The sequence below is a fragment of the Microbacterium sp. MMO-10 genome (assembly GCF_037148715.1).
Taxonomy (GTDB): domain Bacteria; phylum Actinomycetota; class Actinomycetes; order Actinomycetales; family Microbacteriaceae; genus Microbacterium.
In genome coordinates, this window is the sequence record NZ_JBBCSV010000003.1 from 170,586 (window position 1) to 281,653 (window position 111,068).

The 111,068-nt window shown below is 71.2% G+C and carries 109 protein-coding genes and 6 tRNA genes (2 of these 115 cut by a window edge); 76 read left to right on the forward strand and 39 right to left on the reverse strand.

The annotated features are described in order from the left end of the window. The 3 genes from WFJ17_RS09540 to WFJ17_RS09550 all read right to left on the reverse strand — a co-directional run. On the reverse strand, positions 1-441 hold the 5' portion of the coding sequence (locus WFJ17_RS09540) for an ABC transporter permease (protein ID WP_251439333.1). Its footprint begins 378 nt before the window's first position; the window shows 441 of its 819 coding nt (coding positions 1-441); its start codon is at positions 439-441; the stop codon falls past the left edge of the window. 2 nt (positions 442-443) lie between these two features. Beyond that, positions 444-1,394, reverse strand: a complete 951-nt coding sequence (locus tag WFJ17_RS09545) for an ABC transporter ATP-binding protein (protein ID WP_251439331.1) — start codon at positions 1,392-1,394, stop codon at positions 444-446. A gap of 132 nt (positions 1,395-1,526) precedes the next feature. After that, complete coding sequence (locus WFJ17_RS09550) at positions 1,527-1,925, reverse strand: RidA family protein (protein WP_251439329.1); 399 nt, start codon at positions 1,923-1,925, stop codon at positions 1,527-1,529. 243 nt (positions 1,926-2,168) lie between these two features. Between WFJ17_RS09550 and WFJ17_RS09555 the strand changes: the two genes are divergently transcribed. Further along, positions 2,169-2,360: a hypothetical protein gene (locus tag WFJ17_RS09555; RefSeq protein WP_045249567.1), complete on the forward strand. Its 192-nt coding sequence runs from the start codon at positions 2,169-2,171 to the stop codon at positions 2,358-2,360. 22 nt (positions 2,361-2,382) lie between these two features. Here WFJ17_RS09555 and WFJ17_RS09560 read toward each other — a convergent pair whose 3' ends face one another. Next, positions 2,383-3,399 carry an extracellular catalytic domain type 1 short-chain-length polyhydroxyalkanoate depolymerase gene (locus tag WFJ17_RS09560; RefSeq protein ID WP_336629934.1) on the reverse strand — a complete coding sequence of 339 codons (1,017 nt, stop codon included), beginning with the start codon at positions 3,397-3,399 and terminating at the stop codon, positions 2,383-2,385. 142 nt (positions 3,400-3,541) lie between these two features. Here WFJ17_RS09560 and WFJ17_RS09565 point away from each other — a divergent pair, with 142 nt between their 5' ends. The 15 genes from WFJ17_RS09565 (at position 3,542) to WFJ17_RS09635 (ending at position 22,094) form a co-directional block, all read left to right on the forward strand. Continuing rightward, a complete protein-coding gene (locus WFJ17_RS09565; RefSeq protein ID WP_336648276.1) occupies positions 3,542-4,756 on the forward strand; it encodes a sensor histidine kinase in 1,215 nt (404 codons plus the stop codon). Beyond that, positions 4,753-5,415 carry a response regulator gene (locus WFJ17_RS09570; RefSeq protein ID WP_251439323.1) on the forward strand — a complete coding sequence of 221 codons (663 nt, stop codon included), beginning with the start codon at positions 4,753-4,755 and terminating at the stop codon, positions 5,413-5,415. Before WFJ17_RS09565 ends, WFJ17_RS09570 begins: the two co-directional genes overlap by 4 nt. A 198-nt stretch (positions 5,416-5,613) precedes the next feature. Next, a complete protein-coding gene (locus tag WFJ17_RS09575) occupies positions 5,614-5,955 on the forward strand; it encodes an SHOCT domain-containing protein (protein ID WP_336648277.1) in 342 nt (113 codons plus the stop codon). Positions 5,956-6,087: 132 nt separating this feature from the next. Continuing rightward, positions 6,088-6,828, forward strand: a complete 741-nt coding sequence (locus WFJ17_RS09580) for a GntR family transcriptional regulator (RefSeq protein WP_251439320.1) — start codon at positions 6,088-6,090, stop codon at positions 6,826-6,828. A 341-nt stretch (positions 6,829-7,169) separates the two neighbouring features. Beyond that, on the forward strand, positions 7,170-9,362 hold the full coding sequence (locus WFJ17_RS09585) for an alkaline phosphatase family protein (RefSeq protein ID WP_336648278.1): 2,193 nt from the start codon (positions 7,170-7,172) through the stop codon (positions 9,360-9,362). Between the two features lie 66 nt (positions 9,363-9,428). Then, positions 9,429-13,304 carry a LamG-like jellyroll fold domain-containing protein gene (locus tag WFJ17_RS09590; protein WP_336648279.1) on the forward strand — a complete coding sequence of 1,292 codons (3,876 nt, stop codon included), beginning with the start codon at positions 9,429-9,431 and terminating at the stop codon, positions 13,302-13,304. A 46-nt stretch (positions 13,305-13,350) separates the two neighbouring features. Further along, a complete protein-coding gene (locus WFJ17_RS09595; RefSeq protein WP_251439309.1) occupies positions 13,351-13,815 on the forward strand; it encodes a hypothetical protein in 465 nt (154 codons plus the stop codon). After that, the gene (locus WFJ17_RS09600; protein WP_251439307.1) at positions 13,812-14,252 is read left to right on the forward strand and encodes a hypothetical protein; all 441 of its coding nucleotides are present in this window, start codon (positions 13,812-13,814) and stop codon (positions 14,250-14,252) included. Before WFJ17_RS09595 ends, WFJ17_RS09600 begins: the two co-directional genes overlap by 4 nt. Positions 14,253-14,483: 231 nt before the next feature. Beyond that, a complete protein-coding gene (locus WFJ17_RS09605; RefSeq protein ID WP_336648280.1) occupies positions 14,484-15,467 on the forward strand; it encodes a YncE family protein in 984 nt (327 codons plus the stop codon). 149 nt (positions 15,468-15,616) lie between these two features. Beyond that, positions 15,617-17,179 (forward strand): ABC transporter substrate-binding protein, encoded by a 1,563-nt coding sequence (locus WFJ17_RS09610; protein WP_336648281.1) that lies wholly within the window; start codon positions 15,617-15,619, stop codon positions 17,177-17,179. 57 nt (positions 17,180-17,236) lie between these two features. Beyond that, positions 17,237-18,154, forward strand: a complete 918-nt coding sequence (locus WFJ17_RS09615; protein ID WP_251439300.1) for an ABC transporter permease — start codon at positions 17,237-17,239, stop codon at positions 18,152-18,154. Further along, positions 18,151-19,038, forward strand: a complete 888-nt coding sequence (locus WFJ17_RS09620; protein ID WP_292886724.1) for an ABC transporter permease — start codon at positions 18,151-18,153, stop codon at positions 19,036-19,038. The genes WFJ17_RS09615 and WFJ17_RS09620 overlap by 4 nt, the downstream gene beginning before the upstream one ends. A 1-nt stretch (position 19,039) precedes the next feature. Then, positions 19,040-20,065: an ABC transporter ATP-binding protein gene (locus WFJ17_RS09625; RefSeq protein ID WP_251439297.1), complete on the forward strand. Its 1,026-nt coding sequence runs from the start codon at positions 19,040-19,042 to the stop codon at positions 20,063-20,065. Further along, complete coding sequence (locus WFJ17_RS09630; protein ID WP_336648282.1) at positions 20,062-20,859, forward strand: ABC transporter ATP-binding protein; 798 nt, start codon at positions 20,062-20,064, stop codon at positions 20,857-20,859. Before WFJ17_RS09625 ends, WFJ17_RS09630 begins: the two co-directional genes overlap by 4 nt. Before the next feature lie 11 nt (positions 20,860-20,870). Continuing rightward, positions 20,871-22,094, forward strand: coding sequence for a metal-dependent hydrolase family protein (locus WFJ17_RS09635; protein WP_336648283.1), 1,224 nt, complete (start codon positions 20,871-20,873; stop codon positions 22,092-22,094). Here the strand turns inward: WFJ17_RS09635 and WFJ17_RS09640 are convergent. Then, a complete protein-coding gene (locus tag WFJ17_RS09640; RefSeq protein ID WP_251439291.1) occupies positions 22,073-22,804 on the reverse strand; it encodes a response regulator in 732 nt (243 codons plus the stop codon). The two genes, WFJ17_RS09635 and WFJ17_RS09640, sit on opposite strands and share 22 nt — an antisense overlap. After that, on the reverse strand, positions 22,801-24,420 hold the full coding sequence (locus tag WFJ17_RS09645) for a sensor histidine kinase (RefSeq protein WP_336648602.1): 1,620 nt from the start codon (positions 24,418-24,420) through the stop codon (positions 22,801-22,803). Before WFJ17_RS09645 ends, WFJ17_RS09640 begins: the two co-directional genes overlap by 4 nt. 188 nt (positions 24,421-24,608) lie before the next feature. On the opposite strand from WFJ17_RS09645, the gene WFJ17_RS09650 reads away from it, so the two are divergent. The 3 genes from WFJ17_RS09650 (at position 24,609) to WFJ17_RS09660 (ending at position 27,547) form a co-directional block, all read left to right on the forward strand. Then, positions 24,609-25,466, forward strand: coding sequence for an ABC transporter ATP-binding protein (locus tag WFJ17_RS09650; protein ID WP_336648284.1), 858 nt, complete (start codon positions 24,609-24,611; stop codon positions 25,464-25,466). After that, positions 25,463-26,377 carry an ABC transporter permease gene (locus WFJ17_RS09655; protein ID WP_251439288.1) on the forward strand — a complete coding sequence of 305 codons (915 nt, stop codon included), beginning with the start codon at positions 25,463-25,465 and terminating at the stop codon, positions 26,375-26,377. Before WFJ17_RS09650 ends, WFJ17_RS09655 begins: the two co-directional genes overlap by 4 nt. Before the next feature lie 69 nt (positions 26,378-26,446). Next, positions 26,447-27,547, forward strand: a complete 1,101-nt coding sequence (locus WFJ17_RS09660; protein WP_251439286.1) for an ABC transporter substrate-binding protein — start codon at positions 26,447-26,449, stop codon at positions 27,545-27,547. A gap of 189 nt (positions 27,548-27,736) precedes the next feature. On the opposite strand, the gene WFJ17_RS09665 is transcribed toward WFJ17_RS09660, so the two are convergent. Beyond that, positions 27,737-29,080 (reverse strand): HNH endonuclease, encoded by a 1,344-nt coding sequence (locus WFJ17_RS09665; protein WP_336648285.1) that lies wholly within the window; start codon positions 29,078-29,080, stop codon positions 27,737-27,739. Positions 29,081-29,300: 220 nt separating this feature from the next. Between WFJ17_RS09665 and WFJ17_RS09670 the strand changes: the two genes are divergently transcribed. The 6 genes from WFJ17_RS09670 (at position 29,301) to WFJ17_RS09695 (ending at position 33,947) form a co-directional block, all read left to right on the forward strand. Then, positions 29,301-30,374, forward strand: a complete 1,074-nt coding sequence (locus WFJ17_RS09670; RefSeq protein ID WP_336648286.1) for a metallophosphoesterase family protein — start codon at positions 29,301-29,303, stop codon at positions 30,372-30,374. Positions 30,375-30,498: 124 nt separating this feature from the next. Next, positions 30,499-31,125: a dihydrofolate reductase family protein gene (locus WFJ17_RS09675; protein WP_251439280.1), complete on the forward strand. Its 627-nt coding sequence runs from the start codon at positions 30,499-30,501 to the stop codon at positions 31,123-31,125. Next, complete coding sequence (locus tag WFJ17_RS09680; protein ID WP_251439278.1) at positions 31,122-32,036, forward strand: NAD-dependent epimerase/dehydratase family protein; 915 nt, start codon at positions 31,122-31,124, stop codon at positions 32,034-32,036. Before WFJ17_RS09675 ends, WFJ17_RS09680 begins: the two co-directional genes overlap by 4 nt. 49 nt (positions 32,037-32,085) lie before the next feature. Then, complete coding sequence (locus tag WFJ17_RS09685) at positions 32,086-32,688, forward strand: TetR/AcrR family transcriptional regulator (protein WP_251439276.1); 603 nt, start codon at positions 32,086-32,088, stop codon at positions 32,686-32,688. After that, the gene (locus WFJ17_RS09690) at positions 32,685-33,107 is read left to right on the forward strand and encodes a hypothetical protein (RefSeq protein ID WP_336629945.1); all 423 of its coding nucleotides are present in this window, start codon (positions 32,685-32,687) and stop codon (positions 33,105-33,107) included. The genes WFJ17_RS09685 and WFJ17_RS09690 overlap by 4 nt, the downstream gene beginning before the upstream one ends. A gap of 6 nt (positions 33,108-33,113) precedes the next feature. Further along, positions 33,114-33,947 carry an AraC family transcriptional regulator gene (locus WFJ17_RS09695; RefSeq protein WP_336648287.1) on the forward strand — a complete coding sequence of 278 codons (834 nt, stop codon included), beginning with the start codon at positions 33,114-33,116 and terminating at the stop codon, positions 33,945-33,947. A 57-nt stretch (positions 33,948-34,004) separates the two neighbouring features. Here the strand turns inward: WFJ17_RS09695 and WFJ17_RS09700 are convergent, their stop codons facing one another. Continuing rightward, positions 34,005-35,375 carry an MFS transporter gene (locus tag WFJ17_RS09700; protein WP_295033927.1) on the reverse strand — a complete coding sequence of 457 codons (1,371 nt, stop codon included), beginning with the start codon at positions 35,373-35,375 and terminating at the stop codon, positions 34,005-34,007. Between the two features lie 226 nt (positions 35,376-35,601). On the opposite strand from WFJ17_RS09700, the gene WFJ17_RS09705 reads away from it, so the two are divergent. From WFJ17_RS09705 to WFJ17_RS09720, 4 genes are all read left to right on the forward strand, one after another. Then, a complete protein-coding gene (locus tag WFJ17_RS09705; RefSeq protein WP_251439268.1) occupies positions 35,602-35,916 on the forward strand; it encodes a hypothetical protein in 315 nt (104 codons plus the stop codon). Positions 35,917-36,176: 260 nt separating this feature from the next. After that, positions 36,177-36,839 carry a response regulator transcription factor gene (locus WFJ17_RS09710; protein ID WP_292886692.1) on the forward strand — a complete coding sequence of 221 codons (663 nt, stop codon included), beginning with the start codon at positions 36,177-36,179 and terminating at the stop codon, positions 36,837-36,839. Beyond that, the gene (locus tag WFJ17_RS09715) at positions 36,836-37,126 is read left to right on the forward strand and encodes a hypothetical protein (RefSeq protein ID WP_336648288.1); all 291 of its coding nucleotides are present in this window, start codon (positions 36,836-36,838) and stop codon (positions 37,124-37,126) included. The genes WFJ17_RS09710 and WFJ17_RS09715 overlap by 4 nt, the downstream gene beginning before the upstream one ends. A gap of 8 nt (positions 37,127-37,134) precedes the next feature. Next, positions 37,135-37,461, forward strand: coding sequence for a DUF7882 family protein (locus WFJ17_RS09720; protein ID WP_251439263.1), 327 nt, complete (start codon positions 37,135-37,137; stop codon positions 37,459-37,461). Between the two features lie 36 nt (positions 37,462-37,497). Here the strand turns inward: WFJ17_RS09720 and WFJ17_RS09725 are convergent, their stop codons facing one another. Next, a complete protein-coding gene (locus WFJ17_RS09725) occupies positions 37,498-38,958 on the reverse strand; it encodes a purine-cytosine permease family protein (protein ID WP_374208749.1) in 1,461 nt (486 codons plus the stop codon). Positions 38,959-39,221: 263 nt separating this feature from the next. On the opposite strand from WFJ17_RS09725, the gene hutC reads away from it, so the two are divergent. Further along, a complete protein-coding gene (hutC, locus tag WFJ17_RS09730; RefSeq protein WP_251439262.1) occupies positions 39,222-40,001 on the forward strand; it encodes a histidine utilization repressor in 780 nt (259 codons plus the stop codon). On the opposite strand, the gene WFJ17_RS09735 is transcribed toward hutC, so the two are convergent. Further along, a complete protein-coding gene (locus WFJ17_RS09735; protein WP_251439261.1) occupies positions 39,910-40,863 on the reverse strand; it encodes an EamA family transporter in 954 nt (317 codons plus the stop codon). The two genes, hutC and WFJ17_RS09735, sit on opposite strands and share 92 nt — an antisense overlap. A gap of 39 nt (positions 40,864-40,902) precedes the next feature. Between WFJ17_RS09735 and WFJ17_RS09740 the strand changes: the two genes are divergently transcribed. After that, positions 40,903-41,406, forward strand: a complete 504-nt coding sequence (locus tag WFJ17_RS09740) for a MarR family winged helix-turn-helix transcriptional regulator (protein WP_336629949.1) — start codon at positions 40,903-40,905, stop codon at positions 41,404-41,406. 106 nt (positions 41,407-41,512) lie between these two features. Continuing rightward, a complete protein-coding gene (gene merB, locus WFJ17_RS09745; RefSeq protein ID WP_336648289.1) occupies positions 41,513-42,178 on the forward strand; it encodes an organomercurial lyase in 666 nt (221 codons plus the stop codon). A gap of 173 nt (positions 42,179-42,351) precedes the next feature. On the opposite strand, the gene WFJ17_RS09750 is transcribed toward merB, so the two are convergent. From WFJ17_RS09750 to WFJ17_RS09775, 6 genes are all read right to left on the reverse strand, one after another. After that, positions 42,352-42,900, reverse strand: a complete 549-nt coding sequence (locus tag WFJ17_RS09750; protein WP_336648290.1) for a hypothetical protein — start codon at positions 42,898-42,900, stop codon at positions 42,352-42,354. A gap of 653 nt (positions 42,901-43,553) precedes the next feature. Continuing rightward, complete coding sequence (locus WFJ17_RS09755) at positions 43,554-43,901, reverse strand: DUF6953 family protein (RefSeq protein ID WP_336648291.1); 348 nt, start codon at positions 43,899-43,901, stop codon at positions 43,554-43,556. Between the two features lie 588 nt (positions 43,902-44,489). Continuing rightward, entirely contained in the window at positions 44,490-44,822 is a 333-nt protein-coding gene (locus tag WFJ17_RS09760; protein WP_336648292.1) for a hypothetical protein, read from the reverse strand. 306 nt (positions 44,823-45,128) lie between these two features. Further along, positions 45,129-45,554, reverse strand: a complete 426-nt coding sequence (locus WFJ17_RS09765) for a hypothetical protein (protein WP_336648293.1) — start codon at positions 45,552-45,554, stop codon at positions 45,129-45,131. Positions 45,555-45,668: 114 nt separating this feature from the next. Further along, positions 45,669-46,142 (reverse strand): hypothetical protein, encoded by a 474-nt coding sequence (locus tag WFJ17_RS09770; RefSeq protein WP_336648294.1) that lies wholly within the window; start codon positions 46,140-46,142, stop codon positions 45,669-45,671. A 28-nt stretch (positions 46,143-46,170) separates the two neighbouring features. Next, positions 46,171-46,707 (reverse strand): hypothetical protein, encoded by a 537-nt coding sequence (locus tag WFJ17_RS09775; RefSeq protein WP_336648295.1) that lies wholly within the window; start codon positions 46,705-46,707, stop codon positions 46,171-46,173. Between the two features lie 63 nt (positions 46,708-46,770). On the opposite strand from WFJ17_RS09775, the gene WFJ17_RS09780 reads away from it, so the two are divergent. Next, positions 46,771-47,469 (forward strand): site-specific integrase, encoded by a 699-nt coding sequence (locus tag WFJ17_RS09780; RefSeq protein ID WP_336648296.1) that lies wholly within the window; start codon positions 46,771-46,773, stop codon positions 47,467-47,469. A gap of 137 nt (positions 47,470-47,606) precedes the next feature. Here WFJ17_RS09780 and WFJ17_RS09785 read toward each other — a convergent pair. The 3 genes from WFJ17_RS09785 to WFJ17_RS09795 all read right to left on the reverse strand — a co-directional run bounded on the left by WFJ17_RS09785 (position 47,607) and on the right by WFJ17_RS09795 (position 47,931). Further along, positions 47,607-47,679: transfer RNA gene (locus WFJ17_RS09785), tRNA-Phe, on the reverse strand. Positions 47,680-47,757: 78 nt separating this feature from the next. Continuing rightward, positions 47,758-47,831, reverse strand: a tRNA-Asp gene (locus WFJ17_RS09790). A gap of 27 nt (positions 47,832-47,858) precedes the next feature. Continuing rightward, a tRNA-Glu gene (locus WFJ17_RS09795) sits at positions 47,859-47,931 on the reverse strand. 257 nt (positions 47,932-48,188) lie between these two features. On the opposite strand from WFJ17_RS09795, the gene WFJ17_RS09800 reads away from it, so the two are divergent. Next, positions 48,189-49,565 (forward strand): M23 family metallopeptidase, encoded by a 1,377-nt coding sequence (locus WFJ17_RS09800; protein WP_336648297.1) that lies wholly within the window; start codon positions 48,189-48,191, stop codon positions 49,563-49,565. Positions 49,566-49,652: 87 nt separating this feature from the next. Here WFJ17_RS09800 and ppa read toward each other — a convergent pair whose 3' ends face one another. Then, complete coding sequence (ppa, locus tag WFJ17_RS09805) at positions 49,653-50,144, reverse strand: inorganic diphosphatase (RefSeq protein ID WP_045248825.1); 492 nt, start codon at positions 50,142-50,144, stop codon at positions 49,653-49,655. Between the two features lie 84 nt (positions 50,145-50,228). Here ppa and tilS point away from each other — a divergent pair, with 84 nt between their 5' ends. Then, on the forward strand, positions 50,229-51,218 hold the full coding sequence (tilS, locus tag WFJ17_RS09810; RefSeq protein WP_336648298.1) for a tRNA lysidine(34) synthetase TilS: 990 nt from the start codon (positions 50,229-50,231) through the stop codon (positions 51,216-51,218). 133 nt (positions 51,219-51,351) lie between these two features. Here tilS and WFJ17_RS09815 read toward each other — a convergent pair whose 3' ends face one another. Then, on the reverse strand, positions 51,352-51,951 hold the full coding sequence (locus WFJ17_RS09815) for a DUF937 domain-containing protein (RefSeq protein ID WP_285813941.1): 600 nt from the start codon (positions 51,949-51,951) through the stop codon (positions 51,352-51,354). A 120-nt stretch (positions 51,952-52,071) separates the two neighbouring features. On the opposite strand from WFJ17_RS09815, the gene hpt reads away from it, so the two are divergent. The 11 genes from hpt (at position 52,072) to lysS (ending at position 62,968) form a co-directional block, all read left to right on the forward strand. Further along, a complete protein-coding gene (gene hpt, locus WFJ17_RS09820) occupies positions 52,072-52,623 on the forward strand; it encodes a hypoxanthine phosphoribosyltransferase (protein ID WP_336648299.1) in 552 nt (183 codons plus the stop codon). A 126-nt stretch (positions 52,624-52,749) separates the two neighbouring features. Further along, positions 52,750-54,750 carry an ATP-dependent zinc metalloprotease FtsH gene (ftsH, locus tag WFJ17_RS09825; protein WP_251439246.1) on the forward strand — a complete coding sequence of 667 codons (2,001 nt, stop codon included), beginning with the start codon at positions 52,750-52,752 and terminating at the stop codon, positions 54,748-54,750. Positions 54,751-54,753: 3 nt separating this feature from the next. Then, positions 54,754-55,365 carry a GTP cyclohydrolase I gene (folE, locus tag WFJ17_RS09830; RefSeq protein ID WP_251439244.1) on the forward strand — a complete coding sequence of 204 codons (612 nt, stop codon included), beginning with the start codon at positions 54,754-54,756 and terminating at the stop codon, positions 55,363-55,365. After that, a complete protein-coding gene (gene folP / locus WFJ17_RS09835; RefSeq protein WP_336648300.1) occupies positions 55,362-56,153 on the forward strand; it encodes a dihydropteroate synthase in 792 nt (263 codons plus the stop codon). The genes folE and folP overlap by 4 nt, the downstream gene beginning before the upstream one ends. 301 nt (positions 56,154-56,454) lie before the next feature. Further along, a complete protein-coding gene (folB, locus tag WFJ17_RS09840) occupies positions 56,455-56,856 on the forward strand; it encodes a dihydroneopterin aldolase (protein WP_251439241.1) in 402 nt (133 codons plus the stop codon). Next, positions 56,853-57,410, forward strand: a complete 558-nt coding sequence (gene folK, locus WFJ17_RS09845; RefSeq protein ID WP_336648301.1) for a 2-amino-4-hydroxy-6-hydroxymethyldihydropteridine diphosphokinase — start codon at positions 56,853-56,855, stop codon at positions 57,408-57,410. The genes folB and folK overlap by 4 nt, the downstream gene beginning before the upstream one ends. Then, entirely contained in the window at positions 57,407-57,919 is a 513-nt protein-coding gene (locus WFJ17_RS09850; protein ID WP_251439237.1) for a DUF3180 domain-containing protein, read from the forward strand. The genes folK and WFJ17_RS09850 overlap by 4 nt, the downstream gene beginning before the upstream one ends. A 61-nt stretch (positions 57,920-57,980) precedes the next feature. Beyond that, complete coding sequence (locus tag WFJ17_RS09855; protein ID WP_292886642.1) at positions 57,981-58,538, forward strand: PH domain-containing protein; 558 nt, start codon at positions 57,981-57,983, stop codon at positions 58,536-58,538. After that, a complete protein-coding gene (locus WFJ17_RS09860; protein ID WP_336648302.1) occupies positions 58,535-60,487 on the forward strand; it encodes a PH domain-containing protein in 1,953 nt (650 codons plus the stop codon). The genes WFJ17_RS09855 and WFJ17_RS09860 overlap by 4 nt, the downstream gene beginning before the upstream one ends. Beyond that, positions 60,484-61,170: a Rossmann-like and DUF2520 domain-containing protein gene (locus WFJ17_RS09865; protein ID WP_251439231.1), complete on the forward strand. Its 687-nt coding sequence runs from the start codon at positions 60,484-60,486 to the stop codon at positions 61,168-61,170. Before WFJ17_RS09860 ends, WFJ17_RS09865 begins: the two co-directional genes overlap by 4 nt. Before the next feature lie 262 nt (positions 61,171-61,432). Then, positions 61,433-62,968 carry a lysine--tRNA ligase gene (gene lysS, locus WFJ17_RS09870; protein WP_251439229.1) on the forward strand — a complete coding sequence of 512 codons (1,536 nt, stop codon included), beginning with the start codon at positions 61,433-61,435 and terminating at the stop codon, positions 62,966-62,968. 47 nt (positions 62,969-63,015) lie between these two features. On the opposite strand, the gene WFJ17_RS09875 is transcribed toward lysS, so the two are convergent. Beyond that, complete coding sequence (locus WFJ17_RS09875) at positions 63,016-64,149, reverse strand: DUF4192 family protein (protein ID WP_336648303.1); 1,134 nt, start codon at positions 64,147-64,149, stop codon at positions 63,016-63,018. A gap of 281 nt (positions 64,150-64,430) precedes the next feature. On the opposite strand from WFJ17_RS09875, the gene WFJ17_RS09880 reads away from it, so the two are divergent. From WFJ17_RS09880 to WFJ17_RS09890, 3 genes are all read left to right on the forward strand, one after another. Then, positions 64,431-64,607 (forward strand): hypothetical protein, encoded by a 177-nt coding sequence (locus WFJ17_RS09880; protein ID WP_251439226.1) that lies wholly within the window; start codon positions 64,431-64,433, stop codon positions 64,605-64,607. Positions 64,608-64,754: 147 nt separating this feature from the next. After that, entirely contained in the window at positions 64,755-66,215 is a 1,461-nt protein-coding gene (gene cls, locus WFJ17_RS09885; protein WP_295034153.1) for a cardiolipin synthase, read from the forward strand. Positions 66,216-66,312: 97 nt separating this feature from the next. Beyond that, entirely contained in the window at positions 66,313-67,020 is a 708-nt protein-coding gene (locus tag WFJ17_RS09890; protein ID WP_336648304.1) for a hypothetical protein, read from the forward strand. A 30-nt stretch (positions 67,021-67,050) separates the two neighbouring features. Here the strand turns inward: WFJ17_RS09890 and WFJ17_RS09895 are convergent, their stop codons facing one another. Then, positions 67,051-68,046 carry a diacylglycerol/lipid kinase family protein gene (locus WFJ17_RS09895; protein WP_251439223.1) on the reverse strand — a complete coding sequence of 332 codons (996 nt, stop codon included), beginning with the start codon at positions 68,044-68,046 and terminating at the stop codon, positions 67,051-67,053. 59 nt (positions 68,047-68,105) lie between these two features. Between WFJ17_RS09895 and serS the strand changes: the two genes are divergently transcribed. From serS to WFJ17_RS09920, 5 genes are all read left to right on the forward strand, one after another. Further along, positions 68,106-69,437, forward strand: coding sequence for a serine--tRNA ligase (gene serS / locus WFJ17_RS09900; RefSeq protein ID WP_336629972.1), 1,332 nt, complete (start codon positions 68,106-68,108; stop codon positions 69,435-69,437). Continuing rightward, on the forward strand, positions 69,434-70,285 hold the full coding sequence (locus WFJ17_RS09905; protein ID WP_251439221.1) for an HAD family hydrolase: 852 nt from the start codon (positions 69,434-69,436) through the stop codon (positions 70,283-70,285). The genes serS and WFJ17_RS09905 overlap by 4 nt, the downstream gene beginning before the upstream one ends. 160 nt (positions 70,286-70,445) lie before the next feature. Then, a tRNA-Ser gene (locus WFJ17_RS09910) sits at positions 70,446-70,530 on the forward strand. A 101-nt stretch (positions 70,531-70,631) separates the two neighbouring features. Continuing rightward, on the forward strand, positions 70,632-71,858 hold the full coding sequence (locus tag WFJ17_RS09915) for an LCP family protein (protein ID WP_251439220.1): 1,227 nt from the start codon (positions 70,632-70,634) through the stop codon (positions 71,856-71,858). A 249-nt stretch (positions 71,859-72,107) separates the two neighbouring features. Beyond that, positions 72,108-72,199, forward strand: a tRNA-Ser gene (locus WFJ17_RS09920). 162 nt (positions 72,200-72,361) lie between these two features. Here WFJ17_RS09920 and WFJ17_RS09925 read toward each other — a convergent pair. Then, the gene (locus WFJ17_RS09925) at positions 72,362-72,745 is read right to left on the reverse strand and encodes an MmcQ/YjbR family DNA-binding protein (RefSeq protein ID WP_251439218.1); all 384 of its coding nucleotides are present in this window, start codon (positions 72,743-72,745) and stop codon (positions 72,362-72,364) included. A 184-nt stretch (positions 72,746-72,929) separates the two neighbouring features. Between WFJ17_RS09925 and WFJ17_RS09930 the strand changes: the two genes are divergently transcribed. Both WFJ17_RS09930 and WFJ17_RS09935 read left to right on the forward strand, forming a co-directional pair. Beyond that, positions 72,930-73,754, forward strand: a complete 825-nt coding sequence (locus WFJ17_RS09930) for a sugar phosphate isomerase/epimerase family protein (protein ID WP_251439216.1) — start codon at positions 72,930-72,932, stop codon at positions 73,752-73,754. Further along, entirely contained in the window at positions 73,751-74,875 is a 1,125-nt protein-coding gene (locus tag WFJ17_RS09935) for a Gfo/Idh/MocA family protein (RefSeq protein ID WP_336648305.1), read from the forward strand. Before WFJ17_RS09930 ends, WFJ17_RS09935 begins: the two co-directional genes overlap by 4 nt. 273 nt (positions 74,876-75,148) lie before the next feature. On the opposite strand, the gene WFJ17_RS09940 is transcribed toward WFJ17_RS09935, so the two are convergent. Next, complete coding sequence (locus WFJ17_RS09940) at positions 75,149-75,760, reverse strand: TetR/AcrR family transcriptional regulator (RefSeq protein WP_251439212.1); 612 nt, start codon at positions 75,758-75,760, stop codon at positions 75,149-75,151. Between the two features lie 154 nt (positions 75,761-75,914). On the opposite strand from WFJ17_RS09940, the gene WFJ17_RS09945 reads away from it, so the two are divergent. The 3 genes from WFJ17_RS09945 to WFJ17_RS09955 all read left to right on the forward strand — a co-directional run bounded on the left by WFJ17_RS09945 (position 75,915) and on the right by WFJ17_RS09955 (position 77,417). Next, positions 75,915-76,124, forward strand: a complete 210-nt coding sequence (locus WFJ17_RS09945; protein WP_251439210.1) for a DUF1653 domain-containing protein — start codon at positions 75,915-75,917, stop codon at positions 76,122-76,124. A gap of 62 nt (positions 76,125-76,186) precedes the next feature. Next, positions 76,187-76,600, forward strand: a complete 414-nt coding sequence (locus WFJ17_RS09950; protein ID WP_336648306.1) for a DUF1801 domain-containing protein — start codon at positions 76,187-76,189, stop codon at positions 76,598-76,600. 10 nt (positions 76,601-76,610) lie between these two features. Next, the gene (locus tag WFJ17_RS09955) at positions 76,611-77,417 is read left to right on the forward strand and encodes an isocitrate lyase/PEP mutase family protein (protein WP_251439206.1); all 807 of its coding nucleotides are present in this window, start codon (positions 76,611-76,613) and stop codon (positions 77,415-77,417) included. 21 nt (positions 77,418-77,438) lie between these two features. On the opposite strand, the gene WFJ17_RS09960 is transcribed toward WFJ17_RS09955, so the two are convergent. From WFJ17_RS09960 to WFJ17_RS09970, 3 genes are read right to left on the reverse strand one after another with little or no spacing between them, the layout of a single operon-like run. Then, the gene (locus tag WFJ17_RS09960; RefSeq protein ID WP_251439204.1) at positions 77,439-78,407 is read right to left on the reverse strand and encodes an aldo/keto reductase; all 969 of its coding nucleotides are present in this window, start codon (positions 78,405-78,407) and stop codon (positions 77,439-77,441) included. Then, on the reverse strand, positions 78,404-78,781 hold the full coding sequence (locus WFJ17_RS09965; protein WP_251439202.1) for a MerR family transcriptional regulator: 378 nt from the start codon (positions 78,779-78,781) through the stop codon (positions 78,404-78,406). Before WFJ17_RS09965 ends, WFJ17_RS09960 begins: the two co-directional genes overlap by 4 nt. Positions 78,782-78,831: 50 nt before the next feature. Further along, positions 78,832-79,227: a VOC family protein gene (locus WFJ17_RS09970; protein WP_251439200.1), complete on the reverse strand. Its 396-nt coding sequence runs from the start codon at positions 79,225-79,227 to the stop codon at positions 78,832-78,834. Between the two features lie 117 nt (positions 79,228-79,344). Here WFJ17_RS09970 and WFJ17_RS09975 point away from each other — a divergent pair, with 117 nt between their 5' ends. Beyond that, a complete protein-coding gene (locus tag WFJ17_RS09975; protein ID WP_336648307.1) occupies positions 79,345-80,478 on the forward strand; it encodes an FUSC family protein in 1,134 nt (377 codons plus the stop codon). Positions 80,479-80,526: 48 nt separating this feature from the next. On the opposite strand, the gene WFJ17_RS09980 is transcribed toward WFJ17_RS09975, so the two are convergent. Beyond that, entirely contained in the window at positions 80,527-81,546 is a 1,020-nt protein-coding gene (locus WFJ17_RS09980; protein WP_336648308.1) for a hydroxyacid dehydrogenase, read from the reverse strand. A 55-nt stretch (positions 81,547-81,601) separates the two neighbouring features. Here WFJ17_RS09980 and WFJ17_RS09985 point away from each other — a divergent pair, with 55 nt between their 5' ends. After that, the gene (locus WFJ17_RS09985; RefSeq protein WP_336648309.1) at positions 81,602-83,602 is read left to right on the forward strand and encodes a DUF2264 domain-containing protein; all 2,001 of its coding nucleotides are present in this window, start codon (positions 81,602-81,604) and stop codon (positions 83,600-83,602) included. A gap of 27 nt (positions 83,603-83,629) precedes the next feature. Here the strand turns inward: WFJ17_RS09985 and WFJ17_RS09990 are convergent, their stop codons facing one another. From WFJ17_RS09990 to WFJ17_RS10000, 3 genes are all read right to left on the reverse strand, one after another. Further along, entirely contained in the window at positions 83,630-84,460 is an 831-nt protein-coding gene (locus WFJ17_RS09990) for a VOC family protein (protein WP_336648603.1), read from the reverse strand. 94 nt (positions 84,461-84,554) lie between these two features. Continuing rightward, the gene (locus tag WFJ17_RS09995) at positions 84,555-85,829 is read right to left on the reverse strand and encodes an alpha/beta fold hydrolase (RefSeq protein WP_336648310.1); all 1,275 of its coding nucleotides are present in this window, start codon (positions 85,827-85,829) and stop codon (positions 84,555-84,557) included. A gap of 48 nt (positions 85,830-85,877) precedes the next feature. Then, positions 85,878-86,645, reverse strand: a complete 768-nt coding sequence (locus tag WFJ17_RS10000; protein ID WP_336648311.1) for a FadR/GntR family transcriptional regulator — start codon at positions 86,643-86,645, stop codon at positions 85,878-85,880. Between the two features lie 136 nt (positions 86,646-86,781). Between WFJ17_RS10000 and WFJ17_RS10005 the strand changes: the two genes are divergently transcribed. From WFJ17_RS10005 to WFJ17_RS10015, 3 genes are all read left to right on the forward strand, one after another. Continuing rightward, a complete protein-coding gene (locus WFJ17_RS10005; RefSeq protein WP_251439187.1) occupies positions 86,782-88,242 on the forward strand; it encodes a GntP family permease in 1,461 nt (486 codons plus the stop codon). 14 nt (positions 88,243-88,256) lie between these two features. Next, on the forward strand, positions 88,257-88,787 hold the full coding sequence (locus tag WFJ17_RS10010) for a gluconokinase (protein ID WP_251439184.1): 531 nt from the start codon (positions 88,257-88,259) through the stop codon (positions 88,785-88,787). Positions 88,788-88,890: 103 nt separating this feature from the next. After that, positions 88,891-89,655 carry a GntR family transcriptional regulator gene (locus tag WFJ17_RS10015; RefSeq protein WP_336648312.1) on the forward strand — a complete coding sequence of 255 codons (765 nt, stop codon included), beginning with the start codon at positions 88,891-88,893 and terminating at the stop codon, positions 89,653-89,655. 10 nt (positions 89,656-89,665) lie between these two features. Here WFJ17_RS10015 and WFJ17_RS10020 read toward each other — a convergent pair whose 3' ends face one another. Then, the gene (locus WFJ17_RS10020; protein WP_251439180.1) at positions 89,666-90,517 is read right to left on the reverse strand and encodes an SDR family NAD(P)-dependent oxidoreductase; all 852 of its coding nucleotides are present in this window, start codon (positions 90,515-90,517) and stop codon (positions 89,666-89,668) included. A gap of 135 nt (positions 90,518-90,652) precedes the next feature. On the opposite strand from WFJ17_RS10020, the gene WFJ17_RS10025 reads away from it, so the two are divergent. After that, complete coding sequence (locus WFJ17_RS10025; RefSeq protein WP_251439178.1) at positions 90,653-91,294, forward strand: asparagine synthase; 642 nt, start codon at positions 90,653-90,655, stop codon at positions 91,292-91,294. A 114-nt stretch (positions 91,295-91,408) separates the two neighbouring features. After that, positions 91,409-91,481 (forward strand) — tRNA-Arg (locus WFJ17_RS10030). A gap of 66 nt (positions 91,482-91,547) precedes the next feature. Here the strand turns inward: WFJ17_RS10030 and WFJ17_RS10035 are convergent. Together WFJ17_RS10035 and WFJ17_RS10040 are read right to left on the reverse strand one after the other, a co-directional pair. Then, positions 91,548-91,940, reverse strand: coding sequence for a hypothetical protein (locus tag WFJ17_RS10035; protein ID WP_292886565.1), 393 nt, complete (start codon positions 91,938-91,940; stop codon positions 91,548-91,550). A 58-nt stretch (positions 91,941-91,998) separates the two neighbouring features. Continuing rightward, positions 91,999-92,877, reverse strand: a complete 879-nt coding sequence (locus WFJ17_RS10040; protein WP_251439116.1) for a LysR family transcriptional regulator — start codon at positions 92,875-92,877, stop codon at positions 91,999-92,001. A 103-nt stretch (positions 92,878-92,980) separates the two neighbouring features. On the opposite strand from WFJ17_RS10040, the gene WFJ17_RS10045 reads away from it, so the two are divergent. From WFJ17_RS10045 to WFJ17_RS10085, 9 genes are all read left to right on the forward strand, one after another. Then, complete coding sequence (locus WFJ17_RS10045) at positions 92,981-94,261, forward strand: MFS transporter (protein WP_336648313.1); 1,281 nt, start codon at positions 92,981-92,983, stop codon at positions 94,259-94,261. 64 nt (positions 94,262-94,325) lie between these two features. Then, the gene (locus WFJ17_RS10050) at positions 94,326-95,597 is read left to right on the forward strand and encodes a bifunctional glycosyltransferase family 2/GtrA family protein (protein WP_336648314.1); all 1,272 of its coding nucleotides are present in this window, start codon (positions 94,326-94,328) and stop codon (positions 95,595-95,597) included. After that, the gene (locus WFJ17_RS10055; protein WP_336648315.1) at positions 95,594-97,669 is read left to right on the forward strand and encodes a glycosyltransferase family 39 protein; all 2,076 of its coding nucleotides are present in this window, start codon (positions 95,594-95,596) and stop codon (positions 97,667-97,669) included. Before WFJ17_RS10050 ends, WFJ17_RS10055 begins: the two co-directional genes overlap by 4 nt. Positions 97,670-97,687: 18 nt before the next feature. Next, on the forward strand, positions 97,688-98,476 hold the full coding sequence (locus tag WFJ17_RS10060; protein ID WP_251439110.1) for a response regulator transcription factor: 789 nt from the start codon (positions 97,688-97,690) through the stop codon (positions 98,474-98,476). Beyond that, positions 98,473-99,984 carry a sensor histidine kinase gene (locus tag WFJ17_RS10065; protein ID WP_336648316.1) on the forward strand — a complete coding sequence of 504 codons (1,512 nt, stop codon included), beginning with the start codon at positions 98,473-98,475 and terminating at the stop codon, positions 99,982-99,984. Before WFJ17_RS10060 ends, WFJ17_RS10065 begins: the two co-directional genes overlap by 4 nt. A gap of 34 nt (positions 99,985-100,018) precedes the next feature. Continuing rightward, a complete protein-coding gene (locus WFJ17_RS10070; RefSeq protein ID WP_251439059.1) occupies positions 100,019-101,521 on the forward strand; it encodes an L-serine ammonia-lyase, iron-sulfur-dependent, subunit alpha in 1,503 nt (500 codons plus the stop codon). A gap of 9 nt (positions 101,522-101,530) precedes the next feature. Further along, positions 101,531-102,118 carry a TetR/AcrR family transcriptional regulator gene (locus WFJ17_RS10075; RefSeq protein WP_251439057.1) on the forward strand — a complete coding sequence of 196 codons (588 nt, stop codon included), beginning with the start codon at positions 101,531-101,533 and terminating at the stop codon, positions 102,116-102,118. A gap of 66 nt (positions 102,119-102,184) precedes the next feature. Continuing rightward, positions 102,185-102,955 carry an ABC transporter ATP-binding protein gene (locus WFJ17_RS10080; RefSeq protein ID WP_336648317.1) on the forward strand — a complete coding sequence of 257 codons (771 nt, stop codon included), beginning with the start codon at positions 102,185-102,187 and terminating at the stop codon, positions 102,953-102,955. Further along, positions 102,952-103,686: an ABC transporter permease gene (locus WFJ17_RS10085; RefSeq protein WP_292886483.1), complete on the forward strand. Its 735-nt coding sequence runs from the start codon at positions 102,952-102,954 to the stop codon at positions 103,684-103,686. Before WFJ17_RS10080 ends, WFJ17_RS10085 begins: the two co-directional genes overlap by 4 nt. 13 nt (positions 103,687-103,699) lie before the next feature. Here WFJ17_RS10085 and hrpB read toward each other — a convergent pair whose 3' ends face one another. The 4 genes from hrpB to WFJ17_RS10105 form a co-directional block, all read right to left on the reverse strand. Further along, positions 103,700-106,261, reverse strand: a complete 2,562-nt coding sequence (gene hrpB / locus WFJ17_RS10090; RefSeq protein WP_336648318.1) for an ATP-dependent helicase HrpB — start codon at positions 106,259-106,261, stop codon at positions 103,700-103,702. A 73-nt stretch (positions 106,262-106,334) separates the two neighbouring features. Then, the gene (locus WFJ17_RS10095; protein WP_336648319.1) at positions 106,335-107,918 is read right to left on the reverse strand and encodes an SPFH domain-containing protein; all 1,584 of its coding nucleotides are present in this window, start codon (positions 107,916-107,918) and stop codon (positions 106,335-106,337) included. Positions 107,919-108,042: 124 nt separating this feature from the next. After that, positions 108,043-109,389: an HNH endonuclease signature motif containing protein gene (locus WFJ17_RS10100; protein ID WP_251439046.1), complete on the reverse strand. Its 1,347-nt coding sequence runs from the start codon at positions 109,387-109,389 to the stop codon at positions 108,043-108,045. Positions 109,390-109,511: 122 nt separating this feature from the next. After that, the gene (locus tag WFJ17_RS10105) at positions 109,512-109,940 is read right to left on the reverse strand and encodes a MarR family winged helix-turn-helix transcriptional regulator (RefSeq protein ID WP_251439044.1); all 429 of its coding nucleotides are present in this window, start codon (positions 109,938-109,940) and stop codon (positions 109,512-109,514) included. Positions 109,941-110,349: 409 nt separating this feature from the next. Between WFJ17_RS10105 and WFJ17_RS10110 the strand changes: the two genes are divergently transcribed. After that, positions 110,350-111,068, forward strand: partial view of a TnsA-like heteromeric transposase endonuclease subunit gene (locus WFJ17_RS10110; protein WP_336648320.1) — the 5' portion only. The gene runs 25 nt beyond the window's last position; 719 of the gene's 744 nt are visible here — the first part of the coding sequence; it begins with the start codon at positions 110,350-110,352; its stop codon lies beyond the right edge, outside the window.

Consider the following 111,068-nt stretch of genomic DNA (forward strand, 5'->3'; position numbering starts at 1 on the left):
GCCGACGATCAGCGTCACGATCACGGCGATCGCCCCGAGGACCATGCCGCACACGACCTTGACCAGGATGTAGACGACGGGGTTCAGTGGCGTCAGGCGGAGCTGGCGGCTCCAGCCCTGGGCGCGCTCGGAGGCGACGGAGACGCCGGTCATGGTGCTCGCGACCATCGCGCCGTAGACGGCCATCGAGATCATGATCGGCACCGCGGCGGACATCCCGCCCTGGCTGACCGGCACGCTCGAGATGGACGTGTTCTTGTTGGGCAGGCCGATCATCACGAGCATGGCGATCGGGAAGATCAGCGTGAAGACGACCACGCTGGAATTGCGGAACAGGCGTTTGAGCTCGACGCCGAGGAAGGTGAGGCTGAAGCCGCCCATCGGCGGCACGCGCCGGGAGGACGGATCGATCCGGTCCAGGCGTTCGGTGGCGGAGGTCACGGTCATTCCCCTTCCGTGTCGTCGCCGGTGAGCTGGAGGAAGGCCTGCTCCAGGTTCTGGCTGGTGATGGTGATGTCGTGGGCCGAGGTGCGGGTGAGCAGGTGGCGGGCCACCGCATCGGAGTCGTTGGCGCGGATGATGATGCGCGGACCGCGCACCTCGACCGAGTCGACCCCGGCGAGGGCGGCGATCTCGGCCTGGCCGGATCCCGATGCGTCCTCCCATTCGGCCTCGACCGTGCGGCCGGAGGCCATCGCCTTGATCTCGGCGGTCGTGCCGTCGGCGACGATGCGGCCCCGGCGGATCAGGATGATCCGGTCGGCGTACTGGTCGGCCTCTTCGAGGTAGTGCGTCGCGAAGAGCACCGTGCGCCCGCGCTGGGCGTCGGCGTGGATCGCCTGCCAGAACGAGTGCCGGCCCTCCACGTCCATGCCGGTGGTCGGCTCGTCGAGGACGATGAGGCCCGGATCCGACACCAGCGCCATCGCGAAGCGCAGCCGCTGCTGCTGACCGCCGGAGCACTTCTGCACCTTGCGGTCGGCGATGTCGGCGATTCCGGCCCGCTCCAGCGCGGCGTCGATGCTGGTCGTGTGGGCGAACAGCGACGCGGTGAGCTTCATGGTGTCGCGCACGGTCACGTCGCTGAGCAGGCCGCCGGTCTGCATGACGGCGGAGACCAGGCCGCGCCCGATCGCCTGGCGCGGGGAGAGTCCGAACAGGGTCACCTCGCCGTCATCGGGCTGGGAGAGCCCGAGCAGCATGTCGATCGTGGTGGTCTTGCCGGCGCCGTTCGGGCCGAGGAAGGCCACGACCTCTCCCTGCGCGACCTCGATGTCCACGCCGTCGACGGCCGTGAAGCCGCGGAAGCGCTTCGTCAGGCCGTGCGCGGCGATCGCGGCCGGAGGGGTCGCGGGGGTGCGGGTGGCGGCGGGGGCCGTCCGGGTGTCGCTCATGTTGTCGCCTCGTTCATGTGATCCAGTCTGCTCCGCGGCGCGCACGGCGCACGATGAACGATGTCATGGATCGGCTATGACATCCGTCATGGAACGCGGGGCGGACGTCCGGCGACGCCGTCGCCCGGCCGCTCAGGGGGTGAGCGCCGCGATCGCGCTGACCTCGATGAGCGCGCCGGGAACGCCGAGCCCCGCGACGCGCGCCGCGGTGACCAGCGGAGGAGCCCCGTCCCGCGCGAGCTTGGGGCCGACGGCGCCGTAGGCGGCGCGCAGATCCGCGTCCTGGTGGATCAGCACGGTCCAGCCGATGACGTCGGCGAGCGTCGCCCCGGCCGCGGCGAGGGCGGCCTCGGCGTTGTCGAGGGCGCGGGCGGACTGCACGGCCACGTCGTCGGAGACGACCGCGCCGGACTCGTCGACGCCGTTCTGGCCGCCGACGTGGATCATCGTGGACCCGGGCGGGATCACGGCGACATGGCTGAAGCCGGGGCTGTTCACGAGGCCCGGCACGGAGGGGTAGGAGATGCTCATGGCGCGAGGCTAGCCGCGGGCGCCGACACTGCACGGATCCCGCCACGTCGTGCGCGACGGATGCAGGATGCTGCGACCTCTGCAGGACGGATTCGGTCCTTGGCTCCTGCATCCGTCGGCGGATCCTGCATTCCTCGCGACGGACGCGGGGCGGACGCGCGACGCCGATCCGGATCCGGACCGCGGGTCGAGGCCGCCCGACGCGGCGCGATAGACTCGAGAGGCTCAACAGGAGGTTGCCCGGTGATCCTTCACTACATCGTGTTCGGAATTCTGTTCCTCGGCGGATTCGTGCTGCTGGGCATCGCCCCCGGCCTGCCCGCATGGCAGGGTCCCGTCTTCGTCGCGGGCATCCTGGCGATCAGCCTCGCTCTCGCGTACATGATGCGCGAGCCGGGCGGCGCCACCAAGCGCAGCCGCTCCTGGGAGAACTGAGCCCCACCACCGCGCATCAGGCTCAGGGCTTCGGGTGCGCGGCGAAGAACCGCCAGATCGTGCCGGTCGCGTCGAGCGCCTCCGACGGCTGATTCCCGCCCGCGGTGGAGCGGCCGGCCTTGACCGGCGAGCCCGGCCAGCCGTGCCCCCCGTCGGCGATCGTCACCAGCTCCACGGCCCGGCCCTCCGCGCACGTGCCGACCGCGGTGGTGACGACCCCGGCCGTCGTCGAGGTCGCCGGGGCGCATCGATCGACGACGCGCCACTGGTCGATCACCGCGGGGACCGGCGGTCCGTCGATCGCGGCCGGCCCCGTGCCCGTCCCGCCGTCGAAAGGGATCGTGGTGTCCTGCAGGCCGTGGATGTGGATCACCGAGGTCGGAGCGGGGGTCTCGCAGGTTCCGAGCATCGTCGCCGAGTCGGGGCCGATCGCGGCGAACAGATCGGTCCGGCACGCCAGCGTGTAGGCCATGATTCCGCCGTTGCTGATCCCGGCGGCGTAGATCCGCCGGTCGTCGAGGGGGATCCGGGATCCGATCGCGGCGACCATGTCCTGGATGAAGCGGACGTCGTCGATGTCGTTCCGAGCGGGGTAGCCGCAGCAACCGCCTCCGGTGTTCCAGGCCGGTTCGACGGGGCCGAGACCGTCGGGGTAGGCGACTACGAACTTCTCCCGGTCGGCCTCCTGATCCCAGCCGTAGTACTGCTCCGCGACCGCCGCGCTGCCCCCGCCGCCGTGCAGCATCACCACGAGCGGAGCCTCGGGCGGCAGCCCCGCGGGCGTGTGCACGCGGTAGGTGCGCGCGATGCCGCCCGAGACGAGGGTGAACTCCTCCGAGCCGGAGGCTCCCGGCACAGGGGCGGGCGTCCCGGTGCCGGAGGGCGCGGCAGGCGCGACGGGTGACGGCGAGGGCGACGCCGAGCCGGTCCGGGGCCCGGCGCCGCCCGGGTGCCCGAGGAGCCCGGCCGCCGCGGCGCCGCCGAGAAGGGCCAGCGCGGCGACGGCGCCGAGCGCGATGAGGACGCGGGACCGGAGCATGCCGCCGAGCGTAGCCGCGGGATCCGGTCCGCCTCGTCCTCCCCCGGGTGCGAACTGAAGCGGCGGACTACTCCTCCGGGAGTACGCGTGCGGTACCCCGCGGGCGGATCCGCCTCCGCGGCGGCGCGATTAGCATCGGAGGATGCCCGATCAGCCGCCCGAAGACATGCCGAGGGCGTCGACGGCGTGGTTCGGCCCGGACACGGGGCGGATCCCGGCGGGCCCGCCGGCCCGGGTGGGGCTGATCGCACCGGTGGTGCTGAGCCTGCTCGTCCAGGTGCCGGCGAACGCATGGATCGCGGCCCATCTCCCGGGTCATGGGTTGCGCTGGCGGATCGTCCTGCACCTCGTCCTCGCCGTCGCCGGGCCGCTCGCGCTGCTCGCGGCCCGGCGATTCCCGGGTCCGACGGTCGCGCTCGTCTCGGGGCTGGCACTGCTGGACGTGCTCACCGCGCCGGTCGCCGGCCCGCCCTACCTCGCCCTCGCGTTCGCGATCGCGATCGCGGTCGCCCGCGGGGCGGTGATCTGGGCCGCGGTCTCCGTGGCCACCGGCTGGGCGGCGGCGATCCTGATCGGCGTGAGCATCGGGCGGGTCTGGCATCCGGGCCTCATCGTGGCGGCCACGGCCGCGCTCGCGGCGAGCTTCGCGATCGGCGCCTTCGTGCGCGTCCGCGGCGCCCGGGTGGCGGAGCTGCGGGCGGATGCGCAGCGGCGCCGGCGCAGCGCCGAGGAGCGTGAGCGGGTGCGCATCGCCCGGGAGCTGCACGACGTGCTGGGGCATGCGCTGTCGCAGATGAACGTGCAGGCCAGCGTCGGGCTGCACCTGTTCGACCGCGACCCCGAGCAGGCGCGCGCGGCGCTGCAGAACGTGAAGGACACCTCGAAGCTCGCGCTGGAGGAGGTGCGGGGCGTGCTCGGCGTGCTCCGCGACGGCGAGGCGCCGCTCGTGCCCCAGGCCGAGCTCGCCGAGCTGCCGCGGCTCATCGCGGGACTCACCACGCCGGGCCTGGAGATCGCGCTGGACGACCGCCTCGGCGGCACTGCGCCGAGCCGCGCGACCCAGTTCGCGGCCTATCGCATCGTGCAGGAGGCGCTGACGAACGCGGTCCGGCACGCCCAGGCCGCCCACGTGAGCGTGATCCTGGAACGGCGGGAGGGTGCGGATCCGGCGCTCGTCGTGACGGTGGCCGACGACGGGCGCGGCTTCGGCGGCGCGGATCCGGGCGCCTCGGGGCACGGCGGCGTACTGGGCATGCGCGAGCGCGCGGCGCTCCTCGGCGGCGTCGTGGAGGTCGGCGACGGCCCGGACGGCGGGGCGCGCGTCGTCGCGACGCTGCCGTGGGGGAGGGCCTCGTGATCCGGGTCGCGCTGGCCGACGATCAGCTGCTCGTGCGGGCGGGGTTCCGCGCGCTGCTGGACGCGGAGGACGGCATCGAGGTCGTCGCGGAGGCGTCGGGCGGGCAGGAGCTGCTGCGGAGGATCCGCGAGACGCCCGTGGACGTCGTGCTGATGGACATCCGCATGCCGGACGGCGACGGGCTGTGGGCCACCGAGCAGATCGCCGCGGATCCGGCTCTCGCCGACGTGCACGTCGTGATCGTGACGACGTTCGAGCTCGACGAGTACGTGGTGCGGGCGGTGCGCGCCGGCGCCGCCGGCTTCCTCGTGAAGGACACCGAGCCGGCCGATCTCGTGCGCGCCGTGCGCGTGGTCGCCGCGGGGGACGCGCTGCTCTCCCCGGGCGTCACCCGGCGTCTGCTCGAACGGCTCACCGTCGGGCTGCGCGATGCGCCCGACCAGCGGGCGCTCGACGGCATCACGGAGCGTGAGCGCGAGGTGCTGCGCCTGGTCGGGCAGGGGCTCACGAACGACGAGATCGCGGCACGCCTGTTCCTCAGCCCGCTCACCGCGAAGACGCACGTGTCGCGGATCATGGCGAAGCTGCACGCGAGGGATCGGGTGCACCTCGTCGTCCTCGCCTACGAGACCGGCCTCGTCGCCCCCGGCTGGCAGTAGCCCCCTCTCCCCACGATCGAGTCGTCCCCCTGAGCACGGCCTATGGCTCGTGCTCAGGGGGACGAATCGAACAGGGGGGCGGTACTCCCGGGGGAGCACGTCGAATCACTCCCGGGGCCGGATTCGGCGGAGCGCGCAGATCGCGAGGCTGGATCCATCGGTCGAGATGCGGCCGAACCGATCCAAGGATGGTCACTCATGATCGCAACCGTCGCGGCCGCCGCCGCGCATCCCGGACACCTGGGCTTCCACCCCTTCTGGCCCGTCTTCATCATCGGCCCCCTGATGTTCCTCGTCATCGTGGGCCTCCTCGTCGCGATCCTGGTGCGTCGCCGTCGCTGGGGCGGCCCCGGGCCCTGGGGCTGGCACGGCGCCCCGGGCACGCCGGGCACGCCGGGCGCGACCGCGCCGTGGGCGGGATCCGCGCAGAGCCGCACGGCCGAGCAGATCCTCGCCGATCGCTTCGCCAAGGGCGAGGTCGACGAGACCGAGTACCGAGCGCGGCTCGAGGTGCTGCGCGCGAACCGGCCGGAGGCCTGAGCCCGGCGCCCCGGGCGGGATCCCGGTGACCGGTGGCCCGTCGTGCCTGTGCGCGGCGGGCCACCGGTGCGCGTGCGCGAGAATGGGGGGCATGCCCCGGTCGACCTCTTCGCTCGCGTCCGCAGGCGCGCCGTGACCGAGGGAGGCCGCGAGGGCTCGCGCACCGCGCAGATCTCCGCGGACCTGCGCCGGCGGATCGCCGAGGGCGGGTTCGCCGCCGGCACGCGCCTCCCCAGCGAGGCGGCGCTGAGCGTCGAGTACGGCACGACCCGCAGCGTGATCCGCGGGGCGCTCGCCCGGCTCGCCCGGCTGTCGCTCGTGGTCTCGCGGCCGCGCGGCGGCTGGATCGTGCAGGCCGCGCATCAGACGCAGGGCTTCGCGCGGATGCAGTCGTTCACCGAGTGGGCGAGCGAGGGCGGGCGCACGCCGGGCGGCACGATCACGTCCCGCACCGTCGGGCCCGCCGACGCGCGTGAGGCCCAGCTGTTCCGGATCCGGCTCGGCGCGCCGCTGCACCGTTTCGTGCGGCTGCGCACGCTGGACGGGCTGCCGGTCATGATCGAGCGATCGGTCTGGGCGCCGTGGGTCGCCGAGGTCGTCACCCTGATGCCGGACGACGTGCGCTCGACCACGGCCGCGCTCGCCGAGGCCGGGATCCGCGTCGCCTCGACGAACCATCGGATCGAGGCGGCCGCCGCGACGACCGAGGACGCGGCGCTGCTCGGCGTGCGGCGCTCGAGTCCGCTGCTGCAGGTGGGCCGCACCACGACGACGCGCGAGGGACGGCTCGTGGAGCTCGGCGTGGACCGCTACCGCGCGGGGGCGATTGCGTTCGAGATCGAGGCGGGGCAGACGGTCCGCACCGCGCTCTGAGCTCAGGGCGGGCGGCGCGTTTCGTCTCGGGCGGCTGCGCCGTCCTCGCTCAACGACCCCGGGGGGAGGGGCGGCCCGGTGGGGCGGCGCGTTTCGTCTCGGGCGGCTGAGCCGTCCTCGCTCAACGACCCCGGGGGAGGGGCGGGTTGCGCCGTTGTCGCTCGACGACCCGGGGGGAGGGGCGGAGACAGCCCAGTGTGCACGCTCGGCGGCCGGATCCGGGGCATCCCGGCCCGATGCCACCGGTTCGTCCTCCCGCGTTCACCCGCCGTTCCCCTCCGCTTGCTGTCCTCGAGGTCGGCACCGATCCGGTCGCCCACCCGCCGTCCCGAGGAGCGTCCATGTCCAGCGAGCCCGTCCCGTTCACCCCGGACCCCTACGACCGCCCGCGGACCGTCCCCGACGAGGTCCTCCGGTCGGGGCTGACCCGCCGCGGCATGCTGCGCGCGCTCGGCCTGCTGGGCGGGGCCGCCGCCGTGGGTGCGGGGATCGGCGCCGGGGCCGCGACCTCCTCCGCCTCGGCGGCGACCGGCGCGGGCCGCGGAGCGCTCGCCGCGGGCGCCGCGCGCGCCTATGCCCTGCCCGAGGGCTTCTCGGGCGACATCACCGACATCAAGCACGTCGTGATCCTCATGCAGGAGAACCGCTCGTTCGACCACTACTACGGTGCGCTCCCCGGCGTGCGCGGTTTCGACGACAAGCAGGCGCTGCGGTTCCCCAACGGCACGGACGTCTTCTCCCAGCCGCAGGGATCCTCCTTCGTGAAGCCCAGCCGCGTGACCACGGTCGCGGGCACGACCACGGGCCTGGACCACTCGTACTCGGGCGGCACGTCGGCCTGGGCCGGCGGACGCTACAACAACTGGGTCGGGGCCAAGGGCGCCAACACCATGCACTACGTCTCCGGCGAGGAGATCCCCTGGCAGTACTCGCTCGCGAGCGCCTACACGATCTGCGACAACTGGCACTGCTCGGTCATGGGCCCGACCACGCCGAACCGCCTCTACGCGTGGACCGGCACGTCGGGCGGCGTCGTCGACAACGGCGGCGAGTCCAACGGCAACCGCGCCTGGCAGACCTACCCCGAGGCGCTGCAGGCCGCGGGCGTGTCGTGGCGGATCTACGTCGACAACACGAACAACGGATCCAGCTGGGTCGGCGACTACACCGACAACCCGATCCGCGGCTTCAACGCCTTCACGACCTCTGGCTCGTCCGCGCAGGACACGGCGAACCGCAACGACGCCACGAAGAACGCGGCCGGCACGGGTCTGGTGTGGCGTGCGGGATCCGCGCCCTACGCGTCGACCGGCGTCGTCAACAACGACAGCGACGCCAACCTCAACGGGGTGCTGAAAGACTTCATCGCCGCGTGCAAGCCCGGCGCGCAGTACCCGCTGCCGCAGGTCTCCTGGATCGTCGCGCCGTACAGCTGGTCCGAGCACCCCTCGGCGAACCCCGAGCACGGCGCGCACTTCTCGAACCGCGTGATCCAGACGCTGCAGAGCAACCCGGACATCTGGAAGAGCACGCTGCTCATCATGACGTTCGACGAGAACGACGGGTACTTCGACCACGTGCTGCCGCCGTTCGCCGAGCCGGGCACCCCGGGCGAGTACAACGGATCCACCCCCATCGGCTACGGAGCCCGGATCCCGACCATCCTCGTCTCGCCGTGGACGCGTGGCGGCTGGGTCGGCACCGAGACGTTCGACCACACCTCGCTCATCCGGTTCCTGGAGACGTGGACGACCGCGATCGGCACCCCGGCGCTGTCGACCACGATCACGGCATGGCGCCGGGGCATCAGCGGCGACCTCACGAGCGCGATGGACTTCGCGCACCCCGTGATCGACGTGCCGTCCCTGCCCGACACCGACGCGCTCGTGCAGATCGCCCGCGCGGGCGGCACGATCGGCACCCAGGTGCCGCCGGCCGACAAGTGGTCGAGCACCCCGCTCAAGCACCGTCCGCTGTCGTACCACCCGCACGGCGTGTTCGTGGAGGACCGCAAGACGGGGAAGGTCAGCGTGCAGCTGAGCCTCGTGGGCGGCCCCGCCGGCAAGGCGGTGAGCCTGCAGGCCTTCCCGGACAAGTACCTCCCGTTCGCGAACACGCCCTACACGGTGTCGGCGGCCAAGCCCGCGGCGCACGTGTGGGACGCGACCGCGCAGGACGGCCGCTACGCGTTCTCGGTCTACGGTCCGGACGGATTCGTCCGCTCGCACGCCGGCACGGTCGTCCCGGCCGGGCAGAACGGCGCGGGAGTGCCCCGCGTCGACGTCGATCTCCTCCCCGGCGCGACGCCGACGGTGCAGATCGCGCTGCGCAACGACGGGCGTCAGCCGGTGCACTACAGCCTCGTGCCGAACGACCACGCCGGCACCGCCCAGCGCATCTGGGTGAAGCCGGGCGGCACGGAGAAGATCACCTGGCCCACCGACGAGGGCTACTACGACGTCGTCATCACCGCCGACGCGAACACCGGCTGGCGGCACCGCTACGCGGGTCGCGTCGCGCAGCTGCCGGCCTGACCGCGTCGCCGCCGCGCACCGCACCGAGTCCCGAACACCGCAGCACCCGATCCGATGGAGTCCCGCATGACCGTCCCGCGCCGGCGCCTGCGCCGCTTCGCCCTCACCGCCGTCGTGGGCGCCGCCCTCGTCGTCTCGACGCTGGCCGCGACGCCGGCCGCCGTCGCCGACCCGGCACCCGCCCCGTCGGCGACGTCCGCCCCTGATCCGTCCGCGAGCACGCCGCCCGCCTCCTCGTCGCCGGCGCCGACCGCACCGTCGTCCGACCCGGCGCCGCAGCCGCCCGTCACGACCGCGCCACCGGCCGCGCCCGCTCCGGCTGTGCGCGCCGCGGTGCCGGGGGCGATCGCCCCGGTCGCGGCGTACGCCTTCGACGCCGACAGCGGATCCACGGTGAAGGACGTCTCGGGCAACGGCAACGACGCGACCTGGGTCGGATCGCCGGGATACCGCCCGGGCGTCTCCGGGTCCGCGGCGACGATCGGCCTCGGCACGAACTACGTGAAGCTGCCGCTGGTGGCGGGCAAGACCGACGGATCCGGGAGCTTCTCCTACGAGTTCTGGATGTCGGAGCAGAGCCGCACGTCGTACGGAACGCTCATGAGCAACCAGGACTTCGCCTCCTGCAACAACGCGGGCCTCACGCTCTACAACCAGAACACGCAGGGCGTGCTGCAGGCGTGCTGGGGCACGACGGCCGGAGGCACCAAGCGCTACCTCAACAACGCCTCCCCGAACATCGCCGGATCCTGGCACCACGTCGCCGTGACCGTCGACCGCACGGCGAACGTCATCATCGTCTACACGGACGGGGTCGAGACCAAGCGCTCGGCGGCGGGCGAGGTGACGGCCTCCACGAACCTGAAGGGCGGGTTCGCGTTCAACATCGGCGGGTTCAGCGGCAGCGAGAAGGACGTCAGCGACGGCTACGTGAACGCGGCGATCGACGACCTGCGGTTCTACAACGCGGTGCTGCCCGCCGTCCAGGTCGCCGACGACTACTCGGCGCTCAAGCCCGACTCGGGCACCTACACCGTGGCCTTCGACGGCAACGGCGCCGCCTCCGGGGCGATGCCCGCGCAGACCCTCACGATCGGGAAGTCCGCGACCCTCCCGGCCAACGCGTTCGTCCGCCCCGGCTACCAGTTCCAGGGCTGGGCGCTGAGCGCGAAGGGCCAGGTCGTCTACGCCGACGAGCAGTCGGTGGCTGACGTCACGGTCCGCGCGAACACCACGGTGACGCTCTCCGCGATCTGGAGCCGGCTGCGCGCCCCCGGCGACACCGTAGCTCCATTCGCCTCCTACGACTTCGAGACGGGCGACGGCACCGCGATCCCCGACTCCTCCGGCCGCGGCAACGACGCGACCTGGTCGGGGACGCCGTCGTACGTCGCCGGGACGTCCGGCAAGGCGGCGTACGTCAACGCCCCGGACGGCAGCACGCGCGGCGTGAACTTCTTCTCGCTGCCGCTCGTTCCGGGTCGCACCGACGGATCCGGAAGCTTCTCGTACGCGTTCTGGCTGAAGGAGGCCTCGTCGAGCTCCGACTCGCCCCTCGTCTCCAACCAGGACTTCCGGCACTGCTACAACCGCGGCGCGACGCTCTACAACACCGCCGGCAGCCCGGGGATCCTGCGCGGGTGCTTCGGGCAGAACGGCACCTCGACGACGCAGAACTACCTCGCCGACGCCAGCCGCACCTCGGTCATCGGAGCCTGGCACCACGTCGCGGTCGTCGTCGACCGCGCGGCGGGCACCATGACGACCTATGTCGACGGCGAGCAGACCGCGCAGAGCACGAGCCTCGGATCCGGGTTCTCCCTGGTCAGCGGCTATCCCTTCCGGGTCGGCGCCGAGGGGTCGCTGCTCGACGACGGCGACGGCTTCGTGAACGCCGCGATCGACACCTTCGACTTCTACGACCGCGCGATCTCCGCCGCGCAGGTCCAGAACGACTACACCGCGACCCACTCCGGCGACGTCGTGACCGACGGGTCCACCGTCGCCCGCGGCTTCGTGTCGGGCGTGCTGCGGGCGTCTTCCGTGCGCGCCGGGGCAGCGGTCTCGCAGTCCGTCGCGGGCCTCTGGAACGGCGGATCCGTGACCTCCTACACGAAGGTCGAGGGGGATGACTGGCTGAACGTCGACGCCCAGGGCGTCGTGACCGGCACCGCACCGGCGACGGCGCCCGCCGACCCGGGCTCCCTCACCGTCGAGGCGACGGACGGCACGACCACCGCCCGCATCGAGGTCGAGGTCCCGGTGATCACGGCCGACGCCGCGGCGCCCTTCGACGCGGTGACCTGGAACCTCTGGGACGCGGGCGGGCACGTCAACGACGCGATGCTCAAGAACCTCGCCGTGATCGCTGAGAACGGCTTCGACGTGATCGGGGTGCAGCAGGACGGCGGCACCGCCGCGACGGCCCTCGCGAAGGCGCTCGGCTGGAACGCGCTCGAGGGTCCCGGCGGCGTCGGCCTGATCTCGCCGCACCCGCTCAGCGCGCGCACCGTGGTCGGCGATCAGCCGGGCATGGGGGCGACCGTCGACGTGCTCGGACGGAAGGTCCGCGTCTGGACCATGGGGCTCGACCGCACCGGGTACGGGCCCGAGGCGGCCTGCCTCGGCGGGGTCGCCGACCCTGTGACGCTCGTCGCCGCGGAGCGCGGCAGCATCCGGTACGCGCAGGTCGATGCGCTCGCGACGGCGATCGGACAGGAGACCTCGGGCGCGACCCCGGTGGTCGTGCTCTCCGACCTGGAGTCCCCGTCGGGCGCCGACTGGACCGCCGCGACCGCCGCCGCCCACTGCGGCGTCGGCGCCGTGGACTGGCCCGTTCCCGCCCGCCTCGCGCAGGCCGGGCTCGCGGACGCGTACCGCACCGCGAACCCCGACCCCGTCGCCGACCCGGGGAGCACCTGGTCTCCGATCGTCGTGAAGGCGCCCTCCGGCGCCGACGAGCCGCAGGACCGCATCGACACCGTGCACTACGCCGGATCCGCGCTGCAGGTGCTCGGGGCCAACACGGTCGTGGCCGGCTGGCCCTCGTCGACCGCCGTGCTCCGCAACGCCTGGGCGAGCAACCACCGCGCCGTCGTGGCGTCGTTCACGATCGGCAAAGCCGCACCGGATCCCTCCTCCCTGCCCGCGGTGGTCGCGGCGGCTTCGGGGCGCACGGTGACGCTGCACACGGTCCCGGCGGGATCGACGGGCATCGAGTACCGCATCGACGGGGGCGCCTGGCAGCCTTATGCGGCACCGTTCGCGGTGCCGGGCACGGCGGCCGCGCTCGTCGAGTACCGGGCGACCGACCAGGGCGTGACCGGCCCGGTCTCCGGGCTGCGGCTGGCCGCCGCGACCGCGGGGGCTGTCGCCGATCTGCTCGCCCTCGGCACGGCGAGGACCGTGCAAAGCGGCACCGCCTTCACCGGCGTCGGGGCGAAGGCGGTCGACGCCGACGGCAACCCCGTGGCCGGCCTGACGGTGACGTTCACCGCGCAGGGGGCGACCTTCGGGGCCGCGACCACGGCGACCGCGACCACCGACGCGGGGGGCATCGCACTCGCGCCGACCGCGACGGCCGGGGCAGCGGGCACGGCGACGATCAGCGCCCGGCTCGGCGACCGCTCGGTGACCCTCCCGGAGATCACCGTCGTGGATCCGGCCCCGACGCTCGGCGCGGACGCGTCGGCGAAGGCGGCGATCGCCGGGACGAAGACCACCCTCACGGTGACGGTGACCAACACGTCCTCGACCGCCGCCGACGTCAAGGTCGTCACGAAGTACGGCACGCGGACCTTCCCGGCGGTCGCCGCCGGAGCCAGGATCGACGCGGCGTTCACCACGCCGCTGCCCTCCCTGCCCGCGGGCTCCGTCACCGTGACGGTGTCCGGACCCGCGGGGCAGCGCACCGTGACCGCCGCCTACGACGCCGCCCGATGACCCGCCCGCAGCAGCAGCCGAATCCCCTCGGACAGGAGACGCAACGATGACCGAATCGACCCCGCACCCCGCCCGCATGCTCACCCGGCGCCGGATGCTCGTCGCCGGAGCCTGGTCGGTCCCCGTGATCGCGGTCGCGGTCGCCGCCCCGCGCGCCGCTGCATCCGGAGAGGTCGTCCTCGAGCTGCTGGGCGCCTCGGACGATGCGCTGACCATGACGGTCCCGGTCGGGGGTCCGGACAGCTCCTCCGACGCGTTCTACGTGACGGCGACCGGCACCGGATCCATCCCGCAGAACTGGACCGCGAGGATGCTCGGCGCGACGGGGATCGCCGGCTGGGACTCCAGTCTCCTGGCGGATGCCGGCGGAGACGGGGTCATCGTCCCCCTCGACGCCGGCGTGCTTGCCCTGCCCTTCTTCGCGCTGAAGGCCGGATCGTTCGTCCTGCGCATCAGTGCGGAGGGGACGGGGATCTCGAAGGACTTCGCGATCACGCTGGTCGTGGCGTGAGAACCGTCCGCGGGGCTCGGATCCGGATCCGGGTCGGTGCCGTCCTGTCCACGGCTCTCGTGGCGACGGCCCTGCTCGCCGGCTGCACCGGCGCCGGGACGGCGCAGAGCGCGCCGCAGGGCGGGAAGGCGGCAGCGGACGGGAAGGGCGTGCGGATCGCGGTGGTCGCCCCCACCGAGGCCGTGAGGCTCGGCGATGAGATCGACCTCATCGTGCGCATCACCGAGGACGGCCGGCCGATCGCCCCGCGCAGTGCGACCTTCGAGGTCGTCTCGGGGCCGGGATCCTATCCGGGTGGCTTCGAGAGCTCGAGCACGGACTCCGACGGGATCGCGACATCGCTCGCGATGCAGGCGACCGCCGCCGGTCCTGTCGTCGTGCGGGTCGCCGCAGGACAGGTCAGCGCCGACGTGACGGTGACCATCGCCGGATCCTGAGCAGACTCCGACGGTTGTATCCCACATCGAGAATGGCATACCATTTCGGCATCACTCGGAACGACGGGCCCACGCCCGTCGCCGGCGTGTGCGGAGGTCGCGTGATCGGACTCGTGAGGGCGGCTGAGCCTCGGCGCACGCGCCGGTGACGAGTCGATCCGGGACCTCCGGAGGAAGCGAGTACACAGGGTGATCAGCACCAGCAGGCCCGGCCACGGAACGACGTTCGTGGTGACGGAGAGTCACAGCGACAGGATCGCATTCGTCGATCTCACCGATCCCGGATCGCCGGTGGAGTCCGAGGTCGTCGTGGGGGAGGCGCCCTGGGCGGTCGCCGTGCACGAGGGGTCGCGGCGGGCCTACGTCAGCACCGCGGTGGGGCTCGCCGTCGTCGACCTCGACGTCCGCGAGCGGATCGCGCTCGTGCCGTACCTCGCGCAGCCGACGGTGGTCGAGTACGGCGAGGAGCGCCCGGGCGGGACGGGCGTCGTCGTGACGCCGGACGGATCCGCCGTCTACGTCGCCGTCACGCGCGCCGGCCGGAACTCGGTCGTGGAGCGCTTCGACACTGCGGCCGAGGCCTTCACGGACTCCTTCGAGGTCGGGCTGCGACCGTTCGATGTGCAGATCTCACCGGCCGGAGACGAGGTGTACACGATCGATCACGACTCCTTCACGCTCAACACCATCCGCCTCCCGGAGCACGTCGTGACGAGCGCGGAGATCGCTCCCTTCGGCACCGAGGGCGGCCTGATGTCCCACTACAAGCCGCACTACGCCGCGGTCGCCGAGGACGGCACGCTCTACCTGCCCTACCAGGGACAGGGGCTCGTGGTGTACTCGCCCGGCACGCGCACCTACGAGACGCGGGCGATGACCGCCGACTCCCACCAGCACGGCGTCGGTCTGACGACGGACGGACGGCTGCTGGTGGTCGGCGTCGGTGCGATCGGCGGCGCGACGAAGGGGCCGAGCCTCACGATCCGCGACCTCGGATCCGGTGAAGAGACGGTGCTTCCCCTCGAGAAGGGCCACGAGAACGTCGTGGAGTGGCTGGATGCGCCCGACGGCAGGCGCAAGGCGATCCTGACCGGGGGATCCACCAGCCGGGGGCCGTGGGACGGTCTCGCGATCGTCGATCTGGAGTCGCTCGCCGTCTCCGAGATCGCCGTGCCCGGCCGCCCGCAGATGGGCGTCCTGATCGCTGCGGCGTGAGCGGGGATCGAGGGGCGCAAAACCCTTGACTTCCCCAAATTTGTATACCAAACTCGTCTCTCGTAAGTAATGTATTACACACTACTTGCGCTACCCGATTTGCCTCCGCGCACGTGTCGAGACCACGCGGCGGACGAAAGGAACCCGAAATGTCAATGAAGACACAGCGGCGCGGGCGCCTCATGGCCCTCGGCGTCGCCCTCGCCCTCGGCTCGGTGCTGCTGTCCGGCTGCATGGGGAGCGCCGGCTCCGCGACCAGCACGGGAGGCGGCGCGACGACCGCGCCGGACAACGGCTCCGCGACGCTGGCGCTGCCCACCGAACCGGCGAACATCGATCCGATCATGATGCGGTCGATCTCGGCGTGGAACATGTACTACGCCGTGTTCGACGGCCTCACCCGGATCGACTCCGCGGGCAAGATCCAGCCCGGCCTCGCGACCGAGTGGAAGTCGAACGCCACGCAGGACGTCTGGACGTTCACGATCCGCAAGGGCGTCACGTTCCAGGACGGATCCGCGCTGAACGTCTCCGACATCGTTTACACGTACAACAAGATCCTGGCCAGCGACAAGTCGACCAACCGGGTCGCGATCGCCATGATCTCCAAGGTCGAGGCGACCGACGACCACACCGTGCAGTTCACGCTGAAGAACCCGTTCAGCGCATGGCTCAACCAGGTCGCCACGATCGGGATCGTCCCGGAGAAGGTCTACGAGGCGGAAGGGCCGGACAAGTTCCCGAACGCGCCCGTGGGCTCCGGACCGTACAAGTTCGTCTCCTGGAACCACGGCGTCGACTACAAGGTGACCCGCAACGACGACTACTGGGGCGACAAGGCGAAGATCAAGGACATCACGTTCTCCTTCGTCGGTGCGCCTGACGCCCGCGTCACGGGCGTCGAGTCCGGCACGCTCGACACCGCGATCATCCCGGCCAGCCAGGTCCCGGTCTTCACGGGCGCGTCGAATGCCAAGGTCGTCGAGGCGGCGTCGAACCAGATCGCGTTCATCGGCGTGAACACCACCGCCGGGGCGCTGTCGAACCTCAAGGTGCGCCAGGCGATCCCGCTCGCGATCGATCGCAAGTCGATCATCGACAGCCTGCTGAACGGCTACGCCTCGCCCACCGGGCAGCCCGTCGCGAAGGGCGTCACCGGCTACGTGGACGGGTTCCCGACCCCGAAGTACGATCTCGCCGCCGCGAAGAAGCTCGTCGCGGACTCCGGCTACGACGGCTCGGAGATCACGCTGCAGTACGCGAGCACCGGTGGATCCCCGACCGACCCCGAGGTCGCTCAGGCCATCGCGGCGGACCTGGGCAAGGCCGGCCTGAAGATCAAGCTGGTCGGCGCCGAGCAGTCCAGCCTCAGCCTGAGCCTGGCCAACCACCAGATCACCGGCCTGTACCTGAACGCGTGGTCGCCCTCCAGCATGGACGGCGATGTCGTGGTCAGCCAGCTCCTCGCCGGCGGCCCCGAGGACTACGCCCGCAGCCCCGAGATGGCGCAGCTGTACCTCGACCAGCAGGCGGCCAACGCCGACAAGCGGGCCGACGTGTTCAAGAAGATCTGGTCGTGGAACGCCACCAACGTGTCGAACATCCCGCTCTGGCAGAACACGAACACCTACGCGGCCGCGAGCACCATCTCGTGGACCCCCGCCGTCGACGGCATCTACCGTGCCGCAGAGGTCGGCCGCTCGGCCAAGTGACCTCAGTGCGGGGCCCGTGCCGCGGGCCCCGCACTGATCTCATCCCCTGGAGATCACATGTCCTACGTCATCCGCCGCATCCTGCAGGCCCTGGTCACCCTGTTCGTCGCGGTCACCATCGCCTTCGTGCTCGGGCGCATGTCGGGCAAGCCTGCCGCGCTCATCCTCACCGAAGGGGCGACCGCTCAGCAGATCGACGAGCTCAACGGCAAGCTCGGATTCAACGACCCGATCCTCGTGCAGTACGGCCGCTATCTCGCCGGCCTCCTGCACGGCGACTTCGGGGTCTCGTACCGCAACCCCGGGCAGTCCGCGATCGGCATCATCCTCGAGCGGCTTCCCGCCACCACCACGCTCGCGCTGCTGTCCTTCGCGATCGGCCTCGTGCTCGCGGTCGTCGCGGCGGTGCTGGTGCACATCACCGGGAGCCACACGCTGCGCGCCCTGTTCGTCTGGAGCGGGGCGCTGCGCTCCTCGGTCCCTGACTTCTTCTTCGGCGTGCTGCTCGTGCTGATCTTCGCCGTCGGCCTGGGATGGCTGCCGAGCCTCGGATACACCGGCCTCCCCTCCTTCGTGCTCCCGGTCGCGACGATCGCGACGGCCCAGTTCGTGCTCTACGTGCGCCTGCTCGACTCGGCGCTCAGCGAGCAGACCACGGCCGAGTACGTCCGCACCGCGTACGCGCGCGGCAAGAGCCACGCGGCCGTCGTCGCGACGGAGATGCTCCCCAACGCCTTCCTCCCCATCCTCACGGTCGCCGGCCTGAACCTCGCCGGCCTCCTCGGCGGCACGATCATCGTCGAGCAGGTGTTCTCCTGGCCCGGCATGGGCGTCGCGCTGATCAACGCGGTGAGCCAGCGCGACTTCGCCGTCGTGCAGGCGGGCCTGCTCGTGGTCGTGCTCATCTTCGTGGTCGTCAACGTCGTCGTCGACCTCCTCTACTCCCTCATCGACCCGAGAGTGAAACTCGCATGACCGACACAGTGGCAATGGCACAGGTGGGCACGGCGGCGCCCCGCCGTCGGCGGCTCAGCGCGCGGCAGGGGCGGTGGCTCTCGACATGCGGCGGCCTCATCGTAGTCCTCGTGATCCTCGCGATCATCGCGGTGCACCTCTGGCCCGGCTTCGACGCCTTCACCCAGGACCTCGCGCATGCGCGACTGGGACCGTTCGTCGACCCGAAGCATCCGCTGGGAACCGACGTCGTGGGACGGGACCTCCTCAGCCGCGTGGCGGCCGGCGGACAGACGACCCTCCTCATCACCGCCGCGATCGTGCTCGTCAACTTCGTCGTCGGCACCGTGCTCGGCCTGCTCGCCGGGTTCTTCGGCGGCTGGGCCGACAACGTCATCGCGCTCGTCACGGACGTCAGCCTCGCGCTGCCCGCCGTGCTGCTGCTCATCGCGCTCTCGGCGATCTTCGGGCCGAGCGCCCTGCTGATGATCCTGGTGCTGGGCTTCACGCACTGGATGAGCTTCGCCCGGCTCGCGCGGGCGACGGCGCTGTCGTTGCGCAGCCGCGACTTCGTCATGGCGCCGCGGATGCTCGGCGCCTCCTCCGCGCGCATCATCCGCACGCACATCCTGCCGCACGTCCTCCCGCAGATGTTCATCGTCGCGGTGACGAGCATCGGATCCGTGATCCTGTTGCAGGCCGGCCTCGACTACCTGGGCCTCGGGATCCAGCCGCCCGACCCCACCTGGGGCGGGCTGGTCCTCGAGGGGCAGAAGTACATGCGCCTCTCGCCGTGGCAGGTGATCCTGCCGGGGCTCGCGATCTTCCTCGTGGTCGGAGGAACGACGTTCTTCAGCCAGCGGTTCACGGCGGAGAGCACCCAGCCCCTCCGAAAGGTGCGGTGACATGTCTGCAGAGATGATCCGGAAGGCTCCGCTGCTGGAGGTGAACGGACTCGTGGTGACCACCACGGGCCCCGACGGGGAGACGGTCCGACTCATCGACGACGTGTCGTTCACCGTGGACGACGGCGAGGTCGTCGGCATCGTGGGGGAGTCCGGGTCCGGGAAGAGCCTGACGATGCTCGCGGTGATGGGTCTGCTTCCGTACGGCCTGGAGGTCGCCGCGGGATCCATCCTCTGGCGCGGAAAGGACATCGTGGGCCTGCGCGAGCAGCAGCTGCGCGAGATCCGCGGGCGCGACATCGGCATGATCTTCCAGGATCCGATGACCGCGCTCAACCCGCTGCGGCGGATCGGCTCGCAGCTCGCCGAGGCGATCCGCCTGCATCAGCGGGTGCCGCGCCGTGTCGCGAGAGCCCGGGTGCACGACCTGCTCGACACCGTCGGGGTGAAGGATGCGGCGAAGCGGGCGCGCGCCTACCCGCACGAGTGGTCGGGAGGCATGCGCCAGCGCGCGGTCATCGCGATGGCGATGGCGAACGATCCGGCGCTGCTGATCGCCGACGAGCCGACGACCGCGCTCGACGTCACAGTGCAGGCGCAGGTCATGCGCACGCTGGAGAAGGCGCGCGCCGAACTGTCGTCCGCGCTCATCCTCATCACGCACGATCTCGGCCTCGCCGCGCAGAACGCCTCGCGCATGCTCATCATGTACTCCGGGCGGATCGTGGAATCGGGCAGCACGCGGGACATCTTCCTATCGCCGACGCATCCCTACACGCAGGGTCTGCTGAAGAGCCGGCTCGCCGAACGCGACGAGCGCGCCTACGCGATCCCCGGCAATCCGCCCTCTCCGCGGCTGCGTCCGTCGGGTTGCGCGTTCGCGCCGCGCTGCGAGCTCTCGCGCGGGCGCTCGATCTGCGTCGACGCCCGCCCGCGCCTGGAGCTGCGGGCGAACGGCTCGTGCTCCGCGTGTCATTTCGCCCAGGAGCTGGGCGCTCCCGTCGCACCGGTCGGATCGGAGGCATGATGTCGGACTCGCGCAGCGACGAACCCCTGATCGAGGTCGCCGATCTGCACGTCACCTACGGACGACGCGGTGCGGTGCGTCGCGGCAGGGGCGTGCAGGCGGTGCGGGGAGTGAGCCTCGCGCTCACCGCCGGGCGCACCCTGGGACTCGTCGGAGAATCGGGCTGCGGCAAGTCGACCCTGATCCGGTCGCTGTTCGGCCTGAGCCCGGTCGCGTCGGGGACGATCCGCGCCTTCGGGCAGGACATCACCCGGATCCCGCCGCGCCGCCGCCGCGAGTTCGGCGGACGCATGCAGATGGTGTTCCAGGATCCGTACTCGGCGCTGGATCCGCGGATGACCGTGCATGAGATCGTGGCCGAGCCGCTGCGGATCACGGGGCGGCACGACCGCCGAGCGATCGACGAGCTGCTGGACCGGGTGGGCGTGAGCGCCGAGATGGCGGCGCGCCGACCGGGGGAGTTCTCCGGCGGTCAGCGGCAGCGCGTCGGCATCGCCCGCGCGCTCGCGCTCAACCCGAAGGTGCTCGTGCTCGACGAGCCGGTGTCGGCCCTCGACGTCTCGATCCAGGCGCAGATCCTCAACCTGCTCGACGACCTGCAGAAGGACCTCGGGCTCTCGTATCTGTTCGTCTCCCACGACCTGTCCGTCATCCGTCACGTGGCCGACGACGTCGTCGTCATGCAGGCCGGCCGTTTCGTCGAGGAGGGAACGATCGAGCAGGTCTTCGACCACCCGGAGCATCCGTATACGAGGACCCTGCTCGACTCCATCCCGCACGTCGATTTCGTCTGAGAGGATCCGCGATGCCGCTGAGGAACGATCCCGGATCCGCCCCGTCCCCCGCCACCGTGGTGCTGCGCGACGCGGCGATCCTCGACGTCGAAACCGGTGAGGTGTCCGCCCCGCGCACGATCGTCGCGCATGCGGGGGACATCGTCGAGATCTCCACGTCGACGCGCACCGTCGCCGGGGCCGAGGAGTTCTCCGTCGCCGGGACCACGGTGCTGCCCGGCCTGATCGACGCCCACGCCCACGTGACGCAGGCGTCGGGCGACTTCGCCGAGATCCTCTCGTGGACACCGGCCTATCACGCCGCCCGCACCGCTCGCGAGCTGCACCGCATGCTGCTGCGCGGCTTCACCACGGTGCGCGACATGGGCGGCGCCGACACCGGTCTGCGCCGAGCGGTCGAGGAGCGCCTGATCACGGGGCCGATGCTCAAGGTCGGCGGTCCGATCTTCGCGCCCACCGGCGGGCACGCCCTCACCCGGGTCGTCGACGGCGAGGTCGAGGTGCGGCGCGCGCTGCGCGCCGAGCTCAGGGACGGTGCCGACCACATCAAGCTGACGCTCTCGGGCGGGGTGATCTCCCGGATGCGGATCGATTCGCTCGGCTTCTCCGAGGCCGAGATCGTGGCCGCGGTGGACGAGGCGCACCTCGCCCACCGCTACGTCGGCGCCCATGTCTATTCGGCCGAGGCGGTGGCGCGGGCGCTGCGGCTCGGCGTGCGCACGATCGAGCACGGCAACTTCCTCGACGAGGAGTGCCTCGCGCTCTTCCTCGAGCGCGGTGCGTTCTACGTGCCGACGCTCGCCACCTTCTGGGCGATCGTCGAAGGGCACACCGGCCGGCATCTCGATCCGGACGCACGCGCCGCGGTGGTCGAGGTCTTCGAACGCGGGCTGGAGTCGCTCGCCCTCGCCGACCGGGCCGGGGTGAGGATCGGTTACGGCACGGACCTGCACGGGGAGGGCCTGGCGTTCCAGCTCGAGGAGTTCAGGATCCGGGGGCGGGTGCAGGATCCGCTCTCCGTCATCCGTGCGGCGACCGTCGTGGGCGCCGAGATCATCGGCGAGGAAGGCAGGGCCGGCATCGTCCGGGAAGGCGCCCGCGCCGACCTGATCGCGCTGGACGGCGACCCGTCGCAGGACCTGTCCCTGCTGTCCTCGGGCACCGCGCTGCGCCTCGTCCTGACGGACGGACAGCCGATCCGCCTCGACGGCTCTCAGCGCCGTCGCACGACGTAGCGGTGCTCGGGGCGGCCCGTGCTGCCGTAGCGCAGCTCCAGGCGCACCAGGCCGGACTGCTCGAGCTGCGTGAGCGCGCGCTGGGCGGTCGTGCGGCTGATGCCGATCGTCGACGCGATCTCCTGTGCCGATGCATCGCTGTGCCTCGCGGTCACCGCGTCCAGCACGGCCTGCAGGGTCGGCGCCAGCCGGCGCCCCTCGTCGGGTGCGGGAGCGGGGGCGGGGCCGGGGCGCAGCAGATCGAAGATCCGGTTCACATCGTCCTGGGTGGCCGCATCGCCGAGCGCCGCGATCCGCTCCTGCGCGTTCCGGTATGCGGTCAGCCTCTCGGCGAGCTCCGCGAACCCGAACGGCTTCACGAGGTAGTGCAGGGCGCCGAGCTGCACCGCGCGGCGCACGGTCGCCAGGTCGTTCGCGGCCGAGATCACGATCACCGCGGGCCCGGTCCCCGTTCCCGCCCCTGAGCCGGTCGAAGGATCCGGATCCGCGAGCAGTCGCCGCACGACCTCGAGGCCGTCCCCATCCGGCAGATAGACGTCCATGAGCACCAGATCCGGGCGCAGGTCCCTCGCCTGTCGCAGCGCCTCGGCGGCGGACCCGGCCCGGCCCACCACGCGGAAGCCGGGCACGGCCTCCACGAAGCCGACGTGCACGCTCGCGACGCGGAAGTCGTCGTCCACCACGAGAACCGTGGACTCGGCGGAGCTCATCGCAGTCCTCCCGATGCTGCGGCGAGGTCGGCGTGCGAGGGACGGGGGAGCGTCACGGTGAACGCGGCGCCGCCGTCGCGCGCCACCGACACCGTGCCGCCCAGGCGCGAAGCGGTCGTGTGCACGAGCGACAGCCCCAGACCGCCGTGCCGGGCAAGGGCCCCGCGCTTGGTCGTGTAGCCGCTCTCGAAGATCCGCGGCACGGATCCGTCCGGCACCCCGGGACCGTTGTCGGCGACCCGCACGGTCAGCGTCTCGGACGTCTCGACGATCGCGACGGTCACGCGGCGCGGGGCGGGGGAGTCGGCGAGGGCGTCGAACGCGTTGTCGATGAGGTTGCCGAGGATCGTGACGAGCGCCTGCAGCAGCTCGGGCGCGGGGCCGAGCTCGGTCTCGGGCGAGATCGCCAGCTCGATGCCGCGCTCGTTCGCCTCGGCGGCCTTGCCCAGCAGCAGGCCGACGATCATCGGAGCGCCGACGTGCGTGCGCAGCGTGCGATCCAGATCCGCCGCGGTGCCCCTGATCTCGTTCAGGTACTGCAGCGCCTCTTCCGGGCGGCCGAGTTCGAGCAGGCCCGCGACCGCGTGCATGCGGTTCGAGAACTCGTGCTGCTGCGCCCGGATCGACTCGGCGAAACTGCGCTCGCCGTCGAGCTCCCGGCTGAGCCCGGTCACCTCGGTGCGGTCCTGCAGGGTGAGCACGGCGCCGTGCGGTCTCCCGGCGAGCATCACCGGCATCCGGTTGAGCACGAGCACGCCGGAGTCGGTGACCGCGATCGCGTCCTTCGCCTCGGTCGTGCCGGTGAGCGCGTCGCGGATCGGGCTCGCTGCGAGCACGTCGTCGAGGCGCCGGCCGCGCGCCCCCTCGGGGAGGCGCAGCAGGCGCTGCGCCTCGTCGTTGACCACGGTGATGCGCCCCGCCGGGTCGATCGCGATCACGCCCTCGCGGATCCCGTGCAGAGTCGCCTCGCGCTCCTGCAGCAGCCGGGCGATCTCGTCGAGCTCGAGCCCGAACGTGCGCCGCTTCAGCAGCGCCGCCAGTCCGAAGGACACGGCGGTGCCGATCGCGAAGGCCAGCACGATCCAGGTCGCGTAGATCGGCAGCTGGCCGAGGAGCTCGGCGGCCACGCTCGACTCCCTGATCCCCACCGACACCTCTCCGATGACGGTGCTGCCCGAGCCGGCGAAGACGGGGACGCGGGCGTTCGCGGTCGTGCCGGTCGACCCCGAGTCGGTGCGCAGATGCACCTGACCGTCGCGGGCGATGACGTCCTCCGAGACCTTCCGGCCGACGAGGGCGGGGTTCGGGTGCGAGTGCCGCACCCGGTCCATGTCGATGACCACGACGTACGCGGCGCCGGTGCGTCGTTCGGTCGCCGTGGCGAGCCGCTGCACATCGCCGTCGCAGGATGCGGCGTCGCCCGCGAGGCAGCTCTGCACGGTGGGCATCTCCGCGAAGGTCTGCGCGATGTCGGCCGCGCGCTCCTGGTAGTCGCTGGTGAGATTCGCGCGGGCGGTGATGGCGAAGAGGACGAAGCCGATCAGCAGCGAGGCGCTGAGGATCGCGACCTGAGCCAGCAGGATCAGGCTCGACAGTCGGCGGATCCGTCGTCGCATCACCTCCGGATTCTCTCATCGCCGGTCATGTCCCGGGCCTGCGCAGAACGCCCAAAAGGTGCGGCAACGCCCGAAACCTCGGGCAATGCGCGCAAGCGCGACAGTGCCGGGGCCGGGCGGCGAGCATCGATCCATCGCCCGGCGCCGTCGCCGCGGCGAGCAGACACGGACAGAGAGGCCTTCCTGCCATGAGCGATACACGTTCCCCGGGTGCCGGCCGCGCCCCCGATGCCGGCGGACCCGCCGCGGGCATCGAGATCGTCGGCCTCACCAAGCGCTTCCTCACTCCGAAGGGGCAGACGTTCACCGCGATCCGCGACGTGACGCTGAGCGTCGAGCCCGGACAGTTCTGCGCGATCGTCGGACCGACCGGCTGCGGGAAGTCGACCACGCTCGCCCAGGTCTCTGGCCTCGAGAAGCCCTCGGCCGGATCCGTGAGCGTCGGCGGCCGCATCGTCGACGGCATCACCCAGGGCGTCAGCTACATGTTCCAGGCCGACTCGCTCTTCCCCTGGAAGACCGTGCTGAACAACGTCATGGTAGGGCCGGTGCTCACCGGCACGCCGAAGAAGGAGGCGGCGGCGCTCGCCGTCGACTGGCTGCGGCGCGTCGGCCTCTCCGGCTTCGAGGATCGCTACCCGCACCAGCTCTCCGGCGGCATGCGCAAGCGCGTCGCCATGGCCGCCGCCCTCATCAACCGGCCCCGGATCCTGCTCATGGACGAGCCGTTCGGCGCGCTCGACGTGCAGACCAAGGCGATCATGCAGACCGAGCTGCTGCAGCTCTGGGAAGAGCTGCGGCCCTCGGTGCTGTTCATCACGCACGACCTCGACGAGGCCGTCGCGCTCGCCGACCGGGTCGTCATCATGACGTCGAGCCCCGGCACCGTGAAGGACGTGTTCGAGATCGATCTCCCCCGCCCGCGCGGCGACGTGCAGCAGATCCGGCACGAGGGGCGCTTCCTCGAGCTGCAGGGGCAGATCTGGGAGTCGCTGCGCGAAGAGGTCGACCGCGCCTACGCGCAGACCGCGGCGGTGGCGGCATGACCGCCGCGACCGTCCGGGTGCCGTCCGCGGATGCCACCGGACGCCCGTACGCGACGCCGGTGAACGCCTCGGAGCAGAGCGAGGCCGAGCTGCAGGCCGCGGGCCGGCGCGCCCGCCGCCGTCACACCGCCTGGGTGTGGGTCGGCCGGATCGGGCTCGCCGTGGTCGTCATCGGCGGGTGGCAGCTGTTCACCGCGATGGGCTGGGTGGACAAGTTCTTCTTCGGCCAGCCCACCCTCGTCTGGGAGAGCCTCGTGCACCTGTTCACGCAGGGCACCGCGTTCGGATCCATCTGGGAGAACCTCTGGGTGACGGTGCAGGAGGCGCTGCTCGGCTTCGCGGTCGGCACGCTCGCCGGGATGGTCGTCGGGATCCTGCTCGGCAGCAACCGGTATCTGGCGGAGGTGTGCGGCCCGTACATCAAGATCGTCAACGCGATCCCCCGCATCGTGCTCGGCTCGATCTTCATCGTCGCGTTCGGTCTCGGGATGCCGGCGAAGGTGCTCCTCGCCGCGGTGCTGGTGTTCTTCGCCGTCTTCTTCAACGCCTTCCAAGGCGTGCGGGAGGTGGATCCGAACCTCGTGTCGAACGTGCGGGTGCTGGGCGCCTCGCCGCTGCAGGTCGCGCGGCACGTCACCATCCCGTCGGCGATGACCTGGATCATCGCGAGCCTGCACACGGCCTTCGGCTTCGCCATCATCGGCGCTCTCGTCGCCGAGGTGCTCGGCGCCCAGCGCGGCATCGGTCTCATCATCAGCCAGGCGCAGGGGTCCTTCGACCCGAACACCGTGTTCGCCTGCATGGTCATCATCGCGGCGTTCACGCTCGTCGCCGAGTACCTGATCTCGCTGCTCGAGAAGCGGGTGCTGCGCTGGCGCCCCCCGGCGCGCTCCGAGGCGTCCTCGATCTGAACTCCCTCCCTCGCAATCCCTCCCCACCAGGAACGCCGGCCCGATCGGCGCAACGAAAGGAAAACCCACATGAACAAGCGCGGCATCGTCGCCGTCGCGGCGGCCGGAGCACTGGCGCTCGGCCTCGCAGCCTGCAGCGGCGGAGCGTCCGGATCTTCCGGATCCAGCACCGCCGGAGCGAATGGCTCCTCGCCCGAGACCGTGAAGATCATGGTCGGCGGCATCGACAAGCAGATCTATCTGCCCTACAAGCTGGCCGACCAGCTCGGCTTCTACAAGAAGTTCGGGGTGAACGTCGAGCTCTCCACCGAGCAGAACGGCGGCGTCGGCGCGGAGGACGCGATGATCTCGGGCCAGGTCGACTTCGCGGGAGCGTGGTACAACCACACCATCGAGCTGCAGCCCAAGGGCAAGGAGGTCATCGACGTCGTACAGCTGAGCGGTGCGCCGGGCGAGCGCCTCATGTGCACCGCCAAGAGCGGCGTGAAGAGCCCCTCCGACATCAAGGGCAAGAACATGGGCGTCACGGATCTCGGATCCGGCACCGACAAGCTCACCCAGTTCATCGCGCACAAGGGCGGGCTGTCCACGAGCGACTACCAGACGGTCGCCGTGCACGCCGGTGCGACGGCGATCGCGGCCCTCACGCAGGGCTCCGCGGACTGCGCGATGACCACGCAGCCGACCGTGACCGCGCTCACCACGCAGAAGGTCGCCGACACCGTCGTCGACCTGGCCACCACCGAGGGCGCGCAGAAGGCGCTCGGCGGCGCATGGCCAGCCGCGGGCCTGCTCGGCCGCAGCGACTGGGTGAACAAGCACAAGGACGCCACGCAGCGCGTCGTGAACGCCCTGGTCGCCACGATGCACTGGATCGACGAGCACTCCGCAGGCGACATCGCGAACAAGCTGCCCGCCGAGTACGTGAACAACTCCACCATCACCAAGGACCAGTACATCGCCGGTCTCACGACCGACAAGGGCCAGTTCCTGCCCGACGGGATCATGCCCGCCGGCGGTCCCAAGACGGTGCTGGACATGGAGAAGCAGCTGGGCCTGGACACGTCCAAGGTCGACCTGAGCAAGACGTTCACGAACGACTACGCGCAGAAGGCCAACGCGGACGCCGGCACGAAGGTGACGACCAAGGCGGCCGGATCCGACGGCTGAGCGGATCCGCTCCCGCCTCTCGGCGGTCGAAGATGCCGGGTGCTCCTCACGGGGCGCCCGGCATCCTCGCGCCGGGCCTCGACCACACGCCCGCCTTCCGACGGCTTGATCCGGCCCCGCTCCCGGCACGATGGCATCATGCCCGCCGGCGGCCCCCGCACGATGCGGGACTCACGCCGTGCCCGCGGGTCAGGCGAGGATCTCGGAGCGGGCTCTCCCGCCGAGCCGGGGCGTGCGCAGCGGGTCCGTCGACGGGGGCGGAAGGAACCACACCTTCGCTCTCACGCCGGCGCCCTCGATGCGGATGTCCCAGCCGTTGTCGTGGATCAGGTGATGGCACGTCTCGCAGAGCAGCACCCCGTTCTCAAGGTCGGTGCCGCCGTGGTCGCGAGCCCACCACTCGATGTGATGTGCTTTCGTCATTCCGGGCGGCAGCCCGCAGAACGCGCATCCGCCGTCCCGCTCGGCGAGGGCGGTGCGCTGGGCCGCCGTGAAGAACCGCTGCTTGCGGCCCCAGTCGAGCACCTCGCCCTTCGAGCCGCAGACCCAGGGGATGACGCCGCCGCCCGCAGCCATGCGCCGCACGGTCGTGGCGCTCACGGGCTGGTCGATGCCGTCGATGAGACCGTGGCCGGTGCCGTTCATGAGATCGTCGAGTCCGATACGCACGACGACCGTGGCGCCGTGGAGGGAAGCGGTGCTTTCGCAGGTCAGGGCGTGCTCCGCGAGGTGCACGAGGGCGTCGGCCTGGATCGCGGCGACGCTGCGTCGGTCGGCCTCGGGGGCGGAGCGATCGCGTCCGTCGCGCTTCGCGGCGAACTCCGCCGACATGAAGCCCTGGATGGCGGCCTTGACCGGGGCGCCGCGCGCGGGGTCCAGCGTCGCGCTGATGTGGAGCATCCCCTCGCGCTCGAACATCGACAGCGACGCCCTCGCCCGCAGTTCGTCCTCGCGCGGCGCGACCCCATCCGGATCGAGGTGCGCCTCGAGTCGCGTGATCATCCGTCGGACGTCGTCGTGCGAAAGCCCGGGTGCGCGCTCCGTGAGCACCCGTTCGGCCTCGGCGGTGCGGGTCTCGTCGACGGTGAGCCGGATCCTCTCCAGGAACACGATGATCGCGCTCGCGGCCGCCGCGCTCAGCCGCCCTTCGCGCATCGCGGCCTGCACCAGCGGGAACCGCGAGGGGCGGGGTTCGCCGAGGAGGTTCGTCCGCGGCGCGATCGCCTCGCCGACTTTGACGAGCCGCGCCGCTTCGCCCGTGGAGGCCCCGGTCGTGGTGGCGATCAGCTGTGACGCGGTGCGGAAGCCCTGCTGCTTGGCGAGCGACTGCGGGCCGAGCTCGGGGCGGGACTCGTAGGAGATCCGGCTGCCGACGTCGGACTGCAGCCCCTCGGAGATGCGCTTCACGAGGCCCAGCGCCTCGGTGACGGCGAGCAGCTGGGGGCGCGAGAGGTCGGCGGAGGTCGGAGCGGCACCCCACGCCTGCTGGAGGCGTCGGGTCGCCTCCCGCAGGGGATCGAGTGTGCTGCTCATCCCACGATTCTATCGAGTCGTCGAAGATAGCTTCGAAGTTATCCACAGGTGGCGATCGTCGTCCGAGCCCGCGGATCCGGCCCAGTGCGCACACTCGGCGCGGGGATTCCGCCCGGGAGGCGGTCCGAAGCGGCGACGTCGTCTCCTGTTCACCTCTCGTTCGGCCGGCTTTGCTGGCCTCGGGATCCGACAGGCGTTTCCGCGACAGCAAAGGACCCCCATGATCTCTCGACGTTCGCTCATCACCTCGACGGCCACGGCCGGCGCCCTCCTCGCCGCGAACGCCGCCTTCACCGCGGTGCCGGCCGCCGCGGTGGTCCCCGCGGGCAACGGCAAGGGCAACAACGGCAACGGGAAGGGCAACGGCGGCCCGAACGGCCGCATCACCTCCTTCACCGTCATCAGCGACATCCAGGGCGACCTGAACGACTTCGCCCGGGCCCTGCAGGACATCGCGGAGATCAACCCGGGCAGCGCCGGGATGGCGATCGCCGGCGACATCACGCCCCGCGGCTACGACTTCGAGTACGCGCAGGTGAGCAAGGTGCTCGACGCCAACCCGAAGCCGTCGACGCTGGCCTGGGCGATCGGCAACCACGAGTTCTACGTGCCCAAGTACTCCGACCCGAACACGCTCGCCCAGGCGACCTGGCCGAACGGCGCGACCGAGGACTCCCTGTTCAAGAGCTTCTACACCTTCGCCGGTCGCAACACGATCTACAACGAGCAGCTGTTCGGAGACGTGCCGGTGCTCATGATCGGCACGGAGAAGTACATGCACTACCACGACGCCACTCTCTGGGACGAGGTCTGGATGAGTGATGCCCAGTTCGCCTGGCTCGAGGACCGCCTGTGGTACTGGCGCGGACGCAACCGTCCGGTCATGGTGATCAGCCACCACCCGCTGCCGAACACGGTGTCCGGCTCGCGGAACAAGCTCTACATGTCGGACTACCTGCAGACCGACCGGCTGCTGGGGCTGCTGGGTCGTCACCCCGACGTCTTCCTGTTCACCGGTCACACGCACTGGGATCTGAACCTGTCGGACTGGTACGCCCGGCGCGTCGTTGCTGGCACCGGCAACCTCGACGGCTTCAACGTCATCAACACGGGCGCGATCCAGACGGGCTGGACCGACAACGGCGCCGGCGGCGAGAGCGTCGTCCCGGGCGACTTCAACCAGGGTCTGCAGGTCGAGGTCGGATTCGACCGCGTGACGATCAAGGCGCGCGACTTCGGCCGGAAGCAGTGGATCAAGCAGATCCAGATCCCGCTCTCCGGCCAGTGGTCCTGACGCGGGGGTGAGGCGCCCGGGCGACTCCCTCGGATCGCTCGGGTGCTCCTGATGCGCGTTCTGTTCAATCCCGGAGCCGCGACCATCCGTACCGTCGGAGTCATCCACGAGCGGAGGTTCGGTCATGAGCAAGGTCATCTGCGGTCTGTCGGTCTCGGTCGACGGGTTCATCACGGGGCGGGATCCGCGACCGGGGCACGGGCTCGGCGACGGCGGTGTGCTGTTCGACTGGTACGGCAGCGGAGACGTGCCGAGCAGGGTGTTCGCCGGCTTCCGGCTGTCGGCGCCGAGCGTGCGAGTGTTCGACGAGCTGGCGTCGCGTGTCGGCGCGAGCCTGGCGGGGCACACCACCTACGCCGATTCCGACGACTTCGCCGGAGGAGCACCGCACCCCACTGCTCCGCTCGTGGTGCTGTCGCACGAGTCGTTCCCGCCGGCGAACGAGCGTCAGACGATCGTCAGCACGGGCCTCGCCGATGCGGTCGAGGAAGCCAGGCGCCTGGCCGACGGCAAGGATGTGGGGCTCATGGGCGGCGTCCTGGTCACCGAAGCGCTCAAAGCCGGGCTGGTCGACGAGCTCATCCTGCACCAGGTGCCTGTGCTGCTGGGTTCCGGACGCCGCTTCTTCCACGAACTTCCGCGGCACATCGCACTGCGGATCCACGACGTGGTGTCCGCGCCCGACGTCACGCACCTGCACTACCTCGTCGAGAACGCCGGACGCACCATGACGCAGGAGGACGCGCGATGATCCTCGTCACCGGAGGCCTCGGCATGATCGGCGCGCACACCGCGGCCGCGCTCGTCGACCGCGGCGAGGAGGTGGTGGTCACGGCGCATCGGCGCACGGACGTGCCCGCGTTCCTCGTCGACCGTGTCGCCATCGAGACCGTGGACGTGGCCGACCGTGAAGCGTTCCTCGCGCTCGGCGACCGGCACGACATCGGCGGCATCGTGCACCTGGCCGGCAGCATCCCCGAAGCGGATCCGATCCCGTACTTCCGGCGTGACTCCGCGGGGCTGTTCACCGCACTCGAGGCCGCGCGGACCTGGGGGGTCGACCGATTCGCCGTGGCGGGCAGCATCAGTTCCTACGAGGGGCGCGACGAGCGGCCGTGGACCGAGGATCTCGCCCTGCCGCTCGCGGTGCCACCGCACCCGATCGCCGCCTTCAAGAAGGCGGTCGAGCCGCTGACGCTGTCGGCGCTCGCCGGCACCGCCGTGCAGCCGGTGCTGCTGCGGATCGGCAGCACCTGGGGTCCGTTGATGGATCCGGAGTCTCCGTTCAACCCCGTGCCGGGGACCGTGAGCGCCGTGCTGCGTGGGGAGCGCCCTCGCCCGCTGCCGGCCCGCGGCGGCGACTTCGGCTACGCGCCGGACTCCGGTCGCGCGATCGCCCTGCTCATGACCGCGCCTGTGCTCGCGCATCTCGCGTACAACGTGTCGAGCGGGGTGCCGTTCACCGCGGCTCAGCTCATCGACGCGCTCGACGCCGCGCTGCCCGGATCCGGGATCGCGCTGACGCCGGACGCGGACCCGGCTGGCGAGGGGCCGTACCTCGACATCGCGCGACTGCGGGCGGAGACGGGGTTCGCTCCGGCGTTCGACGTGGCCGGCGCCGTGGCGCACTACGTGGATTGGCGTCGCGAGAACCCGCGGTAGTGCTCCGGAGGGGCTTGCCATATTTACTCAGTTAAGTAATTATGAGGACATGACTCCGACGCGCAGCTATCGCACGACCCAGGAGCGCCGCACCGAGATCGTCGAGGCGACGGTCCGGGTGCTCGCGGAGCAGGGCTTCGCGAGTGCATCCTTCGCCCGGATCCGCGAGACGGCAGGGCTCAGCAGCACGCGCATGATCTCGTACCACTTCGCCGACAAGGCGGCGCTCATGGCCGCGCTCGTCGAGCACGTGGTCCAGCGGGCCGCGCTCGTCATGGTCCCCGCCATGGAGGCCGAACCGACGTGGGCGGGCAAGCTCACGGCGTACCTGAGGGCCAATCTGCGCTTCCTCGCCGACAACCGGCTCTCGGCCCGCGCCGTGATCGAGGTCATCCGCAACGCCCCTCGCGCCGACAACGATCTGCGCGAGGACACCTCGGCGCTGCTGCTCTCCGTGCTCCTGACGCACGGGCAGGCGGCGGGCGAGTTCCGCGCCTTCGACCCCCTTGTGGTGGCGCGCTCGATCCGCGCGACCATCGACGCGTTCGCCATGACCATGCCGTCGGACGAGGCCGCCACCGCGACGGCGATCGAGGAGATCGTCGCCCTGTACCAGAGGGCCACCCGCCCGGAAGAAGGAGTCCGATCATGACCCTGTCCATCGACCGTCGCGCGGCGGTGCGCCCGGCGCTCGACACCGTGCGCCGGCTGTGGTGGCTGTGCGCCGCGGTGTCGCTGATCGCGCTGGCCGCCGCCGCGGTTCTCGCCGTCGTCGACCCCGCCGAGGTGAACTGGGTCGTGTGGCTGCGCGGCTCGGTCGTCGCGGTGGCGAGCCTCGTGTTCGTCGTGGTGACGAGAGCGGTGGCGCGCGGGAGCCGTCGCGCCTTCACGAGGATGCGATGGATCTCGATCCTCGCGCCGATCGGCATCGGCCTGATCATCGTCTCGCCGGATTCGGGCTATCCGCTCTGGATGAAGATCGAGCAGGGACTCATCGGGGTCCTCATCGTCGTGATCGCGGTGCTGTTGAACAGCCGGCAGATGCGGGCCGCCTTCCCCAAGGAGAGCTGAGGCGAGATGGCCGACACATACCGCGAGCGGCAGCCGAGTGCGGCGCTGGCCGGCATGGTGCGCACGGTCTGGGTGCAGCGCGTCGGCGACGAGCCCGTCATCCACCGTCACCTGCCCACCGGCGGCATGGAGATCCATGTGGTGGTGGGAGGGGGCGCGCGGGTGTTCGGCCCGCTCACCCGGCATCGACTCGAGGCCATCCCGTCGCGCACCACGATCCTCGGGGTGCGCTTCCGTCCGGGTGGCGCGCCGCCGCTGCCGATGCCGTTCGAGGAGCTGGTCGACCGGAGCGTGCCTCTCGTGGAGGTCTGGGGAGGCCTCGCGGAGCGCCTTCTCGACGACGTCGCAGCGGTCGGCGCCGCCGAGCGCGGGATCGGACTGCTCGAGGCGTTCCTGATGCAGCGATTCCGGGTGGGGAGGGCGGCCGATCCCCTGCTGCGCGCCGCAGTCGAAGCGCTCATGCCCTGGCGTCCCGTCGAGGTCGGCGCGGTCGCCGCGGACGTGGGGCTGTCGGAGAGTCAACTGCGGCGGCGCTCGCTGAGCGCGGTCGGACTCAGCCCCAAGGTGCTGCAGCGCACGCTGCGATTCCAGGGATTCCTCGCCCTCGCTCAGGCCGGCGCGACTTCCCGTGCGCGGGTCGGCGCCGACGGGATCGCGGGGCTGGCCGTGGATGCAGGGTATGCGGACCAGGCGCACCTGAGCCGCGAGTGCCTGCGCCTGACCGGCCAGACGCCCAAGGAACTCCTGCACGGCGACGTCGAGCGCTGCGCCTGCGGGCACGATCATTCCGCGTCGTACCGCCCGTTCCTCGCGGGGCGGACCCGTGCGCCGGGAATCTGAGTTCCGAAGGGCGGGGCTGTCGCCGCCGCAGCGTCGACAGCCCCGCCGGCTGTTTCGTCAGCGCTGCCGGACGGCGTCCTCCGCGGAAGAGGAGGTGGGGGCCAGGCGCGACCGGTCCTCCGCGTCGAGCGCGCGCAGATCCGCCCCCTTCGTCTCGCGGGCCGCGGCCACGGCGATGAGCGTGATCGCGCAGGCGATCGCCACGTAGATCGCGACCGGGACGCTCGAGCCGTACTGTGCGAGCAGGCTGGTCGCGATGATCGGGGCCAGCGAACCGGCGAAGATCGACGTGACCTGGTAGCCGAGGCTGACGCCCGAGTACCGCATCCGCGTCGGGAACATCTCCGCCATGATCGCGGGCTGCCCCGCGTACATCGCCGCGTGGAAGACGAGGCCGAGGGCGATGGCCGCCCAGATGACGACGGGGTTGCCGGTGTTCATCATCGGGAAGGCGAAGAAGCCCCACGCGGCGCCGAGGATCGCGCCGACCGCGTAGACGGGCTTGCGGCCCCAGCGGTCGGACAGCCGTCCGAACAGCGGGATCACGAGGAAGTGCACCACGTGGGCGCCGGCGAGGATGAGCAGCGTCGCCGACGTCGCCTCCTTGACGGACTGGGTGAGGTACACGATCGAGAAGGTGACGACCACGTAGTAGAGGATGTTCTCCGCGACGCGCAGGCCCATCGCGACGAGCACGCCGCGCGGGTAGCGGCGCACGACCTCGAGCGGACCGAAGCTCTTCGAGGCCTCCTGCTCCTGCGCCTGCTTCATCTCCAGGAAGATCGGCGCCTCGGTGACCTTGGTGCGGATGTACCAGCCGATGAGCACGATCACGGCGGACAGCCAGAACGCGATCCGCCAGCCCCACCCCAGGAACGCGTCCTGCGGCAGCGTCGCGGACAGGGCGAAGAGCACGAGCGTGGCGAGCAGGTTGCCGACCGGGACGGCCGCCTGCGGCCAGCTCGCCCAGAATCCGCGCCGCTCGCGGGGGCTGTGCTCGGCGACGAGCAGCACGGCGCCGCCCCATTCCCCGCCGATCGCGAAGCCCTGGGCGAAGCGGAGCAGCACCAGCAGGACCGGCGCGAGATACCCGACCTGGGCGAATCCGGGCAGGCAGCCGATGAGGAAGGTCGCGGCGCCGATGATCAGGATGCTGGCCTGCAGGAGCTTCTTGCGCCCGTACCTGTCGCCGAGGTGCCCGAACACGAGCCCCCCGAGCGGGCGGGCGATGAAGCCGATCGCGTAGGTGACGAAGGCGGCGATGATGCCGCTGAACGGGTCGTCCGAGGGCGGGAAGAAGACGGCGCCGAGCACGAGCGTCGACGCCGACGCGTAGAGGAAGAACTCGTACCACTCGACGACCGTGCCCGCCATCGAGGCGGCCACGACTCGGCGCAGGCCGGAGGGGGATGCTGTGTCGTACGCCATGTGTGCTCCTTTGCACGTCCTGTTCGGCTGTCGACTCCCCAGCCTGAACGGAACACCGCACTGCGGCAATGACCATTTGCGGCGAACGCGATGTGCGAAAACGCACAGCGCACGCTGCGCGGAGACGAGGCGCGCACGACGGAGATGCGATATCACCCTTCGGGGTGAAGACACCGCGCCGCCCGCTCCGTACCGTGAAGGCGGGGGAGCGGACGGAGGCGGACGCATGGACGGGCTTCAGGACGGCGCGGAGTCGCGCCGGGACGCATCGGCGGGGCCGCGCCGGATCGCGCGTCCGCGAGCGGAGTTCGTCCGCGCGGGCGGGCGGCCGTGGAGCGAGATGACGATCCGCGACCTCATCATCGAGCTCGGCAGGGTGGAGGACGCGCTCGGGAGCCGGGCGACGGCGGACGACCGCGATGGCCCGCGCCGGTACCTGACCCGTCGGGAGGCGCTGATCCTCGAGGAACTGCATCGACGGAGGTCTCCGGATCCGTCTCCGGTCGTCTCCGGAGAGAGCGCGGCGGCGGCATCCGCGTGACCCGGCGGGCCGCGTGATTTCACCCCTAGGGGTGAAGACGGCAGTCCCGCCCGCTGGTTAGCGTGGGGAGCGGAGCAAGGGCGCGTCGGCGTCGCACGCGGCGCAGGGCGCCGGCGACGCATCGCCCGACGACGGAAACGTCTGCCGTGCGAGCAGATGACGACAGGGAAGGGGTTGCGCGAATCATGACCTCTCCCGTGCCCGTGGTCCCTACACTTCTCGCAGGATCGCCGGTCCCCCCGGCCGATGGAGGAGTTCCGATGCTGCGAGTCGCCCTGGTGAATGACTACGAGGTGGTCGTGCGCGGCCTGGCCGCGATGCTGCGCGCCTATCGCGACGTGATCCAGGTCGTGGAGCTGGACCTGAACAAGCCCGTCACCCAGCAGGTCGACGTCGCCCTCTACGACACCTTCGCGTCCACGCAGGGCGACCGCTCCGACGTGCACGACCTGGCCGCGAATCCGCGGGTCGGGCGCGTGGTCGTCTATTCCTGGGTCCTCGACGAGGGGCTGATCCGCGCCGCGATCGAGAACGGCGCGGGCGGATACGTGTCCAAGGGCATCCCCGCGCGGCAGCTCGTCACCGCTCTGCAAGAGATCTGCGCCGGTGGTTCTCAGGTGTGGGTCGACACCCAGGGCAAGCCGGCCGTCACCGCCGGGGACTGGCCCGGCCGCGAGGAGGGCCTTACGGTACGGGAGGCCGAGGTCCTCGCCCTGATCACGCAGGGCCTGTCGAACGCCGAGATCGCGGATCGCACGCATCTGTCGGTCAACTCGGTCAAGACCTACATCCGCTCCGCCTATCGCCGCATCGGCGTGCGCTCGCGCACGGAGGCCGTGCTCTGGGGCGTCGAGCACGGATTCCGGCCCGACCGGCTCCGGGTGCGCGGCCCGCAGCTCCCCGAAGACGGAAGCGGCACATGACGCCGGAGGAGCGCTTCGAACTGCGGCAGGTCGCCGTCAACGAGTGGAGCATCAGCGACCACAGCTACGACGCGCACGACGAGCGCTGCGTGGTCGCGTGCATCTGGTGGGTCGCGCTCGACGAGTGCGAGGTCAGCTGGATGGTCGAGCTCGGACTCCCCACCCGATACCCGAGCCCGGCGAACGTCATCGAAGACCTTCGCCTGCTGGTGCCGCGCCGCACCAAGCCCATCCCGATCGCCCATTTCGCGCCGCCGACGACGCGGCCGACCCCAGATCCCGGATAGGCGGACCCATGGGAACCATCTACTACGGCGGATCCGAATCCCCGATCCACATCGAGGACCGCGTGCTCGCCCACCTGAAAGTCGTGATCACGACGAAGCTGCGCCGTGGCGAGAGCCTCACCGTGTCCTGGGCGCATCCCGGCGATCAGTCCCCGGGACGCAGCTCGATCTGGCTCAACCCGGCGGTCCCGCTGAGGTTCGTCTTCGAGGAGGCGGAGGGGCCGGAGCTGGACAGGAGGATCCTCACGGAGCTGGCGGACGCCGCGAACTCGGCCGGGGGGATCCGCCTGAGCGCCGAGGACGTCGGGCCGCGCACCTGCTCCCCGCGGTCCTGAGGCGCGGCAGCACGCCCGCCCCTGAGGCGGCGAACCTCACGGCCGCGGGTGCTCATCGATGCGGAGGTCCTCCATCTGTGCGTCCGTCGGATAGATCATGTGCGCCGGGGGGCGGTTCGTGCGCTTGCCGACGACGTAGTACAGCACCGAGGTCACCGCGAGTCCCACGAGCCAGGAGATGTCGGCACCGCCGAGCAGTTCCGTGATCGGTCCCGTGTAGAGCGTCTGCGCGAGGAACGGGATCTGCACGACGACCCCGGCTGCATAGACCGCCAGGGCGGGCCAGTTCCACGCCCCGTAGCGTCCCTTCGCGTCGTACAGCGCCGGGATGTCGATCCGTTCCTTCGAGATCAGGTAGTAGTCGACGAGGTTGATCGCCGACCACGGGATGAACACCATCAGCAGGAGCAGCACGAAGTTGCGGAAGAAGGCGAGGAACTCGGCACTGGCGGCCAGGGCGACGATCATCGACAGCAGGATGAACCCGACGATGTACAGCGCGCGGGCGAGGGTGGAGATGCGGGTCCGGCCGCGGAAGGCGGTCACCGTGGTCAGCGTGGACATGAATCCGCCGTACGCGTTCAGGGTGTTGACCGCGAGCTTTCCGCAGACGATCACCAGGTACAGCACGATCGCGATCGCGGCCGGGCCGGCGAGCTCGCCGATGAATCCGACCTGGTTGCCGAGGAACGCGTCGCCCGCGACGGCGGCGACGAGGGCGCCGAGGGTCATCGACCACTGCGAGCCGATCACGCTGCCGGTGAACGTCGCCCAGAACGTGGTGGACTCGCTGGTCGAACGCGGCAGGTACCGGGAGTAGTCGGCGACGTACGGTCCGAACGTGAGCTGCCAGCCGGCGCCGAGCGAGATCGCGAGCAGGAACGTCGCCCATTCGAAGGGCTTGAGGTTGACGTGCGCGGCGACGTCGTAGGTGAGGAACAGGCGGATCAGCAGGTAGGTGAACCCGATGATGCCCGCGACGGTCGCGATGCGGCCGACGACGTGGATGAGGCGGTACCCGAAGATCGCGACGATCGCGGTGAGCACTCCGAAGACGATGATCCCGACGGCGGGGGCGTCCACGCCGAGGATGAGGTTGATCGCCTGTCCGGTGAGCACGGTGCCGGTGGCCGCGAACCCGAGGTACATCAGGATCACGAGGACCAGGGGGACGGCGGCGCCGCGGACGCCGAACTGGGCCCGGCTGGAGATCATCTGGGGCAGGCCCATGCGCGGTCCCTGCGCCGCGTGCAGCGCCATCACGACGCCGCCGGCGAGGTTGCCGATCAGCAGCCCGATGATGGCCCAGAGCGCGTCGGCGCCGAAGACCACGGCGAGGGCGCCGTCGACGATCGCGGTGATCTGCATGTTCGCGCCGAACCACAGGGTGAACTGGCTGCGCGGCGAACCGTGCCGCTCGGCGTCCGGCACGACGTCGATCGTGCGCGTCTCGACGGCGAGCATCTGCGTGGTCGGGGTGGGTTCGTTCTCGCTCACGGGAAGGGGATCCTCTCGGGTTTCGTCGGGGCGGGTCGACGATGACCGCGCCGGGTGCTTCTCAGGGATGGTGCTCGGGCCGGCCGCCCGGGGGCGGCAGACGGGGCCGGAGGCGAGAAGAACGTCTCTCCTTCGGGACCGTAGTTGTATAGTGCGGTATATACAGGTCTCTGTCAAGAGGTGGACGCGCGAACCCGCCAGTAGAATCCGGGGGAGCAGCAGCTCGTCCCCGGAGGAGAAGCGACAGACGAAGGAGGTCTCCCGTGCCGCAGGTCGATATCCAGGATCTCGTCGGCGCCTACGCGGCCTCCGTCGGAGACGGCGCACCCGCGTATGAGCGGATCAAGCGCGCGATCCGGAGTCGCATCGAGGTCGGCGAGTGGCAGGAGGGGGATCAGCTCCCGTCCGAGAGCCAGCTCGTCGCCGCTCTCGGCCTGTCCCGGATGACCATCAACCGCGCGCTGCGCGAGCTGGCCGCCGACGGCGTGATCTTCCGCAACATGGGCGTCGGCAGCTTCGTGGCCTCGGTGAAGGCCACCTCGCCGCTGTTCGACGTGATGAACATCGCCGAGGAGGTGCAGGGCCGGGGCCACCGGCACAGCACCAGGGTCGTCCTGCTGGAGCGGGAGGCGAACCCCGTCGCGCGGCACCTCTCCGAGGACTTCTCGGGCGAGTACGTCTTCCACTCCGTCATCGTTCACTACGAGGACGATGTCCCCATCCAGCTCGAGGACCGCATCGTCGGACCGCTGCTCGCCCCCGACTACCTGGAGCAGGACTTCGCCAGGATCACGCCCAACGACTATCTGTCCCGCGTCGCTCCGATGACGCGCGGCGAGCACATCGTCGAGGCGGTCCTCCCGACGGTGGAGGAGAGCGACCTGCTCGAGCTCGGGCCGATGGAGCCGTGCCTGCAGATCCGGCGCCGGACCTGGTCCGCCGGAGGGCTGGTCAGCATCGCCCGTCTCGTGCAGCCCGGATCCCGGAGCCGCCTCGAAGGATCCTTCGGGCGGGATCGTCCGACCCGCGTCGTCCGCGGCTGACGCTCCGTCGCGCCGTGACCCCGTCGAGCACGAGGGGTGCGGCGATGCCGAGCAGGACCAGCGCGAGACCCGCGAGCTGTCGTCCCGCCAGGATCTCCCCTGCCACGAGTACGCCGAGGAGCACGCCCGTGACCGGGTTGAGCAGGCCGATGAGGCCGACCGTGCCGGAGGGCAGGTGCTTCAGGGCGGCGAACCACGCGACGTTGGCGAGGGCGGTCGCGACCAGGGTGAGGTAGCCGTAGGCTGCGAGCCCCGCACCGTCGACCACCGGGGGCGGTCCCTCGACGAGCACCGCGAACGGGATGAGCGCGAGACCGCCGAACACGAGCTGCCAGGCCGTGGAGGGGAGGATCCCGACCTCGCCGTTCCAGCGCTTGGCGAGGATGAATCCGATCGAGGACATGGCCATCGCGGCGATGGAGGCGATCACGCCCCGCGGGTCGACCGAGGTCGTGGTACCGAGCAGCATGAGCGCGACGCCGCCGATGCCGACGAGCGCGCCGAGCAGCCGCAGGATCCCCGGGCGCTCGCGCAGGATCGCCCATGCCGCGAGGGCGATCGCGACCGATGAGGTCGCCATGATCGTCGCGGCGATGCTCGTCGGCAGCAGCTGCGCCGCGGCGTAGACGAGCACGAAGAACGCGCCGACGTTGAGGGTGCCGAGCACTGCGGACTTCCACCACCAGGAGCCCCGGGGAAGCCGGCGGACCAGTGCCAGCAGCACGAGTCCGGCGGGCAGGGCGCGGATGGCCGCTCCCCAGACCGGGGCGTCCGGCAGCCACTCGCGGGTCACGAAGTAGGTGCTCCCCCAGGCGATCGGCGCGATCGTCGCGATGAGGAGCCATCTCCGATTAGTTTCCATGGAAGACACTATAGCTTCCTCGGAAGATATAGTGAAGAGGTGACGGACATCGACGATCAGGTGGCGCGGATCCAGCAGGCGTGGCGACGGGAGCGGCCCGACCTCGACGTGACCCCGATCGGCACGATCGGGCGCCTGCACCGCCTGGCCCTGGCGCTGACCGAGGAGCTGGTCGCGGTCTACCGCGCGCACGGACTCTCGGAGGGCGACTTCGATGTGCTCGCCGCCCTGCGCCGCACCGGTGAGCCGTTCGAGGCGAGCCCCAGCGACCTCGCCGCATCGACGATGGTGACGAGCGGCGGCATGTCCAAGCGGCTCGACCGCCTCGAAGGCGCGGGGCTGGTGACCCGCCGGGTCGGATCCGGCGACGCGCGGGGCAGGGTCGTGGCGCTCACGGAGGCCGGTCGGCGGCTGATCGACGACGCCTTCGCGGACCATGTCGCGAACGAGCAGCGGCTGCTGTCGATGGTGCCGGCGGCCGAGCGTCGGGCGCTGGAGGCGACGCTCGCAGGCTGGCTCGCGCACTTCGAGGGATCGGTCTGAGGCGCATCCTCGGGAAGCGGCGCATACTGTGAAGAGTTCCCCGCAGGCCCGTGGCCCCGCGGCCGTGGCCCGGTGTCGATGCGGGGTTTCGAAAGGGGGTTCGTCGATGGAGATCGATCTCGAAGGACTGCGGGTCCGGCTGTACCGGCAGCTGGTCGACGAGGGGCGTGTCGCGACGAGCGCGCAGACCGCGGCGGAGGAGGGGATCACCGCCGCGGAGGCCGCGGACGCCTTCCGGGCCCTCGCGGCGAACCGGCACATCGTGCTGGACGAGGGCGGCGACATCGTGCTCGCCCATCCGTTCGCGACGCGCGACTTCGGCTTCTCCGTGAAGAGCGACCGGGTGCTGTGGTGGGGCGGGTGCGCCTGGGACTCGTTCGCGATCCCGCACCTCGTGCCCGGCGCCTCACCCGTCCTCGTGGCTACGACCTGCCCGAACTGCGGGACCGCGCACGCCTGGAACGTCTCGTCCGCGGAACCGCCGGCGGGGGATCAGGTGGCGCACTTCCTCGTGCCGATCGCGCACGTATGGGACGACGTCGTGCACGCCTGCGAGAGCCAGAGGATCTTCTGTGACGAGCGCTGCGTCGAGGAGTGGCTGCGCACGAACGCCCTCCACCCGGGGGTGGTCTTCGATCTGGAGACGCTGTGGCGCCTCGCCTCCGACTGGTACTCCGGCCGGCTCGACCGCGGCTACCGCCGCCGCGAGCCCGTCGAAGCGGCGGAGTACTTCCGCGGCGCGGGCCTGACCGGCCCGTTCTGGGGGAGCTGAGGGTTCGGGGGCCGCTCCGGATCGGTGAGCTTTCGATTCAGAGTTCACCAGAATCATGGGTTATTGCGGGGTATCAGATTGCCTGCTGGCCCTTCTCTCGCCTCCTCGCTGCGTATCAGGAAGTATCTCCCCGGATCACCAAAAGTGCGGGGTAGATGCGGGCTGTGTTCCAGTCAGCGATAGGTGATCCCCCAGGGCTGTTCGGGCAGCGTATTGACCCAGCGACTCAGCTCCTCAGGCGCGAACAGCGGCTTCGCTCCGGCGTAGTTCGCGGTGAGGTCGCCGCGTCGCATGGCCGCACGGAGAAGAGTTGGACTGACACCGGTCGCCGTCGCGGCTTCCCGAATCGTGTACGCGATCTTCTCCACTCCAAGCGCGTTGTGGATCTCGTCGTGGATGATGGCCCGCAACTCGTTTGCCGTGAATGCCATGCGGTAAGCGCCAGGGTCTGCTTGTTCTGGCGGCTCTGGGGTCGGCATGTCTCGCGGAACGTCCGGGTGGTTACGCAAGTAAAGCTCCACCTCAGCCCATTTGCACGGCAGTTGTGCTCGTCTGGCCCAGATCTCGGGCACAGTCGGATCGTCGATGAGCCGGATTCGAATGTAGGCGTCGTAGTGGAACCCGGGGTTGAGAATCAAGGCACGCTGGAGCGGATGAGAGGTTCCCTGTCGGAACGCCCAGTACTCGCCGGTCTTGATCCCAAGCTCTCCACCTTGCGGCATGAGCCACACAGTAGCCCTATGACGCGTACCCACGAGCCCCTGGCGGCCGCTAGGTTTGGCCCAACGTGCCCCCGTGCGAGGATCCACTGGACCGCGACGCACGCCGCCGGGATCTCGTTCACGATCCGCGAAAGACGTTCCGATGTTGGGAGAGGGGGGCAACGCCGCTGCTACCGATATAGGCAGTTCCCGAGGTGCTCATGCAGGTCCGGTAACAAGCTCGAGGCGCTGAGACGTATCGTTAGTACGCAATAATCAAGAGCCGCGTCGTCTCACGGCGTTCGCCCCTATGTGATGTCCAGGCGATATGGAGTCGTTGAGAGCCTGGGGATCTTGGGTCGAGGAAGAACAGCTCCGACTCATTTGGGTGGAATCGCGCGGGCCGGTCGGATTCCCGAATCATCTCTGCGTCAGGAATACCCAACTCGACGCTCGTGGCCGTCTTAGTCCCGGTGTTTGTGAGTACCCATCCACGCATTCCGCCGCGTTTCGATACTTCTTCAGGGATCGGTGACAGTGTCCACTCGGCGTCAGCCTCCCGTAGAGCCCGCTTTCGCTCGAACAGGAGAGTTAATTGTGCGCTCCCGATCCCAATAGCTGCCGCAATAATCAGCTGGGCGATGTTGTATCCAACCTGCCATTCCACGGGCCGGCTACTCGCTCTCTCGCTCGGACTGCCGCTCGGTGCGGCGGCGTCGCGCCTCTTCGCGCCTCTGTTTGCGAACTTCGTCGCGCTCCCGGATCCTTGCAAGATCGTCATCATCAACAATCCGCCACGACTGGTCAGACCGATCCCAGATGACGTTGTCAGTCTTCAACGGGCCAAGAGCCTTCAGGATTCTGCGATCGATCGCCCAATTGTTGTTCTGGTTGCGATAGAGCCATTCGTCTCCGAACTGCTCGCGAAGCCGTGGAACGAGGCGCCTCTGGTAGCTTCGATTTCGCCCGCGTGCGGTGATCTCATCCATCAGCCACTGGGCAATTTCTTGCGGAGTGCTCATGTGCACATCATGGCAGAGACCTGCTCATGCCGAGTGTGGTCGAGTGAGTCGACCTTGAATGGGTTGGCTTGCGCGAAGGCCGAGGACAGCGCCGAGCCGCTGGAGCAGTCAAGACTTGGCGGGCTGCCACCGACCTCTCACCGAGATGGGAGAATCACCCTATGAGGCATGAGCCGACAAGCGGACACGATGATCCGAATACGAACTACCGAGTCACGTGGAAGACGTTCAACCTCGACGGTCCAGATACCGAGCATGAGCGTGTCTTCACCGATCGCGATCAGGCCTGGAGCTTCTACGAAGACGCCCAAAAGGGGCGAAGCTACGGGGCCACCTGGGAACACGTCCCGGCTTGATCCTGAGGCGCTGCGCAGATGACGTCATGAGTACGCGTGGTGAACGTGCCATCCGTCCTCGCCCTTGAAGACATCAAGGACGTACGAGTCGCCTGCGTCATCGGTCCCTTGGAATCGCCAGCCGTAAAGCGGGCTGGGGGTCTCGAGCTGCACCGACCAGAGCGAGTGTCGGATCCTGGTGGGCATGTCCGTGACGCGCCACCTCTTCCCGGCGAAGACCATCCGGGCAAGGTCAGCGGGGCTGGTGCCCGTCAAAGATGCCGCGGCGCTTCATCTCATTCCGCGCTAATCGCTCATCGTTCGCGGCGATCGCTTTGCGTCCAAGGTCCGGCTCGTGCCAGTCGGCCGCAATCTTCCGGGCGATGTCGTAGGACATGGTGAGTTCGTGGTTTGGCAGACTCCGGAAAAACTCGGCATCGTTGACTCCAAGCCATTCAGCCTTTGGAGCCGGCGAGTCGTTGGGACTGCTGACAACTCCTGCGACGATCTGCTTGGCGGCGTAACCGAGCGGCAGATCATCGGAGTAGTCACCATTGCGAGGTCCGCCTTCGAGCACGTATCCCATGCGAGGATTCTATGCCCGCGGAGTTGGAGCTACGGCATGCCTTTCCTGGCACGGGCGCTGCCAGTCGCCCAGCATGTCGCGCTACTTCTCGTCGGCAGAGGTGCCGCACCTTGCGCAGTGCGGCCACGTGCCGAGCAGGACATGACCATCAGCTTGTGCCCGCCACTCACTGCCGCAGTGCGGATACACATAGTTCGTGAACTCCATGGACGGCGACGCTACCGCCAACCGCTGGCTGGGTCCGAGCATTGACCGCCCCGTATCCCGGATCGCGCCACGGCGTCTTGAATAGACGCCGTGGCGCGATCACGATGTTGATCCGCGAGCGACCCGTTCGAAATGGTTCAGCACGTCAGTTAGCCCCGGAACAACCCGCTGGCCGGCGAGGTATTCCTCGTAGTGGCGCACCTTCGACGCGCTCGGTTCGCAGCCGAGAGCGTTGACGATGGTGTTCGTGGGGGCCCACACGACATCTACCCAAGTAAGCGGCCAGACCATCGGCCAGACCAATCCGTCGCGGACGTCCGCGCAAACGATCGCACCATGCAGCACTGCGTTGCGGGTCATCGAGAGCGCAGGTGACAGATGGTGGCGTGCGTGCGGGACGAGATCGCTCGCGACATCGGCCCACATGACGGCCTCGCCGACACGCACCGCAGTGAGGTCCGGGTCATTGGGATCGACTGCTGCGATCGCGAGTCGCATGCCGCGGACCGCAAGTTCTAGACCCATGGAGTCATCGTAGGGCGACGGTCGTCGACCGCCTCCAAGCCGCTGAGGCATATCAAACCGGGGATCACGCTGAGCACGCGTGGATGTGGCGGGTTTGGGTGATTCCGTTGGTGACTAACCGAGGGTGCGGGGGTCGAAGCCGATCGCTGTTCTTGGAACGTCATCTGGATGCGCTGGATCTCCGAGGGCGTGGAGTCGCCATGCGGATCCGGGTGTGACTGCGATCTCAGGTCGCCAGACGAGTGTTGCGTGCAACTCGGCCGGAATGAGCCTGCTATCAGGCGCAACGTGCGCCTGCGTGTCGACCCATCGGACGTAGCTGACATCCGGCGCGTCGACCGCCCACAACGCACTCATGCTGAGTTTGAGACTGCTGTTCGCGATCGTGCGTGCCTCCGAGAAGTCCCCCCACCTGTCTGCCGACTCTGGCGTGACGAACGCGGCTCGCAGCATCTCAAGCGCGCCTGGGTCCAGACGCTGAAGGCCCATCCGTACGGCGTCGACGAAGAGTGACGGGTGCCAGTCGGGGAGCAGCTCGTAGGCAACTGCGGCATCGTCTTCCTCGGTCCAGCTCATGTCATCGCTCACGGGATCACCGTACGACCTCTCACCGACATCATCGGAGTCCGTGTGCGGCGAGAGCGCGGGACAACTGTTCCCGCTGCGCCTTCGCCTTCTGGTCCGGGTCGTACGAGTAGTTCGTGGAGTGGTCTTCGAGAACGAAACTTGGTGTGCTGGAGCTCTCGGGCGCTGTGACGGTGACGTGAACCTGCTGCGCCTGGGTGTACGTCGGGGCGTACGCTGCGTACCGCTGGGTCGCCGCCTCTGCGAGCGACGACGGTGTGTTTCCGCTGTGCATAAGGGTTCGCCACCGATCCAGCTGGTCAGGGCCTCCGGCCTTGCGCACGTCGTCCGCAGTGAGAACGTACTCGCCGTTCGACAGGCGGGCGACGACCGAGTCAGACGTACTCGTTCCCGGGCCAACGACTCGGCCGCCTGTGGCATACGTACCCATCCGCCCGTTGCCCGACGCCGCCCCGTTGAGGTCTGGCATGACGGCGCGATACTCGATCGTGCCGTTCAGGTAGCCATACCGGGAGATGAAGTCGTCGATCGTGCCGACTGCTGGGCCGGTGTTCGCGAGGATGTTCATGCTCTTCGACGGGGGAAGTGCGAACACCGCGCTGCGAAGAACTGCAGAAGCGTCCTCAGTGGGATGCTCGGTCTCGCGGTACGTAATGGTGCGATTCAGCGAAACCCGGTTCGCGAGTTGGAGCGCATCACCCATCGGCGCTCGAAGGGCGCGACCGCGATCCCAATCTCTGAGTTGCCGGCGTTCGTCGAGAACGTCCGTGCTGATCCGTACCTTGCGGAATGGGACACTGCCGACCTGATCGAATGGATGCTCATGGTGGGCTGGCGAGTGGCTGAAGCCTGTGCGCTCGAGTGGTCATCGGTGGACATCGCCGCGAAGACGGCGCGCGTGGACGCGATCGCGAAGCGGCTCAAGGGCCAGGGCGTCAAGCGGCAGGAGTTCCCGAAGTCGGATGCGTCGGCGCGCGTAACGCCGTTGCCCGCCGAGGCTGTTGCACTGCTCAACCGTCGTCGTGAAAAGGTCGGTGGTTTGTCGACGCTGGTGTTCCCGTCTCCGTTGATGCGAATGCGAGACCCTTCCAATACGCAGCGTGAGATCCGCGACCGCCGGGAGGCGCTGGGCTACCCGGAGTTGAGCACGCACACATTCCGGAAGACGGTCGCGACGATCCTGGATGAGGCTGGGCTCAGCGCGCGCGACATCGCCGACTACCTCGGGCACGCGAATCCGAGCATCACTCAGGATGTCTACATGGCGCGTCAGACGGGCAGTCGGAAGGCCGCCCAGGCGATGCACGACAAGCTCAAGACTGTGGTCTGAATCTGCGGGGTTTGTGCGGGATCCCAGACTGAAAGATGATCTGGCCGGCCGCGAGAAGGCATCCCTGGAAAAGACGAAACCCCCGCGATGTAGAAGCTACGCGAGGGTTCCTGGGGTGATTGTAACGATCACCCGTGTGGCTCCGACCGGCATCGATCCGGTGACCTTTCGATTTTCAGTCGAACGCTCTACCAACTGAGCTACAGAGCCGCACAGGACGGAAGGTGGAAGCTTCTGACCTGCGTCCTAGACGAAAGGCCTTTCCGAAGAAAGGCCCGTCGCTTGGAGCGACCCTGACGGGACTTGAACCCGCGACCTCCGCCGTGACAGGGCGGCACGCTAACCAACTGCGCTACAGGGCCAGAACTATGAAATTGTATCGGAAAGAGTGACCCCAACGGGATTCGAACCCGTGCTACCGCCGTGAAAGGGCGGCGTCCTAGGCCACTAAACGATGGGGCCGGAGGCGAACCTCTGGGGTTCCCTTGCCGACGCTCAAGCATAAGGGGTTTGTGCGGCAAAACGCCAATCGAGGGCGCGTCCCGCTGGATCCCGGGCGTGTCCAGGGGGAGGATGAAGGGTGGTCCCGTTCCGAACCCGGGGACATGACCAGCACGCGAAGATCCGAAGAATTCCCGATCCCGAGCCGGATCCGCAGTGTTGCGTGCGGGGCCGATGTTGCTAGTGTGACATGAGTGAAACCGGCGAAAGGGAGCCGCGTGAACCATCCGAACAGCAGAGACGTCCGCCGTGACCCGGGCCGGACGTCCGTCGTTCCGCGCCCCGGTGCCGTGCCTCGTGCGCGACGGGGCGGGATCGCTCTGAGCATCGCCACCGTCGGCGCGCTGATCCTCGGCCTCTTCCTCGGCGCCCCTGCGGCGTACGCCGACGACTACCCCAGCTGGGATGACGTCCAGGCGGCCAAGGCGAACGAGGACGCGGCCGCGAACGAGGTGACGCGCATCCAGGGGCTCATCGCCTCTCTCACCCAGAACGTCGCGACGACGAAGGCCGCCGCGGAAGCCGCCGGCACCGAGGCGTTCGCCGCCCAGCAGGCGGCGAACGCGCAGGCGCGCCGCACCGATGACCTGCAGGCGCAGGCGGACTCGCAGAAGAAGGCCGCCGACGACGCGGCGAGCAAGGCGGGTCAGATCGCGGCGCAGCTCTCCCGCGACGGCGGCGACACCACCGCACTGCAGTTGTTCTTCTCGGCCTCCACGGCCAACAAGGACGAGCTGCTGCAGCGTCTGGGGCAGATGGACCGCGTGCTCTCCGGCACCCAGGCCATCTACGACAAGGCGCTCGAGGCGAAGAACACCGCACAGTCGCTGACCGACCAGGCCACGGCGGCGCGCACCGAACGCGACCGTCTGAACAAGGTCGCCCAGGACAAGCTGGCCGCCGCGCAGACCGCTGCGGCCGCGGCCGCCGCAGCGCTCGCGGATCAGCAGACCCACCTCGGCGTGCTGCAGGCCCAGCTGGCCGCGCTGCAGGACACCACGGCCAAGACGGTCGCCGGCTACCAGGCGGGCGAGGCCGCACGCGCCGCTGCGGAGGCGGCGGCGGAGGCGCAGCGTCAGGCCGCTGCCGAGGCCGCGCGCCAGGCCGCGAACAACGGCGGTGGCGGCGGCGGAGGCGACTCCGGCGGCGGATCCTGGACCGGCAGCGGCGGATGGGTGCGCCCGTTCGGCGGCTACCAGTCGTCCGGCTACGGCCCGCGCGTGCCCGATTGCGATGCCTGGGGATGCTCGTCCAGCTTCCATGAGGGCGTCGACCTCGCCGACGGCAGCTGCGGTTCGCCGATCTACGCGGCCCACTCCGGCACCGTGACGATGGCGTGGTACTACGGCGGCTACGGCAACTACATCCGCATCGAGAACAACGACGGCACGGGCATCGGCACCGGCTACGGTCACATCGAGTACGGCGGGTTCAACGTCTCTCCCGGTCAGTGGGTCAACGCCGGCCAGGTGATCGCCTACGCGGGCAACACCGGCGGATCCTTCGGGTGCCACCTGCACTTCGAGGTCTACCAGGACGACTACCCGATCAACCCGATCAACTTCATGGAGAACCGCGGCGTGTACATGGGCTGATCCGCCGGATCCTCAAGCAGAAGACCCCCGGCCGCGGAAGCGGACCGGGGGTCTTCTGCATGTCGGCCGCGGTGCGCGGCCGACGGCTCAGTGGCCGTCGTTCTTGAAGCGCTCGATCGCCTCGTCGAGGATGCGCTGCGCCTCGGCGGCATCGCCCCATGCGTCGACCTTGACCCACTTGTTGGGCTCGAGGTCCTTGTAGTGCTCGAAGAAGTGCGCGATCTCCTTCTTCGTGTATTCGGCCAGGTCGTCGACGTCCTGGATGTGCGACCAGCGCGGGTCCTTGCTCAGCACGGCCACGAGCTTGTCGTCGCCGCCGGCCTCGTCGCTCATCTTGAGCACGGCGACCGGGCGCACGTTCACGACGACACCGGGGAAGATCGCCTGGTCGAGCAGCACCAGCACGTCCAGCGGATCGCCGTCCTCGCCGAGGGTGTTGTCGAAGTAGCCGTAGTCGGCGGGGTAGCCGAAGGTCGTGTAGAGCACGCGGTCGAGGTGCACTCGTCCGGTCTCGTGGTCGACCTCGTACTTCACGCGGCTGCCGCGCGGGATCTCGATGACGGCGTCGTGTGCGCCCATGCGTGTGCTCCTCAGAAATGACGGTTGGATGCCGCGCACCAGCCTACTTCGCGCAAATCCCCTTCGCGTGGCTACCGTGGGAAGGTGCCGTCACTGAACCCCGCCGTCGCCGAGATCCGCCGAGCCGTGCGCACCGCGCTCGGCGCCCTGCCCGTGCCGCCGGCCTCCGTCGTGGTCGCGCTCTCCGGGGGCGCCGACTCGCTCGCCCTCGCCGCGGCGACCGCGTTCGAGGCGCGCGCCGCGGGGAGCGCCGTGCTCAGCGTCACCGTGGACCACGGCCTGCAGGAGGGCTCCGCCCGGATCGCCGCCGATGCCGCGGCCGCTGCGACGAGGCTCGGCATCGGGGCCCGGGTGCGACGCGTCGATGTGGTCGCCACGGGGGAGGGCCCCGAGGCCGATGCCCGTGCGGCGCGCTACTCCGCACTGCGCGAGGTCGCCCGGGCCGAGGGGGCGCCGGTGCTGCTGGGGCACACGCTCGACGACCAGGCCGAGACGGTGCTGCTGGGGCTCGCCCGCGGATCCGGGTCCGGCAGTCTGCAGGGCATGGCGCCGGTGCGCACCGACGACGACGGCTCGACCTGGATCCGCCCGCTGCTGGCGGTGCGCCGCGAGACGACCCGGGCCGCCTGCGCCGCCGAAGGGCTCGTGCCGTGGGGCGATCCGCACAACGTCGATCCCCGCTATGCGCGCGTGCGGGTGCGCGAACGGGTGCTGCCCGTGCTCGAGGCCGAGCTCGGTCCGGGCGTCGCCGAGGCGCTCGCCCGCACGGCGGAGCAGCTGCGCGAGGACGCGGAGGCGTTCGACGAGATGATCCACGAGACGATCGAGGACATCGTCGAGCATGCCGAGGCCGGCATCTCGGTGAGCGCCCCGGCGCTGTCCGCGAATCCGGCGGCCCTGCGCAACCGCATCATCCGACTCGTGGTGCAGAGCGAGTTCGGCGTCGGCCTCACCCGCACCCAGACCGTCGAGGTGGCGCGGCTCGTCACCGACTGGTCGGGGCAGGGCCCCATCGACCTTCCGGGCTGCACGGCCGCACGCGTCGGCGGCAGGATCGTCTTCGCGGCCCGCTGACCGGCGGGCGGGAGTCGCCCGGCCTGAGCTGAGCCCCGGGGAGGATCCGGGCCCACGGCCGGATCCGACCCGGGACAGCAGGAACGCGGCCCCCGAAGGAGCCGCGTTCCCGGACCGACGTGCGCCGGCCTCGTTACTTCTTGCCGCCGAGCAGACCGCCGATCAGGCCGCCGATGTCGATGCCGCCGCCACCGCTCGAGCCGGATCCGCCGCCTCCGAGCAGGCCGCCGAGGCCGCCCAGGATGTCGCCGAGGCCGCCGCCGGTGCCGGCCGCCTGGCCCTGCTGCTGGCCGCCGCCGAGCAGGCCTCCGAGGATGTCGCCGAGGCCCCCGCCTCCGCCCGTGGAGCCCTTCTGGCCGTTGGCGATGAGCCCCATGACGATCGGCGCGAGGATCGGCAGCAGCTTGCCGAAGTCGATGCCGGCCGTCTTCTGGTCGCTCGTCAGCGTCTGCGCGACCTGATCGGCGTTGCCGCCGAACACGTGCGACACGATCTTCTCGCCGTCCGCCTCGTCGACGTCGTCGAGCGACGACGCACCGGAGAACCCGTCGTGCTTGGCGAGGGCCGCCTCGATCGCCGCGGATCCCTCGGGGGACTCGGCGTTCTTGGCGAGGCCGCCGATCAGGGCAGCGCCGCCTTCCTGCACCGCCTGCCGGGCGACGTCCTCGCTGACGCCGAGCTTCTGTGCGATGTCGCCGATCGGAACCTGCTTGAGGATCTCGTCGATGTCCATGGGACTCCTTCCGTCCGCGGCGGAGGCTCGGTTCCCCCAAGCGCCACCCCGCCTCATCGCTCACAGTAGCGCTCCGGAGGTTGCCGCGGGAGAACGGATCCGGTCGCGTAAAATCGATCCATGCGCGCTGCGGACATGCCCGATGACCTGACCGAGATCCTCGTCACCGAGGAGGAGATCCGCGCCAAGCTCGACGAGCTCGCCGCGCGGGTCGCCGAGGACTACGCGGGCAAGGATCTGCTGCTGATCGGCGTGCTCAAGGGCGCGGTCATGGTCATGGCCGATTTCGCGCGGGCGCTGCCGTTCTCGGCGCCGATGGACTGGATGGCCGTGTCCAGCTACGGCGCGAGCACGAAGTCGAGCGGCGTCGTGCAGATCCGCAAGGATCTCGACACCGATCTGCACGGCAAGCACGTGCTCATCGTCGAGGACATCATCGACTCCGGTCTCACGCTGAGCTGGCTGCTGGAGAACTTCGCCTCCCGCGGCGCCGAGTCGATCGAGGTGCTCGCGCTGCTGCGCAAGCCCGAGGCCGCCAAGGTCCGGATCGACTGCAAGTACGTCGGCTTCGACATCCCGACGGAGTTCGTCGTCGGCTACGGGCTGGACTACGCGGAGCGCTACCGCAACCTGCGCGACGTCGCGGTGCTGGCCCCGCACGTGTACGCCTGACCGGGCGCCGCGCGGCGCGGAGCAGCGGCGTCCGGAGCGGATCCCGCCGCGGACCCCGGGTTCCCGGTACGCCGTGGGCGAATCCCCAGGAGGGGCCAAGGCCGGTCGCGCTACGCTGATCGGATCATGGATGTCAAGAAGATCACGCGCAATCCGCTCCTCTACGTGGGGCTGATCGGTCTGCTTCTGATCGGCGGGTTCATGCTGATCACCAACCTCGGATCCACTGCGCAGGTCTCGACCCAGGAGGGTCTCGACCTGCTCAAGGGCGGCACCGTCACCAAGGTGGTCAACACCGACGGCGACCAGCGCGTGGACATGACGCTCTCCAAGCCCTACAAGGGATCCGAGAACGTGCAGTTCTACTACGTCCAGGCGCGCGCCGCCGACGTGGTCACGGCGATCGATTCCGCCGCCCCCAAGGACGGGTTCAACGACACCGTGCCCCGGGCCAGCTGGTTCGACACGATCCTCTCGTTCCTCATCCCCGTGCTCCTGCTCGGCCTGCTCTTCTGGTGGCTGCTGTCGAGCGCCCAGGGCGGCAACAGCAAGATCATGCAGTTCGGCAAGTCGCGCGCGAAGCTCGTCAGCAAGGAGAACCCGACGGTCACCTTCGCCGACGTCGCGGGCGCCGACGAGGCCATCGAGGAGCTCCACGAGATCAAGGAGTTCCTGCAGGACCCGGGCAAGTTCCAGGCGATCGGCGCGCGGATCCCGAAGGGCGTGCTGCTGTACGGCCCTCCCGGAACCGGCAAGACCCTGCTCGCCCGTGCGGTCGCCGGCGAGGCGGGCGCCCCGTTCTACTCGATCTCCGGATCCGACTTCGTCGAGATGTTCGTCGGCGTGGGCGCCTCGCGCGTGCGCGACCTGTTCACGCAGGCGAAGGAGAACGCCCCCGCGATCATCTTCATCGACGAGATCGACGCCGTCGGCCGGCACCGCGGTGCGGGCCTCGGCGGCGGCAACGACGAGCGCGAGCAGACGCTCAACCAGATGCTCGTCGAGATGGACGGTTTCGACCCGAACGCGAACGTCATCGTGATCGCGGCGACCAACCGTCCCGACATCCTCGACCCCGCGCTCCTGCGCCCGGGCCGGTTCGACCGGCAGATCGGCGTGGACGCCCCCGACCTCAAGGGCCGCCAGCACATCCTCGAGGTGCACGCGAAGGGCAAGCCGCTCGCCAACGGCGTCGACCTCGAGGTCGTCGCCCGCAAGACTCCCGGTTTCACCGGCGCAGACCTGGCCAACGTGCTCAACGAGGCGGCTCTGCTGACCGCGCGCTCCAACGCGCAGCTCATCGACAACCGGGCCCTCGACGAGGCGATCGACCGCGTCATCGCCGGACCGCAGCGCCGCACCCGCGTGATGAAGGACAAGGAGAAGCTCATCACGGCGTACCACGAGGGCGGTCACGCGCTCGCGGCGGCGGCGATGAACTACACCGACCCGGTCACCAAGATCACGATCCTGCCGCGCGGCAAGGCTCTCGGCTACACGATGGTGCTGCCGCTGGACGACAAGTACTCGGTCACCCGCAACGAGCTTCAGGACCAGCTGACCTACGCGATGGGCGGTCGCGTCGCCGAGGAGATCGTGTTCCACGACCCCACCACCGGCGCCTCGAACGACATCGAGAAGGCGACCTCGATCGCCCGCAAGATGGTGCTCGAATACGGCATGACCACCCAGCTCGGCCCGGTCAAGCTCGGTTCGGAGGGCGGCGAGCCCTTCGCCGGCCGCGACATGGGCCGCGGTCGCGAGTACTCCGAGACCATCGCCGAGCGGGTCGACACGCAGGTGCGCGCGCTCATCGAGCAGGCCCACAACGAGGCGTACGAGGTGCTCAGCGCCAACCGCGACATCCTCGACCGGCTCGCCCGCGAGCTGCTCGAGAAGGAGACGCTGGACCACAACCAGATCGCGGACATCTTCACCGAAGTGCGCAAGCTCCCGGAGCGCCCGCAGTGGCTGTCGAGCGAAGATCGCCCGGTCTCGCTGCTGCCCCCGATCGAGATGCCGCAGCGCGGCGTCGAGACCGGTGTCGCGGCCAACGAGGCGGCTCCGGCCGCCCCGGCGCGCAAGCCGGCCGCGGGCGGCGGGAAGCCGCGCCCCGCGACGGCCTGAGCGATGACCGTCGACCGGGAGCGCGTCGCCGCACTCACCCGTGAACTCCTGCTCGCGATCGGCGAGGATCCGGAGCGCCCGGGCCTGAAGCAGACGCCGCAGCGGATGGCCGACCTCTACGCGGAGTTCTTCGCCGGCGTCGGCGAGGACCCCGGAGCCCCGCTCGCGCACACGATCAGCGTCTCGCACGGCCCCGCGCCGGACACGCTGCCCTCGGGCGCCGTGCTGCTGCGGGGGATCCGTTTCCGCTCGGTGTGCGAGCACCATCTGCTGCCGTTCGCGGGGCACGCGCACATCGCGTACCTGCCGGGGGAGCAGGTCGTCGGCCTCGGCGCCCTGGTGAAGGTCGTGGAGATCCTCGCGTCCCGCCCGCAGGTGCAGGAGCGGCTCGGAGAGCAGGTCGCCGACGCGATCGCCGCGCACCTCGACGCGCGGGGGGTGCTCGTGGTCATGGACGCGGTGCACGGCTGCGTGACCATGCGCGGCGCGCGGCAGACCGAGGCGTCCACGCTGACCATCGCGGCGCGCGGCGCCTATGCGGATCCGGTCGCGCGCGCCGAGCTCATCGCGCTGATCGGCGCGGGCCCCTCGACGGGCTCGGGGACCGCGGCGTGACCGCGGTCTGGGGGATCGTCAACGCCACGCCCGATTCGTTCAGCGACGGCGGGCGGTACTCCGACGCGGAGAGCGCCGTCGCGCACGGACTGCTGCTGCGCGCGCAGGGCGCCGACGTGCTCGACATCGGCGGGGAGTCGACCCGCCCCGGAGCCGAGCGGGTGTCCGTCGCCGAGGAGCAGCGCCGCGTGCTGCCGGTCATCGAGCGTCTCGCCGCGGAGGGGATCCCGGTGAGCGTCGACACCCTCAACGCATCCACGGCGCTCGCGGCCGTGCAGGCCGGGGCGCGGATCGTGAACGACGTGTCGGGCGGCCTCGCGGATCCGGAGATGCTCGCCGCGGTCGCCGAATCGGGCGCCGACATCGCGCTCGGGCACTGGCGCGGGCCGTCCTCGGACATGTACGCCCGTGCGGAGTACGGGCGCGTCGGACGCGAGGTGGCCGGCGAGCTGCGCGAGCGCGTGGCCGCCGCGGCCGCTGCGGGGATCGCCCCGTCGCGGATCATCGTGGATCCCGGTGTCGGCTTCGCCAAGACGACCGGGCAGAACTGGGACCTGCTGCGCGAGCTCTCCGACGTCGTTGCCCTCGGGCCGCGCGTGCTCGTGGGAACGTCGCGCAAGCGCTTCCTCGCCGACGCCCTCGGCGCCGATGCCGACGAGGCGCGCAAGGACCTGGCGACCGCCGTGACGAGCGTGCTCGCCGCGCGGGCGGGGGTGTGGGCCGTGCGGGTGCACGACGTCGCCGCGACGCGCGACGCCCTCGCCGTGCTCGGCGCCTGGGACGGCTGAGGCCGCGCCGCGACGGGCGCCGCGCCGGACGGGCGCCGCGCCGCGCCGGACGGGCGCCGCGCCGCGCCGAGCCGGGACGGGCACCGGTCTCGCCGGGTGGCGGGCCGTTGTGCAGGGAGGCCGAGCCGTTGTGCAGGGTGCTGGGCGGCCGTCGCCGAGAGGTGGGCCGGAATTCCGCGGCGGATGGGGCGACGGGATGTGACCCTGCGGGCGGTGGCCCTGCAGAACGCCGGGGGTCCCTGCACAACGGCCGCGGTTGTGGACAGCGGCGTTGACGCGGCCTCCGCCGTAGGCTGGGGGCATGGAATTCCTCGACGGCATCACGCTCACCGGACTGACCGTGTTCGGCCGGCACGGCGTCTACGAGCACGAGCGCGAGAACGGCCAGGACTTCGTGGTGGATCTGCGCCTGCACCTCGCGCTGCGCGCCGCCGCCGCGAGCGACGACGTGGCGGACACCGTGCACTACGGCGAGCTCGCGGAGCGCGTCGCGGCGATCGTCGCCGGAGAGCCGGTCAACCTGCTGGAGACCCTCGCGGTGCGGATCGCCGACGCCGTGCTGGAGGACAAGCGCGTGAAGATCGTCGAGGTCACCGTGCACAAGCCGCAGGCGCCGATCCCGCTGACGTTCGGGGACGTGTCGATCACCGTGCAGCGGGTGCAGCACGGACACGAGCAGCGGCCCGTGACGGGGGCGGCATGACACCCCCGAGCCGCCCGATCCCGCCCGTTCCGCGCGGGCGACGGCTGCCCGCTCTCGATCCTCGTCCGGAGGACGAGCCGGTCGAGGCGGTCGTCGCGCTCGGCTCGAACCTCGGAGACACCTCGGCCACGATCGATGATGCCGTGCGCGCGATCCGCCGGCTGCCCCTCGTCGACGAGGTGCGCGTCTCGCGGACCTTCACGACGGTCGCGCTGCGTCCGGACGGCCCGGATCCGGATGCCCCGGAGTTCGCCAATGCCGTCGCCATCGTCACCACCCGTCTCGCGCCGCAGGTGCTGCTCGGCATGCTGCACGCGATCGAGGAGGAGCACGGGCGCATCCGGGCCGAGCGCTGGGGCGACCGCACCCTCGACCTCGACCTCATCGCGTACGGCGACATGCGCAGCGACGATCCCCACCTGCTCCTGCCGCATCCGCGTGCCTTCGAGCGCGCCTTCGTGCTGGAGCCGTGGCTCGAGGTGGATCCGGATGCGGTGCTGCCGGGCCGCGGCCCGGTAGCCGACCTACTGGCCGGACTCGAGGACGGCGCATGAGGCGCATCTCCCCGGTGCTGCTGCTCGTGCTGGCGCTCGCCGGCGCAGCGGCGGGATTCCTCGTCGACCACGCGCTGACGACGGCGGGTCGGGCGACGTTCACGCCGTCGATCGTGCTGCCGATCTTCCTCGTGCTGCTGGCGGCCGCCGTGCTCGCCCTCGCCTGGCCGATCCGGCGCAGCACCCGCACCGCCGCGCGAGCCAGGGTCGACCCCTTCCGCGCCGTGCGGATCGCGATGCTGGCCCGTGCGTCGAGCCTGGTGGGCGCGGTCATCACCGGATTCGGCATCGGGCTCGGCGCCTATCTGCTCTCCCGACCGATCGCGCCGCCGCTAGGCTCGATCATCGCGACCGCTCTCGCGGCGCTCGTGCTCACGGTCGCCGCGGTGATCGCCGAGAGCTTCTGCCTGCTGCCCGGAGATGGGCCCCCCGACCCCGACGGCCAGAACGGGCCGCGCCTGGAGGACGACGATGACGATTCCCGAGCCGCCGCAGACCCCGGGCACTGATCCCGTCGCGCCGCCGACCAGGGCGCAGGCGCGCGCCCGGTCCGCGAGCAACGCTCCCGCTGTGCACTCCGCACCCTCCTCGGCGCCCGCGCTCGATGAGGGGACCTATCCGGCGCTGCGCACTCCGACGGGTCGCGGAGCGCTGGCGCTCGACGGATCCTGGCACCAGATCTCGCCCAAGTACGTGATCGCCGAAGTGCTGCTGCGGCTGATCCTGCTCGTCGTGATCGCGGTCGGCGCGTATGCGGCGACGACCCTTCTCGCTCAGCCCTGGCCGTGGGCCTGGACGGTCGCCGGTGTGATCGCGGTCTGGGTCGTGGTCGAGCTCGTGATCCTGCCGCGGCAGGCCAGGGCCATCGGGTACATGCTGCGCGCCGACGACATCGTGTTCCGGCGCGGGATCCTCTGGCAGCGGATGATCGCGGTTCCCTACGGCCGGATGCAGCTCGTCGACATCACCCGGGGCCCGGTCGACCGGGCGTTCGGGATCGCCAAGCTCAAGCTCGTCACCGCCGCGGCGACCACCGGCGTGGAGATCCCCGGGATGACGGAGGACGCCGCGGAGGCCCTGCGCGACACACTCATCGACGTCGCCGAGATGCGCCGGACGGGCCTGTGAGCACGCCGCAGCAACCGCAGGGGCCGTTCGGCGCCCCGCCGATCACCTCGCAGGCCCCGGCGCAGGCGCGTCCTGCCGCGACGACGCTCGCCGACGGCGAGTGGCATCGGATGCATCCGCTCACCCCGCTCATGAAGGGCGGGCTGGTGCTGGTGATCGTGCTCGGGTATCTGATCGCGAACCTGCGGGAGCGGATCCTGGAGTGGTTCATCTCGCTGGTCACCCCCGCGCACGTCCCCGCGTTCGGCGGGGATCCCGTCGACTGGGTGGTCGACAACAACCTCGTGATCGTGGTGCTGCTGGGGGTCGTCGGGCTCGCCGTGCTGCTGGTGGCGCTGTTCTGGCTGATGTGGCGCTTCCACCAGTTCCGCATCACCGACGCGCACGTCGAGGTGCGCAAGGGCGTGATCTTCCGCTCGCATCGGCGTGCCCCGCTCGATCGCGTGCAGGGCGTGAACCTCACCCGGCCGTTCCCCGCACGCCTGATCGGGCTCGCGAAGCTCGAGGTCGACGGCGCCGGCAACGACGCGAACGTGCCCCTGGAGTACCTGTCGACGGCGAAGGCGGAGTCGGTGCGCGCCGACATCCTCCGCCTCGCCTCCGGAGCGCGTCACGCACGCGAGGCGACGCGGGGTGCTGCCGACCCCGCCGCGGCCCGCACGATGCGCGCCCAGCTCGCCGCCTCGATGGACGCCGGGGTCACGGGGCTCATCGCGGGCGTCGACCTCGACGACATCGCGCCGGAGCATGTGCTGCGGATCCCCGCCGGGCGTCTCGTGGGATCGCACATCCTCTCCGGCCTGGTCTGGCTGGCCCTGTTCGGAGCGATATTCGTGTGCGCCATGATCGGCACGCTCCCGGCGGTGCTGTCCGAGGTCGGTCCGGCGGGTGGAGCGATCGCCGCGGGCATCGCGCTCGCGATGGGCATCCCCCTGCTGCTCGCGGCCATCGCGGTCACCTGGAGCAGGATCGCGCGAGCGCTGCGCTACTCCATCGCGCCGACCCCCGACGGTGTGCGGATCACGTTCGGCCTGTTCACGACGGTGACCGAGACGATCCCGCCGGGGCGGATCTTCGCCGTCGAGGTGATGCAGCCCCTGCTGTGGCGCCCGTTCGGCTGGTGGTCGGTGCGGATCAACCGGATGAGCGGCAAGACCGCCTCCCAGCAGCAGTCCAGCCAGGCGCAGCAGTTCAACATCGTGCTGCCGGTCGGCGTCCGCGCCGATGTCGAGCGGGTGCTGGGGCTGATCCTTCCCGACGTGCCGGCCGACGTGCTGCCGCTGATCTGGGAGCAGGGCGTGCTCGGTCCCGTCTCCGGCGACCCGTACGCCACGATCCCGCCGCGGGCGTGGTGGCGCCGGCCCCTGTCCTGGCGCCGGCACGGTGCGGCGCTCACCGACTTCGCCCTGCTGCTGCGACGGGGGCGGATCTGGCGCCAGCTGGCCGTCTTCCCCCTCGCGCGTCTGCAGGGATTCTCCCTGCACCAGGGGCCGATCGATCGCGTCCAGCGCGTCGCGAAGGCTCAGGCGCACTCCGCCCTCGGCCCGGTGCGCGGCGGTGTGTCCGGTCTCGACGCCGAGGTGCTGCTCGGCATGCTGAACACCCTGTCGACTTCGGCCGCGAGGGCCGCCGCCGAAGACCGCGCGCACCGCTGGGCGGAGGAGCGCGAGGCGGTCCCCAGCGCGGTTCCCGGGGTCCTGGTTCCCGGCGCGATCCCCGCGGTCCCCCTGCCCGGCGCGGACCCTGCTACCGGTGCACCCTCCCCGAGCCCCTTGGCGCCGGTCCCCGGCGCGCACCCCGCAGTCTCCCTGCCCGGCGCGGACCCTGCTACCGGCGCACCCTCCCCGAGCCCCCTGGCGCCGGCCCCCGGCGCGCACCCCGCCGTCCCGCCGACCGACGGGCACGGCCTGCCGGACGCACTCGGCGGCACGGCGGAGAGCACGTCATGACCCGCGCGGGGCGCCTCACCATCGGCATCATCGGGGCGGGCCACGTGGGACCGGTGATCGGCGCTGCGCTCGCCGGCGTCGGTCATGCCGTCGTCGGCATCACGGCGGGATCCGATCCCGACCGCGCGGCCGCCGTGCTCCCCGGGGTCGCGGTGATGGCGGCTCCCGAGGTCGTCGCCGCGGCGCAGCTCGTGGTGCTCGCGGTGCCGCACGACCAGCTGCCCGGTCTGGTCGCGGGTCTCGCCGAGGTCGGCGCCTGGCAGCCGGGGCAGCTCGTGCTGCACACGGATCCCGCCTTCGGCACGGACGTCCTGGAGCCCGCGGTGCGCAGCGGGGCCATTCCGCTCGCCGTGCATCCGGCCATCTCGTTCACCGGCACGACGCTCGACCTGCGACAGCTGAACGCGTCGTATGCGGCGGTGACCGCGCCCGCGATGGTGCTGCCGATCGCGCAGGCGCTCGCCGTCGAGCTGGGCTGCGAGCCCGTGGTGATCGATGAGGCGGACCGGCCGGCGTACGCCGAGGCGATCGCCACGGCGTCCGAGTTCGCGCGCTCGATCGTGGGTCAGGCGACGGGCATCCTGCGCGGCATCGGCGTGGAGAATCCCGGTGGCTACCTGTCCGCGCTCGTCTCGTCGACCTTCGATCGGGCCCTGCGCGAGGCGTCGACCGGCCTCTCCTGACCGCGAGACCGAACCTGCGTCGCGAGACCGAGCGACTTTCGCTGGGTCTCGCGACGCGGTTTCGGTCTCGCGGTCAGCGCGGGAGGGTTTCGGTCGCGCGGTCAGCTCGGGAGGGAGCCAGTCGCGCGGCGGGCGCGGGGCGGGAGGGAGCCGGCCGCGAGGCGGTCGCAGGGCGGGAGGGAGTCGGTCGCGCGGCGCGCACGCAGCGGGACCCGAGGCGGGCGCCGGTAGACTTGACGCCGACTTCCGAGGAGCCCCACCCATGACTGACGCGCCGGCGCCGACCCCCGATAGCAGCGACCCCGCGGCAGGCGCCGCGGAGGACACCTTCGAGCAGCGGGCGGTGCGTCTGGCCAAGCGCGAGCGGCTGATCGCCGACCGCGCGGATGCCGCCGGGGGTGCGTTCCCCGTGGCCGTGCCGGTCACGCACACGATCCCCCAGCTGCGCGCCGAGTACGGCGAGCTCGAGCCGGGCGCCGAGACGGGCGTGCTCGTCGGCGTGGCCGGCCGCGTGGTGTTCAGCCGCAACACGGGCAAGCTCTGCTTCGCCTCGCTGCAGGCCGGCGACGGATCCCGGATCCAGGCGATGATCTCGCTCGCCAACGTGGGGGAGGAGTCGCTCGCGCGCTGGAAGGAGCTCGTCGACCTCGGCGACCACGTGTTCGTGCACGGCGAGGTGATCTCGAGCCGCCGCGGCGAGCTGTCGATCATGGCCGATGACTGGGCGATCGCGTCGAAGGCGATCCTGCCGCTGCCCAACGCCTACGGCGAGCTCAGCGAGGAGGGCCGCGTGCGCAGCCGCTTCCTCGACCTCATCCTGCGCGATCAGGCCCGCAGCACCGTGCGCGCCCGTGCGGCGGTCAACGCGAGCCTGCGCCAGACGTTCACGGGCCACGGCTTCCTCGAGGTGGAGACCCCGATGCTGCAGGTGCAGCACGGCGGTGCCTCCGCGCGCCCGTTCATCACGCACTCGAACGCCTTCGACACCGAGCTCTATCTGCGCATCGCACCGGAGCTGTACCTGAAGCGCGCCGTCGTCGGCGGCATCGAGCGGGTGTACGAGATCAACCGCAACTTCCGCAACGAGGGCGCCGACTCCACCCACAGCCCCGAGTTCGCGATGCTCGAGGCCTACCAGGCCTACTCCGACTACAACGGCATCGCCGACCTCACCCAGGAGTTGATCCAGAACGCCGCGATCGCGGTGGCCGGATCCACCCTGGTCACCTGGGCGGACGGCACCGAGTACGACCTCGGCGGCCAGTGGGACCGCATCTCGATGTACGACTCCCTCTCCGAGGCGGCGGGGCGCACGTTCACCCCGTCCGACCCGGTCGCCGAGCTCGTCGCGTTCGCCGAGGCGAACGGCGTCGAGGTGCCGCCGCATGCGACCCACGGCAAGCTCATCGAAGAGCTCTGGGAGCACTACGTCAAGGGCGGGCTGGAGCGGCCGACCTTCGTCATGGACTTCCCCGTCGACACCTCCCCGCTCGTGCGCGAGCACCGCTCGATCCCGGGCGTCGTGGAGAAGTGGGATCTGTACGTGCGCGGCTTCGAGCTGGCCACGGGATACTCCGAGCTCATCGACCCGGTCATCCAGCGCGAGCGCTTCGTCGAGCAGGCCAAGCTCGCGGCCGGCGGCGACCTCGAGGCCATGCGCGTGGACGAGGAGTTCCTGCGCGCCCTCGAGCACGGCATGCCGCCCACGGGCGGAATGGGCATGGGGATCGACCGCCTGCTCATGGCGGTCACCGGACTCGGGATCCGCGAGACGATCCTGTTCCCGCTCGTGAAGTGACCCCCTCCCGTCTCTGAGGTGACGCGATCCGTCGCGGCTCCCGCCCGTCAGGGAACCGCGACGCCGAACGCCCAGTCCGGCAGCATGCCGGACTCCACCAGGGTGCGCAGCAGCCGCGCGAAGCTGAGGTCGGGATCGGCCTCCTGCGCCTGGTCCAGGTAGCGCGCGGCGTGCGTCGAGCGTCCGAGCGCCCAGGAGAGCCAGGCCGCGGCCGCGAGCGGCCCGCCTCGGGCCTGCCGCGGCGCGAGCGCGATCGTGCGGCGCAGGAGCGCGAGCGCCACGCCCAGCCGGTCGGGGTCGGGGCGCGGGCCGAGCCCGATCAGGATGCCCCCGACATCGGCCGGCACCTCTTTCCCGGTCGCGCTGTGGTCGAGCTGCGCGGCCAGTGCCCGGTCGCCCTGATCGATGCTGCTCGCCCACTGGACGAGGGCGACGTCGCGCAGGATGGGACGGTTGAGCACCCACACGAGCGCCGCGGTCGCGAACGGCGACGCCGTCTCGGGCGCGTCGAGCACCTCGTCGAGGAACGACGGCAGGTCGTCGAGCAGGAGAGCGGTCTCGTGCGCGCGCGGGTCGATGCGGACGGCCCCGGTCGGAGCGCTGCGGTTCGGCCCGGCGGGGCCCAGCACGCGTTCCAGGGCGAGCAGGGCCCGTCCCACGTACTCCGCCGCGAACAGGCCGGGTCGGGGGAGCTCCATGCCGCTGAACTGGTCCGGCGCGGGACCGGCGAACCCGGGCACGAGCGGCGGAGCGGGCAGGTCGGACAGCGGATGCGGCGGAGCCTCCCGGTCCCGGTAGTCCGACCAGGACTCGGCGCCGACGTGCAGCGCCTCGATGATGTGCAGTCCGGCCGCCTGCCCGTGCCGGAGGAGCGCCTCGACCAGGGCGGACGCGGGCCGTGCGTCGCCGGTCGCCGCATCCTCCGCGTCGGCGTAGACCGCGACCACGAGACCGTCCGCTCCGGCGACGCGGAGCACGAGCCTCATCGCGGCCGAGGCGAACTCCTCCGGCGACGGCCGCGTCGGGTCCGCCGCGTCCGGAAGGTCGAAGCGGAGCGCGCCCGCGGTGCGCGAGCGGCGGAAGGGCAGCAGCACCAAGGAGTCGCGCGGGGTGAAGCCGGTGAGCACGGGGATGGCGGCGAGCAGCTCGGGGGCGCCTGCGGCATGGACGATCGTTGTCATGGATCCAGGATCGGCACCGGGCAGGATCCGATTCCGCGCCAGGAACGGAACGGGGGATAACTCGTCGAAGATCCCGATTGTGCGGACCGGAGGGTCTCGGCGTGCGGCGATCCGCTCCGGCGACGCACGGGGAGGGGACGCACGGGAGGGGACTCGCGGGCGATCCGCTCCCGCGACGCGGGGGAGGGCCCGCGGGCGGATCCGCTCCCGCGACGCGGGGGAGGGCGTGCGGGCGATCCGCTCCCAGCCGGCGCACCAGCCCTCGCAGGTAGGATCGAAGCATGGACGATTTCTGGGTGGCCGCCGCGTGGTCGGTGATTCCCACCATCGTCGTCTGCGTCGTGTTCTGGTTCGTGCTGCGCGGGATCCTGCGCTTCGACCGCACCGAGCGGCAGACCCACGCGCGCATCGAGGCCGAGGAGCGCGCCGCACGGGGCCTTCCTCCCCGCTCCTCCTGACGCGCTGACGCCGCGGCCGCACCCCGTGGAGGGCGTGCGCGTCCGGTCCGCTGCGGAGCGATCCGCCTCCCCGGGGTTGTCCGTCGCAGCCGCTACTGTGGGACGAAGTCGCCGATCGGCGGCGCACCCCGGCTCAGGAGTACGTGCATGACGCCCGATGCGTGGCCCTGGTGGATCGTCGCCTTCGGTGTCGCGGTCGACATCACGATCCGCGTGATCGCGATCATCGTCGTGCCCCGCAACCGCCGTCCCACCGCCGCGACCGCCTGGCTCCTCGCGATCTACTTCATCCCCTACATCGGCGTGCTGCTGTTCCTGCTGATCGGGAACCCGCGGCTGCCGCGCGCGCGGCGCAAGAAGCAGGAGCTCATCAACGAGACCATCGCCGAGGTCACCAAGGACCTGCATCTCGGCACGCCTCGGCCCGGTACGCCCGAGTGGCTGAGGTCGCTCATCGGGATGAACCAGCGCCTCGGCGCGCTGCCGCTCTCCGGCGACAACGGCGCGCATCTCATCTCCGACTATCAGGCCTCGCTCGACGCCATGGCCGACGCGATCCGGACCGCGCAGCAATACGTCCACGTGGAGTTCTACATCCTGCAGTCGGATGCCGCGACCGACAACTTCTTCCGCGCGATGGAGGAGACGGCCGCCCGCGGGGTTCCCGTGCGCGTGCTCCTGGACCACTGGGCCAACCGGTGGAAGCCGCGCTACAAGCAGACCATCCGCCGGCTGGACGCGATGGGCGCCGACTGGCATCTGATGCTGCCGGTGCAGCCGCTCAAGGGACGCACTCAGCGACCTGACCTGCGCAATCACCGCAAGCTTCTCGTCGTGGACAGCGAGGTCGCCTTCCTGGGGTCGCAGAACGTCACCGACTCGACCTACAACCTGCCCAAGAACATCAAGCGAGGGCTGCACTGGGTCGACCTCATGGTGCGCGTCGACGGACCGGTCGTCGCGAGCGTGAACGCCGTGTTCCTGTCCGACTGGTACAGCGAGACCGACGACGTGCCGGAGTCGGTCGACTTCGTCGCGACGCACAACGGCTCCGGCGATCTGGACTGCCAGATCGTGCCGTCCGGTCCCGGATTCGAGGCCGAGAACAACCTGCGCCTGTTCCTCGGGCTGCTCTACGCCGCCAAGCGCAAGATCATGATCGTCAGCCCCTACTTCGTACCGGACGAGGCGCTGCTGCTCGCGGTGTCCACCGCCTGCGACCGGGGCCTCCAGGTCGAGCTGTTCGTCTCCGAGGAGGGCGACCAGGCGGTCGTCTACCACGCGCAGCGCAGCTACTACGAGGCGCTGCTGCGGGCCGGTGTGCGGATCTGGATGTACCGCAAGCCGTACATCCTGCATACCAAGAGCCTGACGGTCGACGACGATGTCGCGGTCATCGGATCCAGCAACATGGACATGCGCTCCTTCGGCCTCAACCTGGAGATCTCGATGCTCGTGCGCGGCGAGGAGTTCGTCCAGGAGGTGCGCGCGGTGGAGGATCGCTACCGGGAGCTGAGCCGAGAGCTCACCCTCGAGGAGTGGCTGCAGCAGCCGCTGCGCTCCACGGTGCTGGACAACCTCGCCCGCCTCACATCGTCGCTGCAGTAGCCCTCGGATCCGCGGGCCGGTCGCCGATCGCCTCCGTGCACGAGCCGTTGCACGCAGGGGCATGGCCCGCACACGTCCGCCTGGATAGCATGTGGCCATGAGGATCCGCACCGGCCTGACCATCGCGGCGCTCGCCGCGTCGCTGACGATCGCACTGTCGGGCTGTGCGCAGCTCGAACCGGTGGGCAGCCCGATCCCCACCGCTGAGCCGACGTCGGCTCCGGAGCCGTCCACGGACCCCGCGGCCGCGTGGCTGGACGGCGGCCGCGGCATCGGCCTGGTCACGTTCGGGTCCTCGTCGCTCGCGTGCACGCCGGTCGCGGAGGACGTCACCGCCGACGGACAGGCCATCACGGTGACCCTCGCGGAGCCGGATGCGAAAGCGGTCTGCACCGCCGACTTCACCGCGCGCGGAACCTACATCGCCGTCCCCGAGTCCGTGGATCCCAAGGCGGACGTCACGGTGTCGTTCCGGGGCACCGGGTTCCAGGGGCTCGTGCCGCTCAGCGGCGGCGGGACGCTCAGCCCGGTCGCCGACGGCAAGCCCAGTGCCGGCTGGTTCTCGTCGACCGGGATCTTGCTGCTGACCTGGGGTTCGTCGACCTGTCATCCGGTCGTGTCCGATCTCGCCGAGGAGGCGTCCGGCGCGACCGTGACCTTCGCCTCCGATGCCAAGCAGGCCTGCACGATGGACTTCGTCCCGCGCGTCACCGTCCTCGAGGTGAAGGCGCCGGCCGATCCGTCCGCCTACACGCTGACGCTCAAGGGCGGGGGCCTGGACGGGGCGGTGCCGGTCGCGGGCTGAACGCCCGCGTCCTTCCGGACGGCGGCCCGGTCAGGCCGGGCTGATCACGTGCCCGGCGGGCACCGCGACCAGCAGCGCTCCCGGGTCGATGCGGCAGCGGATCCGCACGGCCTCCCCGAACTCGTCGCCATCCAGCTCGACGGGCGCGGGATCGGTGGTCGCGGCCTCGGCATCGCGCCCGCGGAGGTAGCGGATCGAGTTGCCGGACCCGGTGAGCTCGATGACCCGCCGGCCCGCCTTGCTGCGCCGCAGCACGGAGTTCTGCCACCACACGGTGCGCCACACCGCGATCCAGCCGAACGGGCCCCGCGCCTGGATCACCGCGACGTCGAGATCGCCGTCGGTGATCGACGCGTCCGGGATGAGCGCGATGCCCGCGGGCAGCGCGCCGCAGTTGGCGAAGAGCATGCTGTGCACCTTGACCGAGTGCAGCCTGAGGTCCTCGACCGCGTACATGATGCGGAAGGGCCTCGCCCCGGGCAGGGAGCGCGCCGCGCCGTCGACGTAGGCGACCCAGCCCACCGACTTCTTCAGCCCCGGCCGGGTGTTCGCGATCATGTGGGCGTCGAGGCCGATGCCGGCGAGCACGACGAACCCGTGCTCCTGCACGTCTCCGTCCTGCCGGGTCAGCTCTGCCCAGCCGATGTCGACCGGATGCCGGTCGCCGTGGAAGACGGCATCGATGGCCGCGGCGGGGGCGTCCAGCGCAAGGCCCAGGTTGCGGGCGAGCAGGTTGCCGGTGCCGCTGGGCACGATCGCCAGGGGCACCCCGGTTCCCGACATCGCCTCCGAGACGGCGCGCACGGTGCCGTCGCCGCCGGCCACGAGCACGGCCGCGACCCCGCGGTCGAGTGCGATCCGGGTCGCGCGCTGACCCGGATCCTCGACCGAGGTCTCGATGATGACGGGCTCGTCCCAGCCGGCCTGGGCCGACAGCGATCGCAGCAGCCCGACCAGCCGCGGGGCGTCGGCCTTCACCGGGTTGACGACGAGTGCGGCGCGCGGGCGTCCGGCCTCGTCAGTCATGCGCTCAGCCTAGTCCGCGGCCCAGGAGGCACCGTCCTGCGACGCCCTAGACTTGAACGGTGATCGACCTCGCCCTTCTCCGCGACGAGCCAGAGCTCGTCCGTCAGTCCCAGGCCGCGCGCGGCAACGCGCCCGAGACCGTCGATGCGGCGATCGAGGCCGACCGATCGCGCCGCGCCGCGCTCGCGGCGTTCGAGGAGCTGCGCGCCGAGCAGAACGCGTTCGGCAAGCAGGTCGCGAAGGCGCCGAAGGAGGAGAAGGCCGCCCTGGTCGCGCAGGCGAAGGATCTCGCCGAGCGCGTGAAGCAGGCGCAGGCCGCGTCGAACGAGGCCGCCGAGGTCGCCGCCGACGCGCTCGCCGCGATCGAGAACGTGGTGATCGACGGGGTGCCCGCCGGAGGCGAGGAGGACTTCGTCGAGCTGCGTCGTGTGGGGGAGACCCCGACCTTCGACTTCGAGCCCCGCGATCACCTCGCGATCGGCGAACTGCTCGGCGCGATCGACATGGAGCGCGGCGCGAAGGTCTCCGGCGCCCGGTTCTACTTCCTCACCGGGATCGGCGCGCGCCTCGAGATCGCGCTCATGAACCTCGCCCTCGACAAGGCGCTCTCCGCCGGGTTCACCCCCATGATCGTGCCGACCCTCGTCCGGCCCGAGATCATGCAGGGAACCGGATTCCTCGGCAACCACGCCGACGAGGTCTACCACCTCGACAAGGACGACGACCTGTACCTCGTCGGCACGAGCGAGGTGGCCCTGGCCGGCTATCACTCCGGCGAGATCGTGGACCTCACCCGCGGCGCCCTGCGCTACGCGGGCTGGTCCACCTGCTACCGCCGCGAGGCCGGGTCCTACGGCAAGGACACCCGCGGCATCATCCGCGTGCACCAGTTCAACAAGCTCGAGATGTTCGTCTACACGACCCCGGAGGACGCCGAGGCCGAGCACCTGCGCCTCGTCGCGCTGCAGGAGGAGATGCTCACCGCGCTCGGGCTGTCCTACCGGGTGATCGACGTCGCCGCCGGGGATCTCGGATCCAGCGCCGCGCGCAAGTACGACATCGAGGCGTGGGTGCCGACCCAGGGTGCGTTCCGCGAGCTCACCTCCACCTCGAACTGCACCACGTACCAGGCGCGCCGGCTCGACATCCGGCACCGCCCCGCCGCCCCGGCGGGCTCGAGCGAGGGCGGCGCGAAGACGCAGCACGTGGCGACCCTGAACGGCACGCTCGCCACCACGCGCTGGATCGTCGCGATCCTCGAGACGCACCAGCAGGAGGACGGATCCGTGCGGGTGCCGGAGGTGCTCCGGCCCTATCTCGGCGGGCTCGAGGTGCTGCGGCCCCTCGGCGCCCCTTCGGCGGGCTCGGGGACCGAGGGCGCGGACGCATGACCTCGCCCTGGCTCATCGCCCTCGACATCGACGGCACCATCCTGCTGCAGGACGAGACGATGAGCCCCGGCGTCGTCGACACGGTGGCTCGCGCGCGCGACGCCGGCCACGAGGTCATGCTCGCCACCGGGCGCAGCTGGATGGCGACGCATCGCTTCCTGGACGCCCTCGACATCCGGCCCGAGTACGTCGTGTGCTCGAACGGCGCGGTCACGATGCGCCGCAAGGACGACGTGACCCCCGGCCCTGCCTCCGAGGGCTACGAGCGCTGGAACGTGGAGACGTTCGACCCCACCGCGGTGCTGGAGCTGCTGCACGACCGCCTGCCCGACGCGCGGTACATGGTGGAGCTGGGATCCGGTCAGCGTCTGTACACGGCGGAGCTCGACGACTGGACGCTCGACGGCGGCCGCGAGGTGCTGTTCGACGAGCTCGGCGTCGAGGAGGTGTCGCGCGTCGTCGTGGTCTCGCCCGGCCACGACGAGGACGACTTCCACCGGCTGGTGCAGGATGCGGGGCTCAACGAGGTGTCGTACGCCATCGGCTGGACCGCGTGGCTCGACATCGCCCCGCGCGGCGTCGACAAGGGCACCGCGCTCGCCCGCGTGCAGGACGCGCGAAACGACGCGGGCGACCATGTCTTCGTCGCCGGGGACGGCCGCAACGACCTCGGGATGTTCTCCTGGGCGCGCGGCCTCGGCGGCCGGGCCGTGGCCATGGGGCAGGCTCCGGACGAGGTCAGGGCGGCGGCGGGCGAGGTCACCGGAGACGTCGAGGACGGCGGTCTCGCAGCCGCGATCGAGCGCATCGTGCTCGCGGTCCCCGCGGCGGGCGCCCGGAGGGTTTGAGCGCGGTGCGCCCCGCTGGCGGTGCGTCCTTCCGACGGCTGACCTGGGCCTCCGTTCAGGGGCTGTCCAGGCGTTCCGGGCACAATGGGGATGCGCTCATCAGGCGCCGCCCGGTTCTCCGTTAGACTCGACCCCTGTTCGGCATGCGAAGGCATGCCGAGGAGAGTTGTCCGAGCGGCCGAAGGACCTGGTCTTGAAAACCAGTGGGCAGCAATGTCCCGTGGGTTCGAATCCCACACTCTCCGCTGAGTGAGCGCAGGGTGGCGCGGGTCACCCGCAGATCCGTGAAAGGCACCGAGTGAGCGCGACGTCCCGAACCCGACGCCCCGTCGCCGGACACGGCCAGTTGAGCCGACCGAGCGCCTGGGGTCAGCTCCTGAAGATCCTCGGCATCGCGATGTCGGTCGTGCTCGTCTCGGGCCTCGGGGTCGCCGCCTACATCGGCTACGACCTGACCCACACCTACACCGCGAAGGCGGTGACGCTGGACGGCGAGAAGTCGGTGCCGCCGGATCTCGGGGCGATCAAGGGCGGCGTGAACATGCTGCTGGTCGGCAGTGACGCCTGCGAGGACGACTTCAAGGCCGAGTTCGGCGACCGATGCTCGGATCCCGAGAACGCCGGCGAGCGGAATGACACGAACCTGCTGCTGCACATCTCGGACAACCCGCGCCGTGTGACGGTCATCACCTTCCCCCGCGACCTCATGGTCCCGATCCCGTCCTGCGTCGACTCGGACGGGAACGACACCAGCCCCGCGTCGAAGCAGGCGATCAACACGACCCTCGAGCTCGGCGGCCCGAAGAACGGTCTGGCGTGCGTCGCCCGCACGGTCAGCAAGGTGTCCGGACTGGACATCCAGTTCGCGGCCAAGATCACCTGGGGCGGCGTGATGAAGGTCACCGACGCGATCGGCGGCGTCGACGTCTGCATCGCGAACGGCATGTCCGACCCCGACACCGGGTTGAACCTCGAGGCCGGCACGCACACGCTGCAGGGCTACTGGGCACTGCAGTTCCTGCGCACCCGCCACGGCGTCGGCGACGGAAGCGACCTCGGCCGCGGCAGCAACCAGCAGGTGTACATGTCGTCGCTCGCACGCAAGATGATGTCGGCCGAGGTGCTCACCAACCCCGGCACGCTGCTGAAGCTCGCGAACACGGTGATGTCGAACGTCACGCCCAGCACGAGCCTGACGAGCCCGACGCTGCTGGTGCAGATCGCGCTGGCGATGAAGGACGTCCCGCTCGACCAGATCAACTTCGTGAACTATCCGGTGTTCGCGGATCCGGACGACCCCAACAAGGTCGTCCCCGACTACGACAGCGCCGACAAGCTCTGGGCCGCGCTCGCCGCGAACGAGCAGATCCAGGTGACCGGGCAGCGCAACGACGCGGTCGTTTCCGCGACGCCGACGCCGACGGACCCCGCGACGACGGACCCGGCGACGACCGACCCGAACGCGACGCCGACCCCCGGCGCCACGGCGGGCCCGGTCCAGCTTCCGGAGAACATCGCCGGTCAGTCGGCCGCGCAGCAGACCTGCTCGAACGGCAACGGCTACTCGGGCTGATCCCGCCCTGCGCCCGCTCGGGGAGCCCGGTGGCCGGGCGCCCCGGGGAGTGTCGTGCCCGGTGACGTGACGATCTGCGCACCGTGTGACGATCGGCACACGTGCTGACGGGGATCCGTGTGCTGATCGTCACATCGCGTGCTGATCGTCACACGGTGCCCCTTCCTGAGGTCGCCCGCCCGCGCTCGGTTCGCGCCACCCCTGCGGACCCGTTAGGATGGTCCCTGGTGTTCGGCCCGCCGGACATCTGGAGACGTCGCATAGTCAGGCCTAGTGCACCACCCTGCTAAGGTGGAGTCCTCGCAAGGGGACCGAGGGTTCAAATCCCTCCGTCTCCGCCATGAAACCCCCGGATCTTCCCGGGGGTTTTGTCGTTAATCTGCGCCACGTCGGCCGTGCCGATCGGCGAGAAACCCGCAGGGCCGCTCGCCCGACGGCATTCGAGTCGGTGCTGGAGCGGAGAGACGCGGGATCCGTCGTATCGCGGAACGGACGCCGGCGATCTACCTGTCGTCGAACTCGCGGCGCAGATACCGGGGCGCCTGCACGCGCCAAGCCTCGGTCACGAGCTCGGCGAGATGATCGTCGTCGATCTCCCGCATCCGGAACGCGATCTTCGGTTCGCCCCACCGTGTCGTTCGGCCGAGGAACACGTCTGGCGCCATTTCGCGCAACGCGAGCGCATCGAGCTCGTCGGCGACCTTCACGCCGACCACGAGCTCGGAGGCGATGACCTCACGGAGGTCCTCCGAGATGCTCGGCCACGGCGAGCATTCCCATGCGAAGAGCTTGTTGCGGACGAACCAGGCGGCACCGCCGGTCGTCGTGCGCTCCTCGCTGCCGGGCAGAGGGGCGGCGACACGACGCAGATCATCGAGCGTGGCCATGCGTCGAGACTAGGCACCCCCTCGGACATGAACCGAATCGCCCGGGTCTCGTTCCGCTCGCGAGTGCGGGCGGCTCTCGGGGATCCGCTTCGAAAACCATTACCTCCATGTGGAGGTTTCTGCTACCCTGAGCGGACGGGCGAAGACCGCCCGCCCCGCAGAGAAGCAGACAAGGAAGGTCAACGTGGTCCTGCCAGAAGCATCGGTTCAGCTCTACACGCTCGCGGCGGAGTTCTCCGCCGACATGGGCGGATCCCTCGACAAGCTCGCCGCCATCGGGCTGCGCAACGTGGAGGCGTTCGACTTCGTGCGCCGGCCGGACGAGATCCGCGCCGCCCTCGACGCCTCCGGTCTCGCCTCGCCCACCGGGCACGCGCCGCTGCTCTCCGATGAGCTGTGGACGCCGGACGGATCCATTCCCACGCCGGCGCCGGAGATCGTCTTCGAGGCCGCCGCGAAGCTCGGCATGACCACGGTCATCGACCCGTTCGTGGCTCCGGAGCGCTGGTTCACGCTCGACGGCGTGACCGAGATCGCCGACCGGCTCAACGCCCTGGCCGACACCGCCGCCGGATTCGGCCTCGCCGTCGGCTACCACAACCACGCGCAGGAGTTCGTCGCCGACTTCGACGGACAGAGCGCCTACGAGCGCTTCGTCGCCCTCACCGACGAGCGCGTGGCGCTCGAGCTCGACCTGTACTGGGCCCTCGTCGGCGGACAGGACGTGCCCGGTCTCGTCTCGCGTCTGGGCGACCGTCTCGTCGCCGTGCACGTCAAGGACGGCGTCGCCCCCGAGGCCAACCCGTTCGCCCCGGGTGCCGGCGAGTTCGGCTCGGACAGCCTCGACCAGCGTCACGCGGGCACCGGCGACGTGCCGCTCGCCGACGCCCTGCGCGCGGCATCCGCCGTGCAGTACGCGATCATCGAGTACGACAACGCCCCTGGCGACGTCTTCGCCGACATCGCGGCGAGCTACGCGTTCCTCACCGAGGGCGGTTTCGCCCGATGAGCGCGGTCGGGATCGGCGTCATCGGCGTCGGCGTCATCAGCGACACCTACCTGGAGAACCTCGGGCGGTTCCCCGACACCGAGGTGCTCATCGTGGGCGACCTGCTGCTCGACCGGGCGCAGGCACAGGCCGAGAAGTACGGGGTGCCGGCGTTCGGATCCGCCGATGACGTCCTCGCGCATCCGGGCGTGGATCTGGTGATCAACCTCACCATCCCCGCCGTGCACATTGAGGTGTCGCGGGCGGCCATCGCCGCCGGCAAGCACGTCTGGACGGAGAAGCCGCTCGGTCTCGACCGCGAGGGCGCGGCCGAGCTGCTGCGCGAGGCCGCGGCCGCAGGGCTGCGGGTCGGCTCGGCACCGGACACGCTGCTCGGCCCAGGGTTCCAGGCCGCCCGGCGGGCGATCGAGAGCGGAGTGATCGGCCGTCCCCTGTTCGCGCAGACGGCCTTCCAGACGCAGGGCCCCGACCTGTGGCACCCGAGCCCCGCGTTCCTCTTCGCCGAGGGCGCCGGCCCGCTGCTCGACATGGGGCCGTACTACTTCTCGGCGCTCGTCAGCCTGCTCGGGCCCGTGGAGAGCGTGGCCGCGGTCGGTACCAAGGCGCGCGAGGAGCGTGAGATCCGGACGGGTCCGAACGCGGGAACCCTGTTCCCCGTGGAGGTTCCGTCGACGATCCAGATCGTCACCGCCTTCGAGCAGGGCGCGCAGGCGCAGAGCCTGCTGAGCTTCGACTCCGCGCTGGAGCGCCACGGCGTCGTCGAGATCCACGGCACCGAGGGCACCATCGTCATCCCGGACCCGAACATGTTCACCGGGCGGATCGCGTATGTGAAGCCGCTCGGCGTGCTGCGGGACGGCATGTCCTTCGAGCAGGAGTGGATCGAGATCTCGCACGAGGACATCGAGATCGGCCGAGGGCTCGGCACGCTGGACATGGTGCGCGCGATCGCCGCGGGCCGCCCGCACGTCGCGTCGGGCGAGCTCGGCTTCCACGTGCTCGACGTGCTGCTCTCCGCCCAGGAGTCCGCGCGCACGGGCCGCACGGTCGCGGTCGAGAGCACCGTGGGCCCCGTGCCGCTGCTGCCCGAGGGCTTCGACCCGTTCGCGTCCACCCTCTGACGCGGTGGGGCGGCGTGCCGATCGCCGCCGCCCCACCACGGCTGCCGGGATCCGGGGGTCCAGCCTGTGCGCGAGTCCCGGATCCGCCGGTCTCTGCCCGGTTCCGGTCGGCGCCGCGCGCACAATTCAGGCTGGACGACCAGCGGCGCCGATCACCGCCGCATGTTTCCGCGCCGACCTGCTGCCCCGGCCTGAGGGCAGCCTGAGTTGCGCACGGCGACCCGATGCGACATCGTCGGCACGGCTTCTGGATCAGCCGGTGAGACGGTCGCGTCAGCCGGTGACGCCTCCGGACAGCAGGCGGTCGAGCAGGTCGAGAGCCGCCTCGTGATCGACGGTGTCGTCGAGCAGCCACTGGGTCTGCAGGCCGTCGGATGCGGCGATCACGAGAGCGGCGACGAGATCCGGATCCAGGTCGGCGCGCAGTGCGCCCGAGGACTGGAGGATCTGCACCTGCTCCGCCATCGTCGTGCGCAGCCGGCTGAAGCGCTGCGTGATGAACTCCTGCGCGGCGCCGTGCGAGTCCTCGAGCGCCGTCGAGACGAGCGTCGAGTACAGCTGCACGAGACCGGGGATGCTGCGATTGCGCTCCGCCGCGGTGCGCATCGACCGCGCCGGACTGGCCTCCGGCGCGATTGGATGCGTCGCGTCCGTCGCGGTCTCCGAGGCGCGGTACACCTCGACCAGCAGCTCTTCCAGGGATCCGAAGTAGTGCGTCAGCGCCGCGTGCGTGACGCCGACCTCCTGCGCGATCGCGCGCAGGCTGGTCTTCTGCGAGCCCCGTCGCGCGAACACCTCGATCGCCTTGTCGAGGATCTCCTGGCGGCGGGCGATGCCCTTGCGATAGCGGCCGGTGCTGCGGGGCGCTGCGGAGGAATCGGCCATCACCCGATGATACCGACGGACCCTCCGGCCGCCCGAGCTGGTGCGGCCCGCGCCGACGTGGGAGGCTCTCTGATCGGACCTCGTGATCGCCGCCGGCGCCACGGGGAGGTCGCCGGGCGGACCGGCGCAGGACTCGGCGGAGGGATGTGCGCACATGTCGGTCGCACCGGGGATCTACCAGCACTTCAAGGGCGCCCGCTACGAGGTGATCGCCGTCGGGCGGCACAGCGAGACCGAGGAGCAGCTGGTCTTCTACCGCAAGCTCTACGACGACTACAGCCACTGGGCGCGGCCGCTCGCCATGTTCGAGGAGCACGTCGACCGCGACGGCTACAGCGGGCCGAGGTTCATGCGGATCGCCTGAGCCGCCTGCTCCGATCGTGCGACGGCCTGTGCGATGTCGGCGCCGTGCACCATGATGGCACCATGGCCGAGATCAAGACCCAGCCCACGACGGCCGACGTCACGGCGTTCCTCGAGGCGGCGACGCCCGAGCGGCGCCGCCTCGACGGGCTGGCCCTCGCCGGGATCTTCGGCGAGGCGACCGGCGCCGAGCCCGTGCTGTGGGGGCCGACCATGGTCGGCTACGGCACCTACCGCTATCGCGGCGCGAGCAGCGAGGGCGACTGGCCGAAGGTCGCGTTCTCGCCCCGCAAGGCGCAGCTCTCCCTCTACGGACTGAAGGATCTGCCCGAGGGAGCCGCGCTGCTGCCGAGCCTCGGGACCTTCACGGAGGGTCGCGGCTGCGTCTACGTGCGCAAGCTCGATGACATCGACCTCGACGTGCTGCGCCGGCTCATCGCGATCGCGTGGAGCCGTGGCGACGACCCTGAGCGCTGACGGAGACCTCATGACCGAAGACCGGGCATCCGCGTTCCTCGCCCTCCACCACGGCGACGGCTTCGTGCTGCCGAACGCCTGGGATCCGGGATCCGCGCGGATCCTCGCCCAGCTCGGCTTCGCTGCGATCGCGACCACCAGCGCGGGAATCGCCTGGTCGCTCGGCATCCCGGACGGGGGAGCGCTCGACCTCGACACGATGCTCGCCCACACGGCCGCGATCGCCGCGGCGGTCGACCTGCCCGTGTCGGCCGACCTCGAGGCGGGCTACGGGGACACCCCGGAGCAGGTGGGCCGCACCGTCGCCCTGGCTCGCGGCGCCGGAGTGGTCGGCGCCAACCTCGAGGATGCCGCGGGAGGAGCGCTGTTCGGGATCGACGAGGCGGCCGACCGGATCGCCGCGGCGCGGGACGCGGCGCCCCGGGGCGCGTTCGTGCTCAACGCCCGCACCGACGCCTACTTCGTGCCGGGCGTCCACGACCCGTTCGCCGAGACCGTCGCCCGGGCGCAGCGCTTCGTCGAGGCGGGCGCAGACTGCGTGTTCGTGCCCGGGGTGAACGACGAGGGGACCATCGGCCGTCTGGCCGCGGAGATCCCCGTCCCGCTCAACATCGTGGCGGGACTCGCCGCGCACGTCGTCCCGGTGTCGCAGCTCTTCGCCCTCGGCGTCCGGCGGGTGAGCCTGGGCGGCAGCCTCGCCCGCGCCGCCCTCACCGCCCTGGAACGCGCGGGGCGTGAGCTGCTCGACACCGGCACGCTCGGCTTCCTCGACGGAGCCCTGCCCTACGCCGAGGTGCAGCGCCGGTTCGCCGGCTGACGGCGAACCGGCGCCCGGCGCTCAGCGTCCGATGCTCGACATGTCGGCGTAGCGGTCGCCCGCGGCGGACGGAAGCGCCCCGAGTGCCGTGATCTGCTCCGGGGTGAGCACGAGCGCGTCCGCCGCGACGTTCTCCTCGAGGCGGGAGACGCGCTTCGTCCCGGGGATCGGCGCGATGTCGTCGCCCTGGGCGAGCACCCAGGCGAGGGCGACCTGGGCAGGCGTCGCATCGAGCTCGGCGGCCACCCCTTCGACGGCCTCGACGATCCGCAGGTTGGCCTCGAGGTTCTCTCCGGAGAAGCGCGGGTTGCTCCGGCGGAAGTCGCCCGCGTCCAGGGCGTCGGCGGAGCGGATCGCACCGGTGAGGAACCCCCGCCCGAGCGGCGAGTACGGCACGAGGCCGATGCCCAGCTCGCGGAGCACCGGCAGCAGCTGCTCGGCGGGCTCCCGGGTCCACAGCGAGTACTCGGTCTCCAGCGCGGTGACCGGGTGCACCGCGTGCGCACGGCGGAGCGTCTCCTCTCCGGCTTCGGAGAGCCCGTAGTGCAGGATCTTCCCCTCGGCGACGAGCTCGGCCAGAGCCCCCACGGTCTCCTCGATCGGCGTCTGCGGATCCATCCGGTGCTGATAGTAGAGATCGATCCGGTCGGTGCCGAGGCGCTGCAGCGATCCCTCGACCGAGCGGCGCACGTTCTCCGGGCGGCCGTCGAGCCGTCGGCCGCCGTCCGCCCCCGCGAGGATGCCGAACTTCGTGGCGATGACGACGCCGTCGCGCCGGCCTGCGAGCGCACGGCCGACGAGAACCTCGTTCGTGTGCGGGCCGTACATCTCCGCCGTGTCGAGCATGGTGACGCCGAGGTCGAGCGCCCGGTGGATGGTGCGGATGGACTCGGCCTCGTCCGTGTTCGCGCCGGAGTAGAAGGCCGACATCCCCATGCAGCCGAGGCCGAGCCGGCCGACGGAGAGGGTGCCGAGTGTCGCGTGCTTCATGAGAGCCTTTCGGAGTAGAGGGCGATCTTGAGGTCGATGGCGCCGAGGGCGTCGTCCAGCTCCGCTCGCCGGGCCAGCACCGTCTCACGGTGCTCGCGCAGCAGATCGAGCCGGGCCGCGCTCGTGCCGTCGCCGGCACGGGCGAGCTCGACGTAGCGGCGCAGTGTCGCGATCGGCATGGCGGTGGAGCGGAGTTTGCGGAGGAACCCGAGCCAGGCGATGTCGCCGTCGGTGTATCGGCGGCGATCGGATGACACGCGGTCGAGGGGCGTCAGCAGGAGCCCCTCGCGCTCGTAGTAGCGCAGGGTGTGCGCCGTCAGCCCGAGCTCGTGCGCGGCCTCGGAGATCGAGCGCGTCGTGATGGTTTCCGGCATGAGCCCCACGCTACGACTTCGAGTGCACTCGAAGTCAAGACGAGGCGGCGTCAGCCGGCGGCGAGCACCGACAGCACGTTGCCGGCCGGGTCGGTGAACCAGGCGATGTCCGGGCCGCGGCCGGGGGCGCCGTGGGCGATGCCCTTCGCGTCGGTGCCGAAATCCGGATCCGTGTAGATCTTGGTGACCACGCCCCGGGCGTTGAGGTCGTCCACGGCCGCCTCGACGTCATCGACGGGGAAGTTCAGGATCGTGAAGCTCGCGGGCGTGTGGTTCGGCTTGGCGTAGACCAGGATGGATCCGCCCTGCGGCAGCCGGATGTCGAGGAAGCCCATCGCGTTGGTCGTCACCTCCAGACCGAGGGTGTCGCCGTAGAAGGCGCGGGCGGCGTCGATGTCGTCGACGCTGAAGCCGCTGAACGCGTGCGTGGTCTGGAAGCCGGTCATGGCTCCAGCATGCGCCTGCACGAGCCGTGCGTCCAGGCCCGGCGTCCGTCCGCGCGGAACGGCTCCGGATCGACGACGGTCGGGCGCGGGCCGATCCGGTCCAGTACCGTGTCCTGTGTGACTTCGGGAGGATCGGCGGCGCCCTCGGAGGGCCCCGACCGGATGAGCGAGGACGAGGCGCTCCCCGAAGAAGGTCACCTCCGGGTCTGGTTCCGAAGCCTCGTGACGCTCGCGCCGGCCCCCTCGCCGCGCTGGTCGATCGCGCTGCAGGCGGCGCTCTCGATGTTCCTCCCCCTCGGGCTCTTCACCGCTCTCGGCCGCGGCGATCTCGGTCTGCAGGCCGCGGGCGGCGCCTTCGTGGCGACCTACCTCACCGCGGTGGCGCCGGCGACGAGGGCCCGTGCGCTCCCCGTCCTCGGGCTGGCGCTGGTGGCCTGCGCCGCGGCGGGCGTCGCCCTCGCCCCCGTCCCGCTTCTCGCGGCGATCGGACTGGTCGTGGTGACGCTCGTGATCTCCGTGCTGCACTTCGGCTTCCGGCTCGGAGCCCCGGGGCCCGTGTTCTTCGTGCTCGCCTACGGCATCGCCACGCACGTGACCGCGGTCGTCGACGGCCGCAGGCACGCGGATCCGCTGCTGTTCCTCATCGCCCTGACGACCGGCGTCGCGATCACCTGCGCCACGGCCGTGGTCTTCGTGCTGGTGCGGCGCGTCGCACGACCGGGGTCCGAGCGGATCGGGCAGCCGATCGAGGGGAGCTTCGCCCTGGGGCCCGACTCGCGCGCGCTGCTCGTGCGCGTGATCGTGGTCGCGGCGATCGGAACGCTGCTCAGCCTGCTGCTCGTGGACGCGGAGCGCGCCTACTGGGCGGTGTGCGCCGGGGTGGCGGTGATCGGCGTGAACGCGGGGCGCCGGGTGGCGTTCATCCGCGGAAGCCAGCGCCTGGTCGGCACCGTGGTGGGAGCGGGCCTCTTCGCCGCCCTCGCCGCGCTGCCGCTTCCCGGGTTCGCGCTGCCCGTCCTGTTCGGCGCGCTGCAGTTCGGCGCCGAGCTCTTCGTGATCCGCAACTACGCGCTCGCCCTCGTGTTCATCACACCGCTCGTGCTGCTGCTGATCGTCTCCACCTCGCCCGCGGGCGGTGCCGGCACGCCCGGCGCCCTCATCGCGGAGCGGGTGGTGGACACGCTCGTCGGCGCGACGCTGGGCGCGCTCTCCGGTTTCGTGCACCCGCGGGCGGACGCCCGGCGCGGCTGAGCAGCCGCACAGGCGCGCAGCCGCTCAGGCGCTCAGGCGCTCAGGCGCTCAGGCGCTCAGGCGCAGGCTCTCGGCCGTGATCTCCTCGTGCAGCGGCCGCCCCGCGGCGAAGCGCTCCAGCTCGTCGAGGGCCGCCTCGGTCAGCCGATGCAGCTCATTGCCGAGGGAGCCGGCCAGGTGCGGGGTGACCATGACGTTCGGCAGGCCGTACAGCCCCGAGTCCTCGGGCAGCGGCTCGGGATCGGTCACGTCGAGGATCGCATTGAGGCGGCCGGCGGCGCACTCGCGCACCAGCGCCTCCGTGTCGATGAGGCTGCCGCGGGCGGTGTTGATCACGGTGGCGTGGTCGGGCAGCGCGGACAGCTCGCGGGCGGAGATCATGTGCCGGGTCGAGGGGAGCTCGGGGGCGTGCAGGGAGAGCACGTCCACGCGGGGGAGGAGTTCCTCCAGCGGGACGGGGCGACCGCCGGCGGCGCGCACCTCGTCCGGGTCCGCGAACGGATCGGCCACGAGCACCGTGACCGCGCTGAGCTGCTGCGCCAGTGCGACGACGCGGCGCCCGATGCGGCTGAAGCCGACGACGCCGATCGTCACGCCGAAGTTGCCGAGCCCGCCGAAGCGCGTCAGCGCGGCGTCCCCGTCTCGTCGGGGATCCCCGCCCGCGGCGAGGAAGGGCGCCTTCTTCCCGGCGAGGACGATCGCGGCCAGCGTGAACTCCGCGACCGGCGCCGCGTTCACCTCGGCGACCGCCGCGACGCGGACTCCGCGGCGCCAGAGCTCCTCTGTGACGTGCGGGCGGACGGATCCCGCGCTGTGCAGCATCGCCCGCAGCCGCGGCATCCGATCCAGGCGACCCGCGGTGAGCTGCGGGGCTCCCCAGCCGGTGAGCAGCACCTCGACGCCGGCGAGGCGCTCGCCGAGCGCCGGGTCGTCCAGATCCTCGACGAAGAGCGGTTCCGGCACGCGGGCCAGCGTGCGCAGCCGGGAGAGTTGCTCTTCGCCGAACTGGTTGCCGAACGCCTCTCGGGACATGACGACGAGCGCTTCAGGACGGTGGACGTCGGGCATTCGGATCCGTTCTCTCGCCTGCCGTGGTGCGTGGGAAAGCGTATACCCTGAGCGGGTGACCGACTTCGACCCCGCCCGTCCCGTGCTGCCCCCGGAGGACCGCGTCCTGTCGCCGCACACCGGCTGGACCCGCGCGCACTGGGCGGGGGTGGCCGACCATCTGCTGCTGTCGCTGCGGCCGTACTTCACGCCGACGCGCAGTCAGGTGCGGCTGCCCGGCCCGACCAGCAGCAGCGGCGCCGACAGCGATGGCCTCGAGGGCTTCGCGCGATCGTTCCTGCTGTTCGCCTTCCGGTTCGCCGGCGAGCGCGGCACCGACCCGCACGGCTTCCTGGACTGGTACCGGGACGGACTCGTCGCCGGCACGGATCCGGCGAATCCGGAGCGGTGGATCCTGCCCGCCGCGCAGCCGCAGGCCCAGGTCGAGGCGGCCTCCATCGCCCTCGGGCTGCAGCTCACGCGCGCCTGGCTGTGGGACGCCCTCGACGCGGCGGCGCAGCAGCGCATCGTGGACTGGCTCGCGCTGAATCCGGTGCGCGGGTACCCCGACAACAACTGGCTGTGGTTCCGGATCACGGTCGAGACGTTCCTCGCCTCGGTCGGCGGGCCGCACGATCCCGACCGGATCGCGGCCGATCTCGCCCGCATCGAGGACTACTTCCAGACCGACGGCTGGTGGGCCGACGGTGCTCTGCGCAACTACGACTACTACTGCGGCTGGGCGATGCACCTCTACCCGCTGCTCTGGGCCGGATCCGAGGGTTCGGCCGCGTTCGGATCCGGAGCCCTCGCGCCGGTGTTCCGCTCCCGGCTGGCCGATTTCCTCGACGACTACGTCGCGCTCATCGGGGCGGACGGCATGCCGGTGCTGCAGGGGCGCAGCCTCATCTACCGGTTCGCGACCGCGGCGCCGCTGTGGATGGGCGCTCTGTCGGGCGCCGCGCGGCAGTCTCCGGGCCTGCTGCGCCGCGCCGCCTCGGGCGAGCTGCGCGCCTTCGTCGAACGCCGGGCGATCGGCGAGCGGGGGCTTCTCACGATGGGCCTGTTCGGCGAATGGCCGGCGATGGCGCAGAGCTACTCCGGCGCGGGATCGCCCTACTGGGCGTCGAAGGGCTTCCTCGGGCTGCTGCTCCCGGCCGACCACCCGGTCTGGACCGCGGTCGAGGAGCCGCTGCCGATCGAGCAGGGCGACGTGCGCCGGGTGATCCGGGCGGCGGGCTGGATCGTCAGCGGCACGGTCTCGGACGGCATCGTGCGGGTGATCAACCACGGCTCCGACCACGCCCTCGAGGGCGATCGCACGGGCGACTCGGCACTCTACGGCCGGTTCGGGTACTCCAGCGCGACGCTCCCGCCGCTGACCGGGGCGACGATCGACGACCCGGCCGACAGCATGGTGGGGGCGCTCGATGCGGCGGGACGTTCGACGCACCGCACGGGTTTCGCGCGCGGGCCGATCGGCGACGACGGGACGGCGGCCTACGCCGTTTCCGTGGCCGACGCGCACTGGGTGGACTCGAGCGTCGGCGGGCCGGCGTACGACCACGGGGCGGGACGCGCGGGCCTCGTCACCGACGGCCCCCTCCTCGCGACCGCGAGCGTCGTGCGCGGCTCCTGGGAGGTGCGTGCGACCCGGCGTCTCGCCCGCAGCGGGGCGTCCGCGCAGCCGGTCCCGCTGCGGCTGAGCGGGTGGCCGCTGGCCGGGGCGACCGCCGCGACGGCGGAGATCGAGGCGGGAGCGGTGGCGGCCGAGCTCGACGGCCTGCGCTCGGAGCTGCGGATCCTGCCCTCCGCCGGAGACGATTCGACGATCGCGCGGTCGGCCGCGTCGGTGCACGTCGAGACCGGCACCTCGCCGATCGGGGAGGTCGTCACCGTTCCCCGCGTGGACGTGGCAGGGGTCGCCGAGGGCGACGTCGTCCTTGCGGCGGTGCGCCTGGGGCGCGGGGAGGACCCCGTTCCGAGCGCGGCGATCGTGCCCGCATCGGACGACGCGGTCACGGTGTGCGTGACGTGGCCGGACGGGGCGATCTCGGCGGTGCGCCTCGACGGGTGATCCGGGGCGATCGCCCCCGGCGGCGGGTCAGCCCGGGGTCGTGAGCCGGATCTCGTTCGCCCAGGGGTCTTCGAACGCGAGCGAACGGCCGTCGTCGCGCATCGCGACGCCGTAGTGCTCCATGCGCTCTGCGGCGGATCCGATGTCGTCCGCGTCGGGGAGCATGATCTCGACGCGGCCGAGCCCCAGTGCCGGGGTGCGCCGTGAGGCGCCCGCGCTGTTCCAGGTGTTCATCGCCATGTGGTGGTGGTAGCCGCCGGCGCTGACGAACAGGGCGGATCCGCCGAGCTCCGCCGTGGTCTCGAACCCGAGGCGCTGCACGTAGAACTCGCGGGCGGACTCGACGTCGCCCACCGAGAGGTGCACGTGCCCGACGACCGCGCCGCCGATCACCGGATCCGCGGTCGCCTCCTCGGTGAGGTGCTCGTCGAGGAAGCCGTTCGGATCCAGGTACAGCGTGTCCATCTCGACCTGGCCGTGCGTCCAGCTCCACTGCGTGCGGTCGCGATCCCAGTACAGCTCGACGCCGTTGCCCTCGGGGTCGGTGAAGTAGAACGCCTGGCTCACGAGATGGTCGGCGCTGCCGGTGAACGTGCCAGGCGCACGCCGGGCGACCGAGTACAGCGCGGCGGCGAGGGCCCGCGGCGATTCGAAGAGGATCGCGGTGTGGAACAGCCCGGCCGAACGCGGTGCCGCGTGCTTCAGGGCGGGGCTGTGCTCCAGGATCACCACCGGCGTCGTGCCGCGGCCCAGCACGACCCGGTCGCCGTCGGCCGAGAGCACGCGCAGCGTCACGGCGTCGCGGTAGTAGGCGGTCATGGCGTCGAGGTCGGCGACGAGCAGCGTCACCGCGCCCATCGCGGTGTCGGCGGAGGGCAGGTCGGAGCGGGATGCGGGCACGTTGTATGCAACCGAATGGACCTGGGATCCATTCCGGCCCCGCCGGATCGGGTCACGAGCGCAGCGCGGCCTCCCAGCGGGTGCCCGCGTGGAGCAGCCGGGGCAGTCCCGCCACCAGCCCGCGCCGGGGCAGGGCGTTCATCAGCGCGCTCTCGTCGGGGAGCCGGCGCTGTTCGCCGCGGCTCAGGCGCTGCAGTGCGTGCAGCAGCGCGAGCGGGTGGGACTCCAGTGCGCTGTGCCCGTTGTCGATCTCGACGAGCACCGTGTCGGGCGCCGTCTCGGCGACGCGCTGCGCGACCGCGGCCGGTGTGCGCAGGTCGCGGGTGCCGCTGAGCAGCACCGTCGGCCAGTCGAAGCCCGCGGCCGCGGACGGCAGGTCGAACGGCTCACCGGCGAAGCGCGGGAAGCGATCCGCCACGGGTGCGTAGGTGAGTGAGGGGTCGAGGGCGGAGCCGTCTGGATCCGGGCCGAAGCCGAGCTCGCGGAAGGCGATCGCACCGACGAGGTCGAACTCGTAGAACCCGGGCACGTGGGCCTCCGATTCCGCCTTGTCGACGTACGCCTCCAGCGCCGCCCACACCGAGGCGTGCCCCGAGCCGCCCCGGCCCGCGCGGTCGCCGCGGCCCGTCCGATGCGCCCCGTGGAGCCGCTGCCGCAGCAGGGGCTCGAGCAGTTCGGTGCCGCCGAGCTCGTAGGCCGCCCGGAGCACCCCGAGCAGGAGGCGCGGATCCGATCCGTCCTCGAGCAGCTCGCGCACCGAGGCGGCGATCCGCGTGTCCGCCTCGACGAACAGGCCGCGGATCATCGCCCGCTCGGCGTCGCGATCCGCGACGGACTGCAGGGCCGAGTCGAGGAGCATGCCGGCGACACGCTCCGGATGGCGCGCCCCGAAGGCCGCGGCCACGTAGCTGCCGTAGGAGGAGCCGCTGAGGAAGGCGCGGGAGACGCCCTCCTGATCCAGCACCGCCGCCAGGTCGTCGACGACGTCGACGACGTGCATCGCCGACAGCGGCAGGCTGCGCCCGTCCAGGTCGGCCCGGGAGAGCCCGACGCCGCGGTGCTCCATCATGATGACGTCGAGGCCGCGCTGCGCGGCCTCGCGCCGGAAGCGGCGGTAGGGGAGCACGGAGCCCAGCCCGGGGCCGCCGGGGATCACGACGATCGGGACGTCCGCGTGCGGGCCGCTGCGCACGTAGGCGACGTCGAAGGCCGGCGCGGCCGACGTCGCGGGCCGGCGCACCCGGCGCACGCCCCGGACCGGGGCGGCGAGCAGTCGCGGCAGCGCGCTCGCCGCGCGGTGCTGCGTGGTGCCGGTCGCTCTGGTCATGGCTCGATTATGCGCGCCCGCGGGTAGGCGGGCGCTGGCGAGCGGCTATCAGCCCGATGAAGAAGGCGCTCCGACGTCTCGGCGATCCGAGGGCCGGTGGCCGGGTGAGGCCATCGCCCCGACGGCGTCGTCGGCCTCGGCGACGATCGCTGCCATCGCCGCAGCCGCCGCGTCGGGATCGCGGGCGGTGATCGCGGCGGCGACGTCCTGGTGCAGGCGCAGGGCCGTCTCGTCCGCCCGCCGGGGCATGAGCGCATGCGCGGTCCGGCCGTGCAGGAGTGCCGCGACCACCTCGGCGAGCCCGGCGAGGTACGGGTTGCGGGAGCCGCGCAGCACGGCGGCGTGGAAGTCGACGTCATGCTGCAGGTAGGCGGACTCGTCGGCGCGGTCGCCGTGCTCGACCATGCCGAGCACGGCCTTCACGAGGGCGGCGCGCTGCGCGGGATCCGCCTGGGTCGCGGCGAGTCGGGCCGCGAGCGGCTCGATCGCGGAGCGCAGCTGGCTCAGCTCGTGCAGGGCGCGCAGCCGATCGGATCCGTCGAGTCGCCAGCGCAGCACCTCGGGGGCGTAGGCGCTCCAGCGCTCGACGGGCAGCACCTCGACGCCCGCGCGGCGCCGAACCTCGACCATGCCCATGGTCTCGAGCACGCGCACCACCTCGCGCATGGCGGAGCGGGAGACGCCGAGCTCGGCGGCGACGTCGGCGGTCAGCAGTCGCGTGCCCTGCGGCAGCTCGCCCTCCACGATGCGCATGCCGATCGTGTCGAGCAGCCGGTGGTGCTGCGCGGAGGCGGCCTCGCGGGTTCCCTCACTCATGCCTCCCATTATGGCGTTCGTCGGGCAAAAGATCCGATGTCTCCGAGGAAACAGGGCATATTTCAGCAAGACTCTTGATTAAGTCCTACTTATCCCGTACGCTGAGGCGAAATCCTCCGCCAGACCAAGGAAGCTCATGGCCATGTCGACTCTGCTCGCGTCCGTTCCCGGAGCCCTCGTCTCCGCCGCCGACCCGGTGCCGCCCACGACCACCGCCCCCGAGGGGGTGCTCATCCTCGCAGCCCTGGTGGGCATCGCGACGATCGTGGTGCTCATCACCTGGGTGAAGCTGCATCCGTTCCTCTCCCTCGTGATCGGCGCGATCGTCACCGGCCTCGTCGCCGGCATGTCCGCGACGCAGACGGTCACGAGCTTCTCCAACGGCTTCGGCTCGACCGCCGGCGGCGTCGGCGTGCTCATCGCCCTCGGTGCGATCTACGGCAAGCTCCTCGCCGACTCCGGCGGGGCGGACCGCGTCGTGGACACCCTGATCTCGCGGGCGAGCACCGCGGCCCTGCCCTGGGTGATGGGCCTCGTCGGCGCCCTCATCGGCCTGCCGATGTTCTTCGAGGTCGGACTCGTGCTGCTCGTGCCCGTGATCATCCTGGTCGCGCGCCGCTCCGGGGTGTCGCTCATCAAGATCGCGATCCCCACGCTCGCCGGCCTCTCCGCGATGCACGGCCTGGTGCCCCCGCACCCCGGCCCCCTCGCCGCGATCAGCCTGATCGGCGCCAACCTCGGCCTCACGCTCGCCTTCGGCGTGCTCATCGCGATCCCCACCGTCATCATCGCCGGCCCGCTGTTCGGCCGTCTCGCCGCCCGCTGGGTGGATGTGCCGGTGCCCGCGCTGTTCCAGACCGCGGAGGACGAGGCGCAGCCCGGCGACACCGCGGCGGTCCAGGCCCGCAAGCGCCCGAGCTTCGGTGCGACGCTGTTCAGCATCCTGCTTCCGGTGTTCCTCATGCTGCTGTCCGCGATCGTCGACATCGTCGCGCCGAACGACACCTCGGCGTTCAAGGGCATCGTCGACTTCCTCGGCAAGCCGATGATCGCGCTGCTCATCGCCGTGCTCGTCGGCATGGTCGTGCTGGGCCGCGGCGGCGGCATGAGCGCCGGCCAGGTCGGCGCCTCGGTCTCGTCCTCGCTTCCGGCGATCGCCGGGATCCTGCTCATCGTGGGCGCCGGCGGCGGTTTCAAGCAGGTGCTCGTCGACTCCACGATCGGCACGGTCATCGCCCACGCGATCTCGGGGATCGGCGGATCCCTGCCGATCGTGCTGTTCTTCGCATGGCTCGTCGCGGTGCTGATCCGCATCGCCACCGGATCCGCCACGGTCGCCACGATCACGGCCGCCGGCATCCTGCAGCCGCTCGTGCACGACCTCGGCCTGTCGTCCGCCGGCTCCGCGCTGCTGGTGCTCGCGATCGGCGCCGGATCCGTCTTCCTCTCGCACGTCAACGACGCCGGGTTCTGGCTCATCAAGGAGTACTTCGGCCTCAGCATCCCGCAGACGCTCAAGTCCTGGACGGTCATGGAGTGCCTGATCTCTGTGGTCGGCCTCGCCGGCGCGATGCTCATCGGCGTGTTCGTCGGCTGAGCGGGGAGCGGATCATGACGACGAAGACGACATCGAGGATCCTCGTGGTGATGGGGGTGTCCGGGTCCGGCAAGAGCACCCTCGCGGGGCTCCTGGCCGGGCGGCTGGGCTGGGCGCTGCAGGAGGGCGACGATCTGCACCCCGCGGCGAACGTCGCGAAGATGGAGGCGGGGATCCCGCTCACCGACGACGACCGCTGGCCCTGGCTCGCACTGATCCGCGACTGGATCTCGGCCCGGATCGCGGCGGGCGAGTCCGGGATCGTCACCTGCTCGGCCCTGCGCCGCAGCTACCGGGACATCCTCGCGCTCCCCGGCGTCGAGTTCGTGCACCTGGAGGGCACCCGGCACGATCTCGCCGAGCGCCTCGGCCGCCGGCTCGGGCACTTCATGCCGGCCTCGCTGCTGGACTCGCAGCTGGAGACCCTGGAACCGCTGGGCCCCGACGAGGCCGGCTTCGTCGTCGACGCCGCGCTGCCGGCCCAGGAGGCGGTGCAGCAGGTGCTGGACTGGCTCGATTCGCACGGCGTTCCGACCGGACGGTGAACGCAGGGGCGGGGTGTCGCGGGAGCGCGGCGCCCCGCCCCTGCTTCTCGGCGGACTCGGCCCGGCACCTTGCGGCATTCGGCGACGGTGCCACAATGTCCCCATGGGGAACGCGGCGAGCGTCGAACTGGAATCGGCGAGGGTGGTGCGACTGCTGCGCGACTCGATCCTGTCGGGGCAGCGCCGCTCCGGCGATCGCCTGATCGAGCGCGACATCGCCGATGAGCTCGCGGTGAGCCGGCTGCCGGTGCGGGAGGCGATCCGCCAGCTGCTCAGCGAAGGACTGCTCACCGCCCGTCCGCGATCGTGGGCGGTGGTGCGGCAGTTCACCGAAGCGGATGTGCGCGACATCGCGCAGGTGCGGGACGTGCTCGAGGTCCTCGTGTTCGAGATCGCCGCCCTGCGTCACGATTCCGACGGCCTGGCCAAGGTCGAGGCGGCGCTGGACCGCGAGTTCGCGGCCGCGGGCATCGGCGACGCTGCGGCGGCGCACACGGCGGGGGCGGAGTTCCACCTGATCATGGCAGAGCTCGCCGAGAACGCGACGGTCAACGAGATCCTCGGGATGATGCGCGGGCGGCTCCTGCTGCTGTTCCGGGAGCATGACGACCTCCTGGCGATGGCCGAGGACCATGCGCGCATCTTCGAGTCGTTCGCGGCGCGGGACACGGCCACCCTGCGCCTGCGCGTCCAGCGTCACCTGCGGGCGGGCACGGCGAACGCGCTGCGCAAGCTCGTCGAGTACGACAGGGAGACCGCCGCGATCCGTGAGAGGGCGGCCGCAGGGCGCGAGCGCAGCTCCGGCGACGAGGTCGTCGCCGTGCGCGACATCTCCGCGGCGGACGGCGTCCCCGTCGCCGGGGAATGAGCGCGTCCGGTCAGCGGGGCGACATCGGGGTGGTGGTGTCGATCGCCTCGCGCAGCGGGTTCCGCATCGGACCCCAGTAGCGCACCGGGGCCAGCCGCACCAGGGCGTCGACCAGGCGGGTCTCCCGCCCGATCAGGGTGCGCGGACGGCGCTGCAGGGTCGCGCGGACGATGCGCTCGGCCGCCTCGGCGGGCTCCATGTGGTACATCGATGCCTGGGCGGCGGCGGCGCGGCCGGCCACCCCCGGATCGATCGCGGCCGCGTAGCGTCCGTGCAGGATGATGCCGGTGCGGACGCCGGCGGGATAGACGGCGCCCACCGTGACCGACGAGCCCTCGAGCTCGTGCATGAGCGCCTCGGAGAAGGCGCGCACGGCGAACTTCGACATCGCGTACGGGATCCGCCCGCCCGGGGAGGCGAGCGCGTAGATGCTCGCGATGTGGGTGACGTGCGCCGCCGGTGCGCGCCGCAACGACGGCAGGAGCGCCTTGGTGATCGACACCGTGCCCCAGAGGTTGATGTCCATCAGCCAGCGCATCTCCTCCATCGTGAGCTGGTCGAGGGAGCCGAGCATCGAGGACCCGGCGCAGGTGACGAGGGTCTGCAGTTCGGGGTGCGCCGCCTCGATCTCCGCGCCCGCGGCGGCCACCGCGTCGTCGTCGCGCAGATCGAGCGGGTGCACCGACACGTCGGCCCCGGTCGTGCGCAGTTCGTCGGCAAGTTGCTGCAGGCCCGCGCGGTCGCGGTCGATGAGCGCGAGACGGGCGCCGCGGCGCGCGAGGGCGCGCGCGACTTCGGCGCCGATGCCGTTGGCGGCGCCGGTGATCGCACCGCTGCGGCCTGATGGGTCGAGAACGGGCAACGCTCCTCCTACGGGCTGCGCCCTCGCCTGCGTCGTCGCATGCGTCGGGTGGGCGCAACACTGTTCCCATCCTGCCCCATGGCCCTGCTCTTGCGGAACGGGAACCGGTACGCTCGAAGGGAGGAGGAGGTCGGAGTGGGAAAGAGCGCTGACGCCATCGCCGAGGGCGTGGCGATCGCCACGTCCGCCGCCCGTCTGACCGTCAAGAACCACATCCTCGTGGGCACGATCGCTCAGGGCGGCTCGTTCGACGTCGCCAAGTACATGAACGACGCGCACGAGGCGCTGCTCGCCCTCGCGACCGAGGCAGAGGAGGCGGCCGACCTCGCCAACACGATGCGCAAGCGCGCTCATGGCCGGTACTCGGATCCCCACGGCACCCACGACTATCGCGATCGCGACGTGCGCAATCTGAAGAAGCGGGCCAAGCAGTCCTCCGCCGTGGCCGACCGGCTGCGCGAGATGGCCGACGATCCCGAGGCGCTGCGGTTCCTGGTCGAGGCGGCGCGCGCCGCGGCGTGGAGCGACGTGGCGGGCAACCTGCAGAGCAGGCTCTCGGTCGAGGCGATGCGTCCGGACGAGGATCCCGACTACGAGACCATGCGCGAGGCGCGGATGCAGGCCCTGCGCCTGGTCGACCTGCAGGCGCTGGCGTCGGATCAGCGCGCCAGGAAGAAGAACCGCGAGAAGGCCGACAAGGCGGTGGAGAAGGCGGGCAAGGCCGCCGCGAAGGCGGCGGAGCGCGAGGAGAAGCGCGCCGCCAAGCAGCTGCGCTGAGGTGCGCCACGCCCGGGCGATCCGCTCGGGGGGCGCTCGATTCGCGTTCCGGCCCGCGTCTGGGGTATTGTTGACGAGGCCCGCGAGAGCGGGCGGTCTTGTGAAAGACCGGATGCGCCTGTAGCTCAATGGATAGAGCATCTGACTACGGATCAGAAGGTTGGGGGTTCGAGTCCCTCCAGGCGCACACTGTGTTGAGACAGTACGGAAGCCCCCTCTTCGGAGGGGGCTTCTTCGTCTCCGGATCCGGCTCTCAGGCCGGCGTGCGCAGCAGCCGGCGCATCCCGCCCCGGGCGAGCATGAGCACCACGATCAGCGCCGTCACCGAGAAGAAGCCGCCCAGCCGCACGGCGTCGCCGAACAGGAGCGCGGTGAGCTCGAGCACCGCGAACTTGCTGCCCGGCATGATGAGCAGGAGCGTGATCACCGCGACGACGCGGGCCGCGACGGTCGGCCCCGAGCGGATCCGCCGGATCACGGCGTTCTTGATCCGCAACACGATCTCCAGGACGATCTTGAGCAGCACCGCCGTGAGCAGGGAGAGCAGGAAGCTCTCCGAGATCACCGCGGGGAAGAGCTGGACGAAGACGCCGAGCACGACGAGATAGACGAGCACGTCCACGAGGTCGATCGGCTGGATCCGCACGCTGTCAGCGTAGCGTCGGCCCGGCGCGCCGGGGGAGCGGCGTCGGCTCTCGCATCCCTCAGCCCTCGGAGGCGCCCGGGAGCTGGCGTGCCTCGCGGGTGTGCGAGTCGATGATGGCGGTGCTCAGCGCCTCGATCGGCGCCCGCGGTGCGGCGGGGTCGTCGATGAGGGCGAAGTCGAGCGTGTCGAGATGCGGCAGTCCCAGCGCGGCGTCGGCGCGCACGAGGTCCGGGGGCATCATCCCGCCGGGGAAGACGGCGACGCCCAGGCCCGCCCTGACCCCCGCGAGGATCCCGGTGATGTCGCGGACCGTGCACGTCGCCTTCCAGCGTCGTCCCGCGGCCTCGAGCGCGGTGACCGCGGCGGCGCGCGAGTGGCTCGGCCGGGGATACGTCACGAGGGGCACCACCTCGCCCGGATCCAGTCGCAGCGACGGGTGCGCGCCCCAGATCAGCTGCTCCCGCCGGACCACCCTGCCCTCGGCGATGCCCGGCTCCTGTCGCACGTAGACGAGGTCGAGCGCGCCCGCGCGCAGGCGCCGGGCGACGGCCGCCGACTGGCCGACGGTGATCTCCACGTCGATGTGCGGATTCTTCCGGCGGAAGTCGCGCAGGATCCCGGGCAGATGCGTGAGGGCGAGGTCGTCCGCCGTGCCGAAGCGGACCGTCGCCCGTTCGGCGGGGCCGGAGAAGTACGCCTGCGCCTCATCGAGCACCGCGAGGGTGCGACGGGCGAACGCCAGCATCGCCTCGCCGCCGTCGGTGAGGGCGACGCTGTGGGTGTCCCTGGCGATGAGCGAGCGGCCGGTCTGCTCTTCGAGCCGACGCACCCGCTGACTCACCGTGGGCTGGCTGATTCCGAGCTGCCGCCCGGCCTCCGAGAAGCTGCGGTTCTCCGCCACGGCGACGAAGCAGCGCAGCAGATCCGGCTCGAGCATGCGGGCTCCCGTCCCTGTGGGACCCTGCTCATTCACGGATCCGATAACAGTTATGTCCCTCATTATCGTGAGTGATCGTGCGATCCTCCGTACCGTTGAGGTCATGTCTTCTGTGTCGGGCGTGGATCATCCGATCACCGAGCCGCTGCCGGTGCTCGCGACCCGACCGACCTTCCGCGCGACCTTCGCGACGCTGCGCGAGGCGAACTTCCGGCTCTACTTCGCCGGCCTCGCGGCGACCTCCGCGGCGGGATGGCTGGCGCGGCTGGCCACGGACTCGCTGATGATCGAGCTCACCGGCGACGTCGGCCTCGTCGCTCTGGTCGTCGCGTCGCAGCTGCTGCCGTCGATCGTCCTCGGACCGTGGGGAGGCGTGCTCAGCGACCGATTCGCACCCCGCCAGACGGTCGTGCTGACCCAGCTCGTCGTGGTGCTGTCGGCGCTGTGCCTGGGCGTGCCGGCGATCCTCGGCACGGCGGGCGTGCCGCTGATCGTCGCCTCCTCGCTCCTGCTCGGCGTCGCGGCGGCGTTCGAGGCGCCGGCTCGTGCGGTGCTGCTCGTGCAGGTCGTCGGCACCCGCGCGCTGCCCAACGCGATGAGTCTGAACGCCGCCGTGCAGCAGCTCGCCGGAATACTCGGCGCCCTGCTCACGGCCGGCCTGGTCGCGATCATCGGATCCGGATGGGCGCTCGTGGCAGCGCCGGTCGGGCCGCTCGCGGGCATCGTGATGCTGCTCGGGATCCGGCGCTCCGCGCTGCAGCCCGCGATCAAGGTCGCCGCCCGGCGGGGACAGATCCGCGAAGCCATCCGCTACGTGCAGCGCAAGCCGGAGATCCGCACGGCGCTGCTGCTGATCTCGTCGCTCGCGTTCTTCGCGCTCACGGCCTCGATCCTCATGGCCTGGGCGGCGAACGAGCGCTATGGCCTCGGCACCCTCGGCTACACCCTGTTCCAGACGGCGTCGGCGGTGGGTGCTCTGCTGGGCAGTCTGCTGGCCGCCCGCCGGCGACAGCTGCGAATCCGCGACAGCGCGCTGCTGCTCGCGGGCTCGGGGCTGGTCTGGGCGTGCTCCGGTCTCGCGCCCTTCGCCGGGCTCTTCGTCGTCGGACTGGTTGCGTCGATGCTTATGCGGACGGCGTTCATGATCGGGAACGATTCGCTCACGCAGCTTTCGGCCAACGGCGCGATCCGCGGGCGGGTGGTGTCCCTCTACGTCGCGTGCATGACGGGCATGCAGGCGGCGGGCGCGCTCGCGGCGGGCTGGGCCGTGCACGCGCTCGGCGGCGAGATCACGTTCCTGCTCGCCGGCGGCGCCCCCGCTCTGATCGCGCTGGCTGTCGTGCTGACCTCGAGGAGCAGGCGCGCGCTGCCGGCGCCGGCCTGAGCGGCCCGGGTCCTTAGCCATCGCATAGCGGTGCCAAAGCGCCCGTCCCGGGGGGCTTCCGAGCATGGATCCCATGAACCAGGATCCGGCTCTCGACCTCGATGTCGTCGTCCCCGTGCACAACGAGCGGGACACGCTCGAGCAGTGCATCGCGCTGCTGCGCGAGCACCTGCGCGCCGAGGAACCGGCGTCCTGGCGGATCACGATCGCCGACAACGCGAGCACCGACGGCACGGCCGAGCTCGCCGATGCGCTCGCTGCGCGGCTGAGCGGCGTGGTCGCGGTGCACCTCACGGAGAAGGGCCGGGGCAGGGCGCTGAAGGCCGTGTGGTCGGAGTCTCCGGCGGCGGTCCTCGTCTATCTCGACGAGGACCTCTCCACGGACCTGCGCGCCCTGCGTCCGCTCGTCGCCCCGCTGCTCAGCGGCCACTCGGATCTCGCGATCGGGTCCCGCCTGGCGAGCGCCTCGCGCATCGTGCGCGGCGGCAAGCGCGAGTTCGTCTCGCGCTCCTACAACCTGCTGCTGCGCGGGGCCTTCGGGGTGCGGTTCAGCGATGCGCAGTGCGGGTTCAAGGCCATCCGCGCCGAGGCCGCGCACCGCCTGCTGCCTCTCGTGGAGGACACCGGCTGGTTCTTCGACACCGAGCTGCTGATCCTCGCCGAGCGCGCGGGGCTGCGGATCCACGAGGTCCCGGTCGACTGGATCGACGACCCGCACAGCTCGGTCGACATCGTCTCGACCGCGACCGCCGATCTGAAGGGGCTGGTCCGCATCGGGCGAGGGCTCGTCGCCGGGCGCATCCCGGTCGACGACGTCTATCGCGACATCGGACGCCATCCCTTCGCGCAGCCGAAGACGCCGCTGATCACCCAGCTCGTCCGCTTCGGGGTCATCGGCGCGCTCTCCACCGTCGCGTACGCGCTGACCTATCTCGTGCTCCAGGTGCCGTTTCCCCCGCAGTGGTCGAACTTCCTCGCGCTGCTGCTCACCGCCATCGCCAACACGGCGGCCAACCGGCGCTTCACCTTCGGCATCCGTGGTCGCACGGGCGCGACGACCCATCATCTCCAGGGGCTGATCGTCTTCGGCATCGCCTGGGCGCTGACCGGCGGATCCCTGATGCTGCTGCACGCCGCGGATCCGCATCCCGGCCCGTTCGCCGAGGTCGGCGTGCTCACCCTCGCGAACCTCGTCGCCACGCTGCTGCGCTTCGCGCTGCTGCGGCTCTGGGTGTTCCGCGACGCCGCACGCCGGCACGATCCGCCCGAGCCCGTCGAGCCGCTGTCCACCCGTCACCACCTCACCGTGATCACTCAGGAGGCGAACCGCTCATGAACGCATCCGTGGCCGTCGCGCCCGCTCTGCCCGTCCGCCCTCCGACCGGTGCGCGCCCCGCGGTCGCCGATGAGGTGCCGGGAACGATCGCCCGAGCGCGCTGGGAGGCCCCCGCATACGTCGGCGCGCTCCTGCTCACCGGGATCCTCTATCTGTGGAACCTCGCGGCGAGCGGCTGGGCGAACGCCTTCTACTCCGCCGCCGTGCAGGCCGGGACGCAGAACTGGGTGGCGTTCTTCTACGGATCCAGCGACGCGGGCAACTCGATCACGGTCGACAAGCCGCCGGCGAGCCTGTGGGTGATGGAGCTGTCGGCACGCGTGTTCGGCCTCAGCTCGTGGAGCATCCTCGTGCCGCAGGCCCTGATGGGCGTCGCCACGGCCGCGATCCTCCTGTTCACGGTGCGCCGGCGGTTCGGCGCGGCGGCGGCCCTCGTCACGACGGGCGTGTTCGCCCTCACCCCGGTCGCGGCGCTGATGTTCCGCTTCAACAACCCGGACGCGTTGCTGCTCCTGCTGCTCACCGCCGCGGTCGCCCTCACCCTGAGGGCGATCGACCGGGCGCAACTGCGCTGGCTGCTGCTCGCCGGCGTCGCCGTCGGCTTCGGCTTCCTCACGAAGCAGCTGCAGGCGTTCCTCGTCCTGCCGGTGCTCGCGGGTGTCTACGTCGTGTTCGCCGGGGCTCCGATCCTGAAGCGGATCGGGCATCTGCTCGCCGCGCTCGGCGCCGTGATCGTGTCGGCGGGGTGGTGGGTCGCCGTGGTCGAGCTCGTCCCCGCCTCGGCCCGCCCCTACATCGGAGGCTCGCAGACGAACAGCTTCCTCGAGCTGACCTTCGGCTACAACGGCCTCGGACGCCTCACCGGGAACGAGACGGGCAGCGTCGGCGGCGGCGGCGGAGCGGGAGGCGGCATGTGGGGATCCACGGGGCTGTTCCGCCTGTTCCAGGACGAGATCGGCGGGCAGATCTCGTGGCTGATCCCGGCCGCGCTCCTGTTGCTGACGGGGGCGCTCGTGCTCATCGGAAGGGCTCCGCGCCGCGATGCGCGGCGGATCGCGATCGTGACGTTCGCGGCATGGCTGCTGGTGACGCTGCTCGCCTTCAGCTTCATGGCGGGGATCTTCCATGCGTACTACACCGTCGCGCTGGCGGCACCGCTCGCGGGGCTGATCGGCACCGCGGGGACCGTGGTCTTCCGCCACCGCGATCGGGTGTGGGTGCGCATCCTGCTCGCCGTCTCGGCGATCGTCACCGCCGCCTGGGCGTGGGTGCTGCTGGAGCGCGCGAGCTCGTGGCTGCCGTGGCTGAAGGTCGTCGTGCTCGCGGTCTCGGCCGCCGCGGCGCTGCTCGTCCTCGTGCCGCCGCGCTCACGGATCCTCACCGCGGCGACCGCCTCGGCGCTGCTCACGGGCGCGCTGCTCGCCCCGGCGGCGTACACGCTGGAGACCGTCGGAGCGGCGCACTCCGGATCCATCGTCACCGCCGGCCCGTCGGTGCAGGGCACGATGGGCGGGGGCTTCCGCGGCGGCTTCCCCGGGGCCGGCCGAGGATTCGGCGGCCCGGGCGGCGGCGCGGCCGGCGCGCAGGGCGGCCCGGGCGGGGCGACGGGCGCGAACGGCGGTACGGGCACCGGCCCCACCGGCGGCACGGGCACCGGCCCCACTGGTGGGACGGGAACCGGGGCGGGCCCCGCCGGGGGCGCGGGCGGGCTGCTCGAGGCCTCGACGGTGAGCGCCGAGCTGAAGACGCTGCTCTCCGCCGACGCCTCCCGCTACACCTGGGTCGCGGCATCGGTCGGATCGCAGACGGCGGCCGGCTATCAGCTCGGCACCGGGTACGCGGTCATGCCCCTCGGCGGGTTCAACGGCAGCGACCCGTCCCCGACCCTCGCGCAGTTCCAGCAGTACGTGGCGAGCGGGAAGATCCACTACTTCATCGCCGGAGGCGGCATGATGGGCGGATCGAGCACCGGCAGCAGGGTCGCGACCCAGATCCAGCAGTGGGTCGAGGCCCACTTCGCGGCCGAGTCGGTCGGCGGCGTGACGGTCTACGACCTGACCGCGCAGAATTGACGACGAGGGGAGCAGATCATGGCCGACATCACGACCGAGTCCGGCGCCACCGCCTCGATGCCGCTCGGGCTGCCGCCGATCGTGCGCGCGGACGGCACCCCGGCGCGGGCGCTCGTGGTCGACGACGAGCGCGCGCTCGCCGCGGCCGTCGGCGATTCGCTCCGCACGGACGGGTGGGAGGTGCGCGTGGAGCACCGCGGGCGCAGCGCGCTCATCGCGGTGCGGGAGTTCCAGCCCGACGTGGTCGTGCTCGACATCATGATGCCCGACATCGACGGACTCGACACGCTCGAGCGGATCCGCGCGATCCGGCCCGAGATCCGGGTGCTGTTCCTCACCGCCCTGGACGGCCACGACGACCGGATCGCCGGGCTGCGCGCGGGCGGCGACGACTACCTCACCAAGCCCTTCGCGATCGCCGAGCTGCAGGCGCGGGTGCGGGTGCTGGCCCGCACGGCGGCGGCGATCGGACGCCCGGCGGACGCGCAGCTGCAGGTCGGCGACCTGTCCGTGGACAAGGCCGCCGCCACCGCCGAGCTCGCAGGGTCCCCGCTCGAGCTCACGCCCACCGAGTTCGAGCTGCTGCTCCTGCTCGCGAACAACGCGGGCAAGGTGCTGCGCCGGCCTCAGATCCTCGAGGCGGTCTGGGGGTACGACTTCGGCACCGAGTCGAACGTGGTCGAGGTGTACGTGTCGAGCCTGCGTCGCAAGCTCGCGCCGTCGACGGCGCTGAGCCTGGAGACCGTGCGGCTGGTCGGCTACGTCCTCCGCGTCGCCGATGCGTCCGCTCCCGGGGGAGGGGCATGAGGCGACCGCGCAGTCTTCGCCTGCAGGTGGTGCTCATCGCGTCGGCCCTCGTCGCCGCGGTGAGCATCGTCGTCGGCGTGGTCGCCGTGGTGTCGCTGCACGACTACATGCTGGGCCAGGTCGATGCGCGCCTCAACGGCGCCGCCGCGCGCGGGGCCGACATCGCCGGCCGCCCGCCCGGATCCACGACGGCGACGCCGGGCCCGACGCCGCCGTCGCCGCGTCCCAGCCGCGACGAGGTCGTGGGCGCCCCCGGGCAGTCCGGGGGGACCATCACCGCCGTCTTCCGGGAGGGGGTGTTCGAGCTCGGCGGCTGGATCTCGGTCGACGGGAAGCGCCACGACCTCACATCCGCCCAGCAGAAGATCCTCGCCGCGCACCTTCCCACCGGATCCGCAGACCGGACCGCACCGGTGACCGTCGACCTCGGCGGCTCGCTCGGCTCCTACCGGGTGGCGTCGCGGACGACGCCCTCCGGCGTCGCGGTGGTGACCGCGCTGCCGCTCGACCTGGTGTCGGCGGCGACGGGGCGGCTGCTGCTCGTGGTGACCCTCGTGGGCATCGTCTGCATCGTGCTGGCCGTCGCGGCGGCCGCCGTGGCGATGGGTCGCGCGCTGCGGCCCCTGCGTCGCGTCGCGCACACCGCCGCGGCCGTGACCGCCGTGCCGCTCGATCGCGGCGAGGTGCGCCTGGCCGAGCGCGTGGACGCCGGCGACATCGCCTCGACGAGCGAGGTGGGCCAGGTCGGCACGGCGCTCAACGACATGCTCGACCACGTCGAGCTCGCCCTCACCCAGCGCGAGGCGAGCGAGTCGACGATGCGCCGGTTCGTCGCCGACGCCAGTCACGAGCTGCGCACCCCGCTGGCCACGATCCGCGCCTATGCGCAGCTGTCCGGTCGCCCGGACACCGAGGAGGCGGAGGTGCGCGGGAACGCCGCCCTCATCGACGGGGAGGGGGTGCGGATGGGGGCGCTCATCGATCAGCTCCTCCTGCTGGCGCGCCTCGACACGCTGCCCGAGCTCGTGCAGGACGACGTCGACCTGCGGCTCCTCCTCGCCGAGGCGGTGCTCGCGGCGCGCCTCGCCGGTCCGGCGCACACCTGGGTCATGGAGCTCGGAGAGGATCCGGCGCTCGTGCGCGGCGACGCCGGGGATCTGCGCCGCGTGCTCGACAACCTGCTCGGCAACGCGCGACTGCACACGCCCGACGGCACGACCGTGCAGGTGCGGCTCGACGAGGTGCGCACCGGGGACGCGGCCGGGGCGGTGCGCCTCACGGTCGCCGATGACGGTCCCGGACTCCCGGAGAGCGTGCGGGAGAGCGTGTTCGAGCGGTTCGCCCGCGGTGAGACCTCGCGGTCCCGCGACGGCGGGGGCGGCACGGGACTCGGCATGGCGATCGCGCTCGCCGTGGTCGAAGCGCACGGCGGCACGATCGCGGTCGGGCCGGGCCCGGGTGCGACGTTCGTGGTGACGCTGCCGGCCGTCGAGACTCCCCGGCAGTAGCTCCCGGGCGGCGTGCGCGGACTACCCTGGAGGGGTGACTGCGTACGTCTCGGCCTTCGATCTGTTCTCCATCGGTGTGGGACCCTCGAGCTCGCATACCGTGGGGCCGATGCGCGCCGGCGTGGACTTCGCCGCCCGGCTCGCCGCGGACGGCGTGCTGGATCGGGTGTCGCGGGTCACCTGCTCGCTCTACGGATCCCTCGGCGCCACCGGCCTCGGCCACGGCACGCCCGACGCGGTCGTCGCGGGCCTGCGCGGCCTCACCCCCGAGACCTGCGACCCCGCCGACGTGCGCCGTGCCTGGGCGGACTGGACCGACGGATCCTCGCTCGCGCTGAACGGCACGCACGACATCGTCTTCGCGAAGGACGACATCACCTTCGAGCCGCGCACCCGTCTGCCCGGCCACCCCAACGCCATGACGCTGCGCGCGCTCGACGCCGACGGGATCCACCTCGCGCAGGAGACGTACTACTCGATCGGCGGCGGGTTCATCCGTCGCGACGGCGAGGAGTCCGGACGCGCGTTGGAGAAGGCGGCGTTCCCGTTCGCCTATCGCGACGCCGCGTCGCTGCTGGAGCTGTGCGACGAGAACGGGCTCACGATCGCCGAGCTCGCCCGCCGCAACGAGACCGCGCTGCGCAGCGAGGAGGACGTCGCGGCCGGGCTCGACGCGATCTGGAACACGATGGCCGCCTGCGTCGACGCGGGACTGCACGCCGAGGGCACGCTGCCGGGGATCCTGAAGGTCAAGCGCCGCGCGGGGGCGATCCGCGAGCAGCTCGACGAGGTCGAGGCGGAGGGACATCCCGCGGTGCCCGGCGAGTGGCTGGGCGCGTTCGCGCTCGCCGTGAATGAGGAGAACGCGGCGGGAGGGCGGGTCGTGACAGCGCCCACCAACGGCGCCGCCGGGATCCTGCCCGCCGTGGCGATGTACTGGTGGCGGTTCCTCGCCGACTCCGGGCTGGGTGCGGGCAACGCCGTCACGCCCTACGGCGAGCTCGTCGGCAGCGCGCTGCTCGGCTTCGGCGCGGAGGCCTCGCTCGTCGCGGTCGGCGCGATCGAGGATCCCGATGCGCTCGCCGAGGCGAACCGCCGCCGGGGCATCCGCCGGTTCCTGCTCACGGCGACCGCGCTCGGGTCCCTGTTCAAGGCGAACGCGTCGATCTCGGGCGCCGAGGGCGGCTGCCAGGCCGAGGTCGGCTCCGCCTGCGCGATGGCGGCGGGCGGGCTCACGGCCGTGATGGGCGGCACCAACCGCCAGATCGAGAACGCCGCGGAGATCGCGATGGAGCACCACCTGGGTCTCACCTGCGACCCCATCGGGGGGCTCGTGCAGATCCCCTGCATCGAGCGCAACGCGATCGCCGCGTCGACCGCGGTGACCGCGGCGCGGCTCGCCCTGCGCGGCGACGGGCAGCACTACGTCTCGCTCGACGCCGTGGTGGAGACCATGCGCCAGACCGGGCTGGACATGTCGACGAAGTACAAGGAGACGAGCGAGGGCGGTCTCGCGGTCAACGTCATCGAGTGCTGAGATGAACGCATGACCACGATGCGGCGCCGGGGACGGCCCAAGGGCGAGTCCGGGTCGCGGGGCAGGATCGTAACCGCCGCCGAGCACGAGTTCGGCGAGAACGGCTACGACGGCGCGACGATCCGCGCGATCGCGGGGCGTGCGGGTGTGGACTCGGCCCTCGTGCACCACTACTTCGGCACCAAGGCGGACCTCTTCGCCGAGGTGATCGGGATCCCGCTCCGCCCCGACGTCGACGTGCCCGCGATCCTCGAAGGCCCCAGGGACGAGGTCGGCGAGCGCGTCGTGCGCTACGTGCTCGAGGCCTTCGAGCGCCCCGACGTCCGCCGCCGCGGCGTGACCCTGATCCGCGTCGCGATCGGATCGAAGGCGATGTCCCCGCCGCTGGTCGGCTTCCTCTCGCGTGAGCTCATCGGGCGGATCACCGCGCGGCTGGACACCCCCGACGCCGCCCTGCGCGCGACCCTGGTGGCGTCGCAGATCGCGGGGATGATCGTCACCCGCTACGTCGCGAAACTGCCGCCGATCGCCGATGCCCCCGTGGACGAGCTCGTGGCGCGCATCGGACCGACCCTGCAGCGCTACCTGTTCGACTGAGGGACCCTGCCCTTCGCGCGCAGGTGATCCTTGACCGGCGGAGTCGTCGGATCCATAATTCATCACATGATGAATAACGCGGTGGCGATCGAAGGACTGCGGGTGCGGCGCGGCCGGCACGACGTCTTCGACGGCCTGTCGCTGACGATCCCCCGCGGTGAGGTGACCGGGCTGCTGGGCCCGTCGGGCTGCGGGAAGACGACCCTGATGCGCTCGATCGTCGGCGTGCAGCGCGTGAAGTCCGGCTCCGTCACGGTGCTGGGGGAGGCCGCGGGATCCGCCGCACTGCGCCATCGCGTCGCCTACGGGACGCAGGGCGCGGCCGTGTACGCCGACCTCACGGTCCGGCAGAACCTGCGGTACTTCGCCGCGGTGCTCGGGGTCGGCAGAGCCGAGGCCGACCGTGTCATGGAGCTGGTCGGGCTGACCCCGTACGCCGGACAGCAGGTCGCCGCGCTCAGCGGCGGCCAGGCGAACCGCGTGTCGCTCGGGGCGTCCCTGCTCGGGTCGCCGGAGCTGGTGGTGCTCGACGAGCCCACCGTCGGACTGGATCCGGTGCTGCGGGCCGAGCTGTGGGATCTGTTCCGCGCCATCGCCGAGGCGGGAACGACGCTGGTCGTGTCGAGTCACGTGATGGACGAGGCGCTGCGCTGCGACCGGCTGCTGCTCATGCGCGAGGGGCGGATCGTGTCGGACACGACTCCGGCGGAGCTGCTCGCCGACACCGGAACGACGGATCCGGAGCAGGCCTTCCTCGTGCTCATCGCGCGGGATGCGGAGTCGGAAGCGGCGGCGCATCCGCAGCTGCGCCGGTCGCTGCGCAGGGTCGGATCATGAACGGGCGGCGGCTGTTCGCGACGGCGGGTCGCGTGCTCGCCCAGCTCCGGCACGATCCGCGCTCGATCGCGCTCATGGTGATCGCGCCGAGCCTGCTGGTCGGGCTCTTCGCCTGGCTGTTCACCGACACGAAGGGCGTGTTCGACACCTTCGGCGGGGCGATCCTCGGGCTCTTCCCGTTCATCGTGATGTTCCTCGTGAGCTCGATCACGACGCTGCGCGAACGACGCTCCGGCACGCTGGAGCGACTCATGACGACTCCGCTCGGCAAGGCCGACTTCGTGCTCGGCTATGCGCTGGCGTTCGGGCTCATGGCGGTGATCCAGGCCGTGGTGACGGTCGCGTTCGCGGTGTACGTGTGCGGCCTGACGGTGGACGGCCCCCTCTGGCAGCTGGGTCTGGTGGCGGTGATCGACGCGCTGCTCGGCACCTCTCTGGGGCTGCTCGCGAGCGCCTTCGCGCAGACGGAGTTCCAGGCCGTGCAGTTCATGCCGGTGCTGGTCTTCCCGCAGATCATCCTCGGCGGCCTGTTCATGCCGCGTGACAAGATGCCGGACGTGCTGCACGCGATCTCGGACTGGCTCCCGCTCAGTCACGCGATCGACGCGATCCAGGCCGTGACCGCCGGCACCGACGACGGGGACCTCTGGCGACCGGTGCTGATCGTGGCGGCCTTCGCCGTGGCCTTCCTCGTGCTGGCGCCGCTGACGCTGCGCCGCCGTACCTCCTAGCCGCACGCACGTCTCAGCCGCGGGCTTCGCGCTCCGCCCGGTTCTTCGTGTGACGGGTCGGAGCCGCCTGCCACGGATCCTCCGGCCACGGATGCTTCGGGTAGCGCCCGCGCATCTCGGCGCGCACCTGCGCGTAGGGGCCCGACCAGAACGACGCCAGATCGCCGGTGACGGCGAGCGGCCGTCCCGCGGGGGAGAGCAGGTGGAAGAGCACCGGCACGCGGCCGTCGGCCAGGCGCGGAGTCTCGGCCCACCCGAAGCACTCCTGCAGCTTCACCGCGACCACGGGGCGGGCATCGGGGTCGTCGTGCGGCGGGTAGTCGATCCGGATCCGGGATCCGCTCGGCACCTCCAGGCGCTCGGGGGCGAGCGCGTCGAACTCCGCGGCAGCAGGCCAGGGGAGCAGGCGCCGCAGCGCAGGCGCCAGCTCGACCTTCGCCGTCGGGGTGCCGGCCGCGAGCGCGTCGACCTCCGGGCCGAGCCAGTCGTCGATGCCCGCGAGCAGCGCGGCGTCCGAGACGTCGGGCCACGGGGCACCGAGCACGCGGTGGAGCAGGGCCAGGCGGCGGCGGAGCTGGTCGGCCTGCTCCGACCAGGTGAACACCGCGAGCCCCCGCGCCTGGAGCGCCCGGCGCACCGCGTCGTGCCCCTCGGTGGCCGTCGGGCGCACCGGCGCCGTCGCCCGCACGATCGCTCCGACTCGGCGCTCGCGTCGGGCGGAGACCCGGGCGCCGTCGAGGTCCGCCTCGACGCGGTCGGTGATCAGGGCGGCGGCGGCGCGGTCGACCTGGTCCTCCGTGATCGCGGCCGCGGCGCGGATGACGGCGCCCGACCCCGCGGCCACCCGGCCGGTCGCGCGCGCGACGTCGGCGACGGCCAGCCATTCGGCGCCGGCGAGGGGTCCGCCGACCCCCGCCCGCGTGCCGGAGGCGAGGAGGAACGTCGCCCCCTCCGCGGTGCGCTCGACCCGCCGCGCGATGCGGGAGGGGAAGGCGAGGGCGATCACGAGGCCGACGTCGTCGATGGTGCCCCACGCGGGGGCGTCGGCGAGGAAGCACTGAAGGCGCGACGCCTCCTGCTCCCATCGGCGGGCGTCCGGTCCGCGACCGTTCCGCAGTGCCGTGATCGCCGCGGCCACATCGCCGTCCGGGACGCGGAGGTCGCCGCTGAGCAGGGCCACCGTCTCGGCCGCGAGCCGGGAGCCGACGACCCCGCTGCCCTCGAGCAGGGCGCGGGCGAGGCGCGGGTCGACCGGGATGCGGGCCAGGGCGCGGCCCTCGGCGGTGACCCGGCCGTCGTCATCGATGGCGCCGAGGTCGTGCAGCACGCCCTGCGCGTCGGCGAGGGCGTCGGCGGGCAGCGGGTCGAGCAGCCGGAGGCCGGCGCCTCCCGGGGCGCCCCAGCAGGCCAGCACGAGCGCGGCGTCGACGAGGTCCGCGGTCGCGATCTCCGGTGCCGGCCGTGCCGGTGCCGCCGCGAACGTCCGCTCATCGAGGCAGCGGATGACCGTGCCCGGACCCTGGCGCGTGGCGCGGCCTGCGCGCTGCACCGCCGAGGCGCGCGATGCTCCGGCGGTCACCAGGCCGCTCATCCCGCGGGCCGCGTCGCGCTGCGGGAACCGGGCGAGCCCGCTGTCGACGACGAGGCGCACCCCCGGGACGGTCAGCGACGACTCCGCGAGGGAGGTGGTGACGACGATGCGGGGCGGATCCGATGCGCGGCGGCCGCGGATCACCGCATCCTGCTCCGCGGCGGGGAGGCGGCCGTGCAGCTCGCGGACGTCGAATCCGCGCGCCTCGTCGTGGAGCCGGCGTGCGATCTCCGAGACCTCGCGAGCCCCGGGCGCGAAGACCAGGACGTCGGCGGATCCGTCTTCGCGGATCAGATCCCGCGCGGCGGCCGCGGCCGTGCGGGCCACGTGGTCGAGGAAGCCGCGCGTGACGCCGCGCTCGTCCAGGCGCGGGCCGGTGCCCGGGGACCAGAGCTCGGTGAGGGGGTGGGCGGGGACGGTGTGCTCGACGATCGGCGCCGGCGCGTCCGTGCCCGAGATCACGGCCGCGATCCGCGGGGCGTCGAGGGTCGCCGACATCGCGACGAGGGTGAGGTCGTCGCGCAGCTCGCGCACCTCGCCGAGCAGGCCCAGGAGAAGGTCGGTCTCGAGTGCGCGCTCGTGCACCTCGTCGATGACGACCGCGTCCACGCCGTCGAGTCCGGGGTCGCCGAGCATCCTGCGCAGCAGGACACCCGCGGTCACGAACTCGACGCGGGTCTCGCCGCTCGCGGCGCGCTCGCCGCGGACGGTGAAGCCGACGCGGGAGCCCAGCGGGGATCCGTCGAGCTGGGCCAGGCGGCGGGCGGCGGCCCGGGCGGCGACCCGGCGCGGCTGGGTCACGATCACCCGGCCCTCGGTGCGGGACGCGAGCAGCGGCGGGACCAGGGTCGTCTTTCCGGTGCCGGGCGGGGCGCTGATGACCACGGCGGTGGAGGCGTCCAGCGCCGCGGAGACGTCGTCGAGCGCGGCGGCGAACGACAGCCCTGCACCGATCGTGCGGAGGTCGAAGGCGGCGGACGTCATCGTTCCAGTCTGCCGCGAAACGGGAACGGCGCCCGGATCCAGGGGATCCGAGCGCCGTTCGCGAGGGCGGGGTCTACTCGGTCGCCTCGTCCGCGTGCGTGGGGGCCGTCTTGCGGACGGCCGGCTGGTGCGGCTCGGCCTGGGCGACGCCCGCGCCGAAGCCGCGGCCGACGGCCTGCCCCTGGATGATGCCGGCGAGGTCGAGCCCGGTCGCGGCGTGCACGCTGTCGAACACGCTGCGGAGGGCCTTGGCGTTGTCGCCGCCGACCACGCTGGACGCGCCGTCGTCGCCGGAGCCGCCGATGATCGACACGTTGCCGATCGTGGAATAGCCCTTGGCGAACTCCGCCATGATCGACGGCAGCACCTCGAGCACGCGCTGCGAGAGGAACGCCTCCTGGTTCGACGCGATGGCCTTCGCCTCCGCCTCGACGGCGGCAGCGCGGGCCTCACCCTCGGCGCGGATCGCCTCGGCCTCCGCCGTGGCGCGGACGCGGCGGGCCTCGGCCTCGGCATCGGCCTGGGCGCGCAGCGAGGTGGCCTGGCCGGTGGCCTTGGCGACCGCGGCGGCCGCCTCGCCGTCGGCGCGGGCCTTGTCGGACTGCGCCTGCTGCTCGGCGATGCGGGTGGACGCCTCGGCCTGCTTGACCTGCTCGATCGCGGCCGCCTCGGCCGCGCGCTCGCGAGTGTACAGCTCGGCCTGGGCGCGGGTCTCAGCCTCGTAGCGCTGGGCGTCGGCGACGCGCTTGACGTCGGCGTCGAGCTGGGCCTGCTTGTTCTCGGCCTGCTGCTGCAGCACCGCCTGCTCGGACTGCGCGCGGGCGAGCTGCTCGGCCTGCTCGGCCTCGGCGCGGGCCCGGCCGACGCCTGCGGCGGCGTTCGCGGTGTTGGTGTCGAGCGCGGTCTGCTCGACGAGGTTCGCCTCCTGGTTGGCGATGAACTTCTGGTTGATCGCACGGTCGGCGTTGGTCTGCGCGATCTCGGCCGCCTGCCGCTTCGCCTGGATCTCCGGGGCGCCGAGGGACTGGATGTAGCCGACCTTGTCGGTGATGCCCTTGATCTGGAACGAGTCCAGGATGAGGCCCTGCTCGGCGAGCTCCTGCGAGACGTCGGCGGCGATCTGGTCGGAGAACTTCTTCCGTTCGCGCATGAGCTCGACGACCGAGAGCGTGGCGACGATGCCGCGCAGGGCGCCTTCGAGCTGCTCGGTGGTGAACTGCTCGATCGCCTTGTCCTGCGAGGCGAAGCGCTCCGCGGCGCGGCGCACGAAAAGCGGATTCGACCCGATCTTCACGATCGCGACGCCGTCGACGTTGAGGGTGACGTTGTCGAAGGACTGGGCCTCGGCGTTCAGCAGCACCTGGCGGGAGCGCAGCGAGATGACCTCGTGCCGCTGCGTGATGGGGTTGACCAGCGACTTGCCGTTCACGATGACCGTGACCGGGGACTCCTCGATCTCGGGGCGCGTGGATCCGTCGGCGGAGACGGTCGTGCGCTGCACCTTCTGCTTGCGGCCGGAGATGACCAGCGCCTCATCGGCCCGGGCGACCTTGATCCAGCTGCGTGCGAGCAGGAGCACCACCAGCAGGACGATGACGACGGCGACGATCGCGACGCCGATGATGATGAGCAACCCGATGAGGGTGGCGGGATCCATATGCACTCCTGTGTTCTCCGGTCGCCCGAGAGGGCGTCATGAACGACTATGCCAGACCCTATGAAACAGCCGGGAACGGCCGGGTCTGCGGGCTGAGCTCAGGCGGCGAGCTCAGGCGGCGAGGTCAGGCGGCGAGGTCGAAGCGGGCCCTCCCTCCGGCGCGCGGCGTGCGCGCCGGATCCACGTGCGGCGGTGGGATGAACCAGACGCGGCTGTGCCGGCCCTTGCCCTCGATTCGGATCTCCCAGTCGTTATCGTGGATCCGGTGATGGCAGCTCTCGCAGAGCAGGATCCCGTTCTCGAGGTTCGTCGGACCTGCATCGCGTTTCCACCAGCGGATGTGATGGGCGCGGGTCATCGACGGCGGGAGTCCGCACATCGCACAGCCTCCGTCTCGTTCGGCGAGGGCCAGGCGCTGCGTCTTCGTGAAGAACCGGAGCTCCCGGCCGTAGTCGAGGATCTCCCGGTCGGTGCCGAGCACGCACGGGATGACTCCGCCGCTCGCGGCGAGCTGCCGGGTCGTGGCGATGCTCAGGGGGAGGTCGGATCCGTCGACGGTGGCGTAGCCGGTGCCGTCGGTCAGGTCCTTCAGGTCGACGCGGACCACGACGGTCGCGCCCGCGAGGGCGGGCGCCTCGTTCTCGCAACCGAGGGCATGGGCGCAGATCGCGCTCAGTGCTTCGGCACGCAGCGCGGCGACCGAGCGGTGATCGGCATCGGGCGAGCCCGGATCGAGCTGGGTCTTCTGCGCGGCGAACAGCGCCGACACGTAGCCGTTCACCGCGGCGACGATGGGGGCCCCGTGTGCGGCGTCGAAGTCGCCGTCGAGGTGGATCCGACCGTCGCGCTCGAAGATCGACAGCGATTGGCGGGCGCGCTGCTCCTGCTCCCGCGGGGCGACGCCGTCCGGATGCAGCCACGCCTCGGCGCGGGTGACCATACGGCGCACGTCGTCCAGGGACAGACCGGCGGCACGCTCGACGAGCGACTGCTCGGCCTCGGCGGTGCGGACGGGGCCGAGCGCGAAGCGCACCCGGTCGAGGAGGCAGATGATGGCCGCTACGGCCTGGGGGCTCAGGGTGCCGGCGGCCAGGGCGCGCTGAGCTGCGGGATACTTCGCCGGTGTGCGCTCGCCGGTGAGGCCGATACGGGGCGCTGTGGCCTCGCCGACCTTCACCAGGCGGGATGCGTCGCCGGTCGTCGCGCCGGTCGTGGTCGCGATCAGCTGCGCCGCGTTGCGGAACCCGTTCTGCTTCGCCAGCGAGTCCGCGCCCAGCTCGGTGCGGGACTCGCGCGCGACGCAGGCCGCGACCTCGGCGAGCATCGCTCCGGAACGCCGGTGCAGCAGCCCGAGCGCCTCCGTCACGGCCACCAACTGGGCCCGGGTGAGGTCGTCGGCATGTTCCGCGCCGTTCCACGCCTCATCGAGACGCTGCAGCGCCTCGTGCAAAGGGTGGAGGTGTTCGGTCATGCCTCGACTCTATGCGGATCCGCGACGACCTTCGTACCTATCTACGAAGTCTGTGGAGAACTCGTCGGAGTGTCCTGCTGTGTGGATCGTGCCGTGCGGGAGCGTCTCTCACGCAGGCCCGCTCAGCGTGCGCGGAGCTTCTCCGCGAGCGTCGTCAGCGTGCGCAGCTCGTCGTCGTCGAGGGTCGACATGCGCTCGGCGATCGAGCGGCCGTGCACCGTCGCCAGCTGACGGAACGCCCGGGTGCCGGCTTCGGTCGCGTGCACGAGCGAGCCGCGCCCGTCGTCGGGGTCGGGGCACTTCTCCAGCAGCCCGCGGGCCACCATCCGGTCCACCAGACGGGAGACGCTCGGCTGGCTGATCAGCATGTTCGCGGTGACCTCGCGTAGGCGCGCGGTGTGGCTCGCGCATCGCGTCACGGTGAGCAGGACGTCGTACTCGGCGGCGGACAGCTCGGCGCCGTCGAAGTCGTTGGACATCTCCGTGAAGATCTCGTGCTGGGCGCGGAAGAGGCTCTCCCAGGCCGAGAGGGCAAGCTTCCGATCGCTCATCGCCTCAGGATATCCGCCGCCGCGGACGTCCGGCGCGAGCATGAGAGAAGGCCGGTCGGAGAGGCTTCCGACCGGCCTTTGTCCCTTGCACCAAGAGTGTCCTGCAATCACATGCGATGAGAGCCACAGCAAACTTTCACCGTGCGATCACTGTATAACGGCGGGGTAACGAAAGCAACGGTTTGGTCACGGTCTGGGTGGATTCATAGGGTCGTGTTCCGTCTCACGGGACCTGTAAAGATCTCACGGGAGTTGAATGTTGTCTCACGGGACCTGTCGATTCTCACGGGAGTTGTACGCGGACGGCGTGTCGACGCCGAACCCTCAATCGTCGGCGTAGCTTGCGAACAAGTCGGGACCGCGCCTCAGGGGCTACCCGCGGTCAGCGGTCCCGGACGGGAGATCCGCAGTGTCGCAGACAACCGCATGGCTGGAAGCGCTCGACGGCACCAACGCTGTCGCAGCGACGTTCAGGTACTCGCTCCATGGGATCCCGAGGGAAGGGCATGCAGCAGACTCAGCTCGCGTCGCGTTCGAGGATGCTGACCCTGTCCGGACCCCGCCGTCCTACCCGCATCGCAAGAGCTTCGAGGGTCGGCTGTGGCTCGCGTCCACCAGGCAGCACGTGTTGTTCGAGTCTTTCTGGGAGCGCGCCTTCCTCGCGAATCTCGATCGCACGCAGTCCGCGGAGCGGGTGGCGAGCCAGCCGATGTGGATTGACTGGAGCGCGACCGGGCGATCTCACGCCCCGGACTTTTTCGTTCGGCGAACTGACGGCACCGCGCTATTGGTCGACGTACATACAAAGGACGACACCGACGCGGACGATGAGGCAAAGTTTGAGCTGACCCGGCGGTTGTCCGGAGCGCTCGGATGGGACTACCTCGTCGTTGACGAGCTGCCGGGTGCGACTCAACAGAACCTCAGGTTCCTGCTGCGCTACCGGGAACCACAATGGCTCGATGGCGTAGACATCGATGCCTTACCCACGTCGGGCGCGATGTCATTTCGGGCGTTTCTCGGGTTGCTCACCGGCGCCGTGCGCGGGCCTCGCGGCGCCGCGTATGCGCTGCTCTGGCATGATCGCGCACAGTTCGACCTGGCGCGACCACTGACGATGACGACGGC

Coding starts and splice junctions, on each gene's coding strand:
- WFJ17_RS09565 (WP_336648276.1), top strand. CDS start 3,542: ATGCCCGATCAGCCGCCCGAAGACATGCCGAGGGCGTCGACGGCGTGG.
- WFJ17_RS10015 (WP_336648312.1), top strand. CDS start 88,891: ATGGGGAACGCGGCGAGCGTCGAACTGGAATCGGCGAGGGTGGTGCGA.
- WFJ17_RS09585 (WP_336648278.1), top strand. CDS start 7,170: ATGTCCAGCGAGCCCGTCCCGTTCACCCCGGACCCCTACGACCGCCCG.
- WFJ17_RS09700 (WP_295033927.1), bottom strand. CDS start 35,375: ATGGCGTACGACACAGCATCCCCCTCCGGCCTGCGCCGAGTCGTGGCC.
- WFJ17_RS10100 (WP_251439046.1), bottom strand. CDS start 109,389: ATGACCGAACACCTCCACCCTTTGCACGAGGCGCTGCAGCGTCTCGAT.
- WFJ17_RS09550 (WP_251439329.1), bottom strand. CDS start 1,925: ATGAGCATCTCCTACCCCTCCGTGCCGGGCCTCGTGAACAGCCCCGGC.
- WFJ17_RS10065 (WP_336648316.1), top strand. CDS start 98,473: ATGAGGCGACCGCGCAGTCTTCGCCTGCAGGTGGTGCTCATCGCGTCG.
- WFJ17_RS10080 (WP_336648317.1), top strand. CDS start 102,185: ATGATGAATAACGCGGTGGCGATCGAAGGACTGCGGGTGCGGCGCGGC.
- WFJ17_RS09690 (WP_336629945.1), top strand. CDS start 32,685: ATGACCCTGTCCATCGACCGTCGCGCGGCGGTGCGCCCGGCGCTCGAC.
- ftsH (WP_251439246.1), top strand. CDS start 52,750: ATGGATGTCAAGAAGATCACGCGCAATCCGCTCCTCTACGTGGGGCTG.
- WFJ17_RS09625 (WP_251439297.1), top strand. CDS start 19,040: ATGTCTGCAGAGATGATCCGGAAGGCTCCGCTGCTGGAGGTGAACGGA.
- WFJ17_RS09735 (WP_251439261.1), bottom strand. CDS start 40,863: ATGGAAACTAATCGGAGATGGCTCCTCATCGCGACGATCGCGCCGATC.
- WFJ17_RS10005 (WP_251439187.1), top strand. CDS start 86,782: ATGGCCATGTCGACTCTGCTCGCGTCCGTTCCCGGAGCCCTCGTCTCC.
- WFJ17_RS09880 (WP_251439226.1), top strand. CDS start 64,431: ATGGACGATTTCTGGGTGGCCGCCGCGTGGTCGGTGATTCCCACCATC.
- hpt (WP_336648299.1), top strand. CDS start 52,072: ATGCGCGCTGCGGACATGCCCGATGACCTGACCGAGATCCTCGTCACC.
- WFJ17_RS09905 (WP_251439221.1), top strand. CDS start 69,434: ATGACCTCGCCCTGGCTCATCGCCCTCGACATCGACGGCACCATCCTG.
- WFJ17_RS09715 (WP_336648288.1), top strand. CDS start 36,836: ATGACGCCGGAGGAGCGCTTCGAACTGCGGCAGGTCGCCGTCAACGAG.
- WFJ17_RS09675 (WP_251439280.1), top strand. CDS start 30,499: ATGAGCAAGGTCATCTGCGGTCTGTCGGTCTCGGTCGACGGGTTCATC.
- WFJ17_RS09760 (WP_336648292.1), bottom strand. CDS start 44,822: ATGGGATACGTGCTCGAAGGCGGACCTCGCAATGGTGACTACTCCGAT.
- WFJ17_RS09695 (WP_336648287.1), top strand. CDS start 33,114: ATGGCCGACACATACCGCGAGCGGCAGCCGAGTGCGGCGCTGGCCGGC.
- WFJ17_RS09665 (WP_336648285.1), bottom strand. CDS start 29,080: ATGAGCAGCACACTCGATCCCCTGCGGGAGGCGACCCGACGCCTCCAG.
- WFJ17_RS09620 (WP_292886724.1), top strand. CDS start 18,151: ATGACCGACACAGTGGCAATGGCACAGGTGGGCACGGCGGCGCCCCGC.
- WFJ17_RS09545 (WP_251439331.1), bottom strand. CDS start 1,394: ATGAGCGACACCCGGACGGCCCCCGCCGCCACCCGCACCCCCGCGACC.
- WFJ17_RS09560 (WP_336629934.1), bottom strand. CDS start 3,399: ATGCTCCGGTCCCGCGTCCTCATCGCGCTCGGCGCCGTCGCCGCGCTG.
- merB (WP_336648289.1), top strand. CDS start 41,513: ATGGAGATCGATCTCGAAGGACTGCGGGTCCGGCTGTACCGGCAGCTG.
- WFJ17_RS09755 (WP_336648291.1), bottom strand. CDS start 43,901: ATGAGCACTCCGCAAGAAATTGCCCAGTGGCTGATGGATGAGATCACC.
- WFJ17_RS10010 (WP_251439184.1), top strand. CDS start 88,257: ATGACGACGAAGACGACATCGAGGATCCTCGTGGTGATGGGGGTGTCC.
- WFJ17_RS09980 (WP_336648308.1), bottom strand. CDS start 81,546: ATGCCCGACGTCCACCGTCCTGAAGCGCTCGTCGTCATGTCCCGAGAG.
- WFJ17_RS09875 (WP_336648303.1), bottom strand. CDS start 64,149: ATGACAACGATCGTCCATGCCGCAGGCGCCCCCGAGCTGCTCGCCGCC.
- WFJ17_RS09630 (WP_336648282.1), top strand. CDS start 20,062: ATGATGTCGGACTCGCGCAGCGACGAACCCCTGATCGAGGTCGCCGAT.
- WFJ17_RS09765 (WP_336648293.1), bottom strand. CDS start 45,554: ATGGGTCTAGAACTTGCGGTCCGCGGCATGCGACTCGCGATCGCAGCA.
- WFJ17_RS10055 (WP_336648315.1), top strand. CDS start 95,594: ATGAACGCATCCGTGGCCGTCGCGCCCGCTCTGCCCGTCCGCCCTCCG.
- WFJ17_RS09710 (WP_292886692.1), top strand. CDS start 36,177: ATGCTGCGAGTCGCCCTGGTGAATGACTACGAGGTGGTCGTGCGCGGC.
- WFJ17_RS09850 (WP_251439237.1), top strand. CDS start 57,407: ATGAGGCGCATCTCCCCGGTGCTGCTGCTCGTGCTGGCGCTCGCCGGC.
- WFJ17_RS10095 (WP_336648319.1), bottom strand. CDS start 107,918: ATGGATCCCGCCACCCTCATCGGGTTGCTCATCATCATCGGCGTCGCG.
- WFJ17_RS09995 (WP_336648310.1), bottom strand. CDS start 85,829: ATGACCAGAGCGACCGGCACCACGCAGCACCGCGCGGCGAGCGCGCTG.
- WFJ17_RS09635 (WP_336648283.1), top strand. CDS start 20,871: ATGCCGCTGAGGAACGATCCCGGATCCGCCCCGTCCCCCGCCACCGTG.
- WFJ17_RS09895 (WP_251439223.1), bottom strand. CDS start 68,046: ATGACTGACGAGGCCGGACGCCCGCGCGCCGCACTCGTCGTCAACCCG.
- folB (WP_251439241.1), top strand. CDS start 56,455: ATGGAATTCCTCGACGGCATCACGCTCACCGGACTGACCGTGTTCGGC.
- WFJ17_RS09615 (WP_251439300.1), top strand. CDS start 17,237: ATGTCCTACGTCATCCGCCGCATCCTGCAGGCCCTGGTCACCCTGTTC.
- WFJ17_RS09705 (WP_251439268.1), top strand. CDS start 35,602: ATGGACGGGCTTCAGGACGGCGCGGAGTCGCGCCGGGACGCATCGGCG.
- WFJ17_RS09965 (WP_251439202.1), bottom strand. CDS start 78,781: ATGCCGGAAACCATCACGACGCGCTCGATCTCCGAGGCCGCGCACGAG.
- WFJ17_RS09680 (WP_251439278.1), top strand. CDS start 31,122: ATGATCCTCGTCACCGGAGGCCTCGGCATGATCGGCGCGCACACCGCG.
- WFJ17_RS09655 (WP_251439288.1), top strand. CDS start 25,463: ATGACCGCCGCGACCGTCCGGGTGCCGTCCGCGGATGCCACCGGACGC.
- WFJ17_RS09595 (WP_251439309.1), top strand. CDS start 13,351: ATGACCGAATCGACCCCGCACCCCGCCCGCATGCTCACCCGGCGCCGG.
- hrpB (WP_336648318.1), bottom strand. CDS start 106,261: ATGACGTCCGCCGCCTTCGACCTCCGCACGATCGGTGCAGGGCTGTCG.
- WFJ17_RS10050 (WP_336648314.1), top strand. CDS start 94,326: ATGGATCCCATGAACCAGGATCCGGCTCTCGACCTCGATGTCGTCGTC.
- WFJ17_RS09645 (WP_336648602.1), bottom strand. CDS start 24,420: ATGCGACGACGGATCCGCCGACTGTCGAGCCTGATCCTGCTGGCTCAG.
- WFJ17_RS09960 (WP_251439204.1), bottom strand. CDS start 78,407: ATGAAGCACGCGACACTCGGCACCCTCTCCGTCGGCCGGCTCGGCCTC.
- WFJ17_RS09590 (WP_336648279.1), top strand. CDS start 9,429: ATGACCGTCCCGCGCCGGCGCCTGCGCCGCTTCGCCCTCACCGCCGTC.
- WFJ17_RS09575 (WP_336648277.1), top strand. CDS start 5,614: ATGATCGCAACCGTCGCGGCCGCCGCCGCGCATCCCGGACACCTGGGC.
- WFJ17_RS09750 (WP_336648290.1), bottom strand. CDS start 42,900: ATGCCGCAAGGTGGAGAGCTTGGGATCAAGACCGGCGAGTACTGGGCG.
- cls (WP_295034153.1), top strand. CDS start 64,755: ATGACGCCCGATGCGTGGCCCTGGTGGATCGTCGCCTTCGGTGTCGCG.
- WFJ17_RS09650 (WP_336648284.1), top strand. CDS start 24,609: ATGAGCGATACACGTTCCCCGGGTGCCGGCCGCGCCCCCGATGCCGGC.
- WFJ17_RS09865 (WP_251439231.1), top strand. CDS start 60,484: ATGACCCGCGCGGGGCGCCTCACCATCGGCATCATCGGGGCGGGCCAC.
- WFJ17_RS09610 (WP_336648281.1), top strand. CDS start 15,617: ATGTCAATGAAGACACAGCGGCGCGGGCGCCTCATGGCCCTCGGCGTC.
- WFJ17_RS09720 (WP_251439263.1), top strand. CDS start 37,135: ATGGGAACCATCTACTACGGCGGATCCGAATCCCCGATCCACATCGAG.
- WFJ17_RS09940 (WP_251439212.1), bottom strand. CDS start 75,760: ATGGCCGATTCCTCCGCAGCGCCCCGCAGCACCGGCCGCTATCGCAAG.
- WFJ17_RS09685 (WP_251439276.1), top strand. CDS start 32,086: ATGACTCCGACGCGCAGCTATCGCACGACCCAGGAGCGCCGCACCGAG.
- ppa (WP_045248825.1), bottom strand. CDS start 50,144: ATGGGCGCACACGACGCCGTCATCGAGATCCCGCGCGGCAGCCGCGTG.
- WFJ17_RS09780 (WP_336648296.1), top strand. CDS start 46,771: ATGCTCGGTCTCGCGGTACGTAATGGTGCGATTCAGCGAAACCCGGTT.
- WFJ17_RS09925 (WP_251439218.1), bottom strand. CDS start 72,745: ATGGCCACGCTCGATGATCTGCGTCGTGTCGCCGCCCCTCTGCCCGGC.
- WFJ17_RS10045 (WP_336648313.1), top strand. CDS start 92,981: ATGTCTTCTGTGTCGGGCGTGGATCATCCGATCACCGAGCCGCTGCCG.
- WFJ17_RS09775 (WP_336648295.1), bottom strand. CDS start 46,707: ATGAACATCCTCGCGAACACCGGCCCAGCAGTCGGCACGATCGACGAC.
- WFJ17_RS09970 (WP_251439200.1), bottom strand. CDS start 79,227: ATGACCGGCTTCCAGACCACGCACGCGTTCAGCGGCTTCAGCGTCGAC.
- WFJ17_RS10075 (WP_251439057.1), top strand. CDS start 101,531: ATGACCACGATGCGGCGCCGGGGACGGCCCAAGGGCGAGTCCGGGTCG.
- WFJ17_RS10040 (WP_251439116.1), bottom strand. CDS start 92,877: ATGCTCGAGCCGGATCTGCTGCGCTGCTTCGTCGCCGTGGCGGAGAAC.
- WFJ17_RS09945 (WP_251439210.1), top strand. CDS start 75,915: ATGTCGGTCGCACCGGGGATCTACCAGCACTTCAAGGGCGCCCGCTAC.
- folK (WP_336648301.1), top strand. CDS start 56,853: ATGACACCCCCGAGCCGCCCGATCCCGCCCGTTCCGCGCGGGCGACGG.
- WFJ17_RS10060 (WP_251439110.1), top strand. CDS start 97,688: ATGGCCGACATCACGACCGAGTCCGGCGCCACCGCCTCGATGCCGCTC.
- folE (WP_251439244.1), top strand. CDS start 54,754: ATGACCGTCGACCGGGAGCGCGTCGCCGCACTCACCCGTGAACTCCTG.
- WFJ17_RS10105 (WP_251439044.1), bottom strand. CDS start 109,940: ATGAGCGATCGGAAGCTTGCCCTCTCGGCCTGGGAGAGCCTCTTCCGC.
- WFJ17_RS10085 (WP_292886483.1), top strand. CDS start 102,952: ATGAACGGGCGGCGGCTGTTCGCGACGGCGGGTCGCGTGCTCGCCCAG.
- WFJ17_RS09955 (WP_251439206.1), top strand. CDS start 76,611: ATGACCGAAGACCGGGCATCCGCGTTCCTCGCCCTCCACCACGGCGAC.
- WFJ17_RS09815 (WP_285813941.1), bottom strand. CDS start 51,951: ATGGACATCGACGAGATCCTCAAGCAGGTTCCGATCGGCGACATCGCA.
- WFJ17_RS09640 (WP_251439291.1), bottom strand. CDS start 22,804: ATGAGCTCCGCCGAGTCCACGGTTCTCGTGGTGGACGACGACTTCCGC.
- WFJ17_RS10000 (WP_336648311.1), bottom strand. CDS start 86,645: ATGAGTGAGGGAACCCGCGAGGCCGCCTCCGCGCAGCACCACCGGCTG.
- WFJ17_RS09935 (WP_336648305.1), top strand. CDS start 73,751: ATGAGCGCGGTCGGGATCGGCGTCATCGGCGTCGGCGTCATCAGCGAC.
- WFJ17_RS09950 (WP_336648306.1), top strand. CDS start 76,187: ATGGCCGAGATCAAGACCCAGCCCACGACGGCCGACGTCACGGCGTTC.
- WFJ17_RS09890 (WP_336648304.1), top strand. CDS start 66,313: ATGAGGATCCGCACCGGCCTGACCATCGCGGCGCTCGCCGCGTCGCTG.
- lysS (WP_251439229.1), top strand. CDS start 61,433: ATGACTGACGCGCCGGCGCCGACCCCCGATAGCAGCGACCCCGCGGCA.
- WFJ17_RS09990 (WP_336648603.1), bottom strand. CDS start 84,460: ATGGGCGCGGTGACGCTGCTCGTCGCCGACCTCGACGCCATGACCGCC.
- WFJ17_RS09660 (WP_251439286.1), top strand. CDS start 26,447: ATGAACAAGCGCGGCATCGTCGCCGTCGCGGCGGCCGGAGCACTGGCG.
- WFJ17_RS09670 (WP_336648286.1), top strand. CDS start 29,301: ATGATCTCTCGACGTTCGCTCATCACCTCGACGGCCACGGCCGGCGCC.